Source organism: Rhodobacter capsulatus, from assembly GCF_005144475.1.
GTDB classification, from domain to species: Bacteria; Pseudomonadota; Alphaproteobacteria; order Rhodobacterales; family Rhodobacteraceae; genus Rhodobacter; species Rhodobacter capsulatus_C.
This window is the reverse complement of sequence record NZ_SWJZ01000043.1, coordinates 1-112,781: the sequence shown is the minus strand read 5'-3', so window position 1 is coordinate 112,781 and position 112,781 is coordinate 1. Positions and strand designations below refer to the sequence as shown.

The 112,781-nt window shown below is 65.8% G+C and carries 109 protein-coding genes and 1 tRNA gene (1 of these 110 running past the window's edge); 59 read left to right on the top strand and 51 right to left on the bottom strand.

The window, feature by feature from the left end; translation table 11 throughout:
* The 3 genes from FBT96_RS11405 to FBT96_RS11395 form a co-directional block, all read left to right on the top strand.
* On the top strand, positions 1–573 hold the final stretch of the coding sequence (locus FBT96_RS11405) for an ABC transporter ATP-binding protein (RefSeq protein WP_136906728.1). The gene continues 1,251 nt to the left of window position 1, outside the view; the window shows 573 of its 1,824 coding nt (coding positions 1,252–1,824); its start codon lies beyond the left edge, outside the window; its stop codon occupies positions 571–573.
* Between the two features lie 52 nt (positions 574–625).
* Positions 626–1,849, top strand: coding sequence for a class I SAM-dependent RNA methyltransferase (locus FBT96_RS11400; protein ID WP_136906726.1), 1,224 nt, complete (start codon positions 626–628; stop codon positions 1,847–1,849).
* A 79-nt stretch (positions 1,850–1,928) separates the two neighbouring features.
* On the top strand, positions 1,929–2,432 hold the full coding sequence (locus FBT96_RS11395) for a L,D-transpeptidase family protein (protein WP_136906724.1): 504 nt from the start codon (positions 1,929–1,931) through the stop codon (positions 2,430–2,432).
* Positions 2,433–2,494: 62 nt separating this feature from the next.
* Here FBT96_RS11395 and FBT96_RS11390 read toward each other — a convergent pair whose 3' ends face one another.
* The gene (locus FBT96_RS11390) at positions 2,495–3,004 is read right to left on the bottom strand and encodes a CAP domain-containing protein (protein WP_136906722.1); all 510 of its coding nucleotides are present in this window, start codon (positions 3,002–3,004) and stop codon (positions 2,495–2,497) included.
* A gap of 160 nt (positions 3,005–3,164) precedes the next feature.
* On the opposite strand from FBT96_RS11390, the gene FBT96_RS11385 reads away from it, so the two are divergent.
* On the top strand, positions 3,165–3,776 hold the full coding sequence (locus FBT96_RS11385; RefSeq protein ID WP_136906720.1) for a L,D-transpeptidase: 612 nt from the start codon (positions 3,165–3,167) through the stop codon (positions 3,774–3,776).
* Positions 3,777–3,846: 70 nt separating this feature from the next.
* Here FBT96_RS11385 and hemH read toward each other — a convergent pair whose 3' ends face one another.
* Positions 3,847–4,902: a ferrochelatase gene (gene hemH / locus FBT96_RS11380; protein ID WP_136906718.1), complete on the bottom strand. Its 1,056-nt coding sequence runs from the start codon at positions 4,900–4,902 to the stop codon at positions 3,847–3,849.
* Between the two features lie 97 nt (positions 4,903–4,999).
* Positions 5,000–5,815, bottom strand: a complete 816-nt coding sequence (locus FBT96_RS11375) for a methyltransferase domain-containing protein (protein WP_136906716.1) — start codon at positions 5,813–5,815, stop codon at positions 5,000–5,002.
* Between FBT96_RS11375 and FBT96_RS11370 the strand changes: the two genes are divergently transcribed.
* From FBT96_RS11370 to FBT96_RS11355, 4 genes are read left to right on the top strand one after another with little or no spacing between them, the layout of a single operon-like run.
* Positions 5,814–6,587 carry a ComF family protein gene (locus FBT96_RS11370; RefSeq protein WP_249306445.1) on the top strand — a complete coding sequence of 258 codons (774 nt, stop codon included), beginning with the start codon at positions 5,814–5,816 and terminating at the stop codon, positions 6,585–6,587. The two genes, FBT96_RS11375 and FBT96_RS11370, sit on opposite strands and share 2 nt — an antisense overlap.
* A gap of 31 nt (positions 6,588–6,618) precedes the next feature.
* Complete coding sequence (gene grxC, locus FBT96_RS11365; protein ID WP_136906714.1) at positions 6,619–6,876, top strand: glutaredoxin 3; 258 nt, start codon at positions 6,619–6,621, stop codon at positions 6,874–6,876.
* On the top strand, positions 6,876–7,706 hold the full coding sequence (locus FBT96_RS11360; RefSeq protein ID WP_136906712.1) for a carbon-nitrogen hydrolase family protein: 831 nt from the start codon (positions 6,876–6,878) through the stop codon (positions 7,704–7,706). Before grxC ends, FBT96_RS11360 begins: the two co-directional genes overlap by 1 nt.
* Positions 7,703–8,143, top strand: coding sequence for a MarR family winged helix-turn-helix transcriptional regulator (locus tag FBT96_RS11355; protein WP_013065947.1), 441 nt, complete (start codon positions 7,703–7,705; stop codon positions 8,141–8,143). The genes FBT96_RS11360 and FBT96_RS11355 overlap by 4 nt, the downstream gene beginning before the upstream one ends.
* A gap of 208 nt (positions 8,144–8,351) precedes the next feature.
* Here the strand turns inward: FBT96_RS11355 and FBT96_RS11350 are convergent, their stop codons facing one another.
* From FBT96_RS11350 to FBT96_RS11340, 3 genes are all read right to left on the bottom strand, one after another.
* On the bottom strand, positions 8,352–9,455 hold the full coding sequence (locus tag FBT96_RS11350) for a site-specific DNA-methyltransferase (protein ID WP_136906710.1): 1,104 nt from the start codon (positions 9,453–9,455) through the stop codon (positions 8,352–8,354).
* 109 nt (positions 9,456–9,564) lie between these two features.
* The gene (locus FBT96_RS11345) at positions 9,565–10,200 is read right to left on the bottom strand and encodes a ribonuclease HII (RefSeq protein ID WP_136906708.1); all 636 of its coding nucleotides are present in this window, start codon (positions 10,198–10,200) and stop codon (positions 9,565–9,567) included.
* A 79-nt stretch (positions 10,201–10,279) separates the two neighbouring features.
* Positions 10,280–10,678 (bottom strand): hypothetical protein, encoded by a 399-nt coding sequence (locus FBT96_RS11340; protein WP_136906706.1) that lies wholly within the window; start codon positions 10,676–10,678, stop codon positions 10,280–10,282.
* Between the two features lie 172 nt (positions 10,679–10,850).
* Here FBT96_RS11340 and FBT96_RS11335 point away from each other — a divergent pair, with 172 nt between their 5' ends.
* From FBT96_RS11335 to mog, 6 genes are all read left to right on the top strand, one after another.
* Entirely contained in the window at positions 10,851–11,132 is a 282-nt protein-coding gene (locus FBT96_RS11335; RefSeq protein WP_136906704.1) for a hypothetical protein, read from the top strand.
* Positions 11,110–11,808, top strand: a complete 699-nt coding sequence (locus FBT96_RS11330; RefSeq protein WP_136906702.1) for a hypothetical protein — start codon at positions 11,110–11,112, stop codon at positions 11,806–11,808. Before FBT96_RS11335 ends, FBT96_RS11330 begins: the two co-directional genes overlap by 23 nt.
* An 87-nt stretch (positions 11,809–11,895) precedes the next feature.
* Positions 11,896–12,990 (top strand): carboxynorspermidine decarboxylase, encoded by a 1,095-nt coding sequence (locus FBT96_RS11325; RefSeq protein WP_136906700.1) that lies wholly within the window; start codon positions 11,896–11,898, stop codon positions 12,988–12,990.
* Between the two features lie 46 nt (positions 12,991–13,036).
* Entirely contained in the window at positions 13,037–14,272 is a 1,236-nt protein-coding gene (locus FBT96_RS11320) for a saccharopine dehydrogenase family protein (protein WP_136906698.1), read from the top strand.
* A gap of 128 nt (positions 14,273–14,400) precedes the next feature.
* Complete coding sequence (locus FBT96_RS11315) at positions 14,401–15,630, top strand: argininosuccinate synthase (protein WP_136906696.1); 1,230 nt, start codon at positions 14,401–14,403, stop codon at positions 15,628–15,630.
* Positions 15,627–16,154 (top strand): molybdopterin adenylyltransferase, encoded by a 528-nt coding sequence (gene mog / locus FBT96_RS11310; protein WP_136906695.1) that lies wholly within the window; start codon positions 15,627–15,629, stop codon positions 16,152–16,154. Before FBT96_RS11315 ends, mog begins: the two co-directional genes overlap by 4 nt.
* A gap of 119 nt (positions 16,155–16,273) precedes the next feature.
* On the opposite strand, the gene ubiG is transcribed toward mog, so the two are convergent.
* Positions 16,274–17,017, bottom strand: a complete 744-nt coding sequence (gene ubiG / locus FBT96_RS11305; protein ID WP_136906693.1) for a bifunctional 2-polyprenyl-6-hydroxyphenol methylase/3-demethylubiquinol 3-O-methyltransferase UbiG — start codon at positions 17,015–17,017, stop codon at positions 16,274–16,276.
* 69 nt (positions 17,018–17,086) lie between these two features.
* On the opposite strand from ubiG, the gene pip reads away from it, so the two are divergent.
* From pip to infB, 5 genes are all read left to right on the top strand, one after another.
* Positions 17,087–18,058 carry a prolyl aminopeptidase gene (gene pip / locus FBT96_RS11300; protein ID WP_136906691.1) on the top strand — a complete coding sequence of 324 codons (972 nt, stop codon included), beginning with the start codon at positions 17,087–17,089 and terminating at the stop codon, positions 18,056–18,058.
* A 136-nt stretch (positions 18,059–18,194) separates the two neighbouring features.
* Entirely contained in the window at positions 18,195–18,794 is a 600-nt protein-coding gene (gene rimP, locus FBT96_RS11295; protein ID WP_055211130.1) for a ribosome maturation factor RimP, read from the top strand.
* A gap of 3 nt (positions 18,795–18,797) precedes the next feature.
* Positions 18,798–20,408, top strand: a complete 1,611-nt coding sequence (gene nusA, locus FBT96_RS11290) for a transcription termination factor NusA (protein WP_136906689.1) — start codon at positions 18,798–18,800, stop codon at positions 20,406–20,408.
* 1 nt (position 20,409) lies between these two features.
* Entirely contained in the window at positions 20,410–21,039 is a 630-nt protein-coding gene (locus FBT96_RS11285; RefSeq protein ID WP_136906688.1) for an RNA-binding protein, read from the top strand.
* Complete coding sequence (gene infB / locus FBT96_RS11280) at positions 21,036–23,561, top strand: translation initiation factor IF-2 (protein WP_136906685.1); 2,526 nt, start codon at positions 21,036–21,038, stop codon at positions 23,559–23,561. Before FBT96_RS11285 ends, infB begins: the two co-directional genes overlap by 4 nt.
* 83 nt (positions 23,562–23,644) lie before the next feature.
* Here infB and FBT96_RS20685 read toward each other — a convergent pair whose 3' ends face one another.
* From FBT96_RS20685 to FBT96_RS11265, 4 genes are all read right to left on the bottom strand, one after another.
* Entirely contained in the window at positions 23,645–23,782 is a 138-nt protein-coding gene (locus tag FBT96_RS20685; RefSeq protein ID WP_013065963.1) for a hypothetical protein, read from the bottom strand.
* 172 nt (positions 23,783–23,954) lie between these two features.
* Entirely contained in the window at positions 23,955–24,392 is a 438-nt protein-coding gene (locus FBT96_RS11275; RefSeq protein ID WP_136906683.1) for a (deoxy)nucleoside triphosphate pyrophosphohydrolase, read from the bottom strand.
* Positions 24,389–25,753: a bifunctional glutamate N-acetyltransferase/amino-acid acetyltransferase ArgJ gene (gene argJ / locus FBT96_RS11270; protein ID WP_394347672.1), complete on the bottom strand. Its 1,365-nt coding sequence runs from the start codon at positions 25,751–25,753 to the stop codon at positions 24,389–24,391. Before argJ ends, FBT96_RS11275 begins: the two co-directional genes overlap by 4 nt.
* Positions 25,754–25,882: 129 nt before the next feature.
* Positions 25,883–26,752 (bottom strand): peptidylprolyl isomerase, encoded by an 870-nt coding sequence (locus tag FBT96_RS11265; RefSeq protein WP_136906679.1) that lies wholly within the window; start codon positions 26,750–26,752, stop codon positions 25,883–25,885.
* A 183-nt stretch (positions 26,753–26,935) separates the two neighbouring features.
* Between FBT96_RS11265 and secA the strand changes: the two genes are divergently transcribed.
* Positions 26,936–29,650, top strand: coding sequence for a preprotein translocase subunit SecA (gene secA / locus FBT96_RS11260; RefSeq protein WP_136906677.1), 2,715 nt, complete (start codon positions 26,936–26,938; stop codon positions 29,648–29,650).
* A gap of 197 nt (positions 29,651–29,847) precedes the next feature.
* Positions 29,848–30,780 carry a hypothetical protein gene (locus FBT96_RS11255; protein WP_136906675.1) on the top strand — a complete coding sequence of 311 codons (933 nt, stop codon included), beginning with the start codon at positions 29,848–29,850 and terminating at the stop codon, positions 30,778–30,780.
* On the opposite strand, the gene radC is transcribed toward FBT96_RS11255, so the two are convergent.
* The 3 genes from radC to dnaK form a co-directional block, all read right to left on the bottom strand.
* Complete coding sequence (gene radC, locus FBT96_RS11250; RefSeq protein WP_136906673.1) at positions 30,777–31,541, bottom strand: RadC family protein; 765 nt, start codon at positions 31,539–31,541, stop codon at positions 30,777–30,779. The two genes, FBT96_RS11255 and radC, sit on opposite strands and share 4 nt — an antisense overlap.
* Positions 31,542–31,646: 105 nt before the next feature.
* Positions 31,647–32,801 carry a molecular chaperone DnaJ gene (dnaJ, locus tag FBT96_RS11245; RefSeq protein ID WP_023922356.1) on the bottom strand — a complete coding sequence of 385 codons (1,155 nt, stop codon included), beginning with the start codon at positions 32,799–32,801 and terminating at the stop codon, positions 31,647–31,649.
* A gap of 68 nt (positions 32,802–32,869) precedes the next feature.
* Positions 32,870–34,786, bottom strand: a complete 1,917-nt coding sequence (dnaK, locus tag FBT96_RS11240; RefSeq protein WP_136906671.1) for a molecular chaperone DnaK — start codon at positions 34,784–34,786, stop codon at positions 32,870–32,872.
* A 169-nt stretch (positions 34,787–34,955) separates the two neighbouring features.
* Here dnaK and FBT96_RS11235 point away from each other — a divergent pair, with 169 nt between their 5' ends.
* A complete protein-coding gene (locus tag FBT96_RS11235) occupies positions 34,956–35,591 on the top strand; it encodes an alpha-ketoglutarate-dependent dioxygenase AlkB family protein (RefSeq protein ID WP_136906669.1) in 636 nt (211 codons plus the stop codon).
* A gap of 52 nt (positions 35,592–35,643) precedes the next feature.
* Here FBT96_RS11235 and mutY read toward each other — a convergent pair whose 3' ends face one another.
* On the bottom strand, positions 35,644–36,702 hold the full coding sequence (gene mutY, locus FBT96_RS11230) for an A/G-specific adenine glycosylase (protein WP_136906667.1): 1,059 nt from the start codon (positions 36,700–36,702) through the stop codon (positions 35,644–35,646).
* Positions 36,703–36,783: 81 nt separating this feature from the next.
* Here mutY and FBT96_RS11225 point away from each other — a divergent pair, with 81 nt between their 5' ends.
* Both FBT96_RS11225 and FBT96_RS11220 read left to right on the top strand, forming a co-directional pair.
* Complete coding sequence (locus FBT96_RS11225; RefSeq protein ID WP_136906665.1) at positions 36,784–37,365, top strand: DUF721 domain-containing protein; 582 nt, start codon at positions 36,784–36,786, stop codon at positions 37,363–37,365.
* Positions 37,362–38,024, top strand: coding sequence for a DsbA family protein (locus tag FBT96_RS11220; RefSeq protein WP_136906663.1), 663 nt, complete (start codon positions 37,362–37,364; stop codon positions 38,022–38,024). The genes FBT96_RS11225 and FBT96_RS11220 overlap by 4 nt, the downstream gene beginning before the upstream one ends.
* On the opposite strand, the gene lpxK is transcribed toward FBT96_RS11220, so the two are convergent.
* From lpxK to FBT96_RS11200, 4 genes are all read right to left on the bottom strand, one after another.
* On the bottom strand, positions 38,021–39,010 hold the full coding sequence (lpxK, locus tag FBT96_RS11215; RefSeq protein ID WP_136906661.1) for a tetraacyldisaccharide 4'-kinase: 990 nt from the start codon (positions 39,008–39,010) through the stop codon (positions 38,021–38,023). The genes FBT96_RS11220 and lpxK overlap by 4 nt on opposite strands.
* Positions 39,010–40,215 carry a 3-deoxy-D-manno-octulosonic acid transferase gene (locus FBT96_RS11210; RefSeq protein WP_169583391.1) on the bottom strand — a complete coding sequence of 402 codons (1,206 nt, stop codon included), beginning with the start codon at positions 40,213–40,215 and terminating at the stop codon, positions 39,010–39,012. The genes lpxK and FBT96_RS11210 overlap by 1 nt, the downstream gene beginning before the upstream one ends.
* Before the next feature lie 13 nt (positions 40,216–40,228).
* The gene (locus FBT96_RS11205) at positions 40,229–40,486 is read right to left on the bottom strand and encodes a DUF4170 domain-containing protein (RefSeq protein WP_013065978.1); all 258 of its coding nucleotides are present in this window, start codon (positions 40,484–40,486) and stop codon (positions 40,229–40,231) included.
* A gap of 92 nt (positions 40,487–40,578) precedes the next feature.
* Entirely contained in the window at positions 40,579–41,400 is an 822-nt protein-coding gene (locus FBT96_RS11200; RefSeq protein WP_136906657.1) for a sugar phosphate isomerase/epimerase family protein, read from the bottom strand.
* Positions 41,401–41,488: 88 nt separating this feature from the next.
* Between FBT96_RS11200 and zapE the strand changes: the two genes are divergently transcribed.
* Complete coding sequence (zapE, locus tag FBT96_RS11195) at positions 41,489–42,571, top strand: cell division protein ZapE (protein WP_136906655.1); 1,083 nt, start codon at positions 41,489–41,491, stop codon at positions 42,569–42,571.
* Positions 42,572–42,807: 236 nt separating this feature from the next.
* Here zapE and FBT96_RS11190 read toward each other — a convergent pair whose 3' ends face one another.
* From FBT96_RS11190 to FBT96_RS11175, 4 genes are all read right to left on the bottom strand, one after another.
* Positions 42,808–43,827, bottom strand: coding sequence for an LLM class flavin-dependent oxidoreductase (locus tag FBT96_RS11190; protein ID WP_136906653.1), 1,020 nt, complete (start codon positions 43,825–43,827; stop codon positions 42,808–42,810).
* A gap of 96 nt (positions 43,828–43,923) precedes the next feature.
* Complete coding sequence (locus FBT96_RS11185) at positions 43,924–45,198, bottom strand: bifunctional folylpolyglutamate synthase/dihydrofolate synthase (protein ID WP_136906651.1); 1,275 nt, start codon at positions 45,196–45,198, stop codon at positions 43,924–43,926.
* Positions 45,199–45,270: 72 nt separating this feature from the next.
* Entirely contained in the window at positions 45,271–46,203 is a 933-nt protein-coding gene (gene accD, locus FBT96_RS11180) for an acetyl-CoA carboxylase, carboxyltransferase subunit beta (RefSeq protein WP_136906649.1), read from the bottom strand.
* 75 nt (positions 46,204–46,278) lie between these two features.
* Complete coding sequence (locus FBT96_RS11175; protein ID WP_169583389.1) at positions 46,279–47,157, bottom strand: CPBP family intramembrane glutamic endopeptidase; 879 nt, start codon at positions 47,155–47,157, stop codon at positions 46,279–46,281.
* A gap of 145 nt (positions 47,158–47,302) precedes the next feature.
* Between FBT96_RS11175 and FBT96_RS11170 the strand changes: the two genes are divergently transcribed.
* The gene (locus FBT96_RS11170; RefSeq protein ID WP_136906645.1) at positions 47,303–48,061 is read left to right on the top strand and encodes a TSUP family transporter; all 759 of its coding nucleotides are present in this window, start codon (positions 47,303–47,305) and stop codon (positions 48,059–48,061) included.
* A gap of 239 nt (positions 48,062–48,300) precedes the next feature.
* Here the strand turns inward: FBT96_RS11170 and FBT96_RS11165 are convergent, their stop codons facing one another.
* The gene (locus tag FBT96_RS11165; RefSeq protein ID WP_136906643.1) at positions 48,301–49,290 is read right to left on the bottom strand and encodes an asparaginase; all 990 of its coding nucleotides are present in this window, start codon (positions 49,288–49,290) and stop codon (positions 48,301–48,303) included.
* Between the two features lie 162 nt (positions 49,291–49,452).
* On the opposite strand from FBT96_RS11165, the gene FBT96_RS11160 reads away from it, so the two are divergent.
* The 3 genes from FBT96_RS11160 to FBT96_RS21455 all read left to right on the top strand — a co-directional run bounded on the left by FBT96_RS11160 (position 49,453) and on the right by FBT96_RS21455 (position 51,920).
* Entirely contained in the window at positions 49,453–49,977 is a 525-nt protein-coding gene (locus FBT96_RS11160) for an invasion associated locus B family protein (protein ID WP_013065987.1), read from the top strand.
* A gap of 111 nt (positions 49,978–50,088) precedes the next feature.
* A complete protein-coding gene (gene rlmN / locus FBT96_RS11155) occupies positions 50,089–51,270 on the top strand; it encodes a 23S rRNA (adenine(2503)-C(2))-methyltransferase RlmN (protein WP_136906641.1) in 1,182 nt (393 codons plus the stop codon).
* Between the two features lie 2 nt (positions 51,271–51,272).
* The gene (locus FBT96_RS21455) at positions 51,273–51,920 is read left to right on the top strand and encodes a CatB-related O-acetyltransferase (RefSeq protein WP_136906742.1); all 648 of its coding nucleotides are present in this window, start codon (positions 51,273–51,275) and stop codon (positions 51,918–51,920) included.
* Between the two features lie 79 nt (positions 51,921–51,999).
* On the opposite strand, the gene FBT96_RS11145 is transcribed toward FBT96_RS21455, so the two are convergent.
* The gene (locus FBT96_RS11145) at positions 52,000–52,830 is read right to left on the bottom strand and encodes an LOG family protein (RefSeq protein WP_136906639.1); all 831 of its coding nucleotides are present in this window, start codon (positions 52,828–52,830) and stop codon (positions 52,000–52,002) included.
* A 79-nt stretch (positions 52,831–52,909) separates the two neighbouring features.
* Here FBT96_RS11145 and dapD point away from each other — a divergent pair, with 79 nt between their 5' ends.
* The 4 genes from dapD to FBT96_RS11125 all read left to right on the top strand — a co-directional run bounded on the left by dapD (position 52,910) and on the right by FBT96_RS11125 (position 55,691).
* Entirely contained in the window at positions 52,910–53,737 is an 828-nt protein-coding gene (gene dapD, locus FBT96_RS11140) for a 2,3,4,5-tetrahydropyridine-2,6-dicarboxylate N-succinyltransferase (RefSeq protein ID WP_136906637.1), read from the top strand.
* A gap of 2 nt (positions 53,738–53,739) precedes the next feature.
* Positions 53,740–53,994, top strand: coding sequence for a hypothetical protein (locus tag FBT96_RS11135; RefSeq protein WP_136906635.1), 255 nt, complete (start codon positions 53,740–53,742; stop codon positions 53,992–53,994).
* A 13-nt stretch (positions 53,995–54,007) separates the two neighbouring features.
* Positions 54,008–54,361 carry a hypothetical protein gene (locus FBT96_RS11130; protein ID WP_136906633.1) on the top strand — a complete coding sequence of 118 codons (354 nt, stop codon included), beginning with the start codon at positions 54,008–54,010 and terminating at the stop codon, positions 54,359–54,361.
* A 70-nt stretch (positions 54,362–54,431) separates the two neighbouring features.
* The gene (locus tag FBT96_RS11125) at positions 54,432–55,691 is read left to right on the top strand and encodes a lytic murein transglycosylase (RefSeq protein ID WP_136906631.1); all 1,260 of its coding nucleotides are present in this window, start codon (positions 54,432–54,434) and stop codon (positions 55,689–55,691) included.
* A 230-nt stretch (positions 55,692–55,921) separates the two neighbouring features.
* Here the strand turns inward: FBT96_RS11125 and FBT96_RS11120 are convergent, their stop codons facing one another.
* From FBT96_RS11120 to ade, 5 genes are all read right to left on the bottom strand, one after another.
* Positions 55,922–56,605, bottom strand: a complete 684-nt coding sequence (locus FBT96_RS11120; protein WP_136906629.1) for an NnrU family protein — start codon at positions 56,603–56,605, stop codon at positions 55,922–55,924.
* Between the two features lie 19 nt (positions 56,606–56,624).
* The gene (locus FBT96_RS11115; RefSeq protein WP_136906627.1) at positions 56,625–57,488 is read right to left on the bottom strand and encodes a DMT family transporter; all 864 of its coding nucleotides are present in this window, start codon (positions 57,486–57,488) and stop codon (positions 56,625–56,627) included.
* A 176-nt stretch (positions 57,489–57,664) separates the two neighbouring features.
* On the bottom strand, positions 57,665–57,952 hold the full coding sequence (locus FBT96_RS11110) for an HU family DNA-binding protein (RefSeq protein ID WP_013065996.1): 288 nt from the start codon (positions 57,950–57,952) through the stop codon (positions 57,665–57,667).
* A gap of 145 nt (positions 57,953–58,097) precedes the next feature.
* On the bottom strand, positions 58,098–59,573 hold the full coding sequence (locus FBT96_RS11105) for an AMP nucleosidase (protein WP_136906625.1): 1,476 nt from the start codon (positions 59,571–59,573) through the stop codon (positions 58,098–58,100).
* Positions 59,570–61,372: an adenine deaminase gene (gene ade / locus FBT96_RS11100; RefSeq protein WP_136906623.1), complete on the bottom strand. Its 1,803-nt coding sequence runs from the start codon at positions 61,370–61,372 to the stop codon at positions 59,570–59,572. Before ade ends, FBT96_RS11105 begins: the two co-directional genes overlap by 4 nt.
* Positions 61,373–61,448: 76 nt before the next feature.
* Here ade and FBT96_RS11095 point away from each other — a divergent pair, with 76 nt between their 5' ends.
* Complete coding sequence (locus FBT96_RS11095; protein ID WP_136906621.1) at positions 61,449–62,285, top strand: SDR family oxidoreductase; 837 nt, start codon at positions 61,449–61,451, stop codon at positions 62,283–62,285.
* Here the strand turns inward: FBT96_RS11095 and FBT96_RS11090 are convergent.
* The 6 genes from FBT96_RS11090 to FBT96_RS11065 form a co-directional block, all read right to left on the bottom strand.
* Entirely contained in the window at positions 62,273–63,508 is a 1,236-nt protein-coding gene (locus FBT96_RS11090) for an MFS transporter (protein ID WP_136906619.1), read from the bottom strand. The genes FBT96_RS11095 and FBT96_RS11090 overlap by 13 nt on opposite strands.
* A 49-nt stretch (positions 63,509–63,557) precedes the next feature.
* Entirely contained in the window at positions 63,558–64,739 is a 1,182-nt protein-coding gene (locus tag FBT96_RS11085; RefSeq protein WP_136906617.1) for a TIGR03862 family flavoprotein, read from the bottom strand.
* Positions 64,736–65,761, bottom strand: a complete 1,026-nt coding sequence (holA, locus tag FBT96_RS11080; protein WP_136906615.1) for a DNA polymerase III subunit delta — start codon at positions 65,759–65,761, stop codon at positions 64,736–64,738. Before holA ends, FBT96_RS11085 begins: the two co-directional genes overlap by 4 nt.
* On the bottom strand, positions 65,758–66,252 hold the full coding sequence (gene lptE, locus FBT96_RS11075; protein WP_136906613.1) for an LPS assembly lipoprotein LptE: 495 nt from the start codon (positions 66,250–66,252) through the stop codon (positions 65,758–65,760). Before lptE ends, holA begins: the two co-directional genes overlap by 4 nt.
* Positions 66,239–68,794: a leucine--tRNA ligase gene (gene leuS, locus FBT96_RS11070; protein WP_136906611.1), complete on the bottom strand. Its 2,556-nt coding sequence runs from the start codon at positions 68,792–68,794 to the stop codon at positions 66,239–66,241. Before leuS ends, lptE begins: the two co-directional genes overlap by 14 nt.
* A 146-nt stretch (positions 68,795–68,940) precedes the next feature.
* Entirely contained in the window at positions 68,941–69,450 is a 510-nt protein-coding gene (locus FBT96_RS11065) for a DUF3576 domain-containing protein (RefSeq protein ID WP_136906609.1), read from the bottom strand.
* 278 nt (positions 69,451–69,728) lie between these two features.
* Between FBT96_RS11065 and FBT96_RS11060 the strand changes: the two genes are divergently transcribed.
* Positions 69,729–70,670: a porin gene (locus FBT96_RS11060; protein WP_136906607.1), complete on the top strand. Its 942-nt coding sequence runs from the start codon at positions 69,729–69,731 to the stop codon at positions 70,668–70,670.
* A gap of 92 nt (positions 70,671–70,762) precedes the next feature.
* Positions 70,763–71,425 (top strand): YggS family pyridoxal phosphate-dependent enzyme, encoded by a 663-nt coding sequence (locus FBT96_RS11055; protein WP_136906605.1) that lies wholly within the window; start codon positions 70,763–70,765, stop codon positions 71,423–71,425.
* On the opposite strand, the gene FBT96_RS11050 is transcribed toward FBT96_RS11055, so the two are convergent.
* Positions 71,422–71,976 (bottom strand): L,D-transpeptidase family protein, encoded by a 555-nt coding sequence (locus tag FBT96_RS11050; protein WP_169583387.1) that lies wholly within the window; start codon positions 71,974–71,976, stop codon positions 71,422–71,424. The two genes, FBT96_RS11055 and FBT96_RS11050, sit on opposite strands and share 4 nt — an antisense overlap.
* Positions 71,973–73,052 (bottom strand): GTP cyclohydrolase II, encoded by a 1,080-nt coding sequence (ribA, locus tag FBT96_RS11045; RefSeq protein WP_136906603.1) that lies wholly within the window; start codon positions 73,050–73,052, stop codon positions 71,973–71,975. Before ribA ends, FBT96_RS11050 begins: the two co-directional genes overlap by 4 nt.
* A gap of 144 nt (positions 73,053–73,196) precedes the next feature.
* Here ribA and FBT96_RS11040 point away from each other — a divergent pair, with 144 nt between their 5' ends.
* On the top strand, positions 73,197–73,883 hold the full coding sequence (locus FBT96_RS11040) for a response regulator transcription factor (protein ID WP_136906601.1): 687 nt from the start codon (positions 73,197–73,199) through the stop codon (positions 73,881–73,883).
* Between the two features lie 149 nt (positions 73,884–74,032).
* Here FBT96_RS11040 and FBT96_RS11035 read toward each other — a convergent pair whose 3' ends face one another.
* The 10 genes from FBT96_RS11035 to FBT96_RS10990 all read right to left on the bottom strand — a co-directional run bounded on the left by FBT96_RS11035 (position 74,033) and on the right by FBT96_RS10990 (position 86,129).
* Positions 74,033–74,377, bottom strand: a complete 345-nt coding sequence (locus FBT96_RS11035; RefSeq protein ID WP_136906599.1) for a DUF3775 domain-containing protein — start codon at positions 74,375–74,377, stop codon at positions 74,033–74,035.
* A gap of 19 nt (positions 74,378–74,396) precedes the next feature.
* Positions 74,397–75,587 (bottom strand): DNA recombination protein RmuC, encoded by a 1,191-nt coding sequence (locus FBT96_RS11030; protein ID WP_136906597.1) that lies wholly within the window; start codon positions 75,585–75,587, stop codon positions 74,397–74,399.
* Positions 75,584–77,437: a DNA mismatch repair endonuclease MutL gene (gene mutL / locus FBT96_RS11025; protein ID WP_136906595.1), complete on the bottom strand. Its 1,854-nt coding sequence runs from the start codon at positions 77,435–77,437 to the stop codon at positions 75,584–75,586. The genes FBT96_RS11030 and mutL overlap by 4 nt, the downstream gene beginning before the upstream one ends.
* Positions 77,438–77,485: 48 nt before the next feature.
* Complete coding sequence (locus FBT96_RS11020; protein WP_136906593.1) at positions 77,486–78,802, bottom strand: M16 family metallopeptidase; 1,317 nt, start codon at positions 78,800–78,802, stop codon at positions 77,486–77,488.
* Complete coding sequence (locus FBT96_RS11015; RefSeq protein ID WP_136906591.1) at positions 78,799–80,187, bottom strand: M16 family metallopeptidase; 1,389 nt, start codon at positions 80,185–80,187, stop codon at positions 78,799–78,801. Before FBT96_RS11015 ends, FBT96_RS11020 begins: the two co-directional genes overlap by 4 nt.
* A gap of 90 nt (positions 80,188–80,277) precedes the next feature.
* On the bottom strand, positions 80,278–80,832 hold the full coding sequence (locus tag FBT96_RS11010) for a DUF3035 domain-containing protein (protein WP_136906589.1): 555 nt from the start codon (positions 80,830–80,832) through the stop codon (positions 80,278–80,280).
* 67 nt (positions 80,833–80,899) lie between these two features.
* The gene (lspA, locus tag FBT96_RS11005; RefSeq protein ID WP_136906587.1) at positions 80,900–81,376 is read right to left on the bottom strand and encodes a signal peptidase II; all 477 of its coding nucleotides are present in this window, start codon (positions 81,374–81,376) and stop codon (positions 80,900–80,902) included.
* Between the two features lie 6 nt (positions 81,377–81,382).
* A complete protein-coding gene (purH, locus tag FBT96_RS11000) occupies positions 81,383–82,969 on the bottom strand; it encodes a bifunctional phosphoribosylaminoimidazolecarboxamide formyltransferase/IMP cyclohydrolase (RefSeq protein WP_136906585.1) in 1,587 nt (528 codons plus the stop codon).
* A gap of 39 nt (positions 82,970–83,008) precedes the next feature.
* Positions 83,009–84,769 (bottom strand): heparinase II/III family protein, encoded by a 1,761-nt coding sequence (locus tag FBT96_RS10995; protein ID WP_136906583.1) that lies wholly within the window; start codon positions 84,767–84,769, stop codon positions 83,009–83,011.
* 94 nt (positions 84,770–84,863) lie between these two features.
* On the bottom strand, positions 84,864–86,129 hold the full coding sequence (locus FBT96_RS10990) for an RsmB/NOP family class I SAM-dependent RNA methyltransferase (RefSeq protein ID WP_136906581.1): 1,266 nt from the start codon (positions 86,127–86,129) through the stop codon (positions 84,864–84,866).
* Positions 86,130–86,207: 78 nt separating this feature from the next.
* Here FBT96_RS10990 and FBT96_RS10985 point away from each other — a divergent pair, with 78 nt between their 5' ends.
* Complete coding sequence (locus tag FBT96_RS10985; protein ID WP_136906579.1) at positions 86,208–86,387, top strand: DUF1674 domain-containing protein; 180 nt, start codon at positions 86,208–86,210, stop codon at positions 86,385–86,387.
* Positions 86,388–86,473: 86 nt separating this feature from the next.
* On the opposite strand, the gene dapB is transcribed toward FBT96_RS10985, so the two are convergent.
* Positions 86,474–87,283 carry a 4-hydroxy-tetrahydrodipicolinate reductase gene (gene dapB, locus FBT96_RS10980; protein WP_136906577.1) on the bottom strand — a complete coding sequence of 270 codons (810 nt, stop codon included), beginning with the start codon at positions 87,281–87,283 and terminating at the stop codon, positions 86,474–86,476.
* Between the two features lie 107 nt (positions 87,284–87,390).
* Between dapB and rbfA the strand changes: the two genes are divergently transcribed.
* The 6 genes from rbfA (at position 87,391) to rpsO (ending at position 91,639) form a co-directional block, all read left to right on the top strand.
* On the top strand, positions 87,391–87,825 hold the full coding sequence (gene rbfA / locus FBT96_RS10975) for a 30S ribosome-binding factor RbfA (RefSeq protein WP_136906575.1): 435 nt from the start codon (positions 87,391–87,393) through the stop codon (positions 87,823–87,825).
* Positions 87,815–88,558, top strand: coding sequence for a phosphodiester glycosidase family protein (locus FBT96_RS10970; protein WP_136906573.1), 744 nt, complete (start codon positions 87,815–87,817; stop codon positions 88,556–88,558). The genes rbfA and FBT96_RS10970 overlap by 11 nt, the downstream gene beginning before the upstream one ends.
* Positions 88,559–88,608: 50 nt before the next feature.
* Complete coding sequence (truB, locus tag FBT96_RS10965) at positions 88,609–89,520, top strand: tRNA pseudouridine(55) synthase TruB (protein WP_136906571.1); 912 nt, start codon at positions 88,609–88,611, stop codon at positions 89,518–89,520.
* Positions 89,517–90,035 (top strand): DUF1643 domain-containing protein, encoded by a 519-nt coding sequence (locus FBT96_RS10960; protein ID WP_136906570.1) that lies wholly within the window; start codon positions 89,517–89,519, stop codon positions 90,033–90,035. The genes truB and FBT96_RS10960 overlap by 4 nt, the downstream gene beginning before the upstream one ends.
* Positions 90,036–90,163: 128 nt before the next feature.
* Positions 90,164–91,237, top strand: a complete 1,074-nt coding sequence (locus tag FBT96_RS10955) for a calcium-binding protein (RefSeq protein WP_136906568.1) — start codon at positions 90,164–90,166, stop codon at positions 91,235–91,237.
* A 132-nt stretch (positions 91,238–91,369) separates the two neighbouring features.
* Positions 91,370–91,639 carry a 30S ribosomal protein S15 gene (rpsO, locus tag FBT96_RS10950; RefSeq protein ID WP_013066028.1) on the top strand — a complete coding sequence of 90 codons (270 nt, stop codon included), beginning with the start codon at positions 91,370–91,372 and terminating at the stop codon, positions 91,637–91,639.
* 165 nt (positions 91,640–91,804) lie between these two features.
* On the opposite strand, the gene FBT96_RS10945 is transcribed toward rpsO, so the two are convergent.
* Positions 91,805–93,241 carry an aldehyde dehydrogenase family protein gene (locus FBT96_RS10945; protein WP_136906566.1) on the bottom strand — a complete coding sequence of 479 codons (1,437 nt, stop codon included), beginning with the start codon at positions 93,239–93,241 and terminating at the stop codon, positions 91,805–91,807.
* A 227-nt stretch (positions 93,242–93,468) separates the two neighbouring features.
* On the opposite strand from FBT96_RS10945, the gene FBT96_RS10940 reads away from it, so the two are divergent.
* Positions 93,469–93,687: a hypothetical protein gene (locus FBT96_RS10940; RefSeq protein WP_136906564.1), complete on the top strand. Its 219-nt coding sequence runs from the start codon at positions 93,469–93,471 to the stop codon at positions 93,685–93,687.
* Between the two features lie 73 nt (positions 93,688–93,760).
* Here the strand turns inward: FBT96_RS10940 and pnp are convergent, their stop codons facing one another.
* A complete protein-coding gene (gene pnp, locus FBT96_RS10935; protein WP_136906738.1) occupies positions 93,761–95,914 on the bottom strand; it encodes a polyribonucleotide nucleotidyltransferase in 2,154 nt (717 codons plus the stop codon).
* A gap of 327 nt (positions 95,915–96,241) precedes the next feature.
* Between pnp and FBT96_RS10930 the strand changes: the two genes are divergently transcribed.
* The 14 genes from FBT96_RS10930 to FBT96_RS21280 form a co-directional block, all read left to right on the top strand.
* Positions 96,242–96,317: transfer RNA gene (locus tag FBT96_RS10930), tRNA-Trp, on the top strand.
* Between the two features lie 137 nt (positions 96,318–96,454).
* On the top strand, positions 96,455–96,637 hold the full coding sequence (secE, locus tag FBT96_RS10925; RefSeq protein ID WP_136906562.1) for a preprotein translocase subunit SecE: 183 nt from the start codon (positions 96,455–96,457) through the stop codon (positions 96,635–96,637).
* A 173-nt stretch (positions 96,638–96,810) separates the two neighbouring features.
* Entirely contained in the window at positions 96,811–97,350 is a 540-nt protein-coding gene (gene nusG / locus FBT96_RS10920) for a transcription termination/antitermination protein NusG (protein WP_136906559.1), read from the top strand.
* Positions 97,351–97,432: 82 nt separating this feature from the next.
* Positions 97,433–97,885 carry a 50S ribosomal protein L11 gene (gene rplK / locus FBT96_RS10915; protein WP_055209131.1) on the top strand — a complete coding sequence of 151 codons (453 nt, stop codon included), beginning with the start codon at positions 97,433–97,435 and terminating at the stop codon, positions 97,883–97,885.
* Positions 97,886–97,888: 3 nt separating this feature from the next.
* On the top strand, positions 97,889–98,587 hold the full coding sequence (rplA, locus tag FBT96_RS10910; RefSeq protein ID WP_136906557.1) for a 50S ribosomal protein L1: 699 nt from the start codon (positions 97,889–97,891) through the stop codon (positions 98,585–98,587).
* Between the two features lie 222 nt (positions 98,588–98,809).
* The gene (gene rplJ, locus FBT96_RS10905; RefSeq protein WP_013066036.1) at positions 98,810–99,325 is read left to right on the top strand and encodes a 50S ribosomal protein L10; all 516 of its coding nucleotides are present in this window, start codon (positions 98,810–98,812) and stop codon (positions 99,323–99,325) included.
* A gap of 68 nt (positions 99,326–99,393) precedes the next feature.
* The gene (rplL, locus tag FBT96_RS10900) at positions 99,394–99,768 is read left to right on the top strand and encodes a 50S ribosomal protein L7/L12 (RefSeq protein ID WP_055209133.1); all 375 of its coding nucleotides are present in this window, start codon (positions 99,394–99,396) and stop codon (positions 99,766–99,768) included.
* Between the two features lie 237 nt (positions 99,769–100,005).
* On the top strand, positions 100,006–104,145 hold the full coding sequence (rpoB, locus tag FBT96_RS10895; protein WP_136906555.1) for a DNA-directed RNA polymerase subunit beta: 4,140 nt from the start codon (positions 100,006–100,008) through the stop codon (positions 104,143–104,145).
* 50 nt (positions 104,146–104,195) lie between these two features.
* Complete coding sequence (rpoC, locus tag FBT96_RS10890; RefSeq protein WP_136906553.1) at positions 104,196–108,434, top strand: DNA-directed RNA polymerase subunit beta'; 4,239 nt, start codon at positions 104,196–104,198, stop codon at positions 108,432–108,434.
* A 113-nt stretch (positions 108,435–108,547) separates the two neighbouring features.
* Entirely contained in the window at positions 108,548–109,372 is an 825-nt protein-coding gene (locus FBT96_RS10885; protein ID WP_169583385.1) for a glycosyltransferase, read from the top strand.
* A gap of 269 nt (positions 109,373–109,641) precedes the next feature.
* On the top strand, positions 109,642–110,013 hold the full coding sequence (gene rpsL / locus FBT96_RS10880) for a 30S ribosomal protein S12 (RefSeq protein ID WP_010399029.1): 372 nt from the start codon (positions 109,642–109,644) through the stop codon (positions 110,011–110,013).
* A gap of 12 nt (positions 110,014–110,025) precedes the next feature.
* A complete protein-coding gene (gene rpsG / locus FBT96_RS10875; protein ID WP_136906549.1) occupies positions 110,026–110,496 on the top strand; it encodes a 30S ribosomal protein S7 in 471 nt (156 codons plus the stop codon).
* A 9-nt stretch (positions 110,497–110,505) separates the two neighbouring features.
* Complete coding sequence (fusA, locus tag FBT96_RS10870) at positions 110,506–112,632, top strand: elongation factor G (RefSeq protein ID WP_136906547.1); 2,127 nt, start codon at positions 110,506–110,508, stop codon at positions 112,630–112,632.
* 63 nt (positions 112,633–112,695) lie between these two features.
* A partial coding sequence (locus tag FBT96_RS21280) for a GTP-binding protein (protein WP_211643483.1) occupies positions 112,696–112,781 on the top strand: 86 nt, incomplete at its 3' end.

The following is a 112,781-nucleotide window of genomic DNA, read 5'->3' as shown; positions in this document are numbered from 1 at the left end:
CGCAATATCGGCATGGTCACGCAGGAAACCGCGATGTTCAACCGCTCGGCGCGGGAAAACATTCTGTACGGTCGCCCCGATGCCACGGATGCCGAGATGATCGCCGCGGCAAAGGCCGCCGAGGCGCATGACTTCATCGAGGGTCTGGTCGATCACACCGGCAAGACCGGCTATGACGCGGCGCTCGGCGAGCGCGGCGTGAAGCTGTCGGGCGGGCAGCGGCAGCGCATCGCGCTGGCGCGGGCCTTCCTGAAGAATGCCCCGATTCTGGTGCTGGACGAGGCGACCTCGGCCTTGGACAGCGAGGTCGAGGCGGCGATCCAGAAGGCGCTCGGACGGGTGATGGAGGGCAAGACCGTGCTGGCGATCGCGCACCGGCTTTCGACCATTGCGGAAATGGACCGGATCGTCGTGCTGGATCAGGGGCAGATCGTCGAGGAAGGCAGCCATGCCGAGCTTCTGGCGCAGAACGGGCTTTATGCGCGCTACTGGAACCGGCAGTCGGGCGGCTTCCTTGGCACCGACGAGGACGAGGCCGAAGAGCCGCTTCCGGGCATCGAAGCCGCGCAATAGGCTTGGCGTGCCCCGGCCCATCGGCTAAGCGGGGCGCAAAGGAGCCCCGCCCATGTCCCTCACCATCGACCGTCTGTCCCTGCTTGCCGATGGCGTCGCCCACGGGCTTGATGGCACCGTGCATGTGGCGATGGCGCTGCCCGGCGAAGTGATCGAGGGGACGGTCGAAAACGGCCGCATTGCCGCGCCCTCGATCGTCACGCCATCCCCCGACCGGGTCAAGGCGCCCTGTCCGCATTACCGCGCCTGTGGCGGCTGTCTGCTGCAGCATGCGTCCGAAAGCTTCGTCGCGGGCTGGAAGGCGCAGGTGGTGGAAACCGCGCTGGCGGGCCGGGGCATTGCCGCCCGGATCGCGCGCGTCGAAACCTCGCCCGAGTTTTCGCGCCGTCGCGCCACCTTTTCCGGACGACGCACGAAAAAGGGCACCTTGGTCGGCTTTCACGCCCGCGCCTCGGATACGGTGGTCGAGGTGCCCCATTGCCGGATCCTGCGGCCGGAATTGCTGGCCGTGCTGCCCGCGCTGAACGCGATGACCGCGGCGGGGGCCTCGCGCAAGGGCGAGATCGCCTTTGCGGTGACGCTGTCGGAGGCCGGGCTGGAAGTCGCGGCCAGGGGCGGCAAGGAGATGGACCCGGCGTTGTTTCAGACCCTTGCCGGGCTGGCCGAACAGCATGATTTCGCCCGGCTGTCCTGGGAGGCCGAGACCGTCGCCGCCCGCCGTCCGGCGCTGCAAGGCTTCGGGGCGGCGCGGGTCAATCCGCCGCCCGGGGCGTTTTTGCAGGCCACCGCGGCGGGCGAGGCGGCCTTGGTCGCCTTTGTCCGTGAGAGCACCCGCGGGGCCTTGAAGATTGCCGATCTTTTCGCCGGTTGCGGCACCTTTGCCCTGCCGCTGGCGGCCACGGCCGAGGTTCATGCGGTCGAAAGCGAGGCCGCGATGCTGGCGGCGCTCGACAAGGGCTGGCGCGGGGCGCAGGGCCTCCGGCTTCTCACCCACGAGGTCCGCGATCTGTTCCGCCGCCCGCTGCTTCCCGACGAGATCGACCGGTTCGACGCCGTGGTGATCGACCCGCCGCGGGCGGGCGCCGAGGCGCAGGTGGCCGAGATCGCCGCGTCAAAGCTGCGCAACCTGACCTATGTGTCCTGCAACCCGGTGACCTTTGCCCGCGATGCCGAAAAGCTTGTGCAGGCGGGCTTTGCGCTGGCTGACGCGATCGTGGTCGATCAGTTCCGCCATTCGGCGCATATCGAGCTTGCGGCAAGCTTCCGGCGCACGTAAGGCCATCGCGCCCGGCCTGATTTCTTGTTAGGCTGGGCGCAACGATAACACCAAACTACCGGCAGCACACAGGCACGTCATGCACCGTCGCACGCTTCTTCTGGGGCTTTCCAGCCTCACCCTTCTGGCCGCTTGCGGCGGCGATTCCGCGAAATTCCGCAACTATTCCGGGCCCCGGATCACCCAGATCCAGGTGTTCAAGCGCAAACGGAAGATGTTTCTGTTCGCAGGCGACGACGTGGTGCGGAAATACAAGATCGCGCTGGGCGGCAACCCGGTCGGCAAGAAGCGCTTCGAGGGCGACGGCAAGACCCCCGAAGGGCTTTACCACATCTCGATGCACAATCCGAATTCGGCCTATCACCTGTCGCTGCGGGTCTCTTATCCGAACGCAGAGGATACGGCCTATGCCGAGTCGCGGGGTCGCAAGCCGGGCGGCGACATCATGATCCACGGGCAGGGGCGGAAATACCGCGGCACCCGCGGCGACTGGACGGCGGGCTGCATCGCGGTCAAGGATGACGAGATCGAGGAAATCTTCGCGATGGTGCCGAACGGCACGCCGATCTTCATCTTCCCCTGATCCGGCCCCGGACATGCAAAAGGCCCCCGCGGGGGCCTTTTTCGTCCTTGGTGCGGTTCGGCTTACTGGCCGGTGACCATCGTCCACCAGATCTTGCCCGAGGGCTCCTGATACCAGGAAATGCCCATCTGCGTCGCCGCCGGGTTCAGGATCACGTCGCGGGTGTCGGCCAGCCCCATCCAGGCCGAGAGCGTCTCGGTCTCGGTCTCGTAGGTCTCGGAGATGTTCTCGCCGAGGAACTGGCCCATGAAGCCCGCGCGCTGCACGCGCTGCAGCGGCGAGGACCCGTCCGAGCCCCAGTGCCAGGGCCGGTTCTGGTCGGCCATGTCGCGGGAATGCCGTTCGGCAGCGGCGGTCAGCGCCGGGTTCAGCGCCACCGGCGCCGTGCCGCGGGCGGCCCGCAGCGTGTTCATGGCCTCAAGCACCCGCACCGGGATTTCCTTCGCATCCCCCTTGGTGATGCGATACATCTTCGGCAGCGGCTTGCCATCGGGGCCGATCTGTTCGCCGGAAGTGGTGCAGGCTGCCAAAGCAAGGCTGGCCGAAACAAGCAGGGCGGTTGCGCGGATCATGGGTTCCCCTCGGATTTGAGCGGTGCCTTACACCGCCGCGCGCGGCGGCGCAAACCCACAGTTGCGTGAAACGTCACAATGACGCCGGTTTGATTTGCACCTGCAGCGCAGCAGCATTATGGAAGCGCCCAGAATCGTTTACGCCCACGGAGTTCACCCCATGTCGGATGCGCGCAAGATGCTCGATCGCCGTTCCTTCCTCGGCACCGCCGCATTTGCCGGGGCCGCGCTGGCCGCGCCTGCGGTCCTTGCCCAGGCCCTGCCGGATACCGGCGCCGAACAGCACGAGGAAAGCGCCAACACCAACATGCGGCGCAACATCTCGAGCTTCCGGGAACTCGACTGGAAGCCCTATTTCTCGAACACCAAAAACGGCATCATCCTTGTCGACACGATTTCGCGGGCGCTGCATTTCTGGTCCGAAGACGAGTCGGTCTACAAGCTTTACCCGACCTCGGTGCCGGTGTCCGAAGAGCTGACCCGCCGCGGCCGCACCGAGATCATCCGCAAGGTGAAGAACCCGACCTGGTCGCCGACCCCCTCGATGAAGCAGCGCAACCCGGAATGGCCGGATTTCGTCGAAGCCGGTCCGGACAATCCGCTGGGCACGCGGGCGATGTATCTGAGCTGGCAATATTACCGCATCCACGGCACCCACGACACCCGCAAGATCGGCCGCAAGTCGTCGAACGGCTGCATCGGCCTGTTCAACCAGCATGTCGAGGAACTGTTCGAACTGGCGCAGGTCGGCACCCAGGTCGTGCTGATCTGAGACCCGGATCATCGGCAAGGCAAAGGGGGCCCGCGGCCCCCTTTTTCATGTCCGGTCGCGGCCGGGCGGATCAGTCGATCCAGCCCGCCAGATTTTCCTCGACCACTTCCAGAAGCGCTGCGATGTGCAGGTCGTCGTCGTTCAGGCAGGGCACATAGGTGAAGCTTTCGCCGCCCGCATGCTCAAACGCCTCGCGGATCTCGCCGTTGATCTCTTCCAGCGTCTCGATGCAATCGGCGGAAAAGGCGGGGGAAATCACCGCGATGTTCTTCTTGCCCGCTTCCGCCAGCTGCACCACATGCTCGACCGTATAGGGGCGCAGCCATTCCTCGGTGCCGAAGACGGATTGAAAGGTGGTGTCGATCGAATCCGGCCCCCAGCCCAGCCGCTCGCGCAACAGCCGCGAGGTCTTCTGGCACTGGCAATGATAGGGGTCGCCCTCGCGGTGATAGCGTTTCGGCATCCCGTGATAGGAGGCCACCAGCACATCGGGCCGGGTGTCGAGCGTCGCATAGACCCGCTCGACCGAACTGGCCAGCGCCTCGATATAGCTGGGCCTTGCGAAATATTCCGGCGCGGTGCGGGCGGCGGGCTGGCGTTTGACCTGCATCAGCGCGCGAAAGAACTGGTCATTCGCCGTGGCCGAGGTGGCGCCCGCATATTGCGGATAAAGCGGCAGGAACAGAATGCGTTCGCAGCCCTGCGCCAGCATGTCATCGAGCACGTCACGGGTCGAGGGGTTGCCGTAGCGCATGCAGAAATCGACCACCACATTGCCCGCGCCATAGCGCGTCTCGACCGCGGCGCGCAGCTTGCGCACCTGATCGCGGGTGATCGTCATCAGCGGGCTTTCGTCGCGCTCCTCGTTCCAGATCGAGCGATAGTTGTTGCCCGAGGTGAAGGGCCGCTTCGACAGGATGATCAGCTGCAACAGCGGCTGCCATTTCCAGATCGGATAGTCGATCACCCGGCGGTCGGACAGGAATTCGTTCAGATAGCGCCGCATCGACCAGTAGTCGGTTGCGTCGGGCGTGCCGAGATTGGCCAAAAGCACGCCGACACGCGGCACCGGCACCGGCGGATGGTCGGCGGGGGCGTGCGAAAGGATGCGGTTGGCGATCGTCATGACGTGTCCTGATGGCTGTCCGGTCCCGGAGGTATAGCTTTTTCATTTCGGGTCAATGAAAAGCTGAACAATATCCTTGTGCAATCTTTGCGCGACCTCACCCCTGCGGCGTTTTGCCCAGAACCTCGGTGAGGGAACAGGTCGCCGAACCCGGGCGCAGCGGTTTTTGCTGGCTTTCATGCGGTTTCCAGCCGGTCAGCCAGACCATGTCGAAACTGGCCCGCACGCGGCCCTCGGCATCGGCGAAATGGGCCGCGTAACGGGCCAGCGCCTGCAGCAGCACCGCGCGGGGGGTGAAACTGCGCCGCCGCGCGCTCAGCGCATTCGTCTCGCCCATCGCGCGCAGATCGTGCAAAAGCTTCAGCGGATCGCCGTAGCTGACCTTGCGCAACACGCTGTCGGCCACCGGCAGCGCCAGCCCGGCGCGTTGCAACAGCGCCCCCAGATCGCGGATCTCGCCCATCGGCAAGACGCGCGGCGACAGGCCTCCGGTCAGCTCCACCTCGGCCTCGGCCAGAACCGCGCGCAGCTCGGACAGGGTCTGCCCGCCGAACAGCACGGCGATGAACAGCCCGTCCGGCCGCAGCGCCCGGGCGCATTGCACGATCTGCCCCACCGGATCCTCGGCCCAGTGCAGGCACATCGCATGCACCACCAGATCATGCGCCCCGGGGGCGAGATCAAGCAGCTCCTCATCGGCGACGATCTTCGCACCGGGCAGGATTTCTGCCCAGGGTTGCAAAAAAGGCGTCACCACAGCCGCAGATGTAAAGGTTCTGTTAACCTCGTTCAGTCTCTCCTGCAATTCGACGGCGGCGTCGTCGTGCAGGAACAGCTCGGGCCCGAGGCTTCGGGCGCGGGCACGGTGGCGCAACAGGGCGGTGCGGTCGGTCAGGCGAGGGGATTGGGTCATGGTCAGCGCGAAAGATAGGGCGGTTCGTCCGCAGATGCCAGACGCGCTGCGCGCGGCCTTGCGGCTGGCCTTGCATACGGTGTTTCCGCCGCGCTGTATCTGTTGCGGGGCGGCGGTCGGCTCCGATGACGGGCTGTGCGGTCCGTGCTGGCGCGAGATCTCGTTTCTGAGCGGCACCGTCTGCGATTGCTGCGGCACGCCGCTGCCGGGCGAGGATGCGGGGCCGGTGCTCTGCGACGACTGTCTTGCGCAGCCTCGGCCCTGGGCGCGGGGGCGGGCGGCGTTTCTCTATGCGGGCACCGGGCGGAAACTGGTGCTGCAGCTGAAACATGCCGACCGGCTCGATCTGGTGCCGCCGCTCGCCGGGATGCTGGCGCGGGCGGCCACGCCGATCCTGCGGCCGAAGATGCTGGTGGCGCCGGTGCCGCTGCACCGGCTGCGGCTGTTGCGGCGCAAGTTCAACCAGTCGGCGCTGCTGGCGCAGGCCCTGGCGCGGGACTGCGGACTGGCCTGCCTGCCCGATCTGTTCCTGCGGGTTCGGCCCACCGCGGCGATGGAGGGGATGACCCGGGCCGAACGCCGGGCCAACCTGGACGGCGCGATCGCGGTCAGCCCGAAACATCTGGACCGGATCCGCGGCAAGCATCTTCTGCTGATCGACGACGTGCTGACCTCGGGGGCGACGCTGGAAGCCACGACCGAGGCGGCCCTGGCGGCGGGCGCAGCCAGGGTTTCGGTTGCGGCTCTGGCCCGCGTTGCACGCGACGGCTGAAGCCCTTACCTTGGGGGCAGAAGGAGCTCCCATGAAACGCGTCGAAATCTACACCACCCGCACCTGCCCCTATTGCCTCGCCGCCAAGGACCTGCTGACGGCCAAGGGCGCCGCCTTCGAGGAAACCGATGTCGGCGCCGATCCGGCCTTGCGGGCCGCGATGCGGGATCGCGCGAACGGCCGCCATACCGTGCCGCAGATCTTCATCGGCGGCGTGCATGTCGGCGGCTGCGACGACCTCCATGCGCTTGACGCCGCGGGCAAGCTTGATCCGATGCTGGCGGACTGATGCGCGCCGCTCTTGTGCAACTGTCGGTGGGGGATGATCCGGCGGCGAATCTGCCGGTGACGGTCGATTTCCTCCGCCAGGCCGCCGCCGCGGGAGCGGGTTTCGTGCTGACCCCGGAATGCACCAATCTCCTGTCCTCGGACCGCGCCTTGCAACGCGCGGTGCTGGCGCCTGAGGAAGAGGATGCGACGCTTTCCGCCCTGCGCGCCGAGGCGGATCGTCTGGGGATCTGGCTTCTGATCGGCTCGCTCGGGCTGAAGACCCATGATGCCGATGGCCGCTTTGCCAACCGGTCGTTCCTGATCGGGCCTTCGGGGCAGATCGTGGCGCGGTACGACAAGATCCACATGTTCGACGTCGATGTCAGCCCGACCGAACGGTATCGCGAATCCGAGGCCTACCGGCCGGGCACCCGCGCCGTGCTGGCCGAGGCCGGTTTCGCGCGGATCGGCATGGCGATCTGTTACGACCTGCGGTTTCCGCAGCTCTTCCGCAGGCTCTCGCAGGCGGGGGCGCAAGTGCTGACCCTGCCCGCCGCCTTCAACGACACCACGGGGGCGGCGCATTGGGAAAGCCTGATCCGGGCGCGGGCGATTGAAAACACCTGTTTCGTGCTGGCCCCGGCGCAATGTGGCACCCACGCGGCGCATGCCGGAAAACCGCGCCGCACGCATGGCCACAGCCTGGCCGTCGCGCCCTGGGGCGAGGTGCTGGCCGATGGCGGCACGGAGCCCGGGGTGACGCTGGTCGATCTGGACCTTGCCCGCGTCGCCGAGGCCCGGGCCCGCGTGCCCTCGATCAGCCATGACCGCGGGTTTGACGGCCCATGAGCGATCCGACCGACCCGCTGGCCGCCGCGCTCTTCGCCGAGGTCTTCATGGCCGATCAGCTGGCGCGCAACGTTGTCAGCCGGGCGCTGCCGAAGGGGATGGAAATCTCGCATTTCTCGGTCTTGAACCACCTTGCCCATATCGCCGAAGAACGCACCCCCGCGCAGCTGGCCGCGACCTTCCACGTCACCCGCGGCGCGATGACCAACACGCTGTCGAAACTGGTCTGGGCCGGGCATGTGCATATCCGCCCCGACTGGGACGACGCGCGGCGCAAGTTCGTGGCGATCTCGCCCGCGGGGCGACAGGCGCGGGATGCCGCGCTGGCCTCCTTCATGCCGGTGATCGCCGATGTGGTGCGCGACATCGGCGCCGACAAGGTCCGCGCCGCCTTGCCTGTGCTGCGCGAATTGCGGCTGCGGCTCGAGGAAAGCTGAGGTCGGACGGGGGGCTTTCCGCCCCCCGCACCCCCCGGGCGTATTTGTGCCAAGAAGAAACGAGCGGGTTTCTTCTTGGCGCAAATACGCCCTTTTTCCTGGTTCAAATACGCTGTCTTCACATCAAAAAGGCCCCGCCGAACGAACGGCGGGGCAAGGTCGTGCCTTGGACGCATCGTCCAGACACCGGCGGTAACCATTTGATCTTTCAGTTCATCTCGGCGCGGATCTGCTGGCGCAGAAGGTCGATCGGCACCATCTTGCCGTCGCGCTTGAAGTGCCAGTAGGTCCAGCCGTTGCAGCTGGGCGCGCCTTCCAGATGGGCGCCGACCTGATGGATCGAGCCCTTCACGTCGTTGCCGACAAGCGTGCCATCGGCGCGGACCTTCGCCTTGAAGCGATTGCCGATCGAATACAGCTCCTCGCCCGGGCGCAGCATGCCGCGTTCGACCAGCTGGCCAAAGGGCACGCGCGGCTCGGCGCGTTTCGAGCCGGTGATCTCCAGCGCTTCGCGGTCGAATTTGCGCACCTTTTCGATGCGCTTGCGGGCGGCCTCGCGGTAGGCTTCCTCGCGTTCGATGCCGATGAAGTCGCGGCCGAGCATCTTTGCCACCGCCCCCGTCGTGCCGGTGCCGAAGAACGGATCGAGCACCACATCGCCCGCATTCGTCGTGCCCAGAATGATCCGGTGCAGCAGGCTTTCGGGTTTTTGCGTCGGATGCGCCTTGTCGCCCGCGTCATCCTTCAGCCGCTCGTTGCCGGTGCAGATCGGCAGCACCCAGTCCGAGCGCATCTGGATGCCCTCGTTCAGCGCCTTCAGCGCCTCGTAGTTGAAGGTGTATTTCGCGCCTTCGGATTTGCTGGCCCAGATCAGCGTCTCATGCGCGTTGGTCAGCCGCTTGCCGCGGAAATTCGGCATCGGGTTCGACTTGCGCCACACGACATCGTTCAGGATCCAGAAGCCTTGGTTCTGCAGCTCGGCGCCCAGACGGAAGACGTTGTGGTAAGACCCGATCACCCAGATCGCGCCATTCGGCTTGAGGATGCGACGCGCCGCCGCCAGCCAGTCGCGGGTGAAGGTGTCGTAGTGATCGAAACTGCCGAACTGGTCCCAGGCGTCATCCACCGCATCGACCTTGGAATTGTCCGGCCGGTGCAGATCGCCGCGCAATTGCAGGTTGTAGGGCGGGTCGGCAAAGATCAGATCGACGCTTGCCTCGGGCAAGCTGTTCATCCTCTCGATGCAGTCGCCCGCAAGTATTTCATTGAGCGGAAGCGCCGCCTGCGGCTTCCGCGTCTCGGATTTGCTCATGTCTGCCTCATTCTGCCCGTTCGGGTCTTGCCCTTGGGTCGCCAGCTTGTGCCGGTCTGTGCGTCCAAAAATGAGTCAAAGATGAATCGTCGTCAATTTCTTTTTTGAATCAACGGGTTACAGAAATGTCTTGGCACAAGATGTTGTGCACGGGCTTGAACGAACGCCTATGAACGGGGGTGACCCCAAAATCTAGAAGCGCCTGCAGATGGTCCCTGGTCGGGTATCCCGCGTTCCTCTCCCAGCCATAACCCGGGTATTGTTGCGCCAAATCCACCATCAGCGCATCGCGCACTTCCTTGGCCAGGATCGAGGCCGCGGCGATCGAGACCGACCTTGCATCGCCCTTCACGATCGCCTCGGCCGAAATCGTCAGCGCCTTCGGCAGCCGGTTGCCGTCGATCAGCACGTGATCGGGCGGGGTTTTCAGCCCCTCGATGGCGCGGATCATCGCCAGATGGCTGGCCTGCAGGATGTTGAGCGCGTCGATTTCCGCGACCGAGGCATGGGCGACGGACACCTCTGCCGTCGCGGTGATCTGTGCCACCAGCGCGGCGCGGCGCTTCGCGGACAGCTTCTTCGAATCATTCAGCCCTTCGGGAAGGCGGGAGAGATCCAGCACCACGGCGGCGGCGGTGACCGGGCCGCAGAGCGGGCCGCGGCCGACCTCGTCGACGCCGGCGATGCGGGTGAAGCCGCGGGCAAGCGCGGCCTGTTCGAAACTGCTGTCGGGTGCGGTGCTCATGGCGTCGGTGTGGCGCCTGCCGCCGGGGATGGCAACGAAAAAGGCGCGAGGGTTTCCCCCCGCGCCAAGGCCTTCCGGCCTAGCGGTCGTAATAGCGCCAGTCGTCCGGGCCCCAGACCTGCGGCGGCGGCGGGGGACGGTGCCCGCCGTCGCGGCGATGCCCGCGCCGGTCATTGCAGCCGGGCGAGTGTTCCTCGATCCGGCGGCCATGGCGGTCGTACCAGACCTCGACCCGGCAATCGTCGGCGCGGCGATAGTCGCGGTCGTCACGCCGCGGCGGCGGGGGCGGCGGGCGGCGGTCGCGGCGGGAATCGTTGCCATCGGCGATGGCGGCCAGCACGCCCAGACCGACGATCAGACCCAGCGCGGCCCGGTCGCGGTCGTTCATCGCATTGGCGGGCGTGGCCGAAATTCCCGTCAGCGCGACGGCACCGGCAAGCACGGCGGCGGTCAGGCGCGGGAAGGCGAAGGCGGTCATGGCAGGGATCCTTTCGAGGCGGGCCGGGTTCGGCAAGGGCCCGCGGTTTGCCTGTCGCGACCATGGGGGCCGTCCCTGCCGCAGCGCAATATCAGCCCGGTGTTATCGGATATCCGCCGCGAAAATCCCTTTGGTTCTTGCATATCACGGCCCGCCCGGGCAGCCTGCGACGATGATGAAGACCCTGCTCCTTCTCCTGCTTCTTCTGGCGGCCGCCCCGGCGCAGGCGCAATGTTTCGCCTCGTGGAAGGCGAAGCAGGATGCGCCCCTGCGGCTGATCTATGGCGTGTCCGAAGTGCCCGATGCCGCCTGTTCGAAAAAGGCCGCCAAGGCGGAACTGGCGCCGCGGCTGGCGGCGGGCGGCTGGACGCTGCTGACGGTGGTTTCGGTTTTCGGCCCCGAGGGGCTCGAACAAAGAAAGGTCAGTTCCGGTGCATTCTTCCTCCGTTACTGAGGGGCTGAAGACCGGCTCGCGGGCGCTGATCTGGGGGGTGGTGGCGATCGGCCTTGCCCTTGCGGCGGCGGCGGCCTTCCTGTTCCTGTCGCTGCCCGACAGCAATGCCTTTGATGCGCGGGTCGAGCAGATCTTCGTCCGAAACGACGTGCTGACCAACCCGACGCAGCTGCGGCTGCTGGAGGTGCTGGCGCAATCCTCGAACACCTTCGCCGACATGCTGCATTCCTATCGCATCATCATCTTCATCCTGCTGGTCTTTGCCATGGTGCTGATGGTGGCGGCGCTGGTGCTTCTGGTGGTGATCCTGGGTCTGAACCGGCGGATGAGCGCCATTCAGCGCGCCGGGATCGAGGTGCAAAGCCTGCGCATCCTGCGCGCCGAAAACGCGGTGATGCTGAACGACATGGTCTTCACCCTGACCCCTGCGGCGATCGAGACTTTGGCCGTTCTGGCCGAGGCGCGGATGGATGACGAATGGCTGACCGGCGCACGGATCGAATCGGTGATCTCGGGCCGCCCCGAGGGGGATTGCGAGGAAGCCGCAGGGGCCACCCGGATCAAGCGGCTGCGCGACGCGTTGGGCAATGCGCTGGTGTCGGAACTGCTTGTGAGAAATGTTTCACGAAAGGGTTACACGCTCGGCGTAGCGAAGGAGCGGCTGCGGGTGGACTGACGCCTTGGCCCCGGATCCGCGAATCCTGTTGCGCGGGGGGGGAGGGGGTCCTATATCCCGGCTTCACTTTCGCGCGGGGGGGCGCCCATGATTCCGACACCCTTCTACCTGATCGACGAGACGGCGCTTTTGCAGAACCTGCAAAAGATCGACCTTTTGCGCGAAGCCTCGGGGGCCAAGGCGCTGCTGGCGCTGAAATGTTTCGCCACCTGGTCGGCGTTCGACATCATGCGCCCGCATCTGGACGGCACCACGTCGTCTTCGCTTTACGAGCTGCGGCTGGGCCGCGAGAAATTCGGCAAGGAAACCCACGCCTATTCGGTGGCTTGGTCGGATCGCGAGATCGACGAGGCTTGCAGCTACGCCGACAAGATCATCTTCAACTCGGTGGGCCAGCTGACCCGCTTTGCCGAACCGTCGCAGGGCATTCAGCGCGGCGTGCGGCTCAATCCGCGGTTCTCGACCTCCGGCTTCGACCTTGCCGATCCGGCGCGGCCGTTTTCGCGGCTGGGCGAATGGGACGTGACGAAGCTTTTGGGCGTTGCCGATCTGATCTCCGGCGTGATGATCCATTACAACTGCGAGAACCGCGATTTCGCGCTGTTCGACGACCAGCTCGGCCGGATCGAACGCGACTTCGCCCCGCTGCTGGAGAAGCTCGACTGGGTCAGCCTGGGCGGCGGCATCCATTTCACCGGCGAGGGCTATCCGCTGGAAGAACTGGCGCAGCGGCTGAAAGCGTTCTCGGATCGCTTCGGCGTGCAGGTCTATCTGGAACCCGGGGAAGCCTCGATCACCAAATCGACCACGCTTGAGGTCACGGTGCTGGATTTGCTCGACAACGGCAAGCAGCTGGCCATCGTCGACAGCAGCATCGAAGCGCATATGCTCGATCTGCTGATCTATCGCGAAAGCGCGAAGCTGCCGCAGGAGGGCGAGCACGCCTATCAGATCTGCGGCAAGTCCTGCCTTGCGGGCGACATCTTCGGCGAGGCACGCTTTCCCGCGGCGCTGAAAGTGGGCGACCGCATCTCGGTTGCGGATGCGGCAGGCTACACCATGGTGAAGAAGAACTGGTTCAACGGCGTCAACATGCCCTCGATCGCGATCAAGCGCGCTTCGGGCCAGATCGATCTGATCCGCGAATTCACCTATGAGGATTACCTCTCATCCCTGTCCTGAGGGGCTGATCGCCCCCTTCCCTGTCTCGTGAAAGGAGCCAGAAGAAGTGAAGAAGAACGTGCTTATCATCGGTGCCGGTGGCGTCGCGCAGGTGGTTGCCCACAAATGCGCGCAACACAACGACATTCTGGGTGACCTGCACATCGCATCGCGCACAGCCGCGAAATGCGACGCCATCATCGCCTCGGTGCATGCGAAAAACGCGATGAAGGTGCAAGGCACGTTCACGGCCCATGCCGTCGATGCGATGGACACGGCCGCGGTGGCGGATCTGATCCGTCAGACCGGGGCGCAGATCGTCATCAACGTCGGCTCCTCCTTCGTCAACATGACGGTGTTGCAGGCCTGCATCGAAACCGGCGTCGCCTATATGGACACGGCGATCCACGAAGACCCGAAGAAGATCTGCGAAGCCCCGCCGTGGTATGGCAACTACGAATGGCAGCGCCGCGAGGCCTGCAAGGCCGCCGGTGTCACCGCCATTCTGGGCGTCGGCTTCGATCCGGGCGTGGTGAACGCCTATGCCCGTCTGGCCGAGGAAGAGTTCCTCGACACGATCGACAGCATCGACATCGTCGATATCAACGCCGGCTCGCACGGGCGCTGGTTCGCGACGAATTTCGACCCCGAGATCAACTTCCGCGAATTCACCGGCACGGTCTATTCCTGGCAAAAGGGCGCCTGGCAGACGAACACCATGTTCGAGGTGGGCAAGAACTGGGATCTGCCGGTGGTGGGCACGCAAAAGGCCTATCTCACCGGCCATGACGAGGTGCATTCGCTCTCGGCCCGGTATCCGCAGGCGGATGTGCGCTTCTGGATGGGCTTTGGCGATCACTACATCAACGTCTTCACCGTGCTGAAAAACCTTGGCCTTTTGTCGGAAAAGCCGGTGAAAACCGCCGAGGGGCAGGAGGTGATCCCGCTCAAGGTGGTGAAAGCCGTGCTGCCCGATCCGGCCAGCCTGGCGCCCGATTATACCGGCAAGACCTGCATCGGCGACGTGATCCGCGGCACGAAGGACGGCAAACCGGCCGAGGTGTTTATCTACAACGTCGCCGATCACAAGGAAGCCTTCGAAGAGGTGGGAAGCCAGGGCATTTCCTACACCGCGGGCGTGCCGCCGGTCGCCGCCGCGATCCTGATCGCCAAGGGCATCTGGGACGTGGGCCAGATGGCCAATGTCGAAGAGCTGCCGCCGCGGCCCTTCCTGGAACTTCTGGGCGAGATGGGCCTGCCGAACCGGGTCATCGACGCCACCGGGCAAGATCGCCCGATCTGAGCCCCCCGACCAGACCGAAGACACCCCGGGCCGCATCGGTCCGGGGTTCTGCTTTCCCCCCTTCGCCCCTTGAGATACGGGCGAAAACGCACTAGACCCGCGCGAAACCGCAGTTCCGGAGGCTCCTCATGTCTGCTCCCAAGAAAGTCGTGCTTGCCTATTCGGGCGGCCTTGACACCTCGATCATCCTGAAATGGCTGCAAACCGAATACGGCTGCGAGGTCATCACCTTCACCGCCGATCTGGGGCAGGGCGAAGAGCTGGAACCGGCCCGCGCCAAGGCCGAGCTGATGGGGATCAAAAAGGAAAACATCCATATCGTCGACGTGCGCGAGGAATTCGTGCGCGACTTCGTCTTCCCGATGTTCCGGGCGAATGCGCTGTACGAGGGGCTGTATCTGCTCGGCACCTCGATCGCGCGGCCGCTGATCTCGAAACATCTGGTCGAGATCGCGCAACAGCACGGCGCCGATGCGGTGGCGCATGGCGCGACCGGCAAGGGCAACGATCAGGTGCGCTTCGAGCTGTCGGCGGCGGCGCTGGATCCGTCGATCCGGGTGATCGCGCCGTGGCGGCTGTGGGATCTGACCTCGCGCACGAAGCTTCTGGAATTCGCCGAGGCGAACCAGATCCCGATCGCCAAGGACAAGCGCGGCGAGGCGCCGTTCTCGGTCGATGCGAACCTTCTGCACACCTCGTCGGAAGGCCGCGTGCTGGAAGACCCGGCGCAGGAATTCCCGAACTACGTGCTGCAGCGCGTGGTGCCGGTCGAAGAGGCCCCGGATCAGGCCGAGATGGTGGAAATCACCTTCGAGCGCGGCGATGCCGTCGCGATCAACGGCGAGGCGATGTCGCCCGCGACGATCCTGGCCAAGCTGAACGATCTGGGCGGCAAGCATGGCGTCGGCGTGCTCGATCTGGTGGAAAACCGCTTCGTCGGCATGAAGTCGCGCGGCGTCTATGAAACCCCCGGCGGCACGATCCTTCTGGAGGCCCACCGCGGCATCGAGCAGATCACGCTGGATGCGGGCGCCGGCCACCTGAAAGACTCGATCATGCCGCGCTATGCCGAGCTGATCTACAACGGCTTCTGGTACAGCCCCGAACGCGAGGCGCTGCAGGCGCTGATCGACAAGACGCAGGAACATGTCTCGGGCACGGTGCGGGTCAAGCTTTACAAGGGCAAGGCCTCGACCGTCGCGCGCTGGTCGGATCACAGCCTTTACAGCGAAAAGCACGTCACCTTCGAGGAAGACGCGGGCGCCTACGATCAAAAGGACGCGGCGGGCTTCATCCGCCTGAACGCGCTGCGGCTGCGCCTGATTGCCACCCGCAACGCGCGCGTGGCGCAAAAATGACCGCACGGGTTGCCATCGTCACCGTTTCCGACCGCGCCTCGCGCGGCGACTACGAGGACAGGGGCGGACCGGGCTGCGAGGACTGGCTGAGGGGTGTCGTCACGACACCCCTTTCCATTTCCCGGGTGATCATCCCCGACGGCCGCGACAGCGTCGCCGACTGCCTGCGCGGCTTCGTGACCGAGGGCGTCGATCTGATCCTGGTCACCGGCGGCACCGGCCCCGCGCCGCGGGACGAGACGCCCGAAGGCGCGGCGCAGGTGATCGAAAAGGAACTGGCCGGTTTTGGCGAGGAGATGCGGCGGGCGTCGCTGCGCGAGGTGCCGACGGCGATCCTGTCGCGCCAGACGGCGGGGATTGCGGGCAAAAGCCTGATCATCACCCTGCCGGGCAATCCGCGTGCGATCGCGACCTGTCTGAATGCGGTCTTTGCGGCGGTGCCCTATTGCCTTGATCTGATCGGGGCGGGGCATATCGACACCGATCCGGCAAAGATCGCGGCCTTTCGCCCGAAGACGAAGTAAAAGGGGGCGCTGCCCCCTCTGGCTTCGCCATTCACCCCCGGGATATTTGAGGCAAGATAAAGGAGCCTGTTTTATCTTGCCTCAAATATCCCGGGGGCCTGGGGGCAGCGCCCCCAGCCTTAGCGTTTCACGCAGGCGGCGGCGTAGTTCACGCTGAGATCGCGCGACGACAGCGACCAGCTCCAGCCCAAGGGATTGAACACCATCCCCTTGCGGTCGATCGGATCAAGCCCCGCCTTGCGCATCAGCTCGTAAAGCTCGTCCGGCGTCACGAATTTCGACCAGTCATGCGTGCCGACAGGCAGCCAGCGCATCACCCGTTCGGCGCCGAAGATCGCCATCACATAGCTTTTGGGATTGCGGTTCAGCGTCGACATGATCATCAGCCCGCCCGATTTGAGCAAAGCCGCGCAGGTGTCGGTGAAGCCCTGGGTGTCCGAGACATGCTCGATGATCTCCATCGCCAGCACGATGTCGAAGCGCTCGCCCGCCGCCGCCAGATCCTCGGCGGCGCAGTTGCGGTAATCGATCGTCAGGCCGGATTGCTCGGCATGCAGCTGCGCCACCGGAATGTTCCGGGGCGCCGCATCGGCGCCGACGACTGTCGCCCCCAGCCGCGCCATCGGTTCCGCCAGAAGCCCGCCGCCACAGCCGATGTCGAGAAGCCGCAGCCCCTCGAAGGGGCGGGGGGCGCGCAGATCGCGGCCGAACTGCGCCGCGATCTGGGTGGTGATATAGTCCAGACGGCAGGGGTTCAGCATGTGCAGCGGCTTGAACTTGCCGTTCGGGTCCCACCACTCGGCCGCCATCGCCTCGAATTTCGCCACCTCGGCGGGGTCGATTGTCTTCGTTGCGGTTTCCATGCCATCCTCCGGTCAACTTTTGGGTTGCGCCCCATGGCGGGGGCGGTCGAGCCGTTATATAGTGCAGTCATGGACAAGAACGCAGGGCAAAAGCGCACGGCAAGCGCCTTTCTCTATCCGCCGGTCGAGCCTTTCGACCAGCGGATGATCGACGTCGGTTTCGGCCATCAGATCTATGTCGAGCAATCGGGCAACCCGCGCGGGCGGCCGGTCGTCGTCTGTCATGGCGGCCCGGGGGGCGGTTGCAGCCCGGCGATGCGGCGCTATTTCGATCCGGCGCAGTATCGCATCGTGCTGTTCGACCAGCGCGGCTGCGGGCTGTCGAAGCCGCATGCCTCGGTGGGCCACAACACCACCTGGGATCTGATCGCCGACATGGAGCGGATTCGCACCGAGTTGGGGATCCAGAGCTGGATCGTCTTCGGCGGCAGCTGGGGGGCGACGCTCTCGCTTCTTTACGCCCAGACCTACCCCGACCGGGTGCAGGCGCTGGTGCTGCGCGGTGTGTTCCTGGCGCTGAAATCGGAGCTTGACTGGTTCTATGGCGGCGGCGCCGGGCAGTTCTTCCCCGATCTGTGGACGCAGTTCATCGCCCCGATCCCCGAGGGGGAGCGCGGCGATCTGATCGCGGCCTATCACAAGCGGCTGTTTTCCGGCGATTACCTGCAGGAGGCCCGCTTTGCCCGGCATTGGGCGATGTGGGAAAACGCGCTCGCCTCGGTCGATTACGACGGTTTTCCGGGCGAATCGCCGCCCGATTACGCCCATGCCTTCGCGCGGCTGGAAAACCACTTCTTCATGAACCGCGCCTTCCTGGAGGTTGACGGTCAGATCCTGCGCGACCGTCCGCTGATCGAACATATCCCGACGGTGATCGTGCAGGGGCGGATGGACATGATCTGCCCGCCGGTCTCGGCCTGGCGGCTGGCACATGGCTGGAAGAAATGCGAACTGCGCCTCATTCCCGCCGCGGGCCACGCGCTGAGCGAGCCGGGGATCACCGCCGCCCTTGTCGCGGTGATGGACCGGATGCGGGGCTGAACCCAGAGAAAGCTTGCAACATGAAGGCGACTCGCCTATATGCAATGCAACAGCGGCGTTTCAGGGTCCAAACCTGAAGCCCACCGGATCCATGTCACGGGCCGCTCGGGCCCGTTTTTTGTTTTCAGGGATCGGAATGACCGACCTCATCGCCAAGACCGGTATCGACCGGCGTATCGCCGACATCGTCGGCCCCACCATCGAAGGCCTCGGCTTCGAGCTGGTCCGCATCCGCATGCAGGGCGGACGGCATCCGCTGTTGCAGATCATGGCCGACCGTCCCGAGGGCGGGATCGATGTCGACGATTGCGGCGCGATCTCGACTGCCGTTTCCGCCGTGCTCGACGTCGAAGACCCGATCGAGGAAAAATACACGCTGGAAGTGTCTTCGCCCGGGATCGACCGTCCGCTGACCCGGATGAAGGATTTCGATGTCTGGGAGGGCTACGAGGCCCGGATCGAGACTGACGAACAGATTGATGGCCGCAAGCGGTTCAAGGGCATCCTGCGCGGCACCGAAGCCGATGAAGTGCTGATCGAGATCGAGAACCAGGGCGAGCAGGTCACCATCGGCCTGAAATTCGACTGGCTTGCCGATGCGAAACTGATCCTGACCGACGAGCTGATCGCCGAGATGCTGCGCCAGCGCAAGGCCGCGGGCATCATCGACGAAGACCAGTTCGACGAGATCCAAACCGAAGACGACGACCAGACTTCCCCCGACGAGGAGACCTGACAGATGGCAATCACCTCTGCCAACCAGCTCGAGCTTTTGCAGACCGCCGAGGCGGTGGCCCGCGAGAAGATGATCGACCCCGATCTGGTGATCCAGGCGATGGAAGACAGTCTCGCCCGGGCGGCGAAGTCGCGCTATGGCTCGGAAATGGACATCCGCGTGAAGATCGACCGCAAGACCGGTCGCGCCAGCTTCACCCGGGTCCGCACCGTCGTCGAGGATGAGGCCGTCGAGAATTACCAGGCGCAGCTGACCGTTGCGCAGGCGAAGCAATACAAGACCGCACCGCAGATCGGCGACGAGATCGTCGACGAGGTTCCCCCGGTCGATCTGGGCCGGATCGCGGCGCAATCGGCGAAACAAGTGATCTTGCAAAAGGTCCGCGAGGCCGAACGCGATCGTCAGTTCGACGAATTCAAGGATCGCAAGGGCACGATCATCAACGGCGTCGTCAAGCGCGAGGAATACGGCAACATCATCGTCGACATCGGTCGCGGCGAGGCCATCCTGCGCCGCAACGAAAAGATCGGCCGTGAAAGCTATCGCCCGAACGACCGCATCCGCGCCTATGTGAAGGACGTCCGCCGCGAGACCCGGGGCCCGCAGGTCTTCCTGAGCCGCACCGATCCGCAGTTCATGGCGGAACTGTTCAAGATGGAAGTGCCGGAGATTTATGACGGCATCATCGAGATCAAGGCGGTGGCCCGTGATCCGGGCTCGCGCGCGAAGATCGCGGTGATCTCGAACGACAATTCGATCGACCCGGTCGGCGCCTGTGTGGGCATGCGCGGCTCGCGCGTGCAGGCCGTGGTGGGCGAGCTGCAGGGCGAAAAGATCGACATCATTCCGTGGAACGCCGATGCGGCCACGTTCCTGGTGAACGCGCTGCAACCGGCCGAGGTCGCGAAAGTCGTGATCGACGAGGAAGCGGGCAAGATCGAAGTGGTGGTGCCGGACGAACAACTGTCGCTGGCCATCGGCCGTCGCGGGCAGAACGTGCGTCTGGCCAGCCAGCTGACCGGGCTTGATATCGACATCCTGACCGAGGCCGAGGAATCGTCCCGCCGTCAGGCCGAATTCGCCGAGCGGACGAAGCTCTTTGTCGATGCGCTGGATCTGGACGAATTCTTCGCCCAGCTGCTGGTCGCCGAGGGCTTCACCAATCTGGAAGAAGTCGCCTATGTCGATCTGGATGAACTCCTGTCGATCGAGGGCGTCGATGACGGCACCGCCGAGGAATTGCAGGCCCGCGCCCGCGATTACATCGAGGCGCAGAACGCCAAGGCGATCGCCGCGGCCAAGGAACTGGGCGTCGAGGAGTCGCTGTTCAATTTCGAAGGCCTGACGCCGCAGATGATCGAGGCGCTGGCCAAGGACGACGTCAAGACGCTGGAAGATTTCGCCACCTGCGCCGACTGGGAACTGGCCGGCGGCTGGACCACGGTGAACGGCGCCCGCGTCAAGGACGAGGGGATCCTCGAGAAATTCGGCATGAGCCTCGAAGATGCGCAAAAGCTGATCATGACGGCGCGGATCCAGCTGGGCTGGGTCGATCTTTCGGAGCTTGAGGCCGAAGACGCGACCGACACCGACGAAGACGAAACCGAGGAATGAGATGAGCCGCGGCGGCAAGGACAAGAACACCGAGGATCCGGAACGGCGCTGCATCGTCACGGGCGATGTCGGGCCGAAGGCCGGGCTTGTGCGGTTTGTCCTTGGCCCCGATGGCATGATCTATCCGGATCTGGCCGAAAAGCTTCCCGGCCGGGGCATCTGGGTGACTTCGGAACGCGCCGTGCTTGAAAAGGCGGTCGCAAAGGGGCTGTTTGCCCGCGCCGCAAGGTCGCAGGTGAAGCTGCCCGAAGACCTGTGTCAGCTTGTCGAAGACGGGCTGGCGCAGCGGGTGGTGGAGCTGCTATCCTTGAGCCGAAAGACCGGCCATGCGGTCTGCGGCTTCGAAAAGGTCAAGGGCTGGCTGGCGGATGGCAAGGCCAAGGTGCTGTTTCAGGCCTCGGACGGATCGGAACGCGGCAAGGGCAAGCTCTGGACTCCGCCCGGCGGGCGCTGGTTCGGTTGCCTGACGGCCTCGGAAATGGGTTTGGCTTTTGGCCGCGACCATGCCATACACGGCGCGCTTGCGGCTGGGGGACTCACCCCGCGTGTAATCAGAGAAGCGGCAAGGCTTGCGGGTTTGCGCAAGCAGGACGGCGGCGATACCGCCATGAAGGATACGAAGACGGCATGAGCGATACGGACGGCAAAAAACCCCTCGGTCTTGGCGGCGCCCGCCCCGGTTCGGTGAAGCAGAGCTTCAGCCACGGACGCACGAAAAATGTGGTGGTCGAAACCAAGCGCAAGAAGGTGGTGGTGCCGAAACCCGGTTCGGCCCCTGCCAAACCGGCCGGTTCGCCCGCGCTGGGCGATCCTTCGCGGCGTCCTGCGGGCATCTCGGATGCCGAGATGGAGCGCCGTCTGCGGGCGCTGCAAGCCGCCCGCGTCCGCGAGGTCGAAGAGGCCGCGCAACGTGTCGCCGATGAAAAGGCCCGCGAGGAAGAACGCGAACGCCGCCGCGCCGAGGCCGAGGCCAAGGAACGCGAAGAGCGCGAACGCGAAGAAGCCCTGCGGCTGAAGGCCGAGGAAGAAGCGCGCAAGGCCCGCGAGGCCGAGCTGCGCGCGCAGAAAAAGGAAGAGGTCCGGGCGAAACCGGCCGCGAAGCCCGCTCCGGCCGATCCGGCTGCGGCCGAGGCTGCCGCCGCGCGTGCCGCGACCAAGGGTGTTTCGAATACCGGCCCGCGCAAGACCGACCGCGACCGCGACGATCGCAATGCCACGCCTGACCGCAACAACAAGGCGGCCAAGGGCGGCGACGAGGGCCGTCGCGCCGGCAAGCTGAGCCTGTCGGACATCGAGGGCGAAGGCGGGCGTCAGCGCTCGCTGGCCGCGATGAAGCGCAAGCAGGAAAAGGCCCGGCAAAAGGCGATGGGCTTCGGCCAGAAAGCCGAAAAGATGGTCCGCGACGTGCAGTTGCCGGAAACCATCGTGGTGTCGGAACTGGCGATCCGGATGGCCGAACGCGCGGCCGACGTGATCAAGGCGCTGATGAAGATGGGCATGATGGTCACCGCGAACCAGGCGATCGACGCCGACACCGCGGAACTGATCATCGAGGAATTCGGCCACCGCGCCGTGCGCGTCTCGGATGCGGACGTCGAACAGGTGATCGACACCGTCGAGGACAAGGCCGAAGACCTGCATGCGCGGCCGCCGATCATCACGATCATGGGCCACGTCGACCATGGCAAGACCTCGCTTCTGGACGCCATCCGCCACGCCAATGTGGTGTCGGGCGAAGCGGGCGGGATCACCCAGCACATCGGCGCCTATCAGGTGACGACGGATTCGGGCGCGGTCCTGACCTTCCTCGACACGCCCGGCCACGCCGCCTTCACCTCGATGCGGGCCCGTGGCGCGCAGGTGACGGATATCGTCGTGCTGGTGGTGGCCGCCGATGACGCGGTGATGCCGCAGACGATCGAGGCGATCAACCACGCCAAGGCCGCCAAGGTGCCGATGATCGTGGCGATCAACAAGATCGACAAGCATTCCGCCAATCCGCAGAAAGTGCGGACCGACCTTCTGCAGCACGAAGTCGTCGTCGAAGAGATGGGCGGCGAGGTGCAGACGGTCGAAGTTTCGGCCAAGACCGGCTTCGGGCTCGACAAGCTGCTGGAAGCGATCGCGCTGCAGGCGGAAATCCTCGAGCTTCAGGCCAACCCCGGCCGTGCGGCGCAAGGTGCGGTGATCGAAGCGAAACTTGACGTCGGCCGCGGTCCGGTGGCGACGGTTCTGGTGCAGCACGGCACGCTGAAACGCGGCGACATCTTTGTCGTCGGCGAGCAGTGGGGCAAGGTGCGGGCGCTGGTCAATGACAAGGGCGAGCGCGTCGACGAGGCCGGTCCTTCGGTTCCGGTCGAGGTTCTGGGCCTGAACGGCACGCCCGAAGCGGGCGATGTGCTGAACGTGGTCGAGACCGAGGCGCAGGCGCGTGAAATCGCCGACTACCGCGAGAAAGCCGCCAAGGACAAGCGCGCTGCCGCCGGGGCCGCGACGACGCTGGAACAGCTGATGGCCAAGGCCAAGGCGGACGAGAACGTCTCGGAACTGCCGGTGCTGGTGAAGGCCGACGTGCAGGGCTCGGCCGAGGCGATCGCCCAGGCGCTGGAGAAGATCGGCAACGACGAGGTCCGCGTGCGGGTGCTGCATTCGGGCGTCGGCGCGATCACCGAAAGCGACGTCGGTCTGGCCGAGGCTTCGGGGGCGCCGGTGATCGGCTTCAACGTCCGGGCCAATGCGCCCGCGCGGGCGAGCGCGAACCAGAAGGGTGTCGAGATCCGCTACTACTCGATCATCTATGATCTGGTGGACGACATCAAAGCCGCCGCCTCGGGCCTGCTGAAAAACGAAGTGCGCGAGAATTTCATCGGCTATGCCGCGATCAAGGAGGTCTTCAAGGTCTCCGGCGTCGGCAAGGTCGCTGGCTGCCTTGTCACCGAAGGCGTGGCCCGCCGCTCGGCTGGCGTGCGCCTGCTGCGCGACAACGTGGTGATCCACGAAGGCACGCTGAAGACGCTCAAGCGCTTCAAGGACGAGGTCAAGGAAGTGCAATCCGGTCAGGAATGCGGCATGGCCTTCGAAAACTACGACGACGTCCGCGCGGGCGATGTCATCGAGATTTTCGAGCGCGAGGAGGTCGAGCGCAAGCTCTGACCTTTGTCGCCGCGGCGGGAACAGTGAAAAGGGGGGCGAAAGCCCCCCTTTTGCAGTCCGTGAGTGAGTGTGTGGTCGGTGGATCAGGCGTTGTTGCGCATCACGGGCTTGCCCGCGAACAGCCTATCCCCAACCCGGACAACGATTTTTCCATTTTCGAGCTGCGACTCGAACGTTCCCTGCACGGAGACGCAGCTGCCGACGACGATGGTGCGAAGCATGAGACATCCTCCCTAGAAATCTCGATTACACCTTCAGCTTAGTCACGATTGCTTAACAAAGTGCAAACGAAAAAGTGCGCCAGAGGTATCTTTTGGATAGTTTTGTTGCGGCAAGGGGCAACATGACGCAGGAAAATTGCCGCATTGCGGAATTTTCGCTGCGTCTGCGCGGTCAGAGCCAGTCCTGCAGCACCGGGATCAGCGGCTCGTCGGCGGGCGGCATCGGGTAGTCGCGCAGCCTTGCGGGCGCCACCCAGGCCAGTTTCTGCCCCTCGCGCGGTTGCGGCGTGCCGGACCAGCGGCGGCAGGCAAAGAGCGGCATCAGCAGGTGGAAGCTCTCGTAGCTGTGGCTGGCAAAGGTCAGCGGCGCCAGACAGCTGCCCCAGGTGTCGATGCCCAGTTCCTCGTGCAATTCGCGGATCAGCGCCGCTTCCGGCGTTTCCCCCGGTTCGACCTTGCCGCCCGGGAATTCCCAAAGCCCCGCCAGCGACTTGCCCTCGGGGCGCTGCGCCAGCAGCACCCGGCCATCGGCATCGATCAGCGCCACCGCACTGACCAGAACCACCCGCGCAGTGGTCGGCGCGGGCGTGGGACCGCAGGGCGAGGTCACGAGCGGTAATCCGCGTTGATGTCGATGTAGCGATGCGTCAGGTCGCAGGTGAAGACCGATTTCGCCGCCTTGCCCAGCCCCAGATCGATGCCGATCACCAGCTCCTGCCCCTTCATGTAGGCGGAGGCGGCCTCCTCGGAATAATCCGGCACGCGCCAGCCGTTTTCCGCCAGAACCATGTCGCCGAAGGAAATCCGCAGCTTGTCACGGTCGGCCTTGGCGCCCGACTTGCCGACGGCGGCCACGACGCGGCCCCAGTTCGCGTCTTCACCGGCGATCGCGGTTTTCACCAGCGGCGAATTCGCCACCGCCATCGCCACCTTGTGCGCGTCGTCGGCAGTGGCCGCCCCGCTGACCCGGATCTCGACGAATTTCGTCGCGCCCTCGCCATCGCGCACCACCTGTTGCGCCAGATCCAGCATCACGCCGCGCAGCGCCGCCTCGAAATCCTTGGCCGCGCGCGAGCGCAGATCGGTGATTTCCGCCGCGGCCGAGCGCCCGGTGGCGGCCAGGATCAGCGCATCCGAGGTCGAGGTGTCGCTGTCCACGGTGATCGCGTTGAACGTGTCATCGACATGCCGCGACAGCATTTTCTGCAGCAGTTTCGACGGGATCTTCGCATCGGTGAACAGATAGACCAGCATCGTCGCCATGTTCGGCGCGATCATCCCCGAGCCCTTGGCGATGCCCGCGATGCGGATCGGCCCGCCGTCGCCCTGCACCTCGGCACAGGCGCCCTTGGGGAAGGTGTCGGTGGTCATGATCGCCCGCGCGGCGGCTTCCATCCCGGCCGGGTCCAGCGCGGCGACAAGGCCGGGCACGGAAGCGACGATGCGCTCATGCGGCAGGGGCTCGCCGATCACCCCGGTGGACGACGAAAAGACCCGGTTGATCGGCAGATCCAGCGCCTCGGCGACGGCGCCGGTGACGGCATCGACCGAGGCCTGCCCGGCGGTGCCGGTGAAGGCATTGGCATTGCCCGAGTTCACCACGATCGCCGCGCCGGTGGTTTCATCCGCAAGGCCCGCCAGTTTCGCCTGGCAATCGAGCACGCAGGCGGCCCGGGTCGAGGAGGTGGTGAAGACGCCCGCGATCGTCGCGCCCGGCGCGATCTGCGCCAGCATCACATCGGTCCGGCCCGCATAGCGCACACCCGCGGCGGCGGCGGCAAAGGACACGCCCGCGATCACCGGCAGGGCGGGGAAGGCGGCGGGGGCCAGCGGCGAGACCGGTGCCTTGGGTTTCGCGGCGGCAGCGGTTTCGGCTGCGGCGGTGGCCGCGGCAGAGGCGGCCGCCGTCGCGGCTTCGGCCACGCCCTCGCGCAGCGCCGAGGCGACCTCGGTCACCTCCTCGCGCAGCATCGCCACCGCATCCTCGGTGATCTCGCCCAGCTGCGAGCGCAGGTCCTTCACCTTCGACTTCAGCTTGGCGATCTTGTCTTCGAGTTCGCGTTTCTTCGCCATCGTCTTCTCCCCCTCCATCCGCGGACCTTACTTGGCGCCGAAGAAATTCGGCGTCTTCAGCACCGCGGGATCGATCCCTTCGACGCGCTTTTCGACCTTGGCCTTGGCCACGGTGTCGGTCACCCGGTCCTGCACCGCCTGCTGACGCAGATCGCCCGAAAGCTCCTCGGTCGCTTCCTCCAGCGTCGGCGCGGCGCCCAGACGGCTTTCCATCAGCTTGATCACATGCCAGCCATATTCGGTCTGCACCGGGCCCTTGATCTCGCCCGCCTTCATCGCGGCGACGGCCTCGGCAAAGGGCGGCACCATCGCGGTCAGATCGAACCAGCCCAGATCGCCGCCATTCGCCGCCGCGCCGTCTTGCGACTTCGCCTTGGCCACCGTGGCGAAATCGGCGCCGCCGTCGATCTCGGCCTTGATCGCCTTGGCCTCGGCCTCGGTCGGCACGATGATATGGGCGGCGTGATATTCGCGGCTCGGTTCGGCCTTGGCGAATTTCGTGTCATAGGCCGCCTTCAGCTTGTCGGGCGTCACCGCGCGCTCGGCGGTGTAATCGAGCAGCATCCCCGCCAGATAGGCGCGGCGTTCGACCTCCAGCGCGATCTCGTCGCGGCGGGTCATCATGCCTTCGCCCACTTTCGACAGCGCGGTCTGCTGGATCAGCTGATCCAGCACGCCGTTGAACAGCACCTCGTCGGGCAGTTGCTGATATTCCGCGGGCAGGCTGTTGCGGACCGAAACCATCATGCCCAGCGTGATGTCGGTGCCGTCAACGGTGGCGACGACGGTTTCCGGGCCGGGGGGCGTCGCCGGTTTCGCGGCCTCCTCGGCCAGCGCCGGACCGGCCAGAAGCGCCATCACGGCGACAGAACCCAGAACGCGTGTGAAAATCGGCATCAAAGCCTCTCCCGCAGGGCCGCGGCACCCCGCGGCGTTGACACTCGGACGGCAGCCCCTTACATCGCCAAGGGTCTTGTGAAGGCCGTTTCGCCCTTATCCGCTTGCCGTTCTACGGGTGCGCGGCGGGTGCGACAAGACCGCATTTCACACGATTTGGTCAGACGAACCCGCGGAGAAAAAATGCTGGGCCTCGGTTACATTGGAAGAAAGCTCTTCGGCACGCCCAACGACCGCAAGGTCAAGCGGACGCGACCGCTGGTGGCGAAGATCAACGCGCTGGAACCGGCCTTCGAAAAGCTCTCCGATGCCGAGATCGTGGCGAAAACCCGCGAGCTGCAGGCCCGCGCGCAATCGGGCGAAAGCCTGGATGCGCTGCTTCCCGAAGCCTTTGCCAATTGCCGCGAGGCCGCCCGCCGGGCGCTTGGCCTGCGCGCCTTCGACACCCAGCTGATGGGCGGGATCTTCCTGCATCAGGGCAACATCTCGGAGATGAAAACCGGCGAGGGCAAGACCCTTGTCGCCACCTTCCCGGCCTATCTGAACGCGCTGGCGGGCAAGGGCGTGCACATCGTCACGGTGAACGATTATCTGGCCAAGCGCGACTCGGAATGGATGGGCAAGGTCTATCGCCATCTGGGTCTGACCTGCGGCGTCGTCTATCCGTTCCAGTCCGATGATGAAAAGCGCGCCGCCTATGGTGCGGACATCACCTATGCGACGAACAACGAGCTGGGCTTCGATTATCTGCGCGACAACATGAAATCCTCGGTCGCGGAGATGTATCAGCGCGATCACTTCTTCGCCATCGTCGACGAGGTGGACAGCATCCTGATCGACGAGGCGCGGACGCCCTTGATCATTTCGGGCCCGTCGCAGGACCGGTCCGACATGTATCGCACGCTTGATGCCTATATCCCGTTCCTGACCGAAGAACATTACAAGCTCGACGAGAAACAGCGCAACGCCACCTTCACCGAGGAAGGCAACGAGTTTCTCGAACAGAAGCTGCAGGCCGATGGGCTCCTGCCCGAGGGCCAGTCGCTTTACGACCCGGAAAGCACGACGATCGTGCACCACATCGGCCAGGCTTTGCGGGCGCACAAGCTGTTCTTCAAGGATCAGAACTATGTCGTCACCGACGACGAGATCGTCTTGATCGACGAATTCACCGGCCGGATGATGAAGGGCCGCCGTCTGTCCGACGGTCTGCATCAGGCGATCGAGGCGAAGGAACGGGTGACGATCCAGCCCGAAAACGTCACGCTGGCCTCGGTGACCTTCCAGAACTACTTCCGGCTTTACCAGAAGCTGGCGGGGATGACCGGCACCGCGGTGACCGAAGCCGAGGAATTCGGCGACATCTATCACCTGGGCGTGGTCGAAGTGCCGACGAACCGTCCGGTGGCCCGGAAAGACGACCACGACCGCGTCTATCGCACCGCCAAGGAAAAATACGCCGCGGTGATCGAGGCGATCAAGACCGCGCATGAAAAGGGCCAGCCGACGCTGGTTGGCACCACCTCGATCGAGAAATCCGAGATGCTCTCGGAGATGCTCAAGGCCGAGGGGCTGCCGCATAACGTGCTCAACGCGCGTCAGCACGAACAGGAGGCGCAGATCGTCGCCGATGCGGGCCGTCTGGGCGCGATCACCATCGCGACGAACATGGCCGGGCGCGGCACCGACATTCAGCTGGGCGGCAACGTCGAGATGAAGGTTCTGGAAGAGATCGCCGCCAATCCCGAGGCCGCCCCCGAAGAGATCCGCGCCCGGATCGAGGCGGAACATGCCGCCGAAAAGCAAAAGGTGATCGAGGCCGGGGGGCTGTTCGTTCTGGCCACCGAACGGCATGAAAGCCGCCGGATCGACAACCAGCTGCGCGGCCGCTCGGGCCGTCAGGGCGACCCGGGGCGGTCCTTGTTCTTCCTGTCGCTCGAAGACGATCTGATGCGGATCTTCGGCTCGGACCGGCTGGAAGGCGTGCTGTCGAAACTGGGCATGAAGGAAGGCGAGGCGATCATCCACCCCTGGGTGAACAAGTCGCTGGAACGGGCGCAAGCCAAGGTCGAGGGCCGCAACTTCGACTGGCGCAAGCAGCTTTTGAAATTCGACGACGTGATGAACGACCAGCGCAAGGCGGTCTTTGGCCAGCGCCGCGAGATCATGGAAACCGACGAGATTTCCGAGATCGTCGCCGATATGCGCCAGCAGGTGATCGATGACCTGATCGACGAATTCGCGCCGCCGAAAAGCTACGTCGATCAATGGGATATCGAGGGGATGCGGGCGGCGTTCATCGACCATGCCGGGGTCGATCTGCCGCTGGCGGACTGGGCGGCCGAAGAGGGCGTCGATCAGGACGTTCTGCGCGAACGGGTGACGGCGGCGCTCGATGCGGTGATGGCGCAAAAGACCGAAGCCTTCGGCGCCGAGACGATGCGGGTGATCGAAAAGCAGATCCTGTTGCAGACGATCGACGCGAAATGGCGCGAACATCTGGTGACGCTCGAACATCTGCGCTCGGTCGTGGGTTTCCGCGGCTATGCGCAGCGCGATCCGCTGTCGGAATACAAGACCGAGTCGTTCCAGCTGTTCGAGAGCATGCTCGACAGCCTGCGCTACGAGGTGACGAAACGTCTGGGCCAGATCCGTCCGATGAGCGACGAGGAACGCGCCGAGATGCTGCGCCAGCAGGCCGCCGCCCTTGCCGCGGCCGAGGGGGCTGCTGATCCGGCCGAAGCGCCTGCGCCGCAACCGGCGGCCCCGGTGGCGCTTGCCGCCGCGCCGGGATTTGTCGAATCGGATCCCTCGACCTGGGGCGAGCCCTCGCGCAATGACCCCTGCCCCTGCGGCTCGGGCGAGAAGTTCAAGCATTGCCACGGCCGTCTGGCCTGAAACAAAGGCGGCGAAATAAGGCGGCAGCCCGGGGCGCAACCGGGCTGTCGTTTTCATTATCCTGTTGATCTGTTTGTATATTTGTGAAAATCCCCTGTCGGGGTGACGTTTCCCTTTTGGAAACCGTGCCGCAGTCCGGCCCAAGCTTTGCCGAGATTGCGCGTTAACCTTTTGGCAAGAAGCAGGAGGATCCGGGCATGAAACCGATTCACAAGATTGCCATGGTCTGCACCACCTTCGTTCTGGCGGCGGCCACCGGGCATGTCATGCAGACGGCCGCGCCAGAGGGGCTGCACGCCGGGTCGGCCCGGCCGGTGACGGCCGCGGTGATGCCGGGCGCCCGGGTGCATCTGGCCGAGGTCGCGCCTGCGCCCGCGCTTGTTCTGCCGAAGCTGACGGTGCCCGCGATGCGCCGCCCCGCCGCCGAAGCCGCGCTGGGCCCGTTGCCGCAGGACAGCGGCGTCGCGCCGACCGGATGTGCTGCCCCGCAGCTGCAGGCCGAGCTTGCCCCCGGGGCCTCGGTCCGGCTGACCGTGCTTGCGCCCTGCCATGGCGCGGAACCGGCCGAGATCCGCCACGCCGGGCTGCGCCTGCCGATCCGGCTTTCGGACGACGGCGGCTGGAGCGGTCTGGTGCCCGCCTTTGCCGAGCAGGCGGTCTTTGCGCTCGGCCTTCCGGGGGAGGGGACCGCGCCGCAGGTGGCGCTGCGCGTGCCCACGCTGGCGACGGTCAACCGCCTCGCGGTGACGTTTGCGCCCGAAACCGGCTTGCAGCTGCATGGCTATGAATACGGCGCCGCGCCCGGCTCGATCGGTGATGTCTCGGTGGCGCTGCCGCGTGCGGCGGACACCCCTTTGGGCGGCTGGATCACCAGCTTCGGCCCGCCCGGCGCCGCGCAGGCGGTGCAGATCTATTCCGCCCCGGCGGCGATGTCGGACATTCGGCTGGTGCTGGAGGCGCCGGTGACGCCGCAGACCTGCGGCAAGGACATGGCCGGTTCGGTCCTGCGCCAGCTTGGCAAGGCGACCGATCAGGCGCAGCTGTCGCTGGCGATGCCCGGTTGCGACGATGGCGAGGGCGCGGTGATGATGCCGCTGCCCGGCTTCCCGCTGGCCGTGGCGGCGAATTAAAGCAGCCCTTCGGCGCGAAAGCTGAGTTCGCGGCCCTTGCCGATCACCAGATGGTCGTGCAGCACCAGCCCCAAAGCCTCGGCGGCGTGGCGGATCTGCTCGGTCATCGCGATGTCGGCCTGCGACGGCGTCGGATCGCCCGAGGGGTGGTTATGCACCAGAATCAACGCCGAGGCGTCCAGCTCCAGCGCCCGTTTCACCACCTCGCGCGGGTAGACGGGGACATGATCCACGGTGCCGCGCGCCTGTTCCTCGTCGGCAATCAGCAGGTTCTTGCGGTCCAGGAACAGCACCCGGAACTGCTCGGTCGGGCGATGCGCCATCGCGGCGTGGCAATAGTCAAGCAGCGCCTGCCAGGACGACAGCACCGGCCGCTGCAACACCCGCGACCGGGCCAGCCGTTGCGCCGCCGCCTCGACGATTTTCAGCTCCTGCACCACGGCCTCGCCGACGCCGGTGACCTCGGTCAGCCGCACCGCGGGCGCCGCCAGCACATGGCCGAAACTGCCGAAGACATCGAGCAGCCGCCGCGCCAGGGGCTTCACATCCTGCCGCGGCAGGGCGCGAAACAGGATCAGTTCCAGAAGCTCGTAATCGGGCATCGCCTCGGCGCCGCCCGTGATGAAGCGTTCCCGCAGCCGCTTGCGGTGATCGGTGATGTAAGAGGGCAGCCGGTCGGAGGAGAGAGAAACCGGCTGCGCCTCGTCCGGGTCGCCAAACAGGGTCGGCCCTTCGTCAAAGCTGGAGGTTCGGGTCTTCATGCCCCCAGCTTGCGCCGTCATGGTAAAGAAAGGGTTAACGTTTCTTCTTGGCCTAAATACGCAAAAGGGCGCCCGCAGGCGCCCCCTTTCGGTCTGATCAAAGGCTCAGCCCTTCATCCCGTCCCAGAAGCTTTTCACCTTCTGGAAAAACGACGCCCCCTCGGGGTTGTTCTCGGCCTGAATGCGCTGGAATTCGTCCAGCAGTTCCTTTTGCCGCGTGGTCAGGTTCACCGGCGTTTCGACCGCAAGCTCGATCACCATGTCGCCGATGCCGCCACCGCGCAGCGCGGGCATGCCCTTGCCGCGCAGACGCATCTGCCGACCGGACTGGCTGCCCACCGGCACCTTGACCTTGGACCGGCCGCCGTCGATCGTCGGCACCTCGACCTCGCCCCCCAGCGCCGCCGAGACCATGCTGACCGGCACCCGGCAGAACAGGTTCACCCCGTCGCGCTGGAAGATCGCATGCTCGCGTACCTCGATGAAGATATAAAGGTCGCCCGAGGGCCCGCCGCGCATCCCGGCCTCGCCCTCGCCCGCCAGACGGATCCGCGTGCCGGTTTCCACCCCCGCGGGGATGTTGACCGACAGCGTCCGTTCCTTCTCGATCCGGCCCGAACCGTGACAGACGCGGCAGGGGTTCTTCACCACCTGACCCTGCCCGCCACAGGTGGGGCAGGTGCGTTCGACGGTGAAGAAGCCGTTCTGCGCCCGCACCTTGCCCAGACCCGAACAGGTCGGACAGGTTTGCGGTTCCGCGCCCCCTTCGGCCCCGGTGCCGTTGCACGATCCGCAAGCGGCCGAACCCGGAACGGTGATCGTCTTTTGCGACCCCTTGAACGCCTCTTCCAGCGTCACCCGCATGTTGTAGCGCAGGTCCGAGCCGCGCGTCGCCCGCGACCGGCCACCGCCGCCCGCGCCGCCGCGCCCGCCCATGAAATCGCCGAACAGATCCTCGAACACATCCGAGAAAGCCGAGGAGAAATCCGCGCCCTGACCATAAGGCCCGCGCGGACCGCCGCCGCCCATGCCGCCCTCGAAAGCCGCGTGACCGTAGCGGTCATAGGCAGCCTTCTTGTCGCCATCCTTCAGCACGTCATAGGCTTCGTTCACTTCCTTGAACTGGGCCTCGGCCTGCGGATTGTCCTGATTGCGGTCGGGGTGCAGTTCCTTCGCCTTGCTGCGATAGGCCTTCTTGATCTCCTCGGCCGAGGCGCCCCTGGACACCCCCAGAACCTCGTAGAAATCACGCTTCGCCATTGGAAAGCCCCACTGCGAGAACACGGAAGCGAGCCCCAAGACGGGGCCCGCTCCTCAGGTTCCGGCGCTTACTTGCGCTTGTTTTCACCCATGTCCTCGAAGTCGGCATCGACGATGTCATCGTCCACCGACCGCGGGCCGTCCCCGTCATCCGACGCGGCGCCGCCCTCGGTCGAGGCCTGCGCCTTGTAGATCGCCTCACCCAGCTTCATCGCGGCATCGGTCAGGTTCTGCACCGCGCCCTTGATCTTGCCCGGGTCTTCCGACTTCAGCGATTCTTCCAGCGCGTTGCAGGCCAGCTCGATCATCTCGACGGTCGAGCCATCGACCTTGTCGCCATGCTCTTCCAGCGACTTGCGGGTCGAATGCAGCAGGCTTTCGCCGGTGTTCTTCGCCTCGACCAGTTCCTTGCGCTTCTTGTCGGCTTCGGCGTTGGCTTCGGCGTCCTTGATCATCTTTTCGATGTCATCATCCGACAGACCGCCCGAGGCCTGGATGGTGATCTGCTGTTCCTTGCCGGTGCCCTTGTCCTTGGCCTTGACCGAGACGATGCCGTTCGCGTCGATGTCGAAGGTGACTTCGATCTGCGGCACGCCGCGCGGCGCCGGGGGGATGTTTTCCAGGTTGAACATGCCCAGCATCTTGTTGTCGGCGGCCATTTCCCGCTCGCCCTGGAAGACGCGGATCGTCACCGCGTTCTGATTGTCCTCGGCGGTCGAGAAGATCTGGCTCTTCTTCGTCGGGATCGTGGTGTTGCGGTCGATCAGACGGGTGAAGACACCGCCCAGCGTCTCGATGCCGAGGCTGAGGGGGGTGACGTCCAGCAGCACGACATCCTTCACGTCGCCCTGCAGCACGCCCGCCTGAATCGCGGCGCCAAGGGCCACGACTTCATCCGGGTTCACGCCCTTGTGCGGTTCCTTGCCGAAGAACTTCGTCACTTCCTCGACGACGCGCGGCATCCGGGTCATCCCGCCGACCAGCACGACCTCGTCGATCTCGTCCTTCGAGACGCCCGCATCCTTCAGCGCCGCGGCGCAGGGCTTGAGCGAGGCCTTGATCAGATCATCGACCAGGCTTTCCAGTTTCGCGCGGGTCAGCTTCATCACCATGTGCAGCGGCACGCCGGTCGCCGCGTTCATCGAGATGAACGGCTGGTTGATCTCGGTCTGGCTGGCCGAGGAGAGCTCGATCTTCGCCTTTTCAGCCGCTTCCTTCAGCCGCTGCAGCGCCATCTTGTCCTTGGTCAGATCGACGCCGTGTTCCTTGCGGAACTCGTCGGCAAGATAGGTGACGATCCGCATGTCGAAGTCTTCACCGCCGAGGAACGTGTCCCCGTTGGTCGATTTCACTTCAAAGAGGCCGTCGTCGATTTCAAGGATCGTGATGTCGAAGGTGCCGCCGCCAAGGTCATAGACGGCAATCGTCTTGCTGTCCTTCTTGTCAAGGCCATAGGCCAGCGCCGCCGCGGTCGGCTCGTTGATGATGCGCAGCACTTCCAGACCGGCGATCTTGCCCGCGTCCTTCGTGGCCTGACGCTGGGCGTCGTTGAAGTAAGCCGGAACGGTGATCACGGCTTGCGTCACGGTCTCGCCCAGATAGCTCTCGGCGGTTTCCTTCATCTTCTGCAAGATCACGGCCGAAACCTGCGCCGGGGAGAATTTCTCGCCGCGCACTTCCACCCAGGCGTCGCCGTTGCCGCCGTCGACGATGTTGTAGGGCACCAGTTTCTTGTCCTTTTCCACCTCGGCATCGGTGGTGCGGCGGCCGATCAGGCGCTTGACCGCAAAGACGGTGTTGGTCGGGTTGGTCACGGCTTGCCGCTTGGCGGGCTGGCCGACCAGACGCTCGTTGTCGGTGTAGGCGACGATCGAGGGGGTGGTGCGCGCCCCTTCCGAATTCTCGATCACGCGGGGTTGCGAGCCGTCCATGATGGCGACGCAGGAGTTGGTCGTCCCAAGGTCGATCCCGATGACTTTGGCCATTTCAATACCTCTTCTTTCGGCGACAGGTGGGGGCGGGTCCCATCAGGCCCCCGGCCCCTATCCCAAGGTTTCCAGACGGTCCGGCGCAGGTGGCCTGCTCCGGCTTCCCGGCGTATATAAGGAGGGGAAAATAGCCCTGCAAGAACTGACGCGCGGGAGTTTGCGACAAATGCCACAATCCGCCCGACCGGTGCAGATTCGCCCTGATCCGCAGGAAATCCGCGGCTTTCGCCATTACCCCGGCTGGCTTGTGCCCACGGAACAGGCAGCCCTTGTCGAAGACCTGCGCGCGGTGGTGGCGGCGGCGCCGCTGTTCTCGCCGATGACGCCCTATGGGCGGCCGATGTCGGTGCGGATGACCTCGGCCGGGCGGTTCGGCTGGGTGGCCGACCGGCGCGGCTATCGCTACAGCGAAACGCATCCCTCGGGCGGGGCATGGCCGCCGATCCCGGAAAGCGTGCTGGGCCTCTGGCGGGCGGTGTCCGGGTCGGATCGCAGCCCGGACTGCTGTCTGGTGAACTTCTACGGCGAAAAGGCCCGGATGGGCCTGCACCAGGACCGCGACGAAGCGGATTTTTCCCAGCCCGTCGTGTCGATCAGCTTGGGCGATGACGGGCTGTTTCGGATCGGCAACGAGACGCGCGGGGGATCGACGCAAAGCCTCTGGCTGCGTTCGGGCGATGTGCTGGTGATGGGCGGTTCCGCGCGGCTGCTTTACCATGGCATCGACCGGATCGCGCCCGGCACCTCGACGCTTCTGCCGCAGGGCGGGCGCATCAACCTGACGCTGCGCGTGGTGACATAGGCGGCAAGGGCGTATTTGCACCAAGAAGAAACCTGCATCCCTTTATCTTGCCTCAAATATCCCGGGGGGGCGGAGCCCCTGCCTGCGCCGTGTCCCAGACCTTGCGCATCACCGTGGGCAGGGCGGCGGGCGAAAAGTCCGCTTTCGGCGTGAATCCTTCGCCCTCGGTCTGGGTGACGAAGACCCGCAGCCGCAGGTGGAAATGGGTGAAGGTGTGGCGGACCTCGTGCGACAGCGGGGTCCAGTCGGCGCTCAGCGGCGGGCAGGGGGCGGGTTCGCTCTCGGCCCAGTCCGAGCCGGGAAAGCCGAGCATCCCGCCCAGAAGCCCCTTGTCCGGGCGACGTTCCAGAAGCACCCCGCCGTCGGGGGCGAGCGCGACATAGGCCAGACCGAAGCGGGTCGGTTTCTCGGGCTTGGGCATCTTGCGCGGCAGCTCTGCCGCGATGCCCCGCGCCGTTGCGGCGCAGAAATCATTGACCGGGCAAAGCGCGCAGACCGGGTTGCGCGGGGTGCAGATCGTCGCGCCCAGATCCATCATCGCCTGCGCATGATCGCCGGGGCGAAGCTTGGGCGTCAGCCGCCCGGCCTTGTCCACCAGCTCCGGTTTCGCCGCGGGCATCGGGGTTTCAACCGCCCAGAGCCGCGCCACCACCCGTTCCACATTGCCATCGACCACTACCGCGGGCTCGTCAAAGGCGATCGCCGCCACCGCCGCCGCCGTATAGGGGCCGATGCCGGGCAGGGCCTGCAGGCCCTCGGAGGTTTGCGGAAACCGCCCGCCCGCCGCCGCCACGGCACGGGCGCATTTCAAGAGGTTGCGGGCGCGGGCGTAATAGCCAAGCCCTGCCCATTCGGCCATCACCGCACCATCCTCGGCTGCGGCCAGATCGGCCACGCCGGGCCAGCGCGCGGTGAAGCGGCGGAAATAATCGCGCACGGCAGCGACGGTCGTCTGCTGCAGCATCACCTCGGAGAGCCAGACGTGATAGGGATCGGGCCGCACGCCCGCGGCGCGGTCTGCCGGACCGACGCGCCAGGGCATCACCCGCGCCTGTCGGTCATACCAGGCCAGCAGCGCCGCCCCCGCTTCTGCCTCGCTTCCGTCACGCAATCTTTATGGCCCCCCGCCCCATTCCTCTGGCTTTGCCCCGTGGCCTGCCTAGAATAGGACCAAGTTCCGGAAAGGACAGGGATGGACGACGATCACCACCACCACGCGCCGTCCGAGCGCCCCGCGGCGCCCGCGAAGCTGCGCCGGATGCGCGGCTTCGAGCCGGCTGCCGGTCTGGTGAAGGAGCGCATCCGCGCCGCAGGGGAAGCGCGCGGTTTCGCCATCGCCCGTCTGGTGACGCATTGGGCCGAGGTCGTCGGCGCCGAGATCGCCGCCCATGCCCGCCCGGTGAAGATCGGCTACGGCCGCGAAGGCATCGGCGCCAGTCTGACGCTGCTGGTCGCGGGGCCGATGGCGCCGATGATCGACATGAGCCGCGAAAAGATCCGCGCCAAGGTCAATGCCTGCTACGGCTACAACGCGATTTCGCGCATCCTGATCACCCAGACCGCCGCCACCGGCTTTGCCGAGGGGCAGGCGGCCTTTGCCCCGGCGCCGAAAAAGGCCGCCCCGAAACCCACCCCCGAGGTCTGCGCCAGGGCGCAGGCGGCGACCGAGGGCCTGGCCGATGCCGGGCTGCGGGCGGCGCTGGAAGACCTTGCCCGAAACATCCTGATGAAACCCGCCAGACGGCGGGACGAGCTGAGAAAGGCTGATCCATGAACCGACGTTCCCTTTTGCTTGGCCTCGCCGGTGGCGCCGTGGTTGCGGCTGCGGGCGGCGGCTATGCCGTGCTGCGGCAGGCCCCGGCCGAGACGCTGATCGCCACCCCGGCCGAGGCCGCGTCGGGCGGCGCCATCCTGCCCGATGTCGCGCTGGGCCGCGCCGATGCGCCGGTGACGCTGATCGAATATGCCTCGTTCACCTGTTCGCATTGCGCCCGGTTCCACGAGACGGTGTTTGGCGCCCTCAAGCGCGATTACATCGACACCGGCAAGGTCCGCTTCATCCTGCGCGAGGTCTATTTCGACAAGTTCGGTCTTTGGGCCGGGCAGGTGGCGCAATGCGGCGGCGATCTGAAATATTACGGCATCGCCGGGATGCTGTTTTCCGAACAGAAATCCTGGATCGGCGACGGGACCGAGGCGGTGATCGCCGAGAACCTGCGCAAGATCGGCATCAAGGCCGGTCTGACCAAGGACCAGATCGAGACCTGTCTGAACGACACCGCCCGCGCCGAGGCGATGGTGATGACCTATCAGAAGAACGCCTCCGCCGATGCGATCGAGGCCACGCCGACGCTGGTGATCAACGGCCAGAAATACGACAACATGGGCTATGCCGAGCTGAAGAAGATCCTCGACGCCAAGCTGGGGGGTTAAAGCCCCAGCCCTTCGAGGGCCCTGAGAAGCGGTGCGGCGTCTTCGAAGACCAGCCGCACCGGCAGCGCCAGCACCTTCGGCCGGAACGACATCGGCAGCCGGGCGGCGTCCTTTTCCGTTGTCACCAGCTGGGCATCCAGGAAGATCGATTCGGTTTCCAGCCGCGTCAGCAGCTGCGCCGAGAACGGTTGATGATCATCCAGCGCCTCGGCCCGCACCACCTCGGCGCCCAGACCGCGCAGGGTGGCAAAGAATTTCTCCGGATGGCCGATGCCCGCAAAGGCCAGCACGCGCTGGCCCTCCCAGTCCATGCCGGTGGGCAGCGGCACCAGCTGCCCGCGCAGATGCGGCACCGGGATCTGCGCCCCCCAGCGGGCGGCAAAGCTTTCCTGCGCCGGGACCGGCCCGATCGAGAGCGCCAGATCGGCCCGGGCCATGCCCTCGGCCACCGGCTCGCGCAGCGGCCCCGCGGGCAGGCACAGGCCATTGCCGAAGCCCTTGGCCGCATCGACCACGACGATCGAGAGATCCTTTTGCAGCGCCGGGTTCTGATGCCCGTCATCGAGCAGGATCAGCTTTGCCCCGGCCGCCATCGCCGCGCGGGCGCCCGCCGCCCGGTCACGCGCGACCCAGGTCGGCGTGAAGGCGGAAAGCAGCAGCGGCTCGTCGCCCACATCGGCGGCACGGTGGCGCCTTTCGTCGACGCGGACCGGGCCGGTCAGGCTGCCGCCATGGCCGCGGCTGACCACATGCGCCTCCAGCCCGCGCGCGGCCAGAAGCTGCGCCAGCGCGATCACCGTCGGCGTCTTGCCGGTGCCGCCCGCATTGATGTTGCCCACCGAAATCACCGGCACCGGCAGCCGCAGCCCCGGTTTCGCCACCCGCAACCGGGTGGCCGCGGCATAGATCCGCCCCAGCGGGCCAAGCAGCCGCGCCCGCAGCGCCGGGCGGGCGGGGTCGGTGAACCAGAAACCGGGGGCTTGCATCACGTTGTCCTTTCTGCGCGGGCGGCGTCGAATTCCCGCAAGATCGCCCGCACGATGGCCTCGGCCGCAGCCGCCCCGCCCGAGGTCACGGCCCAGGCGTTATGCGCCAGAACCGCGGCGCGGTCGGGCGACATCAGATCGGCAATGGCCTCGCCAAGCGAGGTGTCGTCATGGATCGACCGCGCCGCCCGGGCTTCGTCGAGCCGGGCATAATCGGCGGCGAAGGGCGCGGTCTGCGGCCCGTGCACCACCGCCGAGCCGAGCGAGGCCGGTTCAAAGGGCGACCGCGCCTGACCGGCCGCGCCGATCAGCGTGCCGCCCATGTAGCTGACCGGGGCGATGCGATACCAAAGCCCGTATTCGGCCGGATCATCGGCCAGAAAGATTTCCGTCTCGGCATCGGGCTCGCCTTCCAGCGAGCGGCTCGCCACCGCCCAGCCCGCATCGGTCAGCCGGTCGCCCAGCTCCAGCGCGTCGTCGGGCTGATCCGGCGCAAGGATCAGCAGCATCCGATGCGCGTGGTGCTGCGCATGCGCCTGCGCCGCCAGCACGGCGTCGATTTCCGCGGGCGGCACCGCGGCGGCCAGCCAGACCGGCCGCGTATGGGTCAGGCTCGCCATCGAGGCCCGTTCCGCCTCGGAACAGCGCAAAGGCTTCGGCGGCAGGCCGAGGACGCCGCCGACATCGATCTGCGCCGGGTCAAGCCCCTGGCGTTCGAGCAGCCCGAACGAGGCCTGATCGCGCACGACGATCCGGCGGATCCGCCGCAACAACCCGCGTTGCCCGAACCGGCCCAGACGGCGGGCGGGCGGCGGCAGGCAGACATCCACCATCATCACCGCAATTCCCGCCCGGTCGGCCGCGGTGATCAGCCCGCCCGGCAGGTCATTGCCGAAAAGCACCACCAGCCCCGGCTTGACCCGGTCAAGCAGATCCCGCGCGGCGGCAAGGCTGTCTTCGGGCGGGGCCGCGACTTCGACGGTTTCGGGCAGCGTCGCCTCCGGTCCCGGCGGCAGCGCCAGCATCACCCGCATCTCGGGGCGCAGCCGTTCGAGACGCGCCAGAACCTGCCGCGCGCCCTCAAGGCCGGCATGGGCGGCCTCGGGGCCGACCTGCATCCAGATCAGCGGCCCCGGGGCCTCGGGCGGAAGGTCCGTTGCGGCCTCGGCCTCTCCGCGCCACCAGCGGGCAAGCGATCCCAGCATCGGGGCCAGGCTCTCAGCTGCCCAGTTCCTCGGTCGCCGAGGCCGGGGTTTCCTCGTCGCGCAGGCGGTGCAGATGGGCGATGAAATAGCGCATGTGGGCATCGTCCACGGTGCGCTGCGCCTCGGCCTTCCAGGCGGAATAGGCCGTGGCATAGTTCGGATAGATGCCGACGATATGGATGGCGTTCACATCCTTGAATTCGCTGCGCGAGGCGGACACAAGTTCGCCGCCGAAAACGAGATGCAGGCGTTGGGGGGAAGGTTTGCTCATGGGCCATCCTGTCGGAGAAGTTGTGCGCGCAGACTAAGCGAAGCCCCGCCGCCTCTCAAGCTGCGATGAGGGGGCGGTGGTAGGGGCGGTGGTCACTGTGCCAGCCCGCGCCCGATCAGGTAATCGGCCCCCTGCCGCAGCCCGCGCGGATCGGCGACCTCGAGCAGCAGCCGCGGCATCTGCGGCAGCCGGTTCAGCGCGGCAAAGACCGCCTGCCACGGCACGTTGCCCTCGCCCGGGTGCCAGTGCCGGTCGGCGAAGCCGTCGACATCCTGCAGATGCACATGGCGCAGCGCCGCCCCGCCCGCCAGCGCGAAGGCATCGACCGGCGGCGCCCCGCAGCGGTGGTGCATCATCTGCGCATGCCCGGTATCCAGCGACAGCTTCACCGCCGGACTGCCCAGGGCCTCGGCCAGCCGGGCCCGCAGCCCCGGATCGGTGTCCTCGACATTTTCCAGCACCAGCTCGACCCCCAGCCGCTCGGCGCGCTCGATCACCGGCCCCATCACGAAGCGCACCCGCTCGAAGGAAATCGCCGCCGCCACCGCGGAGGTGGCGATTTCGGCCTCGGTCCAGAGCCCGTAAGGCGAATGCACCACCATCTGATCGGCGGCAAGATCGGCGCAGATTTCCAGCGCCCGCAGCAGACGGTGCCGGATCACCGGGGTGATCTCCGGATCGGCGCAATCGATGCGGAAGGACATGAACGGCCCATGCACCCCGCGCCGCCCGCGGTGGCCGTCGAGCAGCTGCTTCGCGCGGGCCACCAGCTCGGGCGTGTCGCCGTCATGGGTCGTGGGCCAGCAGAAGCTTTGAATCTCGATGTCGCGGTCTTTCTCGAACAGCCAGTCGCGATGAAACTCGATCATGTCCAGGCTGAGGGCTGCGCCCAGAACGGGTAACTCTTTTGTCATCGCCGATCCCTATGGTTGTCCGCGCTGTCACAGGCTGCGCCAGCCACGCGCGCTTTTCAATCCGGTTTCAAGCCGTTAATCAGGCCCCATGCACAGAAGTCTCACTCAGATCTACGATAGCCGCGTCGCGGCGGGAACCCTGCGTGCCGATGCGGCCCAGCGGGCGGTGCTGCCGCTGCTCGACCGGGTGCGGGCGGAACTGGAGGCGCCGGTGAAGAAGCCCGGCCTGTTCGGGCTTTTCGCCAAGCCGCCCGAGCCGATCCGGGGGCTTTACCTCTGGGGTGGCGTCGGGCGCGGCAAGTCGATGCTGATGGACCTTTTCGGCGAGGCGGTGGCGGTGCCGAAACGCCGGGTGCATTTCCACGCCTTCATGCAGGAAGTGCAGGGCAAGATCGACGGCCATCGCCGCGCCCGGGAGGAAGACCCGATCCAGCCCGTCGCGGCCGAGATCGCCGCCGCGGTCCGGCTGTTGTGTTTCGACGAGATGCAGATCACCGACATTGCCGATGCGATGATCGTGGGCCGTCTGTTCGACGAGATGTTCAAGCGCGGCGTGACGGTGGTGACGACCTCGAACCGGCCGCCGGTCGATCTTTACAGGAACGGCTTGAACCGGCAGCTGTTTTTGCCCTTCATCGACATTCTGTCGTCGCGGCTGGAAGTGCATGAAATCGTGTCGGAAACCGATTACCGGCTGCATCGGCTGGCCGGGGCGGAGGTTTATTTTGCGCCCGCGGGGACGGCGGCCCACAAGAAGATGGATGCGCTCTGGAACGAGCTGACCGGGCATGACGGCACGACGCAGCTGCGCATCGAGGTCAAGGGGCGGTCGGTGGTGATCCCGCAGTATCACAACGGCGTCGGGCGGGCGCGGTTCTGGGATCTGTGCGGCGCGATGCTGGGGCCTGCCGATTTTCTGGCGATCGCCGGGGCGCTGCGGGTTCTGATGATCGACGACATTCCGCATCTGTCGGCCTCGAACTTCAACGAGGCGAAGCGCTTCGTGACGCTGATCGACGCTTTGTATGAGGGCAAGGTGCGGCTGATCTGTTCCGCCGCCGATGTGCCCGAACGGCTTTACAACGAGGGCGAGGGCAGTTTCGAATTCGCCCGCACGGCCTCGCGGCTGCGGGAAATGCAGTCGGCCGACTGGTCACAGGAAAACCGGTAAGCTGCTCTTTCGGGTCGTCTGACCGAGGCCATCGCCGAGGTCACGCGCGACAATGGCCCCGAGACCGGCGAGGGCCCAAAGGCCCTCGGCCTGCGCCCGCCCCGCCATCGGCGGGCGCAGTCGCGCCGCCGGGGCGGAGCGCAGGCCTCTGTTGTGCCTGGGGAAACGGTCCTGCGGCAGTCGTGGCGATACGGGCGGGGAAAGGCGGTGCCTTTCCCGTTCCGCCCGAAACACCCTTACCCCAGCATGTCCCGCACCATCGGCGCGACCCTGGTGCCGTAAAGCGCGATCGTGTCGCGCAGATGCGCGGGGTCCTGCGGACCGGCCGAATATTTCAGCGTGAACCGCGACAGCCCCAGCGCCTTGACCGTCGTCGCGATCTTCTTCGCCACCGTTTCCGGGTTGCCGACATAAAGCGAGCCATGGGCGATCTCCGCCTCGAAGGCCGCCTTGGTGAACCGCGGCCAGCCGCGGGACCGCCCGATCAGATCGTGCATCGCCGCGTAAGCGGGGAAGTAGCGCGCCTTCGCCTCCTCATCGCTTGCCGCGACATGGCCCGGCGAATGGACGGACAGCGGCAGCGGTGTCGCCCCCATCCGCGCGCGGGTGTGGCGGTAAAGATCGGCAAGCGCGCCGAACCGGGCCGGATTGCCGCCGATGATCGCCATGACCAAAGGCATGTCCATCGCCGCCGCCTCCAGCACCGACTCGGGGCTGCCGCCCACCCCGCGCCAGACCTGCAACCGCCGTTCCGGGCGCGGATAGACCGTCACGCCTTTCAGGGCCGGGCGGTGGCTGCCCTGAAAGCTGATCTTCTCCTGGCTGACAAGGCTTTGCAAAAGCTGCGCCTTTTCGGTGAAGAGCGTCTCGTAATCGTTCAGGTCAAACCCGAACAGCGGGAAGCTTTCGGTGAAGGACCCCCGCCCGATCGTCAGCTCCGCCCGCCCCGGCGCCAGCGCATCGAGCGTCGCGAAGCGCTGAAACACCCGGATCGGATCCTCCGAGGACAGCACCGTGACCGAGGTCCCGGCATGGATCCGCTCGGTCGAGGCCAGGATCGCGCCCAAGAGCGGCTCCATTGCGGAGATCGCGAAATCCGGGCGGTGGTGTTCGCCCAGACCGATGAAATCCAGCCCGACCTGATCGGCCAGAACCGCCTCGGCGAGCGTGTCGCGGATCACCTGCGCGCCCGAGCGGGGCCCGGTCGCATCCGCGGTGATGTCGCCAAAAGTATCAAGGCCGAATTCAAGCACCATCGCGGGCCTCCTTTCCGTTGCGGGAAAGATAGGCAAAGGACGCCTGTGCGCCTAGGCACAGGCGCGCACAGGACTTGTAACGGAAATGCGCAGGTCTCAGCCGTTCTCGCGCAGGACCTGGCCTGCAAGATACAGCGAGCCGCAGATCAGCACCCGCGCCTGCGGGTCTTTTTGCGCAATCTGGTCAAGGGCTTCGCCGACCGATCCGGCCTCGGTGACCTGCGCGAAGCCCGCCTTGCGGGCGGCCTCGGCCGTGGCAGTGCTGGGCAGCGTGTTGACCTCGTTCGGGATCGAAACGGCGGTCAGGCTTTGCGCCTCGGCCGCCAGCGGCCGCAGATAGCCCGCGATGTCCTTGGTGTTGAGCATGCCGCAAATCAGATGCGTCGGCCGCTGCACCATCCGCGAAAGCGTCGCCGCCACCGCTGCGCCGCCCGCCGGGTTGTGACCGCCATCGAGCCACAGCTCGACCCCGGGCGCGCTTTCCGCCAGCGGCCCGTTGCGCAGGCGTTGCATCCGCGCGGGCCAGTCGGCCTTCGTCACCGCGGCCTCGCAGGCGAGATCGTCGAAACCCAGAACCCGCAGCGCGGCAATCGCGGCGCCCGCGTTTTCGATCTGATGCGGCCCGGGCAGATTGGGCAGCGGCAGGTCGAGCAGCCCGGTTTCGTCCTGATAGATCAGCCGCCCGCGTTCTTCGAAAGCGTGCCAGTGCTGGCCGTGGGCAAACAAGGGCACACCCAGCCGCGCGGCTTTCGCCTCGATCACGGCAAGCCCGTCCGGCTGTTGCGGCCCGACCACGCAGGGCACGGCCCGTTTCAGGATGCCCGCCTTTTCGCCCGCGATCTCGGGCAGGGTCTCGCCCAGATATTGCTGATGGTCGATCGAGACGGGCGTGATGATCGTCAGCGCCGGTTGCGCGATCACATTCGTCGCATCCAGCCGCCCGCCAAGGCCGACCTCCAGCAGGGTGAAATCGGCGGGCGTGCGGGCAAAGGCCAGAAAGGCCGCGACGGTGGTGATTTCGAAAAAGGTGATCGGCTGGCCGCCATTCGCCGCGTCGCATTCGTCCAAGAGCGCCGAAAGGGCGGGTTCGGAGATCAGCTCCCCCGCCAGCCGGATGCGTTCATGAAACCGCGCCAGATGCGGCGAGGTGTAGGCGTGGACGCGCTTGCCCGAGGCCTCGAGCCCGGCGCGGATCATCGCCTGCGTCGAGCCCTTGCCATTCGTGCCCGCGACATGGATCACCGGCGGCAGACGGGTTTCCGGATGGTCAAGCGCCGCCAGCAGCCGGTGCACCCGGTCCAGTGTCAGATCGATGATCTTCGGGTGCAGCCCCATCAGCCGCGCGAGGATTTCATCGGAGGGTTGCGGCATGCTGGGCTCCTTTCATGCAAAGGCCGGGGGCGCTGCCCCCGGACCCCCGGGATATTTAGAGCAAGATAAAGATTATTCCGCCGCGGGTTGGTCCGTCGGCAGAGCGGCCTCGGTCGGCGCGGGGCCGGGCGGCGGCAGCTCGCCCCAGATCGGCGGCGGCAGGCGCATCATCATGCGCAGGATCACGATCAGCTCCTCGCGCAGTTTCTTGCGATGCGTGACGCGGTCCAGCATGCCGTGGTCGAGCAGATATTCGGCGCGCTGGAAGCCCTCGGGCAGGGTCTCGCGGATCGTCTGCTCGATCACGCGCGGCCCGGCAAAGCAGATCAGCGAATTCGGTTCGGCGATCTGCACATCGCCCAGCATCGCATAGGAAGCCGTCACGCCGCCCGTCGTCGGATGGGTCAGCACCACCACGTAAGGAAGCCCCGCATCTTTCAGCATCTGCACGGCGACGGTCGAGCGCGGCATCTGCATCAGGCTCAGGATACCTTCCTGCATCCGCGCGCCCCCGGCAGCCGAGAACAGCACCATCGGGCAGTGCAGCTCGATCGCGCGCTGGGCGGCGGCGAGGATCGCATTGCCGACATACATCCCCATCGAGCCGCCCATGAAGGAGAAATCCTGACCGACGGCGACGATCCGGGTCTTGCCCACCTCGCCCTCGACGACCAGCATCGCCTCTTTTTCGCCGGTGGTCTTTTGCGCCGCGCGCATCCGGTCGGGATATTTCTTCTGGTCGCGGAAATGCAGCGGATCGGCGATCGGCTCGGGGACCTTGACCTCGGTGAAGGCGCCAAGGTCGAAAAGCGCCTCGAAGCGGTCGCGGGGGGTGATCGCCATGTGGTGATCGCAGTTGGTGCAGACGTTCAGATTGTCCGTCACCTCGCGGTGGAACAGCATGGTTCCGCATTCGGGGCATTTCGTCCACAGGTTCTCGGGCATCTCGCGGCGCGAGAACAGCGAGTTGATCTTCGGTCGGACGTAGTTCGAGATCCAGTTCATCGGGGGGCCCCTTGGTTTCCGCGACGTCGCTTTGCAAGCTTGCGCTCAGATAAGCCCGCGCGCGGGCAAATGCAATCAGCGCCGCAGCCGCAGGCGCGCCGCGAGCCAGAACACCACGATCGCCAGCGCATCAAGCGCCAGATAGGGCGCCATCGCGACGGGGTCGCGGGTGTTCAGCACCAGCGTGTAAAGCGCCAGCCCGTCCAGCTGGCCATAAAGCCCGATCAGCAGCACCGCCGAGATGTTGTTGGCGAAATGCAGCGCCAGCGCCGGGCCAAGGTTGCCCGCCCTTGCGGTCAGATCGGCAGCCAGACAGCCAAACAGCATCGCCCAGAGCGCGAAGAAGATCGCCGTCGCGCCGTTCTGGCCGGGGGCGTAATGCAGCGCGCCAAAAAGCGCGGCGGGCAGCACCATCCAGGCCAGCGGATGGCGGATCCGCGCGCCGATCTGCTGCAGCAGATAGCCGCGGAACAGCAGTTCCTCGGCGGCGATCTGCATGAAAAGCAGCGGCAGCGCGATCGGCAGCCAGGAGATCAGCACAGAGACGGGCGTCGATTGCCCAAGGTTCGGATCAAAGGCCGACGTGGCGGCGATCAGCGCCACCAGCGGCAAAAGCGGCACGAACACCCGCAGGAAATCGGTCATCGCCCCGGGGCCAAGCAGGCTGGACAGGCTGCGCCGATGCAAAAGCCGCGTCACCAGCAGCACGCCCAGCACCAGCGGCAGGAACGTCGTCAGCACCAGCACCAGCCCGAAAGCGGTGCCGCCGCGGTCCAGTTCCAGCATCACCGCGGTCAGGACGACATTGCCCGCCAGCGCCTGCACCAGCGTCAGCGCCCCGATCACCGCCGCCCAGTAAAAGGCCGCGATCAGCACAAGGCCGATCAGGCTGCGCAGCCATTCGGCACGGGCGCGGGCAGGGGCCAGATAGGCGGCAAGGCGAGCGTAGGGCATGGCGGTCTCCGGCTTCGGGCGGCGGCGCCCCTCGGTCTGGCGGGTGACCCTAGCGGCGGCGCCCGGGCGGGACAAGCGGCTTTGTTTTGCGTGCTTTACTTTGCATCGGCGCTGGCCGAGACAGGGGGTCTGGCCCGGAGGATGCATGTTCGAAGTTTCCCTTGATCTGGCCCTGTCGCTGATCGGCGCGGCCTTTGTGGCCGGGTTTGTCGATTCCATCGCGGGGGGCGGCGGGCTGATCACCCTGCCGGTGCTGCTGCTGGCCGGGGCGACGCCGTTGCAGGCGTTTTCGACGAACAAGGTGCAGGGGGCTTTCGGCGCGGCCACGGCGGCGCTGACCTATGCGGCCAAGGGGCAGGTCAATCTGCGCGCGCAGCTGGGCGCGGCGTCTTTGGCGTTCCTGTCCGGGCTGGCGGGGGCGTTTCTGGTCTCGGTGCTGCCGACCGAGGCGTTGCGCCGGGTGCTGCCCTTCGTGCTGATCGCGATCGCGGCCTTTTTCGCCTTTCGCAAGGGGCTCGATGACACCGATCGGGTCGAGCGGATCCGGCCCGCGGCCTTCACCGCCTTTGTCGTGCCGCTGATCGGCTTTTACGACGGGCTGATCGGGCCGGGCGCGGGGGCGTTCTACATGATCGGCTTCGTGATGCTGGCGGGCTATGGGGTGCTGCGGGCCACGGCGCATACGAAGCTTCTGAATTTCGCCTCGAACCTGGGCGGGCTTGCGGCCTTTGCGGTGATCGGGGCGCCCTGGTGGGTGACCGGGATCGCGATGGGGCTGGCGCAGGTGGCGGGGGCCAGCCTTGGCGCAAGGCTGGCGATGAAGAAGGGGGCGCGGCTGATCAAGCCGCTTCTGGTCGTGACCTCGACCGCCTTGGCGGTGCGGCTGATCTGGCAGATGATCTGAGCGGGCCGTTTCGGGCGGAGAAGGAAACGCAGCGCGTTTCCCCGCCCGTGAAGCCCACGGAGTTGACAAGACCGTTTCCCCAAGCCTGACAGAGGCCGGCGCCTGCCCCGGCGGGCGAGAAGCGCCCGCCATGGGCGGGGCGGGCGCTGGCCGAGGGCCTTTGGGCCCCCGGCGGCCCCGGGCAAATGGCCCGCGTGACCTCGGCGATGGCCTCGGTCATGGCTGGCCGGGCCGCCGCCTCAACAAAACCCCGGGGCCAGCCGCATGCCGCCCGTGGCAAACCCGCGCCAGTTCCGGCTGACCGGCGGCACCAGCTCCGTCACCACCGGGTGATCCGGCGCCAGCGCCCCCAGATGCACCAAAAGCGCGGTGATCGCCGCCTCCGAGGCGCGGGTGGCGCCATCGGTGATCTTCAGCGCCACGCCGCGGCTCTGCTCGGGCAGGATCGCGACGAAAACCCCCTCGGCGCCGGTCTTCACCGCGACCTTGCCGCCCATCGCCCGCATCAGCTTCGTGCAGGCGCGGTTTTCCCCCGCCACCAGCTCGGGAAAGGCTGTCATCGCCTCGACCAGCCGTGCCGCGGCGCCCGCGCGCAGGCCGCCCTCGGGCCGGGCGGCGGCAAAGAAGTGCATCGCCCGCGCCAGAGCCTCGAGCGTGCAGGCGAAATTCGGCGCCGAACAGCCGTCGATGCCCCAGCCTGCCGCGGTCTCGCCCGTCACTTCCTCAAACGCCGCGCGCACCGCAAGCTGCACCGGATGGTCGATCTCGACATAGTCCGGCCCACCCCTCAGATGCCGGTTCAGCGTCAGGAACCCGGCATGCTTGCCCGAACAATTGTTGTGCAGCTGACAGGGGCTTTCCCCCGAACCGCTCAGCCGCGTCGCCTCGGGCTTGTCAAAGGGCAGATGCGCCCCGCAGCGCAGATCGGCCTCGCCGAGGCCGAGACCCGTCAGCCAGTCGCCCACCGCCCCCACATGCAGCGCCGCCCCGGAATGGCTGGCACAAGACAGCGCCAGCTGCCGCAGGCCAAGCCCGGCGGCCGCCGCGGCGCCGCTTTCGATCAGCGGCAGCGCCTGCACCATCTTGCAAGACGAGCGCGGAAAGACGACCGCGCCCGCATCCCCCCACACCCTTTCCACGCCCTGCGGCCCGTAAACGACCGCATGGCCGCTGTGCAGGCTTTCCGGCAAATCGCCGCGCCAGATCTCGATCAATGCCGCCGCTGCCATCCAATCCGTCCTTTCATGCGCGAAAAGCCGCCGGGGGGGCTTTCCCAAAACGCCACTTTTGCGTTATCACTGGAATATCGAGTTGAAATCAGGTCTGCCACAGTCAAGAAGGGCCGATAGCCTACGGGCGGACCAGAGGCACAGACAGCTGGAGGCTGTTCCATGAAGACGATCATCACGAGCGTCGCAGCGGTTCTCGCCGCGTCGCTGGCACTTTCCCCTGTCGCCCAGGCGCAGGAAAGTTCGAACCGCGTCGCCGCGAAAACCGACTGGAGCGTCTTCGTCGAAGACAGCCCGAAAGAATGCTGGGGCGTCTCGCCGCCGAAAAAATCGGCGGCCAGCAAGGACGGCAAGCCGGTGCAGGCGCGCCGGTCGGAAATCCTGCTCTTCGTCACCTTCCGTCCCGGCAAGGCCGGCGAGGTGATGTTCATGGCGGGCTATCCCTTTGCCGATGGCTCCACCGCCGATCTGAAGGTGAACACCGGCGCCAGCTTCACGCTGTTCACCAATGGCGAAGGCGCCTGGGCGGGCTCGCCCGAGGAAGACGCCAAGCTGATCGCGGCGCTGAAATCGGGCGCCGAGGTGACGATCTCGGGCCGGTCGGGGCGCGGCACCAAGACCGAGGACACCTTCTCGCTGATGGGCTTCACCGCGGCGATGGAAGAGGCGGCCAAGCGCTGCAAGTAAGCGCATCGACACAGGCGACGGCCCCGGCATTGTCCGGGGCTTTTGCGTTTCGGGCTACCGTTGGCGGGCCGAATCCCTTATATGCACGGCTTGCCCAACGCTGGACCTGCCATGACCGAGCCGACTTCCCCGATCACCCAAGACGTGCTGACCCTGCCGCGCAAGCTGCCCGAGGGGGGCAAGGTCAATCTGGTCGGCCTGACCCGCGATCAGCTGCGCGATGCGCTGATCGCCGCGGGCACGCCCGAGAAACAGGCGAAGATGCGGGTCGGTCAGGTCTGGCAGTGGATTTATCACTGGGGCGTGCGCGATTTCGCGGCGATGACCAATCTGGCGAAAGACTACCGCGCGCTGCTCGATCGGCATTTCGAAATCGCCCTGCCCGAGGTGGTGACCTGTCAGGTCTCGCTCGATGGCACGCGGAAATATCTGTTGCGCATCGCCGGCGGGCATGAGGTCGAGGCCGTCTACATCCCCGAGGAAAACCGCGGCACCCTGTGCATTTCAAGCCAGGTCGGCTGCACGCTGACCTGTTCCTTCTGCCATACCGGGACGCAGAAACTGGTGCGCAACCTGACGGCGGGGGAGATCGTCGGCCAGGTGATGGTGGCGCGCGACGATCTGGGCGAATGGCCGAAGCCGGGCGAACCGAAGGATGAAACCCGGCTGATTTCGAACGTCGTGCTGATGGGCATGGGCGAGCCGCTTTACAATTTCGAAAACGTCCGCGACGCGATGACCGTGGTGATGGACAACGAGGGGCTGACGCTGAGCCGCCGCCGGATCACGCTCTCCACCTCGGGCGTCGTGCCGGAAATCGCCCGCACCGCCGAGGAGATCGGCTGCCTGCTGGCGATTTCCTTCCACGCCACCACCGATGCGGTGCGCGACAAGCTTGTTCCGGTGAACAAGAAATGGAACATCAAGACGCTGCTCGATGCCCTGCGCGACTATCCGCGGCTGTCGAATTCCGAGCGGATCACCTTTGAATATGTCATGCTCAAGGGCGTGAACGACAGCGACGAGGATGCGCGGCGTCTGGTGCGGCTGATCCAGGGCATCCCGGCGAAGATCAACCTCATTCCCTTCAACGAATGGCCCGGCTCGCCCTATCAGCGCAGCGACTGGGAGCGGATCGAGGCGTTTGCCGACATCGTCTACAAGGCCGGTTACGCCGCGCCGATCCGCACGCCCCGGGGCGAGGATATCATGGCCGCCTGCGGGCAGCTGAAATCCGCCACCGAACGGGCGCGCAAGTCGAAGGCCGAGATCGACGCCGAAACGGGTCTTTGACCATGGGGCTGCGGCGGCTGATCCGACGCCTGCGCCCCGCGGCCCCGACCCCGCGCCCCGAGGATGGCACGGCGCACAGCTGGCAGGTCGGGGCGAGCCGGGTCAGCATCGGGCGGATGACCTATGGCAGCGCCGGTCTGACCATCCGGGAATGGGGCGAAGGGGCCGATCTGCGCATCGGCGCCTTTTGCTCGCTGGCTGCGGGGATCAGCATCTTTCTGGGCGGCAATCATCGCACCGACTGGATCAGCACCTATCCCTTCGGCCATATCCATGCCGAAAGGATCGCCTGCCCGCCCGTTGCGGGCCATCCGGCGACGCGCGGCGATGTGGTGATCGGCAATGATGTCTGGATCGGCAGCGGGGCGACGATCCTGTCGGGGGTGAGCATCGGCGACGGCGCGGTGGTGGCGGCCGGGGCGGTGGTCAGCCGCGATGTCGCCCCCTATCGGATCGTTTCGGGCAACCCGGCCTGCGTGATCAAGACCCGCTTCTCCGACGAGGTGATCGCGCTGCTGTTGCAGCTGCAATGGTGGACCCTGCCCGACGCCGAAATCACCGCGCTGGTGCCGCAGCTTTGCGCCGCCCCCGATCCCGAGGCCCTGCGCGCGCTGATCGGGCGCCTGCGTCCGACCCGGGCCGGTCTCTGATCCCCGGCGTCGCAAAGGGCGTATTTGCGCCAAGAAGAAGCCGCATGTTTCTTCTTGGTCCAAATACGCCCTTTCGCGGTCAGTCCTTGTCGTGCCCGTTGGCCCAGGTCTCGATCACCTCCACCGCTTCTTCCGCGGTTTCGACGAAGCTGATCAGCTTGACGTCCTCGGGGGCGATCGTGCCCGCCTCGGCCAGATAGTCCCAATCGACGACGCGGCGCCAGAACTCCGCCCCGAACAGGATCAGCGGAATCCGTCTCATCCGCCGGGTCTGGATCAGCGTCAGCGTCTCGAACATCTCGTCCAGCGTGCCGAAGCCGCCCGGAAAGACGCAAACCGCCTTTGCCCGCATCAGGAAATGCATCTTGCGGATGGCGAAATAGTGGAAGTTGAAGCACAGATCCGGCGTCACATAGGCATTCGGCGCCTGTTCATGCGGCAAGACGATGTTGAGCCCGATCGACTGCCCCCCGGCCTCGTGGGCGCCGCGGTTGCCCGCCTCCATCACGCCCGGCCCGCCGCCGGTGCAGATCACCCATTCGCGCCCGTAAGCCGCCATCGAGCGTTCGGTCATCATCCGCGCGAAGGTCCGCGCCTCGTCGTAATAGCGGCTGAGGTCTGCCAGAACCGGCGTCTTCGCGGTGTCCTTTTTCGCCGGTTCCGGGATGCGGGCGCCGCCGAACATCACCACCGTGCTTTCGACGCCGCGCTCGTCCATGATCAGCTGCGGTTTCAGCAGTTCCAGCTGCAGCCGCACCGGGCGCAATTCCTCGCGCATCATGAAGCCGCCATCGGTGAAGGCCAGCTTGTAGGCGGGCGCCCGGGTCTGCGCGGTGGCGGGGATGTCCTGCGCCGTTTTCGCATCCATGATGCTGTCACGGAACGGGTGGGATCGGCTCTCGTCTTTCATGTCACGGCTCGTTGCGCGAGGGGCTTTTCCCAACTATAGGGGGAAAACCATGAAAGCCACCTGAAAGAGGACCGTTCCGATGTCGAACGCCATGCTCGAAGCTGCCATCGAAGCCGCCTGGGAAGTTCGCGACACCCTCACGCCCCACTCCAAGGGCGAAGCACGGGACGCGATCGAGGCCACGCTCGAGGCGCTTGACAAGGGCGCGTTGCGGGTCGCCGAGAAACAGGCCGACGGCAATTGGCATGTGAACCAATGGGCGAAAAAGGCCGTGCTGCTGGGCTTCCGCGTCAAGGAGATGGAAGTGCATTCGGGCGGGCCGCAGAACGGCACCTGGTGGGACAAGGTCGACAGCAAGTTCGCCCATTGGGGCGAGGCGCAGTGGAAGGCCGCCGGGTTCCGCGCCGTGCCGCACTGCATCGTGCGCCGCTCCGCCTATATCGCCAAGGGCGCGGTGCTGCTGCCGTCCTTCGTCAACCTTGGTGCCTATGTCGATGAGGGCACGATGGTCGATACCTGGGTGACGGTGGGATCTTGTGCGCAGATCGGCAAGAACGTGCACCTCTCGGGCGGCGTCGGCATCGGCGGCGTCTTGGAACCGATGCAGGCCGGACCGACGATCATCGAGGACAACTGCTTCATCGGCGCGCGTTCGGAAGTGGTCGAGGGCTGCATCGTCCGCGAGGGCTCGGTTCTGGGCATGGGCGTCTTCATCGGCAAATCGACGAAGATCGTCGATCGCGAAACCGGCGAGGTCTTCTATGGCGAAGTGCCGCCCTATTCGGTGGTCGTCGCGGGGTCGATGCCGACCAAGGGGGGCATCAACCTTTACTGCGCGGTGATCGTGAAACGGGTCGATGCGCAGACGCGCTCGAAAACCGCGATCAACGATTTGCTGCGGGACTGATCGTGCTTTTGTCGCTGGGCGCCAAGGTGGGGGATGCGGTGCGGGGGGCGGCCTTGCCGCAACCCCTGCGGTTTGTTCTGATGGTCGCCGATCTGGCGATGATCGGGCTGCTGACGCCGGTGGTGCTGACGCGGCTGGGCGAGATGGCCAAGGCGGCGGAGCCGGGGCAATGGTGGCCCGGCGCCGCGATCGGGCTTTATGTGCTGGGGATGGCCTGGCTGGCCGTGACCTCGCTGCGGTCGCTGCGCCGCGGCTGAGAAGGGGAAAAGAATGACCGAGACCGCCGAGAAACCGGAAAAGGCGAAGCGCCCGCAGCAGGTCTATACGCTGCTTGTCGAGGTGGGGCGGTCGGCCAATGACGGGCTGCCGAAGGGATCGACCGGGGCGGGCTTGCTGTGTTACGCGAGCGGCGTCGACGAGGCGGAAGCCGTGCGCGAGACCGTGGCGATCCTGAAACAGGCCGAGATGGCGCCTTTGGACGTGACCGGCTACGGCACGCTCGAAGAGCGCGAAAAGGCGGGCGACGAGATCGACGCCGCCGAGAAAGAGCTGATGCAACGGGCGCTGGATGAAAATTCGGTCGTCGTGGCGCAGATGACGCCCTTTTACGACGCGAAGGCCTGAGCCAAAGCCGGTTTGCGCAAGCGCCATTGCCTGCTAGACTGTTCTCAAACAACGAACAGTCGGGCAGGCCATGAAACACGCGTTGAAACCCCTTGTCGTCACCCTTCTGGCCTTTTCGGCGCTGACCGCCTGTGGCGGGCCGCTGGATCGGGGGGGCGTTTCCATGAACACGATCGAAGAGATCCCGCCCGTCGATGCCGCGACGCAGGCGGGGATGGATGCCTGGGTGGCGGGCTTCAAGCCCCGCGCGATGGCGGCGGGCATCTCTGATACCACCTGGAACCGCGCGATGCGGAACGTGCCCTACAACCCGAAGGTGATCGAGCGGCAGCAGTTCCAGGCCGAATTCGTGAAACCCATTTGGGATTACATGGACAGCGCGGCGTCGGACGAACGCATCGCCAATGGCCGGGCGGCTTTGGCGCAGCATGCGGCGATTCTGCGGGAAATCGAGGCCCGCTATGGCGTCGACAAGGAAGTCGTCGTGGCCGTTTGGGGCATGGAAAGCCGCTATGGCGCCAAGCGCGGCAACACGCTGATCATCCCGGCGCTGGCGACGCTGGCCCATGACGGGCGGCGGGCGCAGTTCTTCGAAAGCCAGCTGATCGGCGCGCTGAAGATCCTGCAGGCGGGCGACATCGACCCCGCCCACATGACCGGGTCCTGGGCCGGGGCGATGGGGCATACGCAGTTCATCCCGACCTCGTATCTGGCCTTTGCGGTCGATTTCACCGGCGATGGCAAGCGCGACATCTGGTCGGACAATCCGGCCGATGCGCTGGCCTCGACCGCCGCCTATCTGGCGCGCTCGGGCTGGTCGAAGGGGCAGCCCTGGGCGGTGGAGGTCAGCCTGCCCGAGGGCTTCGATACCGGGCTTGCGGGCAAGGGCACGAAGCGGTCGCCCGCGGATTGGGCAGCGCTGGGCGTGCGCGGCGTGAACGGCGGGGTGGTGCCGAATTACGGCGCGGCCTCGATCCTTTTGCCCGCGGGGCCGCAGGGTCCGGCGCTGATGATCTTTGGCAATTTCACCGCGATTTCGCGCTACAACAATGCCGATGCCTATGTGATGGGGGTCGGCCATCTGTCGGACCGGCTGAAGGGGCAGGGGCCCTTTGTCCACCCCTGGCCGCGCGAGGGCCGGGCGCTTACCGATGCCGAAAAGGTCGAGGTGCAGCAACTGCTGACCGCGCAGGGCTATGACACCAAGGGCACCGACGGGCTGATCGGCGCGGGCACGATCGGCGCGGTGATGGACTATCAGCGCGCCCATGGCATGACGCCGAATGGCTGGGTGACGATCAAGCTGCTGGAAAGCCTGCGCAAGGGTTGATCGGGTGTTTCGGGCGGAACAGGAAAGGCATCGCCTTTCCCCGCCCGTTGCGGTTCCGCCTGCCGCAAGACCGCATCCCCAAGCGCAACAGAGGCCAGCGTCCCGCCCCGGCGGCGCGAAAGCGCCCGCCATGGGCGGGGCGGGCGGCTCACCGAGTGCCTTTGGGCCCTCGGCGGTCACAGGGCCAATGTATCGCGTGACCTCGGCGATGGCCTCGGTCAAGGCGAAGCTCACGGCGCCGGGCTGAGGCCGATCACCAGCTCATGCAGATGAAACACCGCCGCCCAGGCGAAGATCGCGATGGTAAGCCGAAGCGCTGACGGCCGCCGCCGCGGCCGCCACCGGCCCTCAAACCACGCGGCGCAAGGGATCAGGCTGGTCTGTGCCGCCAGACGCTGAAACTCGGCCAAGCCGATGCGGCGGATCAGACGCATTTCCATCGCCCGCATCCCGATCAGCGAGAACAGAAGGAACACCCCGAACAGGATCGCATGCGCCAGATCGCCGTTCACCAGAAGATGCGCCGCCGCCCAAAGCACCAGCGCCCAGAGGAACGGTTGCCGGGTGATGCCGACGACGCCGGGCCGGTCCGGATCGAAGCCGCTCGCTCGGCCTTCGAAGGCGAAGGGGTTCGGGGCGGCGATGGCGTAGCTTGAGATCAAGATCACCAGAGGCATCACGATATTCGCGAGCCAGCGCATCCAGATCTCTTGCGGCCAGAGTTCGACAAAGGGGGCGCGGGCGGCGGCAAGGATCAGCCAGTAGAGCAGCCCCAGCGCAAGGGCGCCAAAGGCGATGCCATAGCCCACCCGGCCGAAAGCGGCGACCAGCGGCGTCTTGATCCGCGGCGTGGCCGGGATCAGATGGGTCGCCATGAAGGCAAGGCCCGCGAGCGAAAACTCAAGCCAGCCCATCGCTTAGCCTTTCCATCGCTTACCTTTGTTTCGACAGCTGCACGGCCAGAATGCCGCCGGTGATGATGACGACGCCCAGCAGGTCCGGCAGCCCCAGCCGTTCGCCCAGCACCGCGGCCGCGATGGCGACGCCGAAGAACGGGTTGAGGAAATGGAAGGTGGCGGCCTTGACCGCGCCGATCCGTCCGACCAGCTTGAACCAGATCCAGGTCGCCAGAAGCCCGGGGATCAGCGTCGTGTAAAGGAAGGCCAGCACGAGACGGGTCGAGGGCACCACCTCCCAGGTCTCGGTGAACGCCGACACCACCGCCAGCACCGCGGCGCCCACCAGCATCTGCAAGCCGACGATCATCAGCACATTGCCGCCCGAAGACGCCCCGCGCACCGAGAGCGTGGCAATCGACAGCGCCAGGGCGGCCGCGAAACACAGGCTCAGCCCGACCGGATCGACCCCGCCCGAGAGCCGCGCCCCCATGATGATCGCGACGCCGATCACCCCCGCCACCAGCCCGGCCAGACCCAGCGGCCGCACCGTGTCGCCGTAGACGACGCGGCCCAGAAGCGCCACCATCAGCGGCATCGTCGAGGCGACGATAGAGGCGACCGAGGCCTGGATCCACTGCATCGCGACAAAATTGAGCCCGAGGTAAAGCGCGTTCTGACAGACGCCGAAAATCAGCGTCGCCTTCCACTGCGGGCGCGTCAGCCGCCAGCTTTGCCCCAGCGCCAGCGCGATCGCGACACCCAAGCCCCCCGAGATCAGGAACCGCGCCGAAAGCGCCAGCAGCGGCGGCGCCTCGGCCACGATCATCCGCGCCGAGGTGAAGGCCGATGACCACATCAGCGCGAAGGCAAGCCCCATGACGATGGCGCGAAGATCCATTCCGTTCCCCCTGTCGGTGCGATTTCGAACAGCCAGAGCCGGAAACCCCCGCTTCGGACAAGATAAAACCTGTATGCGATACAGGTTCTTTGCCCCGGGGCGGGTCCGGCCATGCAAAAGGCCGCCCTGCGGAGGCAGAGCGGCCCGAATTCGGCACCCTTGCGGGGCTGCGGGGATCAGACGTTGACGCTGTCCTTGAGGGCTTTGGCGATCGTCACCTTCACCTGCTTGTCAGCCGGTTTCATCATCGTTTCCCCGGTGGCCGGGTTGCGCACCTGACGCTCCGGACGGGCCTTGCACGAGACCTTGCCGATGCCCGGCAGCGTCACCGACCCGCCCGCCGCGACTTCCTTCGTCACGACATCGGCGATGGCGTCGATGGCGGCGGTCGCGGTTTTCTTGTCCGACCCCATGGCTTCGGCAAGGGCTGCCACCAGCTGGGTCTTGGTCATCGGTTTCGACATGGGTCTTCCTCTCATACGCCCCGGGTGGAGGGGCCATCTTGATCCGTCTGCACGGTTTGATGCGCCCTCTAACACACGGTTTTTTCCAGCATGGCAAGCCTTTTCGGGCAGGTTTTGCGGATTTTCCCGGCGTCAAGGCAGCGCATCAGAGGAAGGCGGTTTCGTCGAAAGACCGCAGTTTCCGGCTGTGGATTCGCTCCAGCGGCATGGCCCGCAGCTTCTCCATCGCGCGCACGCCGATCAGCAGATGGCTGGCCACTTGCGTGCGATAAAACTCGGTCGCCATGCCCGGAAGTTTCAATTCTCCGTGCAGCGGCTTGTCCGAGACACAGAGCAGCGTGCCATAGGGAACGCGGAACCGGAACCCGTTCGCGGCGATGGTCGCGCTTTCCATGTCGAGCGCCACGGCCCGGCTTTGGTTCAGCCGCTGCACCGGGCCGGACTGGTCGCGCAGTTCCCAGTTGCGGTTGTCGATCGTCGCCACCGTGCCCGTCCGCATGATCCGTTTCAGCTCGTAGCCCTCAAGCTGGGTGATCTCGGCCACCGCTTCCTGCAGGGCCACCTGCACCTCGGCCAAGGCCGGGATCGGCACCCAGACCGGCAGGTCATCATCCAGCACGTGATCTTCGCGCAGATAGGCATGGGCCAGCACGAAATCGCCCAAGGATTGCGAATTGCGCAGCCCTGCACAATGGCCGACCATCAACCAGGCATGCGGGCGCAGCACCGCGATATGATCGGTTGCGGTCTTCGCATTCGACGGCCCGACGCCGATATTGACCAGCGTGATGCCGTTCCCGTCCGGCCGTTTCAGGTGATAGGCTGGCATCTGCGGCAGCTTCGCCAAGGGCGGGATCATGCCATCAGCCGTGGTGATTTCGACATTCCCCGGCGCGACGAAACTGGTGTAGCCCTGCGCCGGATCGGCCAGCATCTGCCGCGCGACCTTTTCGAATTCATCGACGTAGAACTGATAGTTGGTGAACAGAACATGGTTCTGGAAATGCTCAGGCGCGGTCGCGGTGTAATGCGACAGCCGGGCAAGCGAGTAATCCACCCGTTGCGCGGTAAAGGGCGCCAGATGCCCCGATCCATCCGGGTTCGGCTTCGCCGTGCCGTTCACGATGTCGTCGTTCATGCTTTCCAAGGACGGCACGTCAAAGACATCGCGCAGCGAAATCGTCAGCGCGCCTTCCTGCGGGATCGTCACCTCGGGCTGGCCTGCGACGGCAAAATGCACCGGGATCGGCGTGTCCGAGGGGCCGATCTGCACCGGCACGCCGTGGTTGCGGATCAAAAGCCCGATCTGCTGCGTCAGGTAATTGCGAAACAGATCGGGGCGGGTGATCGTCGCCACCTTGGTCCCGGGCGAGGAGACATGGCCAAAGCTCAACCGGCTGTCGGCCTTGAGATGCGAGGTGACGGTGATCCGCACCTCGGGGTAAAAGGCACGAAAGCGCGTGTCGGCGCGGCCGGTGGCCAGAACCTCGTTGAACTTCTGCAGAAGAAAGCCGGTCGCCTCGGCGTAAAGCTGTTCCAGCCGCGCCACCGCGGCGGCCGGATCGGTGAAGCTGTCATGCGCCGAGGGCGGCGGGGTCAGGATCGTCACGGGATCGTTCATGCGAAAAGCTCGGTCAGTTGGAATTTCGTCACATCGACAAGGCCAAGGTCGGAAATCCGGATTTCCGGGATCACCACCAAGGCCAGCAGCGAATGCTGCATATAGGCGTTGTTGAGCCTGCAGCCGCAGTCGGCCATCGCTTTCACCATCGCTTCGGCCCGCGCGGCGACCTCGGCGGCGGGGTCGTCGGACATCAGCCCGGCAATCGGCAAGGGCACGGCGGCCAGTTCGGCCCCGTCCTTCCAGACGCTGATACCGCCGCCCATCTCGCCCAGCCGGTTCGCCACGGCGGCCATCGCGTCGCGGTCGGTGCCCACCACGATCATGTGATGGCTGTCATGCGCGACGGTCGAGCCGATCGCCATGGACCCCTTGTAGCCAAAGCCCGAGACGAAGCCGTTCACCACCTTGCCGGTGCCCCGGTGGCGTTCGACCAGCGCGATCTGCGCCACGTCTTTCGCCGCGTCCGGCTGCGCCAGCCCGTCAAGAACCGCCAGTTCCGCCGTCAGGGCCTTGGTCGGCGCCTGATTTTCAACGACGCCGATCACCCTTGCGGTGACGGTATTCGCCCCCTCGGGCGCGGCAATGGCGAAATCTTCGGCACTCAGCCGCTTGCCCAGATGCACGGTCTTGCGCGCAGTTTCCGGCCAGTCGTAATGCGGGCAGTCGGCTTTCAGCGTGCCGTTTTCCGCCACCACCTGCCCCCGCGCGATCACCACCTCGACCGGCAGGGTGACAAGATCCGAAGTCAGGATCACATCCGCCCGCCGCCCGGGCGCGATCGAGCCCAGTTCCCGTTCCAGCCCGAAATGGCTCGCCGTGTTCACCGTGCACATCTGCAACGCGATCAGGGGATCGCAGCCGCAGGCGACGGCATGGCGATAGGCGCGGTTCATGTGGCCTTCGTGAACCAGCGTGCCGGAATGGCAATCGTCGGTGCACAGAATGAAGTTGCGTGGGTCCAGCCCGCGTTTCGTCACCGCGGTGATCTGGCTTTCGACGTCATACCAGGCAGAGCCGAGCCGCAGCATCGCCCGCATCCCCTGCCGCACCCGGGCCACAGCGTCGTCTTCGCAGGTGCCCTCGTGGTCATCGGCCGGACCGCCCGCCGCATAGGCGCGGAACGGTGCCCCCAGATCGGGCGAGGCATAATGCCCGCCGACGGTTTTCCCCGCCCGCTGCGTCGCGGCGATCTCGGCCAGCATCTTGGCATCGGCGCCGATCACGCCCGGAAAGTTCATCATCTCGCCCAGGCCCACGATCCCGGGCCAGCTCATCGCTTTCGCCACATCCTCGGGGGTGATCTCATAGCCCGTGGTTTCCAGCCCCGGCGCCGAGGGGGCGCAGGACGGCATCTGGGTGAAGATGTTGACGGGCTGCAGCATCGCCTCGTCATGCATCATCCGCACCCCGGCCAGACCCAGCACATTGGCGATCTCATGCGGGTCGGTGAACATCGTCGTGGTGCCATGCGGGATCACGGCGGCGGCGAATTCCGCGGGGGTCAGCATGCCGCTTTCGATATGCATGTGGCCATCGACAAGCCCGGGGATCATGTAGCGGCCCTGCGCCTCGATCACGGTCGTTTCCGGTCCGATGGCCGAGGTCAGATCGGGGGCGATGGCGGCGAAACGCCCCTCGGCAATCGCGATGTCGTATCCGTCCAGCACTTCGCGGCTTTGGACGTTGACCCATCTGCCCTGCCGGATCACGCAATCGGCAGGCGAACGGCCCGCGGCGACGGCAATAAGACGCGGCGCGGCCTCGGGCCAGGTTTTGAGAGATGTCATATGTTCCATGACCAAAGGTGCCAGAGCTTTTTGCCCTTCGCAAGTGACGACGTGATGACTAGGTTGCGAGCCGAAGGAGAAACCCATGAAAACGTTGCTGTCGATCGGTCACGGATATTCGGCGCGGGCGCTGGCCCGGCTGCTTCTGCCGCAGGGCTGGCGGATCCTTGCGACGACGCGCAGTGCCGTGAAAGCCGAAATGCTGCGCAGCGAAGGGGTGGAGGCGATGGTCTGGACCGGGGGGGAGTTACCCCTTGCGGAGGCCACGCATCTGCTGACCTCGGTCGCGCCGGATGGCACGGGGGACCCGGTTCTTGCTGCGCAGCGAAACGCGCTTTGCGCTGCGCAGCATCTGGAATGGGTCGGCTATCTGTCCACCGTCGGCGTCTATGGCGATCATGGCGGCGGCTGGGTCGATGAGGAGACCGCGCTGACCCCCACCACCACCCGCGGCGTGCAAAGGGTGGCGGCCGAGGCGGGCTGGCAGGCGCTGGGCCTGCCACTGCAGATCTTCCGGCTGGCGGGCATTTACGGCCCCGGCCGCGGCCCGTTCGAAAAGGTCCGCGATGGCACCGCCCGGCTGATCCTGAAGCCCGGGCAAGTGTTTTCGCGCATCCATGTCGAGGATATCGCGCAGGTTCTGGCAGCCTCGATCGCCGCGCCCAATCCGGGGCGGATCTACAACGTCTGCGATGATGCGCCGTCGCCGCCCGAGGATGTTCTGGCCTATGCGGCGGAACTGCTGGGCCTGCCCCGCCCGCCCGAGCAGCCCTTTGACCCGGCCAGCATGAGCCCGATGGCGGCAAGTTTTTACGCCGAGAACAAGCGGGTGCGGAATGACCGGATCAAGACGGAACTGGGGGTCAAGCTGCGCTACCCCGATTACCGCGCAGGTCTTGAGGCGATGCTTCAGGCCGGTTGAGCCTGAAGCGCGCGTTCCTTCACCGGCAGGTGCACAAGGGCCGAGAACGCCCCCATGCCGACGCCGACCCACCAGACCAGCGTGTAATCGCCCGACAGGTCGTAAAGCCGCCCGCCCAGCCAGACGCCCAGAAACGCGCCGACCTGATGCGAGAAGAACACCACGCCGTAAAGCGTGCCCATGTAGCGCAGCCCGTAAATCTCGGCGATCAGGCCCGAGGTCAGCGGCACCGTGGCCAGCCACAAAGCCCCCATGACCAGCGAGAAGATCAGCACCGTCGCGGGCGTCATCGGCATCAGGATGAAGGCGGCGGCGGCAAGCGTGCGCAAAAGGTAGATGATGGCGAGCGCGTATTTCTTGGAATAATGCCGCCCGGCCCAGCCCGCAAAGATCGTGCCCGCGATATTGGCCAGACCGATCAGCGAAATGGCGACGGCGCCAAGGGTCGAGAGGCTCTCGATCCCCACCGCGGCCAGCAGCGAGCCGGGGGGAACCGCGCCGCACATCTCGGTCACCATCGCCGGGAAATGCGCGGTGATGAAGGCAAGCTGATAGCCGCAGGAGAAAAAGCCCAGGAAAATCAGGGTGAAGGACGGGTCCCGCAGCGCGCGTTTGAGCACCGTGGCCATCGGTTCTTCGATGCCGCGCGGGGCGCTGCGGGCGGGGCTGCGCAGCAGCGGCAGGGCCAGAAGCGCCAGCAGGATGGTGACGGCAAAGATCACGAAGACGGTCTGCCAGGGGAAGTGCCGCAACAGCAATTCCGCCACCGGGGCGCCGAAGACTTGCCCCGCCGAGCCCGCGGCGGTGGCGATGCCCAGCGTGAGCGAGCGGTTTTCATGCGACGCCGCGCGGCCGACGACGGCCAGGATCACGCCAAAGCCGGTGCCCGCGATGCCGAAGCCGACGAAGATTTCCAGCAGGTCATGTTGCCAGGGCTGGGTGGCAAAGGCGGACAGCACCAGCCCGAAAGCATAGAGCAACGCGCCAAGGATGATCGCCTTGCGGTCGCCGAACCGTTCCGCGATGGCGCCGAAGATCGGCTGCCCGATCCCCCAGGCGAGGTTCTGGATCGCGATGGCCAGCGAAAATTCCGCCCGCGGCCAGCCGAATTCGGTGGCGATCGGGATCTGGAACACCCCGAACGACGCCCGGATGGCGAAGCCAAGCATGAGGATGATGGCACCGCCCACAAGGACGGGGGTGATCAGGCGGGTCTGGGTCATTTGGTCTCCCTCGCAAGGGAACCAGTTCGCCATGCGGGGCGGGGCTGCGTCAATCTGTCGATTGTGCCCCGAACAATCGCGCCGCCGCCTGCCCCGCGACGCGGCCGGTGGCCAGACAGCCGGTCAGCAGATAGCCGCCCGTCGGCGCCTCCCAGTCCAGCATCTCGCCCGCGGCAAAGACCCCGGGCAGGGCTTTCAGCTCCAGCTGCCCGGTCAGGGCGGTGGCGCAAATGCCGCCCGCCGAGGAAATCGCCTCGGAGAGCGGCCGGGGGCCAAGATGGCGCACCGGCAGCGCCTTGAGCTTGCGCGCCAGCGCCAGCGGGTCCGTGGGCAGCGGCCGCCCCCATTCCTGCAAAAGCGCGAGCTTCACCGGATCCAGCCGCAGCGCCTTGCGCAGCCGATTGGGCAGGCTGTCGCGCGCGGGCGTGCGGCCCAGCCGATGCGCGATGTCATCGAGCCGCAGATCGGGCGCAAGGTCGAGCGACAAGGGCGCCCCGTCGCGCACCGCAGCGGCGATCGCATAGATGCCGCCGCCTTCAAGGCCCCGCGCCGACAGGACAAATTCCCCCCGGCTGGTCTGGTCGGGCGTGATCAGCGCCGCGCCCTTGACCGGCTGGCCCAGATGCGCCGCCATATGGGGCGACCAGTCCACCAGCAGCCCCATGTTCGCGGGTTTGAACGGCGCAAGGGTCACGCCCCTGTCCGAAAGCCACGGCACCCAGGCGGCGTCCGAGCCAAGCCGCGGCCAGCTTGCGCCCCCCAGCGCCAGAACGGTGACGGCGGGGGTCAGCAGCTGCGCCCCCTCGGGCGTTTCAAACGCGAAGCCATCCCCGGCAAAACCCGTCCAGCGCCAGCGCGTGCGCGTGTCCACCCCCAGATCGGCAAGCCGCCGCGCCCAGAGCCGCAGCATCGGCGAGGCTTTCATTTCGACCGGAAACACCCGCCCCGTCGAGCCGGTGAACAGATCGACCCCCAGCGCGCGGGCAAAATCCATCACCGCCTCGGGGCCGAAGCCTTCCACATGCGGGCGGATCCAGTCGGGCGTGTAAGCGTTCAGAAACTGCGCAAGCGGTTCGTCGCGGGTCAGGTTCAGCCCGGATTTCCCCGCCATCAGAAACTTGCGCGCGAGCGTCGGTTTCGCCTCGGCCAGAATGACCCGGGCGCCGGCGCGGGCCAGTTCCTCGGCCGCCATCATCCCCGCCGGACCGCCGCCGATCACCAGCGCCGTCACAGCTTCGCCGCCACGGAAGCAAGCCGCATCAGCGCGCGTTCGATCACCGCCATCTGCGGCGCTTTCGACGCCGAGCGCAGCGTCAGATCGGCCTCGATCAGCACCTTCAGCGCTTCTTCCAGCCGCATCATCCCCCAGCGGCCGGCCTGCCGCTGCAGCACGTCGCGGCGCGGGCCAAAGACCGGCGGGCGCAGCTTGCCAATCCCCGCGCCCACGCCGCCCGGGTCCGAGGCCGCCATGTGCAGGGTCCGAAAATGCCGCGTCGCCATGATCGCCAGCGTCACCGGCTGCGCGCCCTGCCCCTCGATCCGGCGCATCATCCGCGCCAGATCCAAAGGCCGCCCGTCGGCCACCAGTTCCAGCACCTCGTCGATCTCGGCTTCGACCGTGGTCGGCGCCGAAAGCGCCACCTCGGCCGAGGTCAAGGGGCTGCTATCCCCATGTTTGTAAAGCGCGATCTTTTCGATCGTCTGGCGGAAATCGCCGGGATCGAGCGCCTTCGACAGGGCCAGAACATCGGTCATCGTCTCGTTCGGGATCGCCCGCAGCCCGGCCTTTTTCAGGATCTCCTCGATCTCCTCGCGGCTGGGCGGATCGTCGTAAATCCCGATCGCATAGGCGTTCGGGTGATTCTCGAAGATCTTGCGCAGCGCCGATTTCGCCGTCAGCGCGCCCGCCGTGACGATGATCTGCGCATCGCCATGCGTCCAGGCCTTCACCGCCGCGTCAAAGGCCGGGGCGGTGGTGTCGGTGGCTTCCTCGACAAAGACGACGCGGGGGCCGGGGAAAAAGCCGATCTCCTTGATGCCGTCGATGACTTGCGAGGCATCCTTGCGCAGATCGGCGCCGGAAAGCCGGGTCAGCCGCATCTCGGCCTCGCCCTCGGGGCCGATCAGCGCCGCGATCACCTCTTGCCGCCGCAGCGCGACCCGCATCGCATCGGCGCCGTAGATCAACAACCCAAGCCGCGCCGGATCGGGCTTGCCGAAATAGCGCGTCGCGGCGATGCCGGTCAGTTTCATTTCGGCAGCGTGCTCGCCTGCGCCAGCAGACGGGTGACGATCTGATCGGCGAGCATCCGCATCAGGCGGCGATGCGCGTCATCCTCGGCCGAGGAGGTCGCGACGACCGAGCCCGAGGCCGACCAGGAGGTGAAGCTGCTCACCTTGCCCGCCAGCAGCACGGCATCCGAGCGGCTGTCATGCAGCCGATACTCGACCTGCCCGGTCAGCGAATAGCGCGTGGTGGCGCCTTCGGGGGTGATCGCCTGGCCCAGAACATCGGTGCCGACCGTGTAGGACAGCCGATAGCGGGCCTTCTCGACCGGGCCGAGCCGTTCCGACAGCCGCCGCACCAGCGCGAAATCGTCGGGCGTCTGCGGCATGTCGGTTTCGACGCGGCCCAAAAGCCCGGCCGCGCCGCCCTTTGGCCCATAGGCCGGGGTGAAGCCGCAAGCCGAAAGCGTTGCGGCGCCGAGCAGAGCCAAAAAGGACCGACGGTCAGATGACCACATTGACGATGCGCCCCGGCACGACGATGAGCTTTTTCGGCTGGCCACCGGCCAGAACCTTGATCACAGTCTCGTCTGCCAGCACGAGCTTTTCAACCTCGGAAGCGGGCATGTCCTTCGGCACGGTGACTTCGGACCGGCGCTTGCCGTTGATCTGAATCGGCAGCGTGACCGTGTCTTCGACCAGCATCGCCGGATCGGCCTTCGGCCAGGGCGCGCGGACGACAAGCCCTTCGCCGCCCTGATGCGCCCAGACATCCTCGGCCAGATGCGGCACCATCGGCGCCATCAGCTGCGCGAGCGTCCGCATCGCCTGTTGCCGCACCGGTTTCGAGGCATCCGATTTCGCCAGCGTGTTGGTGAATTCGTAAAGCTTGGCAATCGCCTTGTTGAAGGCGAAATTCTCGATCGAGAAGGTCACATCGGCAATCGCCCGGTGCATCGCCCGCAACAGCGCCTCATCCTCGCGCGGCGGCAGGTCATCGGGCAGGCTGGCAATCCGGTCGCACAGGTTCCACACCCGGGTCAGGTGCTTGCAGGCGGCCTCGGCCCCCGAGGCGGTCCATTCCACGTCACGCTCGGGCGGGCTGTCCGACATCACGAACCAGCGCGCGGTATCTGCGCCGAATTGCGCGATGATGTTCATCGGATCGACGACGTTCTTCTTCGATTTCGACATCTTGGCCGAGGGGATGATCTCGACCTTTTCCCCCGTCGATTTCAGCGTGCCGGTCTCAAGGTCCACCTCTTCGGGCAGGTGCCAGACCGGGCGGCCATTGGCGTCGGTGGTCTTGTAGATCTCGTGCGTCACCATGCCTTGAGTGAACAGCGCGTCGAAAGGCTCGATCGCTTTCGCGGGCAGGTGCCCGGTCTTCGCCATCGCCCGGGCGAAGAAGCGGGAATAGAGCAGGTGCAGAATCGCATGCTCGATGCCGCCGATATATTGATCGACGTTCATCCAGTAATCGGCATCCTCGGCCACGGTCGGGGTCGTCGCATGGGGCGCGGTGAAACGGGCGTAATACCAGGACGAATCGACAAAGGTGTCCATCGTGTCGGTTTCGCGCCGCGCCGGGGCGCCGCAGCTCGGGCAGGTGCAGTCGCGCCAGGTCGGATGCCGGTCAAGCGGGTTGCCCGGCTTGTCGAAGGTCACGTCATCGGGCAGCCGGATCGGCAGGTTTTCCTTTTTCTCGGGCACGACGCCGCAAGTGGCGCAATGCACGACGGGAATCGGGCAGCCCCAGTAGCGTTGACGGCTCAGACCCCAGTCGCGCAGGCGGTATTTCGTGACGCCGGTGCCCCAGCCCTGCGTTTCCGCGACGGCGATGGCACTGGCCACGCCGTCTTCGCCGGTCTGCACGCTTTCGCCGGCAAAGCCGCGGATGTAGCGCAGGGTTTCCGATTTCATCGGCACGAAGGCTTCGGTCAGCACGGCTTCCTCGGCGCCCTCGGCGACGAAGACCGGGTTGATCGGCAGGGCATATTTCGTGGCGAATTCGAAGTCGCGCTGGTCATGCGCCGGGCAGCCGAAGATCGCGCCGGTGCCGTAATCCATGAGGATGAAGTTCGCGATCCAGACCGGCAATTCCCAAGCCGGATCAAGCGGATGCTTGACACGAATCCCGGTATCCAGACCGATCTTCTCGGCGGTTTCGATGGCTTCCTCGGTGGTGCCGCCCTTGCGGCATTGCGCGATGAACTCGGCCATTTCCGGGTTCGCCGCTTCCAGCACCTTCGCCAGCGGATGGTCGGGCGAGATGCCGACGAAAGACGCCCCCATCAGCGTGTCGGGCCGCGTGGTGTAGACCTCGATCTTGCCGAACCCCTCGGGCGCGTCCACCGTGTTGAAGCTGAATTGCAGCCCGCGCGACTGGCCGATCCAGTTCGCCTGCATCAGCCGCACCTTTTCCGGCCAGTCCTTCAGACCATCAAGGGCCGCAAGCAAATCGCCCGCGTAATCCGAGATCTTGAAGAACCACTGCGTCAGTTCCTTGCGCTCGACCAGCGCGCCCGAGCGCCAGCCGCGCCCGTCTTCGACCTGTTCGTTCGCCAGAACCGTCATGTCGACCGGGTCCCAGTTCACCACCGCGTTCTTGCGATAGACAAGGCCCGCTTCCAGCATATCCAGGAACATCGCCTGCTGCTGGCCGTAATATTCCGGGTCGCAGGTGGCAAACTCGCGGCTCCAGTCGATCGACAGCCCCAAAGGCTTCATCTGCGCGCGCATGTCGGCGATGTTGGAATAGGTCCAGTCCTTCGGATGGCCGCCCCGCTCCATCGCGGCGTTTTCCGCGGGCATCCCGAAAGCGTCCCAGCCCATCGGGTGCAACACGCTGAACCCGCAGGACATTTTATACCGCGCCACGACATCGCCCATGGTGTAGTTGCGCACATGGCCCATGTGGATGCGCCCCGAGGGATAGGGGAACATCTCGAGCACGTAATATTTCGGCCTTGCGGGATCCCGCCGCGCGGTGAACACGCCTGCCGCCTCCCAGGCGGCTTGCCATTTCTGTTCGCTCTGGCTCGGTTCGTAACGCGACATCTGGCCCCTCGTTCGTCATCGGTCGCGGGTTTGCTACACCGCGCGGGGCCGGAAGGTCCAGTGATCAGCACGGACAAGTGACAAAATATCCCCGCCGCGGAAGCGTCCGGGCGGGGAGAAGGCCCCTGTCGAAAGGGTCGAAAGGCTTAAAGACCCGAGTCGCGAATCCGCAGCTGCCGGGCCCGGGTCAGGATCGCATCCTCGACCGCGCGGACGGTTTCGGGGGCGACCGTGCCGCCGCGGCTTTCCAGGGACACCTTGAGCGAGCGCGCATCAAGCGCCGGGTCGGTGACATGGATCGTCGCGCGATAGGCCTTGCCGCCGCCGGGCGGCGTGCCGTAGCCGGTGACGATCAGCCCCGAGAACGGATCGACCGACTGGATCGGCAGGAAGTCGAGCACCTCAAGCGAGGCCATCCAGAGGTACTTGTTGACCCCGATCGAGATGTTCGGGTCGGTATTGTTCGAAAACAGGTCGAACAGCGTCGATTGCTTCGGTTCGACGTTGAACTTGTCCCGGGCGGTTTCCTGCTGTTGCGGCGCGGATCGGGCCGGGCCGCCCCAGTTGAACAGCTTGCCGCTGGAGGTGCCGCAGCCTGCCAGACCAAGCGCGACCGTCATCACCAGACCGGTGCGCAAAGAGGTTGCTTTCTTCATACGATCGACTGCCCCCGCAGGCTGAACCCATTGGCTTTTCCTGTCTCTAGCCGATGGCCGGGGGGGCGACAAGATTTTTCCCCCGCGAGGCCGCCCGCACCGGGTCGCAACGCCCGGCGGTCCCAGCGGGGGACTGTGGCAAAGCTGCACCACGCAGTTTCGCTTTGGCCGGTTCGGTCCCGTTTTCGTTGCAATATGAGGCGTGGCGAGAGAAAAAGCCTCCGTACCCACCTCGGATTCCCCTGAGTTGGGGCTTACCTTAGCAAAATGAGGGAAAAATGAAAAAGCTTCTCATCGCGTCGACCGCGCTCGTCATGGTCGCCGGCGCCGCCGCCGCCGAAGTGAAACTCTCGGGTGACGCCCGCATGGGTGCGACCTACAACGGCGAAGACTGGAACTTCTCGAGCCGCGCCCGCGTGATCTTCACGCTCTCGGGCACCACCGACTCGGGCCTGGAATTCGGCGCGACCTTCAAAACCTCGGACATCCGCAGCAACGCCGCTGGCACCGAAGATCCGCGCAACGGCAACCGTGGCACCGTCTTCATGTCGGGCGCGTTTGGTAAGCTGACCATGGGCGATATCGCCTCGGCTCCGGAAGAACTCTTCGGCGATCTGGCCGACGTGGGCTACATGGGTGATGACTGGGGCACCCAAATTGGTCTGACCAATGACATCCCCTACCTGACCCTCGACAACGAAACCACTTCGGGTCTGATGTACACCTACAGCGCCGGTGCGTTCTCGGTCGCCGCTGCGATGACCGACGGTCATGGCTACGGCTCGAAAATGGTCGGCTCGTACGAAGAAGACACCCAAGCTTACTCGGTGGCCGCGGCTTACACCTTCGGCAACTACACCGTCGGTCTCGGCCACGAGATCCTCGACCGTGATGGCGCTGGCCTCGACATGAGCCAAACCGAACTCGCCGGCATGGCGAAATTCGGCACCACCGACGTCAAAGGCTACTACGCTGTTGGCGGCGACGAAAACCCGGTTGACGACGCGATCGGCCTGAGCGTTGCCTCGGCCTTCGGCGCGACCACCGTCAAAGGCTACGTGCAAAAAGTCAACTTCACCAACGACACCGACGTGACCTGGTACGGCCTTGGCGCCGACTACGATCTCGGCGGCGGCGCGATCCTCGCGGCTGGTATCCAAGACGACGACGCGGATGACACCGACGTCACCGCCAACATGGGCGTGAAATTCAAGTTCTGATCCGTCAGAACCTGATTGGGAAAGAGCGGGCCTTGGCCCGCTCTTTTCTTTTTCGGCGCCCTGTGCTGGATTGCGCCGCAAAGGAGATCGCCATGGGATTGCAGGAGATTGAGCGCCGGATCGCGGAGGCGACCCGCGCCGCGGGCCGGGTCGAGGGATCGGTGCGGCTGATCGCCGTGTCGAAGGTGCAGCCGCCCGACCGGGTGCTGGCGGTGCTGGACGAGGGGCAGCGGCTGTTCGGCGAAAATTACGTGCAGGAAGCCGCGGGCAAATGGCCCGCCTGGCGGGCAGAGTTCCCGGGCGTTTGCGTGCACATGATCGGGCCGCTGCAGACGAACAAGGCGAAGCAGGCGGTGGCGCTGTTCGAGGCGATCCACACGCTCGACCGGTCCTCATTGGCGGTGAAGCTGGCCGCGCTGGCGCAGGTGCGGGGGGGCAGCCCGGATCTTTTCGTGCAGGTCAACACCGGCGCCGAGCCGCAAAAGGCGGGGGTTCCGCCCGAGGCCCTGGATGCTTTCGTCGCCGAGGCGCGGCGGCTCGATCTGCCGGTGGTCGGGCTGATGTGCATTCCGCCCGAAGCGGAAGATCCAGCGCCGCATTTCGCCCTGCTGGCGGGGATGGCGGCGCGCAACGGGCTGACCGGGCTTTCGATGGGGATGAGTTCGGATTTCGAGGCGGCGATCGCCGCGGGGGCCACGCATGTGCGCGTGGGCTCGGCCATTTTCGGGGCGCGCGATTACGGCGCGAAGGCCTAGGCCTTGTCGGCGGACCGGGGCGCTGCCCCGGACCCCGGGATATTTGCACCAAGGTGAAAGCAGGCGAGATTCGGGATCTCGATCTCCGTGCCGGGCTTCAGGTTGCGGGCGAGTTTGAGCAGATCGGCGCGGCAGAGCGCAAGACAGCCCGCGGTCGGATAGCCAAGGCGGCGGCGCTGATGCAGGAAGATCGCCGAGCCCTTGCCGGGCGCGGCTTTCGGGTAGTTCCAGTCGGTGATCAGCACGATGTCGTAAAGCGGATCGCGGCGGGCGAGGCGTTCGTGGCTGGGTTTGAACGGCGCCTTCACCGGCTGGTTGTAGGCGGGGTGGTCGGGATCGTCGCACCACAGGTCCCGCGGGCCGATGGGCCTGGCCCATGTCGCCGGGCGGGGCAGGCGGTCGGCGCGGTAAAGCATCCCGACGATGCGCAACCGGCCGATCGGGGTGGCGCCGTCGCCTTCGCGTTTCGTCAGGCTCAGCCCGCCGCGGCCGATCTGCACCGGATGGCGGCGACCGTGGAACAGAAGTCCGGTGGCGGTCAGGCGGATCACAGCAGATGCCCCGATTTCGCCGCCTTGGTGGCCAGATAGGCTTCGTTGTGGCGGCTTTTGCCGACCTGCAGCGGCACCCGCTCGGTCACCGCAATGCCGTGGGTTGCCAGCATCCGCACCTTGGCCGGGTTGTTGGTCAAAAGCCGCACCGCGTTGAAGCCGAGCTTTTTCAACAGCGCCGCGCCGATGCGGAAATCGCGTTCGTCATCCTCGAAGCCCAGCCGGTGGTTCGCCTCGACCGTGTCAAAGCCCTGATCCTGCAGCGAATAGGCGCGCATCTTGTTGGCAAGGCCGATGCCGCGGCCCTCCTGATTGAGGTAGAGCAGCACGCCCGCCCCCTCGGCCCCCATCTGGTGCAGTGCCGCATCGAGTTGCGGCCCGCAATCGCATTTCAGCGAGCCCATCACATCGCCGGTGAAACAGGCCGAATGCAGCCGCGCCAGCACGGGTTGCGCCCGGTCCGGGGAACCGATCTCGATCGCGTAATGTTCCGGCCCGCCATCGTCGGGGCGGAAGATATGCAGCCGCCCCTTTTCCGCCGCCCGCATCGGCACCCGCGCCGCGGCCACCGGGGCAAAGGCGGCTTCCGAGGACAGCAGGTGCAAGACCTGCGGGGCATCAAGCGCGGTCAGCCCCTTTGGCGCGGGATCGGGCAGAGGCGCGAGCAGCGCCGCGGGCAGAAGCTGCGCCGTCTTGCACAGCCCGATCGCGGCACGGGCCAGATCCGCATCGCCGCCGCGCAGGCTGGTCAGCGGCCCTTTCATCGGCACGCGCAGATCATCTGCCGGATCGGCCAGCGCCCGCAGCCAGGCCAGATCGGCGTCCTCGGGCACGGCGATCCGGGCGAGATCCGCGTCATAGACCCGGGCTTTCAGCGTTTCGGCCCGCCAGGCGGTCAGCGCCAGCGTCAGCGGCCCGAGACTGCGCAGCGCTGCCAGACGCTCGGGCGAGAGCGTCTCGACGGCAACGGCCAGACCCTGCCCCGAGAGCACGACGGGAAGCCCGAGCCGCAGATCGGCGCGGGCACGGTTCACAAGCTCAAGGGCGCTCGGGCCAAGAAGGGAGGGCGTTTCCATGGCTGGAAGATAGCGATGACTGAAACAGATTGAAACACTTCCCGCCCCTGCGTCACCCTTGCGTGAGAAAGATTTCACCTCCCTTGCCGCAGTCGTGATGAGAGTCCAGCTTGACGGAAACCGCAGCAAGACCGGGAGGCAAAGATGGCCGGATTGAAGAAAATTCTTCTGGTGGATGACGACAGCGACCTGCGCGAGGCGCTGGCCGAGCAACTGATCGCGACCGAGGAATTCGACGTGTTCGAGGCGGGCTCGGGCGCCGAAGGCGTCGAAAAGGCCAAGGGGGCGCTTTATGACCTTGTCATGCTCGATGTCGGCCTGCCCGATACCGACGGCCGCGAGCTGTGCAAGAAGCTGCGCAAGCAAGGGGTGAAATGCCCGATCATGATGCTGACCGGCCATGATACCGACGCCGACACGATCCTTGGCCTTGACAGCGGCGCGAATGATTACATCACCAAGCCGTTCAAGTTCCCGGTGCTGCTGGCCCGCATCCGCGCCCAGCTGCGCACGCATGAACAGTCGGAAGATGCGGTGTTCCAGCTTGGGCCGTATACGTTCAAGCCGGCGATGAAGATGCTGATCGACGCCAAGGAGCGCAAGATCCGGTTGACGGAAAAGGAAACCAACATCCTGAAGTTCCTCTATCGGGCGCAGGACGGGGTGGTGGCGCGCGACGTGCTGCTGCACGAGGTCTGGGGCTACAATGCGGGGGTGACCACGCATACGCTCGAAACCCACATCTACCGGCTGCGGCAGAAGATCGAACCCGATCCGTCGAATGCGCGGTTGCTGATCACCGAGTCGGGCGGCTACCGGCTGGTCGCCTGAACCGAAGCCTGAGCGGGGGTTTCACACCCCCGCACCCCCGTGGGATATTTTCGCCAAGGTGAAAGGCAAGACCGGGATCTGCTGTCACCTTGGTGCAAATATCCCGGGGGGAGTCCGCTTGCGGACGGGGGGCAGAGCCCCCCCCTTTTTCAAACAGTGGGGTGAATCTCGTCCTCGGCCTCTTCCAGGCTGACGCCCATCGCATTCAGCCCGTCTTCAAGGTAATCGGCCAGCATCGGAATGCCGAGGAGATAGTCTTCGGTCGGCGCCGTCGCCTCGGCCTTGGCGGTCTCGAAGGCCTCGTCGAATTCCGCGGCCTCGAAGGTTTCGCGCCCGATCCACATCAGCGCGGTCAGCGCCGCCTGTTCATCCTCGTTCAGCGCGGCGATGAAGGCGCGCAGCTCGCGCCCCTGACCGGACCCGGGCACCTCGGCGTCGAATTTCCGGGCGCGGATGATCACATGGGCGATTTTCGACGGGCTGATCGGCAGCATGACACGTCCTCCTGTTCCTTCACTCTCGTCCCGGATCGGCCGTGACGCAAGCGCCATCTCGGCTTTTGACGGCAAGCCGCAGGGGGGGCTCGGCCGCCAGCTCCTCGAAGTCGAAATTGTCGAGCCGATGCGCCCGTTTGCCCGCCTTTTCGGCGGAGGTCTTGATCTCTTCGATGTCGCGCGCGGCCATGCCGAAATGGCGGTCAAGGTTTGCCACCCGCTCGCCCAGCCGCCCGACATCCCCATGCAGCGCCGCCAGTTCACGCCGGATCGCCCCCGCCTGCGCCCGCATCCGCGCATCCTTCAAGACCGCGCGCATCGTGTGCAGCGTCGCCATGCAGGTGGTCGGCGAGACGATCCAGACCTTGGCGGCGAAACCCTCGCGCACCAGTTCGGGGAAATTCGCGTGCAGCTCGGCATAGACAGCTTCGGAAGGCAGGAACAACAGCGCCCCGTCCGAGGTCTCGCCCTCGAGGATGTAGCGGTCCGCGATCGCCCGGATATGCGCGCGCAGCGAGATCCGCATCATCCGTTGCGCCTCGATCAGCTGGCTCTGGTTCTCGGCCCGGCGCAGGGCTTCATAGGCTTCGAGCGGGAATTTGCTGTCGATGACAATGGGCCCGGGCGGATGCGGCAGATGGATCAGGCAATCGGCGCGCCGCCCGTTCGAAAGCGTCGCCTGCATCGTGTAGGAATCGCGCGGCAGCGCCTTTTGCACGATGTCATGCAGCTGGATTTCCCCGAACGCGCCGCGGGTCTGCTTGTTCGACAGAATGTCCTGCAACCCGAGCACATTGCCCGAAAGCTTCTCGATATTCGCCTGCGCCTTGTCGATGGCGGCCAGCCGCTGTTGCAGATCGCCCAGGCTGCGCGCCGTGCGGGTGGCCGAGCCGTGCAGGCTTTCGGTCATCGCCCGGTTCACCTCGGCCAGCCGCGCCTCCATCAATTGCAGCATCCGGCTTTGGCTGGCCGCCTGCGCCTCGCTCACATGATGCAGCCCGCCTGCGAGCTGGTGCTGGCCATCGGACAGCGCCTGCACCCGTTGCGCCAGTTGCAAAAGGGTCCCCGCCAGCGGGTCCAGCGCCTTCGCCGCGCGCAGCGACGCCCGCAGCATCAGCAGGATGAGCAGCACGACAAGCCCCGCCGCACCCAAGGCCGTCTGCACCAGCGGGTCCTGCAGGTCGATCAGATGCGGGCCGATCTGCATCATGTCCGGCCGAAGAGCCGTTCGATGTCGGAGAGTTTCAGCTCGACATAGGTCGGGCGGCCGTGGTTGCACTGGCCCGAAAGCGGGGTGGCCTCCATCTCGCGCAAGAGCGCGTTCATCTCCTCGACCCGCATCTGCCGGCCGGAGCGGATCGAGCCGTGACAGGACATCCGCGACAGCACCGCGTCGATTTTCGATTGCAGCCGCAGGCTGTCGCCCTGATCGGCCAGCTCATCCAGAATATCGCGCAAAAGCGCGGCGGCATTGATTTCCCCAAGGATCGCCGGGGTTTCGCGCACCGCGATGGCACTGCCGCCGAAGGGCTCGATCGCCAGACCAAGCCGGTGCAGGTCCTCGGCCACATCGAGCAGCCGTGCGGCTTCGGCGGGGGAAAGCTCGACGATTTCGGGGATCAAGAGCGCCTGCGCCGCGATGCCCTTTTCGGCGCTTTGCGCTTTCAGCCGTTCATAGACCAGCCGCTCATGCGCGGCGTGTTGATCGACGATCACCATGCCGCGCTCGGTCTGGGCGATGATGTAGTTTTCATGCAGCTGCGCCCGCGCGGCCCCCAAGGGGCGGTGGATCAGCGCCGCCGTTTCGGGCGGGGCGGGCTCGACCCGGGCCGAGGGGGCGAAGGGCGCGGTGAAGGGTTGGGGCGCCTCGTCGAAGCTTTGCAGGGGCATCTGCGCGGCAAAGGCATTGCGGATCGCCCCGTAACTTGGCCGCTCCATCTGATAGAGGCGGGGCTGCGCCGGTTCGGGCTGCATCGCGCCCAAGGTGGCGGTGGCAACGGTGGAGGACGACCGATGCCCCGATTGCGCCAGCGCGTGGCGGATGCCGGTCACGATCAGGCCCCGCGGCACGCCCGTTTCGCGAAAGCGGACCTCGGCCTTGGCGGGGTGAACGTTGACATCGACCGATTCGGGATCGCAGGTCAGGAACAGAACCGCAGCCGGGTGGCGGTCGCGCGACAGCACGTCGATATAGGCGGCCCGAAGCGCGCCCAGAAGCATCTTGTCGCGCACCGGGCGGCCGTTGACGAACAGGAATTGCTCGATCGCGGCGCCGCGGGAATAGGTGGGCAGGGCGGCATAGCCGGTCAGCCGGATGCCCTCGCGTTCGGCATCGAGGGGCACGGCATTGTCGGCAAAGGCCCGGCCCAGGATGCGGCCCAACCGGCCCGAGAGCGCGCCGAACAGCTCGCCCTGTTCGGCATCGGCGCGAAAGATTTCCCGCGTCTCGGTGCCCGCGATCTCGCGCAAACTGAAGCTGACATAGGGCTCGGCCATGGCGAGGCGCTTCACCGTGTCGGCGATGGCCTGCGCCTCGGTCCGGTCGGTGCGCAGGAATTTCAGCCGCGCCGGGGTGGCAAAGAACAGATCGCGCAGCTCGACCACGGTGCCGCGGTTCAGCGCCGCCGGTTTCACCGCGCCGATCTGGCCGCCTGAAACGGTGATCTGCGCGGCGTCAAACCCCTCGGCGCGCGAGGTGATCGTCAGCCGTCCGACCGCGCCGAGCGAGGGCAGGGCCTCGCCGCGGAACCCGAAGGTGTGGATGTTCAGAAGGTCCGAGCCGTCGATCTTCGACGTCGCATGCCGCGACAGTGCCAAGGGCAGGTCTTCGGCGGTCATGCCGCAGCCGTCGTCACTGATCCGGATCAGCGTCTTGCCGCCGTCCGCATAGGCGATCTCGACCCGGCTGGCCCCGGCATCGAGCGCGTTTTCCACCAGTTCCTTCACCGCCGAGGCAGGGCGTTCGACCACCTCGCCCGCCGCGATGCGGTTGGCGGCGGCGTCGTCAAGCTGGCGGATCACCGGGCGGGAGGCGCCGATCTGGGGGGGCTGTGCGTTCATGCCACAAGGGATAGCACAGCCCGAAACCGAGCCCAACAGATTCGGGGCTTACTTCAGCCCCTCGGGCTGGCCGACGACGACAAAGCGCAGCCCCTCGGCCTTGATCAGCCGCTGCGCCACGCGGGCGATGTCGGCCTTGGTCACCGCATTGACCCGGTCGTTGCGGCTGTTGATGTAATCGACCGGCAGGCCGTTCAGCTGCATGCCCGCCAGAATGTCGGCGATATTGCCGTTGCCGTCAAAGCGCAAAGGATAGGCGCCGGTCAGATAGGTCTTGGCATCGGCCAGTTCGCGGTCCGTGACCTTGCCCGTCGCGGCCCTGGCCCATTCCGCCTTCACGATCTCGATCGCTTCCGCCACCTTGCCATTGGCCGAGGAGAAGCTGCCCTGCCAGGTCTCGGCCAGATCCTTCGGCACCAGATAGGTGTAGATGCCATAGGTCAGGCCGCGCTTTTCCCGCACCTCCTCCATCAGCCGCGAGGAAAACCCGCCCGCGCCGAGGATCTCGTTGAAGACATAGGCGGGGAAGAAATCCGGGTCCGACATCGCCAGACCCTGTTCGCCAAAGATCACCGTCGCCTGCGGCGTGTCGAAGGGAACGACGGTCACGCCGCCGGTCAGGGTCAGATTTGCGCGCGGCGGCAGGGGCGCACCGGTGGCGGGCAGCTCGCCCAGAAGCTTGTCGAGCAGCGGGCCCAGATCGGCGGGGGTGATGTCGCCCACCGCCGAAACCACCAGCCGGTCGCGGGCCATCACCCGGGCCTTGGCGGTGAACATGTCCTCGCGGGTCAGCGCCTGCACGCTGTCAAGCGTGCCGTTCAGCGAGGTGCCATAGGGATGATCACCATAAGCCAGCTTGCGGAAGGCCTCGCCCGCAAGCGCCTGCGGATCCTGCGTTTCCGAGGCGATGATCGACAGCACCTGCCCGCGCACCCGATCGACCGAGGCCTGATCGAAATGCGGATCCGTCAGCGCGCCGTGCAAAAGATCGACCGCCTTGTCGCGGTTTTCGGTAAGCATCCGGGCGGAGATGCTCAGCGTGTCATCGTCGATGTCGAATTTGAAACTGGCGGCAAGGGCCTCCTGCGCCGCGGCAAAGCCCTGGCTGTCCAGATCGGCCGAGCCCTCTTCCAGCGTCGCCGTCATCAGGTTGGTGGCACCGCGCTTGCCCGGCTCATCGAGGCTCGCCCCGCCGCGAAAGCGGATTTCCAGCGCGGTGAAGGGGATGTCATGCGCCTCGACCAGCCAGGCCCTGATGCCGCCGGGCGAGGTGACCTCGGTGATCTCGATCGCCGCGGCGGGCAGGACGGAGAGGACCGTCAGGGCAAGCGCGGCAAGCAGGCGAAACGGGGCGCGAAGGATCATTGCGTGGCCTCCGGGGTCAGGACGGGTGCGACGGGGGCGGGGGCGGCGGAAACCGGCGCGCCGCCGCCGCCCGCGGTTTCGGCAAAGACCGTCACCGAGCCCGCCGGATCGAACAGCGCCGTGGCGGCGGCCATCACGTCGTCGGGGGTGACCGACATCAGCACCTCGGGCCAGGCCGCGACATCAGCGACGGAAAAGCCCGAGGCCAGCGCCTCGCCATAGCGCTGCGCCAGCGCCTCGGTGTCGTCCTGTTCATAGATCTGGCTGGCGCGGATCTGCGTGCGGATGCGCTCGAACTGTGCCGGGTCGATGCCGTCGGTGAGGAAATCGGCCAAAGCCTTGTCCAGCGCGGCTTCCGCACTGGGCAGGTCGACATCTTTCGCGGGCATCACCGCCAGCGTGAAAGTGGTCTTGTCGATCGACATGCCGTCATAGCCCGCCGAGACATGGATCGCATCGCCCGCCTCGAACACCAGTTTGCGCCCCAGAACCGAGGTCGCCATGTTGCCGCCCAGCAGCTCCGCCAGAATCGTCAGCGCCGCGGCCTGTTTCTGATCGCCCGGATCGCGTTCGGGGGCCAGATAGCTGCGCATCACATAGGGCTGGGCGATGCGGGCATCGCGAAACACCATGCGCCGGGCAGCGAGCTGCGGCGGCTCCTGCGGGCGGACACGCGGCGGGATGTCCTGGGACGGGGCCAGCGGGCCGTAATATTTCGTCGCCAGCGCCTTCACCTGATCGGGCGTCACGTCGCCCGCCACCACCAGCACGGCATCATTCGGCGCATAATAGCGCCGATACCAGGCCAGCGCGTCCTCGCGGGTCAGCTCCTCCATCTCCTGACGCCAGCCGATCACCGGCGTGCCATAGGGGCTGTTGAGGAATTGCGCCGCCCGCATCTGTTCGCTCAGCAGCGCCGAAGGATCGCTGTCGGTGCGCTGGGCGCGTTCCTCCAGAATCACCTCGCGTTCGGTCTTCCAGTCATCGGGCGAGATGCGCAGGTTGCGCATCCGGTCGGCTTCCATCTGCATCACCAGTTCCAGCCGGTCGGCGGCGATGCGCTGGTAATAGGCGGTGTAATCATAGCTGGTGAAGGCATTGTCCGAGCCGCCATTCGCCGCCACGACCTTGGACAATTCGCCCGGGGCCAGCGTGTCGGTGCCCTTGAACATCAGATGTTCCAGGTAATGGGCGATGCCCGACTTGCCGCGGACCTCGTCGGCCGATCCGGCCCTGTACCAGACCATCTGCACCACGACCGGGGCGCGGTGATCCTCGATCACCACGGCCTCAAGCCCGTTCTCCAGGGTAAAATGGGTCACCGGCGCGGCTGACGCGCCAAAAGCCGTCGCCGTCAGGAACAATCCGGCAAGCATCGTGCGCATGAGCACCTCCGTCGATCTGTCGTCAGGGTAACGCCGCAGCCGCAACAGACAACCGTGACGGTGCGGGACTGACGCAGGTTTGATCGGCCGTTACGGCAACGCCTCCTGCGCCGTGCCCGAGGGCGGTGCGGCGGGGGTGCGCAGACCCTGCTGCCGCCAGCGCTCCAGCTCGGCCTGCTGGTCAAGCGACATCGGCGCATAGGCCTTGAGATAGACGTTGATGTTGAACAGCCGTTCCAGCAACCGGCCGTCATGCTGGCGCCGCCATTCCAGATCCTCGGCGGCGAGCCGGTCGCGGATCGCGGCTTCGGTGCCGAACCGCCCCGAATGGCCCAGCAGACCGCCATCGCCGGTGGCGCGGCCGGTGCCGGTCACGCGGGCGGGATCGCCGCCCAGCGCCGCGACGGCATCGGCCTGCGGCGTCGGATCGGTGATGTTCGCGCCCCCCGGCGTCGGCGCGGGCAGCTCGGTCAGGCTGTCAGGCATGGCAAGGGGCTTGGTCGGCAGGATGCCGAATTCATCCGGCCCCGAGGTCGAGGACCGCAGGTGCATCAGCTCGGGCTGTTTGTCCTTCGCGCCGCCGCAGCCGCCAAGGGCCAGCGCCGTCACCAGCGCAATCCCGAGCGTTCCAGACACCGATCGCATGCAGCACTCCATCGCCGTTTGCCCCGTCTTAGCCTATCACCGTCCGCACGTCACGTCCCAAAGGCACTCACGCCCGGCCGGACTTGCCCTCGCCGGTGAACAGCACCAGCCCCGCCGCGCCGAGGAAGATGGCGATATCGGCGACGTTGAAGGAAAACGGGTTGTCCCAGAACGGTGTCGAGACATTGAGGAAATCGGCCACCGCGCCATAGGCGATGCGGTCGATCACATTGCCCAGCGCCCCGCCGATCAAAAGCCCCGCGGCGACCTGCCCGCGCAGCCCCTGCGGATGGCGGCTGACCCAGTGCCAGACCCAGGCCGAGATGGCGAGCGCCATCACGACCAGGGCCCAGCGGGTGATGTCATCCTCGCCCGAGAACAGGCCGAAGTTGATGCCCCGGTTCCACGCCATGCGCAGGTTGAACCAGGGCGGCAGCACCGCCATCTGGCCGATCCGGTCGAGCCCGATCCATTGCACGACGATGAATTTCGTCACCTGATCGAGCAGCAGCACCGCCGCCGCAAACCGCGCCATCAGTCGCATGATGCCTCAGTGCCGGAAGTGGCGCATGCCGGTGAAGACCATGGCGAGGCCGCGTTCGTTCGCGGCGTCGATCACGTCCTGATCGCGCATCGAACCGCCGGGCTGGATGATCGCCGTCGCGCCTGCCTCGGCCGCGGTGATCAGACCGTCGGCAAAGGGGAAGAAGGCGTCAGAGGCAACGACCGACCCCTTGGTCAGCGGCGCGGGCAGGCCCATCACCTCGGCCATGTCCTCGGCCTTGCGGGCGGCGATCCGGGTGCTGTCGACGCGGCTCATCTGCCCCGCGCCGACGCCGACGGTGGCGCCGTCACGCACATAGATGATCGCATTCGACTTGACGTGTTTCGCGACCTTCCAGGCAAAGAGCAGGTCTTTCAGCTCCTGTTCGCTCGGCGCGCGTTTGGTGACGACCTTCAGATCATCGAGCGTGATCGCGCCATTGTCCTTGCCCTGCACCAGGAAGCCGCCCGCGACCTGGCGGAAGCTGGTGATCGCGGCTTTCGGGTCGGGAAGCGCCCCGGTCGTCAGCAGGCGCAGGTTCTTTTTCGCGGCGAAGATCGCCTTCGCCTCGTCGGAGGCCGCGGGGGCGATCACGACTTCGGTGAAGATCTTGCAGATCTCTTCCGCCGTCGCGGCGTCAAGGGTCTGGTTCAGCGCGATGATGCCGCCAAAGGCCGAGGTGCGGTCGCAATCAAACGCCCGGGTGTAGGCCTCGAGCATCGTCTTGCCGGTCGCCACGCCGCAGGGGTTGGCGTGCTTGATGATCGCGCAGGCCGGGGCCTCGGTCGGGAATTCCGCCACCAGCTCAAAGGCCGCATCGGTGTCGTTGATGTTGTTGTAGCTCAGTTCCTTGCCCTGATGCTGCTGCGCCGTGGCGACGCCCGGGCGGGCCGAGCCATCCAGATAGAAGGCGGCCGATTGATGCGGGTTTTCGCCATAGCGCAGGGTCTGCGCGAGCGTCCCGGCAAAGGCGCGGCGGCGCGGGGCCTCCGCGCCGATCGCCTGCGCCATCCAGGTGGACACGGCGGCATCATAGGCCGCGGTGCGGGCATAGGCGATCTGCGCCAGCCGCTGCCGGAAGGCGAAGGTGGTCTTGCCGTCGTTGGCATCCAGTTCCGCCAGAACGGCGGCGTAATCCTCGACATCGACCACGGTGGCGACGAAGGCATGGTTCTTCGACGCGGCGCGGATCATCGCCGGGCCGCCGATGTCGATATTCTCGATGCAGTCGTCATAGGCGGCGCCCTTGGCCACGGTGGCCTCGAACGGGTAAAGGTTGACGACGAGCAGATCGATCACCTCGATGCCATGGGTTTCCATCGCGGTCAGGTGTTCGGTGTTGTCACGCAGCGCCAGAAGACCGCCATGCACCTTCGGGTGCAGCGTCTTCACGCGGCCATCCATCATCTCGGGGAAACCGGTCACCTCGGCCACGTCGCGCACCGAAAGTCCCGCCTCGCGCAGCGTCTTGGCGGTGCCGCCGGTCGAGAGCAGCTCGACCCCGCGGGCGGCCAGCGCGCGGGCGAAATCGACCAGACCGGTCTTGTCGGACACCGAAAGCAGCGCACGGGTGAGCGGAACGGGATGGGTCACGGGACTTTCCTTCTTTGCAAGGGCCGTCGCGGCCCGTGGTCAGGGAGCGGGAACGGGCGGCCGGGGCTCGCCCTGATTGGCGCCGGGGGTATCCTGAGCCTTGGCCAAGGTCCAGCCGATTTGCTGGATCGGCGCCTGCAAACGGCCCGAAAGCACGATTTGTTGCGTGGCCCGCGGGCGCAGGCGGCCCTTTTCCAGATAGACCGAGGGATCGAGCGTCAGATCGACCGGGCCGTCAAAGCGGAAAACCCAGATCTCCCCGGATTTGAGCGCCATCGACACCGCCCAGCCGCCCATGTCGAGCGTGGCATCGACTTCGGGATGGATGTGGAAGCGAATCTGAAACGGGATGCCGCGCAGGGCATCGGCCTGAAACACGGTTTCAAACCGGGCCTTGTCGGCGCTGGTCATCGCGCCGAGCGTGTCCATCCCCTTCAGCGCGTTGCCATCGGGGGCAAGCTCCAGCTCGCGGATATGGGTCAGCCCGTGGGTGAGCAGATAGCCGTCATGGCCGAAAAGCGCGTGCCGGGCGGGGTCGGTTTCCGGGCGCATCCAGACTTCCGAGGGCGTTTCCTCCAACCAGGTCCGCATCGCCGCGCCGGTGCGGCGGGCGGGGCCGAGGCGCGACGAGGAATAGCCCTCGATCGCCAGCGTCGAATGGCTGGGCGTGGCGCGACCGGCGCGGTGCCAGTCCGGGCCGAACATCGCCCCCGAGCCGCAGCTGACGATCAGGGGCCAGCGCCCCGAGGTGAGTTCAAAGGCCAGCGTCGAGGCATGGGCATTGGCCGAGGCGGCGCCCTTGGGCGGGGCGCTCGCATCGACGATCAGGCTGCTGCGGCCCGCATGCAGCCGGGCAAAGCCCATCGCCAGGCCGGTCCGGGCCACGGCGCGGGTGCCGGAGGCGTTCAGCGCCGTATCCAGCCGCCCCTCGCCGCCGCGGCCGCCGCCATGAAACCGCGCCAGCCCGCCATCGGCATGGCGCAGCGTCCGCAACGTCGGCGCGATCCGCGCGATCGCGGCCAGATGCGCGGGCAAAGGCGTGCGCCCGGCCGCGGTCATCGCATCGGCGGCCCACAGAAGCAGGGTCAGAACTTCCAGCAATTCCTCGGGGTTGCGGGTGGGAATGCCGCCTGCCGCGTCGATGTCCCCGGTGCATTCGGCGGCCAGGGCCTCGGCCGCGGCGCCGGCATGGCGCTCCATCCCGGTCAGCGCAAGGCTGGCATAGATCAGCCCGGTCAGCGCCTCGACCCGCGGCAGGCCGGGGCTGGCCGAGCGCCAGCGCCGCGCCAGAAACAGCGTCTGCTGGCCAAGGGTGCGGAAAAACGCCTGCGCCTCGGTCTTGTCGCGGCCGTTGAGCAGGAAAAGCGCGTGGGTGATCAGCCGGATCAGCCGCCGCCCGGTCAGATCCGGGGTCCAGCCCGGCCCCCGGGCCCGGCCATAGCGGGCGATCCAGTCGAAGACCCAGGCCTGTGCCCGTTCCCGCGCGGGCCGGTCGCCGACCGCGGCCAGATCGTCAAGCCAGGTGCAGCCCTGCAGCGCCTCCTCGAAGCTCGGGTCGGGGACGGGCAGATCCCAGATCGAGCGGTCGGGCCCCTCGACCAGAAACCCGGCAAAAAGGAAATTCCCGGCGATCATCTGCCGTCCGCGGGCAAAGGAGCCGATCGAGCGCGGCTCGGGCTGGCTGACGAAGCCGGTGGCGGGGCTGGCCGTGGTGGCGCGCAGCGCCGCCAGCCGGTCAAGGAGGCCCGTCAGCCGCCCCCGCGACCCGGTCCGCGCGGATTTGCCCTTGCCCGCCGTCATCCTGCCCGCCCTTGAATGTGAACCGTCATGCCTGTTGTCGCTTTTGGCGCAGAATAAAGTCCCGCCGGGGTCCTGTCATCGGGTGTTTTGCCGGTCAGCCGTGCCGCTGCAGCACGGCGATGAAGAAGCCGTCAAGCCCGCCGCAGTCGGGCCAGAGATCGGGGCGCAGGCGCAGGCAGCCGGTGTCCGTCCGCCAGTCCGGATCAAGGCCCGGGACCGTCGCGGGCAGGATCTGCAGCCCCGGATGGCGGGCAAGGGCGGCGGCGATCTGCGCCTCGCCCTCCTCGGGCAGAAGCGAGCAGGTGGCATAGACCAGCCGCCCGCCGGGTTTGAGCCAGCCCAGCGCCCGGTCGAGCAGCGCCGCCTGCAGCGCGACCAGGGTCTTGATGCCGCTGGCATCCTTGACGAAGGGCAGGTCCGGGTGGCGGCGAATCGTGCCGGTGGCGGAACAGGGCGCATCCAGCAGGATCGCGTCAAAGGGCGCCGCGGGGGTCCAGTCCAGCGCATCGGCGACGACGGTTTCGGCCGTCATCCCGCAGCGGGCGAGGTTTTCTTCCAGCCGGTCCAGACGCGGGGCGGAAACATCCAGCGCGGTGACAGCGGCGCCCGCGGCCAGCAGTTGCAGCGTCTTGCCGCCCGGCGCGGCGCAAAGATCGAGCACGCGCTCGCCCGGTTGCGCGTTCAGCACTTTCGCGGGCAGGGCGGCGGCGGCATCCTGCACCCACCAGTCGCCCGTCGCATAGCCCGGAAGTTCGGTGATCTGCCCGGCCTGCGCCAGCCGCAGCGTGCCGGTGGGCAGCAGCACGGCGCCCAGTTTCCCGGCCCAGGTCTCGGCATCGGCTTTCACCGACAGATCGGTGGCGGCGCCCGCCAGATGCGCGGCCTCCATCCGCATCACCGCGACCTTGCCGTAAGCCGACATCAGCCGCCCGCGCAGCCAGCCGGGCAGGGCGGGGGCATCGAGCCGCGCCCAGCGCTCGGTCTCGGCGGCGATCTTGCGCAGCACGGCATTGATCAGCCCGGCGAAGCCTTCGGTCTTTTGCCCGCCCGAGCGGGTCAGGGAAACGAGCGCATCGGTGACGCCATGCGGGGCCTCGCCCAGCGCGCAGATCTCGACCGTGCCGAGGCGCAAGAGCGCATGCAGATCGGGGGGGGGCGCCTTGCGCAGATGCGGTTTCAGCATCGCATCGGCGCGCGACAGGTTGCGCAGCGTGGCCAGCGCGATCCGTTGCGCCCGGGCGCGGTCGGCGGGCGCCAGCGCGGCCAGTTCACCCGCCTGTTCGGCCAAGGTCAGCCGTTCCTGCAGCACGCCGGACAGAAGCGCCGCTGCCGCACGGCGGGCCGGATCGATCGAAGCCATGGCGCTTTCCCTTGCTTGTTCCCGTGGATGGGGCGGCCTATATCAGGCCCGACCCGAAACGCAAAGCCGGAGGCCTTGATGCGCGAAGATGCCCCGAAGGATCTGCCCCCCGCCGCGCTGCGCGCGCTGGCCGAGGCCGAGGAGCGGCGCAAGGCCGCCAAGGCCGCGGACTTGCCGAAGGAATTCGGCGGTCGCGACGGGCCCGAGCCGGTGCGCTTTGGCGATTGGGAGAAAAAGGGCATCGCCATCGACTTCTGAGGCGCCTGTGCCCGACGCCGGGGGCTGTCTGCCCCCGGACCCCCGAGGATATTTGCGCCAAGGTGAAATCAGGCGCGGGGGCGGGATCAGATCCCCAGCACGTCGAGCATGTCGTATTGGCCGGGTTTCTGGGTCTGGCCCCAGAGCGCGGCCTTGAGCGCGCCGCGGGCGAAGATCGCGCGGTCGGTGGCGATGTGGCGCAGCACGATGCGTTCCCCCGCCGCGGCGAAGATCACGTCATGTTCGCCCACGATGTCGCCGCCGCGGATCGCCGAAAAGCCGATGGCGCCGTGTTTCCGGGCGCCGGTGAGGCCGTGACGACCCGATTCGGTCATGCCGTCCAGGTCGATGCCGCGGCCCGCGGCGGCGGCCTGGCCCAGCATCAGCGCCGTGCCCGAGGGCGCATCGACCTTGCGGTTGTGATGCGCCTCGACCACTTCGATGTCCCAATCGGCATCAAGTGCCTGCGCCACGGTCTTCGCCAGTTTCGTCAGCAGGTTTACGCCAAGGCTCATGTTGCCCGCCCGGATCTGCACCGAATGCCGCGACGCGGGTTCCAGCGCCGCGATCTGCTCTTTCTCGAAGCCCGTCGTGCCGATCACATGCACGGCGCGGGCCTGCGCGGCCAGACGGGCGAATTCGAGCGTCGCCGCGGGGGCGGTGAAATCGATCACCGCCTGCGCCCTGGCAAAGGCTTCCAGCGGATCATCGGTCACGGTCACGCCAGTTTTCGGCCCGCCCAGAGCTTCGCCCAGATCGCGGCCGATCCAGTCATGGCCCGCGCGCTCGACCGCGCCGACAAGCCGTGCCTTGTCCGAGGCGCCGACCGTCGCGGCCAGCATCCGCCCCATGCGTCCCGAAATCCCCGTGATCACGATGCCCGGCAGGTCTGCCATGTTCACTCTCCTGATGTTTGCGCCTTCCTAGCCCGCGGCTGCCCGCTTGGCAAAGCCCCGTTGCGGCCCCCGTTGCGTACTGGGCCCGAAAGCCCTATGTGCGGGGCATGGCAAAGAACCGTTTTTCCTCGGGCGATGGCCCCTCGCAACGTCAGCTTCGCGTCGGCGAACTGATCCGGCGCACCCTTTCCGACGTGCTTTTGCGCGGCGATGTGCATGACCCGGACCTGAACAAGATCTCGATCACCGTGGGCGAGGTGCGGACCTCGCCGGATCTGAAGGTGGCGACGGTCTATGTCGCGCCTTTGGGCGGCACGCTGGGGGGCGACAGCGCCGAGGCGATGCTGGCCGCGCTGCGCCGCCATTCGGGCGAGTTGCGCCATCACGTCGCCAAGGCGATGACGCTGAAATATGCGCCCGATCTGCGGTTTCGCATGGACGAGACCTTTGACCGGCTCGATGAAACCCGGCGGCTGTTTTCCGATGAAACCGTGCAACGCGACATCGCCGCCCGCGATGACGATGAAGGCGATGACGATTAAGCCGGTCTGGGCGCGGCTGTTCGCAGCGCTGGCGCTGGTGGTGCCGCGCCTCGCGCTGGCCGCCGACCCCTGTCACACCGTCACCTTCGAGGACACGCCTTTCACCGTCTGTCAGGCGCAGGCCGGGCAGGATGTGCGGCTGTGGCTGAAGAATGAGCGGGGCCAGATCCTCGGCAATGCCGAGCGGGTCAAGGCCGGGCTTGCCCCGGGCGAGCGGCTGGTTTTCGCGATGAATGCGGGGATGTATTCGCCGGATCGCGATCCGGCCGGGCTTTACATCGAAAACGGCGTCGAACGGCAGCCGATCGTCACCCGCGAGGGGCCGGGGAATTTCGGCCTGCTGCCGAATGGCGTCTTTTGCGTGACCGACCGCTTTGCGGTGATCGAAAGCCGCGCCTTTGCCGCGGCCCCGCCCGCCTGCCGCTTTGCCACGCAATCGGGGCCGATGCTGGTGATCGGCGGCGCGCTGCATCCGCGGTTCCTGCCCGACAGCACCTCGACCTATATCCGCAACGGGGTGGGGGTGTCGGCCGACGGGCAGACAGCCTGGTTCGTCATTTCCGACCGGCCCGTGACCTTCCACCGCTTCGCCCGCTTCTTCCGCGACAGCCTTGGGGCGCCGAATGCGCTTTATTTCGACGGCTCGATTTCGCGGCTCTTCGTGCCCGCGCAGGGACGGGCCGATTTCGGCCTGCCGCTGGGGCCGATGGTCGGGCTTGTCGCCCGCGATTGACCCGCAGGCCGCAAGGCGCTAGCAGGCGGGCTTGCATCAGGGAGACGGTCATGGGTCGCAAGAAGGGTCGCGAGATTTCGGGCTGGGTTGTCGTCGACAAGCCGGCGGGGGTGACCTCGACCGCGGTCGTGGGCAAGGTGCGCTGGGCCTTTGACGCGAAGAAGGCGGGCCATGCGGGCACGCTGGACCCGGCCGCGACGGGCGTTCTGGCGGTGGCTTTGGGCGAGGCGACGAAGACCGTGCCCTTCATCACCGATGCGCTGAAATGCTACCGCTTTCAGGTCCGCTTCGGCGCCGCGACGGCGACCGACGATGCCGAGGGCGCGGTCGTCGCCCGGTCCGACAGCCGCCCCGCCGATGCCGAGATTCTGGCCGCGCTGGGCGCGTTCCGCGGCGACATCCTGCAGGTGCCGCCGCAATATTCCGCGGTCAAGGTCGAGGGCGAGCGCGCCTATGATCTCGCACGCGAAGGCGTGGGGATGGATCTGGCCGCGCGGCCGCTGTGGGTGGAAAGCCTCGAGATGATTTCGCGGCCCGATGCCGACACGGTCGAGCTGGAAATGGTCTGCGGCAAGGGCGGCTATGTCCGCGCCATCGCCCGCGATCTGGGGCAGGCCTTGGGCTGCCTTGGCCATGTGCTCTGGCTGCGCCGGGTCTGGTCGGGCCCGTTCGAGGCCGACAAGGGCCTGAGCCTTGACGACATCGACCGGATGGCGCGCAGCCCCGAGCTGGACGCGCAGCTGCTGCCGCTGGAACTGGGGCTGGACGATCTGCCCGAGGTCAAGGCCACCGTCGAAGGCGCGGTGCGGCTGGGCCATGGCAACCCCGGTCAGGTGATCTGCTCGGGCATCGATTTCGGCACCGAGGTCTGGGTCAGCCATCACGGTCTGGCCATTGCGGTGGGCCGCTACATGGGCGGCGAGGTCCACCCCGACCGCGTCTTCAACCGGCCCGAGGCATGATCACCCGGACCCATGTCAAGGGCGATGCCCCCTCGGTGGCGGTCTATTCCGACTGCGAGGCCTATCGCTATCTGCTGACGCGGGTCTGGGACGACGCCCTGCCGCGGGCGCTTTTCGTGATGCTCAACCCCTCGACCGCGACCGAGGTGCAGAACGACCCGACGGTGGAGCGCTGCGAACGCCGGGCGCGGGCTTTGGGCTTTGGCGCCTTCCGGGTGACGAACATCTTCGCCTTTCGCGCCACCGACCCGCGCGCGATGCGGGCCGTGGCCGATCCGGTCGGGCCGGAAAACGACGCCGCGATCCGCGAGAGTGTGGATTGGGCGGGGGGGCCGGCGGACCGCATCGTCTGCGCCTGGGGCACGCATGGGGCGCATCTGGGCCGCGGTGCGGCGGTGGCGCGGCTGCTGCGCGAATCGGGGCGCGATCTGCACCATCTGGGCCTGACCGCCGCCGGGGCGCCGAAACATCCGCTCTACATCGGCTATGCGCAGCCGTTGCAGCGCTGGGTCTGACGCTGCCTGTGCCCCGAAGCTTAACCATGCCCCAGGAAAACCACGCTGCGACCTTGTTTTCGCCGAGTTTGCTTTTGTTCCGCGGCGCGGTTTCGGCTATGATGGGCTGGTGAAGGTGAGGGTGCGCCATGCTGTTCCTGTCGGGGTTTCTGGGTCTTTTGATGGCGGGGCTTGCGGCGGGTGTCGCGCCCACCGGGGAGGATGAGACCGAGACGGTCGACGACGACGCCCAGGATCAGGCCGACGCCGGAACCGGCACGGAAGACGGCACCGAGGATGGCACGGGCACCGATGGCGGCACCGTCCCGGAAGATCCGCCGACCGATGACACCGAGACCACCCTTCCCGGCGACACCCCGACCGAGCCCGAGACCTCTCCCGAGGCGACCGACGGGCGCGATATCCTTTGGGGCGATCTTTTCGACGATCAGCTTGACGGTCTGGCGGGGGACGACCAGATCAACGGCTATGCGGGCGATGACACGGTCAGCGGCGGCGATGGCGATGACAGCCTTTTGGGCGCGGCGGGCGACGACAGCCTTGCGGGCGGGACCGGCGACGACAGCCTTGAAGGGGAGTATGGCACCGACACGCTGACGGGCGATGCGGGCGATGACACTTTGGCGGCGGGCTTCGGCGACGACAGCCTGAGCGGCGGCACCGGGGCGGATCTGCTTCTGGGCGGCGCGGGGGATGACAGCCTGTCCGGCGATGCGGGCGATGACAGCCTGTGCGGCAACGCCGGGGATGACACGCTGAGCGGCGGCACCGGCACGGACGAGCTGAGCGGCGGAAATGGCGATGATCTGCTCATCGGGGTTGTTTCGGACGCCCAAAGCGGCAACAGTGATGCCGATGGTATGGATTTCCTCAACGGCGGTGTGGGGGCCGATACGCTGATGATAGGTGCGGGTGATTTGGCCTCGGGCGGTGAGGATGGCGATCTGTTCGCGCTGGGCGAGTGGATCGACCCCGAAACCCCCGCGACGATCACCGATTACGATTCGAACGCCGATCAGATCGTGGTCGTCTATGACCCGGACAACGGCGTCACCCCGGAAGTGACGCTGGAGCCCGCGACGACCGAGGGCAATGTCTGGATCACGCTGAACGGGGTGCATCTGGCCGAGGTCGTCGATGCGGGCGATCTGCGCCCCGAGGATGTGCTCTTGATCACCCCCGAGGAATTCGGCGCCGTCTGACCCGGGCTTTGGGCTTTCCTTTGCACCGCTTTTCCGCTAAACGCCGCCATCCGCCGGATTCGGCGGAGACTCCACGGGCCCTGCTGGACGACATCCCGGCTTGCGCCATCACCCTTTGCACAGGAGACCCCGATGTCGATCACCGTCGAGACCAAGACCCGTCTGATGAAAGAATTTGCCACCAAGGAAGGCGACACCGGTTCGCCGGAAGTCCAGGTGGCGATCCTCAGCTCGCGCATCGCGACGCTGACCGAGCACTTCAAGGCCCACAAGAAAGACAACCACTCGCGTCGTGGCCTGCTGATGATGGTGGCCCAGCGCCGCAAGCTGCTCGACTATCTGAAGAAAAAGGACGTGGCCCGCTACCAGTCGCTGATCGAGCGCCTCGGCCTGCGCCGCTGATCCCTTCCGGGTTTCGGAAAACGGAACGCCTGCCCCCCGGGGCAGGCGTTTTGCTTTGGGGCGGACCCGGGGTCTGTTGCCGCGACCCGCGGGGGCGCTGCCCCCGCCCCCCCGGGATATTTGCGGCAAGATAAAGGAGGGGCCAGATTTTGGAGGGGGGGCGGGTCAGTCCGCCCAGCCCGAGATCGACTTCACCTCGCAGAATTCCTCGATGCCCCAGCGGCCGCCCTCGCGGGCGCGGCCCGAGGCGCGGACGCCGCCGAAAGGCGCCCCCGCGCCGCGGCTCTGGCCGTTCATCTCGACCATGCCCGAGCGCAGCAGTCGCGCCAGCCGGTTGCGCCGCGCACCGTCTTGCGATTGCACATAGTTGGTCAGGCCGTAGGGCGTGGCATTGGCGATCGCGACGGCCTCGGCCTCGGTGTCGAAGGGCATGATCGAAAGCACGGGACCGAAGATTTCCTCGCGCATCACCGTCATCTCCGGGGTGACATCGGCGAAAACCGTCGGGCGGATGAAGAAGCCCTTGTTCAGCCCCTCGGGGCGGCCAAGGCCCCCGGCGACCAGACGGGCGCCTTCCTTGATCCCGGTTTCGATCAGCGACTGGATTTTCTCGAACTGCGCCGCGTTCACCACCGGGCCGATGTGGCGGCCGGAGTCCTGCGCCGGGGCGACCTTGATCGAGGCCGCGACCTCGGCGGCGATCTCCACGGCGCGGTCGTAAAGCGGGCGTTCGACCAGCATCCGCGTCGGCGCGTTGCAGCTTTGGCCCGAGTTGTTCATGCAATGCCGCACGCCGCGGGCCACCGCCTTGTCGTCGGCATCGGCGAAAACCAGGTTCGCCCCCTTGCCGCCCAGTTCCAGACAGACCCGTTTCAGCGTGCTGGCCGCGGCTTGAGAGATCGCCTTGCCCGCCCGGGTCGAGCCGGTGAAGGAGATCATCTCGACGTCGGGATGGGTGGAGAGCTGCGTGCCGACGCCGAGCCCGTCGCCGTTCACCAGGTTGAAGACGCCCGCGGGCACGCCCGCGTCATGGACGAATTCCGCGAACAGCAGCGAGGACAGCGGCGCCTCCTCGGAGGGTTTCAGCACCATCGTGCAGCCGGCGATCAGCGCCGGGATGACTTTCAGCGTCACCTGGTTCATCGGCCAGTTCCACGGCGTGATCAGCCCGACGACGCCCACGGGTTCGTAAGCGATCATCGCGCCGGGCGTGCCGTCGCCCAACGGATGCACCCATTTGAAGTCCTGGGCGGCCCTGATGAAATTCGAGATGTGCCAGACCCCGGCACCGACCTGATTTTCGCGGGCAAAGTCGATCGGTGCGCCCATCTCGAGGCTCATCGCTTGCGCCATCTCCTCGGCCCGGGCCTGATAGATCGCGAGGATCCGCTCGACCGCGGCCAGACGCTCGGCGGGCGGCGTGGCGGCCCAGCCCGGCCCCGCGCGCAGGGCGGCGGCGACGGCGGTCTCGGTATCGGCCCGGTCGCCGAGCGAAATCACCGCGCAGGGCTCCTCGGTCGAGGGGTCGATCACGAAATGGTCGCGCGGCAGGTCCGGGCTGACCCATGTCCCGTCGATGTAGAAGTGGCGTTTCTCGATCATGGCAGTCTCCCTTGTCCGGGCCAGCGTGACAGGGGCAAGGCGGCGTGACAAGCCACCCGCCGGATAATTTGATCAAATTATTTCCGCGGCAAGTGGTAACCAAATCTTACCAGTCATGCGCTTTCCGCATCGCGGCATTGCCCAATCCCCGGATTGTGCAAATGCAGCATCAGGCGCAAGTTATCGGTAACGGCGGGATGGTCCCGCCGGTTCCGAAAGACGAAAAGATGCCCCTCGCTTCCGCGCTGTCCCAGCCCCGCCCGCTTGCCCTGCTTGATGTCCTTGCCCGTGCCGTCGCGCAGCTGCGCCAGGCCCATGCGCAACGCCGCGCCTATGTCGCGCTGCTGGCGGAATTCGACCGCATGAGCGATGCGGACTGGTTCGACCTTGGCCTGTCGCGTCACAATGCCCGCGACCTGGCCCGCCATACCGTCTACGGGCGCTAAGCCCGCCGGTCAAAGGGCCGAAACGCAAAAGCCCCCGCCGAAGCGGGGGCTTTGCCATTTCTTGCGGGAGAGATCAGGCCTCGGCCTGTTCTTCCTTGGCCCGGGTTTCCGGCGGCAGTTCCGCGCCGGTGTCCTGATCGACCATCTTCATGCCAAGGCGCACCTTGCCGCGATCGTCGAAGCCCAGAAGCTTGACCCAGACTTCCTGACCTTCCTTCAGCGCCTCGTTCGGGTGGTTCAGACGCTTGCCCGCGATTTGCGAGACATGCACCAGACCGTCGCGCTTGCCGAAGAAGTTCACGAAGGCGCCGAAATCGACCAGCTTCACCACCTTGCCGCGGTACACCTTGCCTTCTTCCGGCTCGGCCACGATCGAATAGATCATGTCATAGGCCTTCTTGATGGCATCGGCATTGGCCGAGGCGATCTTGATCACGCCGTCGTCGTTGATGTCGACCTTGGCGCCCGAGACCTCGACGATCTCGCGGATCACCTTGCCGCCCGAGCCGATCACTTCGCGGATCTTGTCGGTCGGGATGGTCATCGTCTCGATCCGCGGCGCATGCGCCGAGAATTCCTGACGACCGGCGGAGAGCGCTTTCGACATCTCGCCCAGGATGTGCAGCCGGCCGTCTTTCGCCTGCGCCAGCGCCTGTTGCATGATCTCGGGGGTGATGCCCGCGACCTTGATGTCCATCTGCAGCGAGGTGATGCCGTTTTCGGTCCCCGCCACCTTGAAGTCCATGTCGCCAAGGTGGTCTTCATCGCCCAGGATGTCGGTCAGAACCGCCCAGCGGCCGTCGCTTTCCAGGATCAGACCCATGGCCACACCGGCCACCGGGGCTTTCAGCGGCACACCGGCATCCATCATCGAGAGCGAGCCGCCGCAGACCGAGGCCATCGAGGACGAGCCGTTCGATTCGGTGATCTCGGAGACGACGCGGATCGTGTAGGGGAAGTCGGTCGCCGCGGGCAGAACCGCCTGCAGCGCGCGCCAGGCCAGCTTGCCATGGCCGATCTCGCGACGGCCCGGGCTGCCGACGCGGCCCACTTCGCCGACCGAATAGGGCGGGAAGTTGTAGTGCAGCAGGAAGTTCGAACGGGTGTTGCCGTTCAGCGCGTCGATGATCTGCTCATCATCGCCGGTGCCAAGCGTGGTCACCACGAGGCCCTGGGTTTCACCGCGGGTGAACAGTGCCGAGCCGTGGGTGCGCGGCAAGAGGCCGACTTCCGCCACGATCGGGCGGACGGTCTTGTTGTCGCGGCCGTCGATGCGGGCGCCGCCGGTGATGATGTCACCGCGCAGGATGCCCGATTCCAGCGCCTTGATCGCCGAACCGAGGTTGATGTCGGCCAGATCTTCTTCCGACAGCTTCGACTTGATCAGATCGACCGTCGCCGAGATCGCATTCGAGCGTTCCTGCTTGTCGCGGAGCGCGAAGGCGGCGCGCATCTCGGTCTCGCCCGCGGCTTTCACCCGGCCGAGCAGCGCCGAGTAATCCGGCGCGTCGAAATGGAAGGGCTCTTTCGCGGCATCTTCGGCCAGCGCGATGATCAGGTCGATCACCGGCTGCATCTGTTCGTGGCCGAATTTCACCGCGCCGAGCATCTCGTCTTCGGTCAGCTCATAGGCTTCGGATTCGACCATCATCACGGCATCTTTCGTGCCCGCGATGACCAGATCCAGACGCTGCTCGGGGTTGTCGCGCAGCTTGGTCATGTCGTCCATGGCCGGGTTCAGCACATAGGCGCCATGGGCAAAGCCCACGCGCGCGGCGCCGATCGGGCCCATGAAGGGCACGCCCGAGATCGTCAGCGCGGCCGAGGCGGCGATCATCGCGACGATGTCGGGATCGTTCACCAGATCGCACGAGAGCACGGTGGCCATCACCAGCACTTCGTTCTTGAAGCCCGGGACGAACAGCGGACGGCAGGGACGGTCGATCAGACGCGAGACCAGCGTTTCCTTTTCCGAAGGACGGGCTTCACGTTTGAAGAAACCGCCGGGGATCTTGCCGGCGGCGTAGTATTTTTCCTGGTAATGCACGGTCAGCGGGAAGAAATCCTGCCCCGGCTTCGCTTCCTTGGCGAAGGTGACGTTGGCCATGACCGAGGTCTCGCCCAGAGTGGCGATGACCGAGCCGTCGGCCTGACGGGCAACCTTGCCCGTTTCCAGCGTCAGCGTCTCGCCGCCCCACTGGATCGATTTTTTCGTAACGTTGAACATCAGCGTTTCCTGTCTGGGAGCACGCATGGGACCTTCCCATGTCTCCCGGCATATGGCGGCCCCATTGCCGCCGCCCCCCAATCCTTCGCATGCGCCCGGGGGGTTGGGCTCACGTCGCAGATTGTGCGCGCATACAGGAAAATGGCGCTTTTGGGAAGCAGGGAGTTGCGGCGGCGGGCGCCGCGGCGGGGGCGGCCCCGGGGTCGTGCCGGAACGGCGCCGGGGGGGCCGGGGGGCCTGCGTCGAATTGGTGCGCGAGAACCGCGCGCGGAACGCCGTCACCCGCTTGACGGCCCCGCGCAAGATATGTAGTGACGCGGCAGGCACAGGAGTTTAGCTCAGTTGGTAGAGCATCGGTCTCCAAAACCGAGGGTCGTGGGTTCGAGTCCCCCAACTCCTGCCATCCTTCATTTGCTGAAATCGGATGATCCCGGCGGCTGCGGCCACGGTTCCGTTTCGGTGTCGGGCAGATCGGCGCATCGCGCTTGAATTCTGCCGCATCTGCGCGTATCCCGGCGCCGTCGCATGAGAGGAAGCAGCATGGCAAACCCGATCCAGTTCCTGAGCCAGGTGCGCTCGGAAGTTGGCAAGATCACCTGGCCGAACCGGCGCGAGGTCGTTCTGACCACCGTCATGGTGCTGACCATGGCGATGGTGGCGGCGATCTTCTTTTCCCTCGTGGATTGGGTGATCAACCTCGGGATCAAGGCAATGTTCATCTGAGGCCATCGAAGCCCTTGAAATACGGGGCGGGCAGGGCTAAACGGGCACGACACTCAAGAACCGGCGTGCATCGATTCGAATGATGCGCGCCGTTCTTTGTTGAGAGAGCAGCGGCAAGACCGTTGCGCAGAGAAAATTTCGGCGCTCGCCGCCGGGGGGAAAGAGGCAGGTTGATGGCGAAGCGGTGGTATTCGGTTTCCGTTCTCTCGAACTTCGAGAAAAAGGTCGCCGAGCAGATCAAACAGGCCGTGATCGACAAGGGCCTGGGGGACGAGATCGAGGAAGTTCTGGTTCCCACCGAAGAAGTGATCGAGATCCGCCGCGGCAAGAAGGTCACGTCGGAGCGTCGCTTCATGCCCGGCTACGTGCTGGTGCGCATGGACATGACCGACCGCGGCTATCACGCGATCACCTCGATCAACCGCGTCACCGGCTTCCTGGGTCCGCAGGGCAAGCCGACGCCGATGCGGGACAGCGAAGTCAACACGATCCTGAACCGTCAGGGGCCGAGCGGCGAAGTCGTCGCGCCGCGCAACCTGATTCGCTTCGAGATCGGCGAGAATGTTTCCGTGACCGACGGCCCGTTCGAGGGCTTCTCGGGCATGGTCGAGGAAGTCGACGACGCCGCGGGCCGCCTCAAGGTCACGGTGTCGATCTTTGGCCGGCCGACGCCGGTCGAGCTGGAATTCACCCAGGTGTCGAAAACCGCCTGAGGGGAATGCGTGGGAGGCGGGTGACCGCCTGACCACTAAACTTCGCCCCATGGTGGGGCGGCAGTGAAAAGGAGAAGGCCACATGGCCAAGAAAGTCATCGGGCAGCTGAAGCTGCAAGTGAAGGCGGGGAAAGCCACTCCCTCCCCGCCGATCGGTCCGGCGCTGGGTCAGCGCGGGATCAACATCATGGAATTCTGCAAGGCGTTCAACGCCCGCACGCAGGAGCTGGAGCCGGAATCGCCGGTTCCCTGCATCATCACCTACTATGCCGACAAATCCTTCACCTTTGAAACGAAGACCGCTCCGGCCTCGTTCATGCTGAAGAAAGCGGCTGGCCTGAAGCCGGTGGGCAAGCGCAACCGTCCGAAGGGGTCGGTCAAGCCGGGCCACGTCGTCGCGGGCACCGTGACCGCCGCGCAGGTCAAGGCGATCGCCGAAGCCAAGATGAAAGACCTGAACGCCAACGACATTCAGGGCGCCATCAACATCATCCTCGGCTCGGCGAAGTCGGTCGGTATCGAGGTTAAGGGGTAAGCCATGGCCAAGATCGGTAAACGTTCGGCCGCTGCGCGGACCGCTTTCGAAGGCAAGGCCAACCTTTCGGTTGAAGATGCCGTCAAGCTGATCAAGTCGGCGGCCTCGGCCAAGTTCGACGAAACGCTTGAAATCGCGATGAACCTGGGCGTCGACCCGCGTCACGCCGACCAGATGGTCCGGGGCGTGGTGCAGCTGCCGCACGGCACGGGCAAGACCGTCCGCGTCGCCGTCTTCGCCCGTGGCGCCAAGGCCGACGAGGCGAAAGCCGCCGGGGCCGACATCGTCGGTGCCGAAGACCTGATGGAAACCATCCAGTCGGGCAAGATCGAGTTCGATCGCTGCATCGCCACCCCGGACATGATGCCGCTCGTCGGCCGTCTGGGCAAGATCCTCGGGCCGCGCAACCTGATGCCGAACCCGAAAGTCGGCACCGTGACGATGGACGTGAAAACGGCGATCGAAGCGGCCAAGGGCGGCGAAGTGCAGTTCAAGGTCGAAAAGGCCGGCGTGATCCACGGCGGCATCGGCAAGGTCTCGTTCACCGAGGACAAGCTGGCGGACAACGTCCGCGCCTTTGTCGACGCGGTGTCGAAAGCCAAACCGGCGGGCGCCAAGGGCACCTACCTGAAAAAGGTGTCGCTGTCCTCGACCATGGGCCCGGGCGTGACGGTCGATCTGACCTCGGCCGCGGCCCGCTGAGAATTTGCCGGGAAACCGGCGAATGACGGGGCTTGAAAAAGCCCCGTCCTGTCCGAGACGGAGGGTGGGGGTTTCCCCCGTAAGTCCTTCCCGAGATGGGGAACGAGAATTTCCGGGGCTGCTGCCTCGGGCGATCTCTCGGGAACCGATCGGACCCGACCTGCGGGCATGCGCCCGTAGGAAACAGAGCCGGGGGGAAACCCCCACACTTGGAGTGTAACCGTGGATAGAGCCCAAAAAGAGAAGGTGGTCGAGGAACTCGGCCAGATCTTCGAAAGCTCTGGCGTCGTGGTGGTTGCCCGCTACGAAGGCATGACGGTTGCTCAGATGCAGGACCTGCGCGCGAAAATGCGTGACGTGGGTGGGTCCGTGCGCGTTGCCAAGAACACGCTCGCCAAGATCGCCCTGGAAGGCAAGCCCTGCGAGAGCATGGCCAAACTTCTGACGGGGATGACCGTTCTTGCCTATTCCGAGGACCCGGTGGCTGCGGCCAAGGTCGCGGAAGCCTATGCCAAGACGAACGACAAGTTCGACATTCTTGGCGGGGCCATGGGCAAGGACGCTCTGGACAAGGCCGGTGTCAAAGCCGTCGCCGCCATGCCGTCGCGCGAAGAGCTCATCGCTCAAATCGCGTCGTGCATCGGGGCGCCTGCTTCGAACATCGCCGGTGCCATTGGCGCGCCTGCTTCCAACATCGCGGGCATCCTCAAGACGCTTGAGGAGCGGGAAGCCGCCTGACGCAACATCTTGCCTTCGTCGGGACAACTCGACGTCGGATCAACCCTATATCAGAATGGAACGGAAAAATGGCCGATCTTAAAGCCCTTGCCGAGCAAATCGTCAACCTGACGCTGCTGCAGGCCCAAGAACTGAAAACCATCCTCAAGGACGAGTATGGCATCGAACCGGCCGCCGGTGGCGCCGTGATGATGGCTGGCCCGGCTGCTGCCGCGGCTCCGGCCGAAGAAGAAAAAACCGAATTCGACGTCGTGCTCGTCGATGCCGGTGCCAACAAGATCAACGTGATCAAAGAAGTCCGCGCCATCACCGGCCTGGGCCTCAAAGAAGCGAAAGATCTCGTCGAAGCTGGTGGCAAGGTGAAAGAAGCCGCTGCCAAAGGCGAAGCCGAAGAGATCAAGAAAAAGCTCGAAGCGGCTGGCGCCAAAGTCGAGCTCAAGTAATCGGGCAGGGTGCTGTCGCATCCTATCAGGTGACTTCAGGCTGGGTTCGGGGTTTCCCCGAGCCCAGCCGTACCTGTCTCGGCAAGGGGTTTTGCAAAACCCTTTCCCAAGGCAGGGTCGGTTCGGGAGCCTTCCGGTGGGACGGAAGGCAGGTATGGAACCGCCCCCCATTCGCAAGCGGCGTGCATCGGGCCCCGACGATGCACACCCGCGAAGAGACGAAAGGTCACGACGAGCATGGCTCAAGCTTACGTTGGTCAGAAGCGTATCCGCCGCTACTACGGCAAAATCCGCGAAGTTCTGGAAATGCCGAACCTCATCGAGGTTCAGAAGGCCTCCTACGACCTGTTCCTGCGCTCGGGCGATGCCGATCAGCCGCTCGACGGCGAGGGCATCAAGGGCGTCTTCCAGTCGGTGTTCCCGATCAAGGACTTCAATGACAACGCGATCCTCGAATTCGTGAAATACGAGCTCGAAAAGCCGAAATATGACGTCGACGAATGCATGAGCCGCGATCTGACCTATTCGGCGCCGCTCAAGGTGACGCTGCGTCTGATCGTGTTCGATGTCGATGAAACCACCGGGGCGCGGTCGGTCAAGGACATCAAGGAACAGGACGTCTACATGGGCGACATGCCCCTGATGACGCCGAACGGCACCTTCATCGTCAACGGCACCGAACGCGTGATCGTGTCGCAGATGCACCGCTCGCCGGGTGTGTTCTTCGACCATGACCGCGGCAAGACCCATTCCTCGGGCAAGCTCTTGTTCGCCTGCCGGATCATTCCCTATCGCGGCAGCTGGCTCGATTTCGAATTCGACGCCAAGGATCTGGTGTTCGCGCGCATCGACCGTCGCCGCAAGCTGCCGGTGACGACGCTGCTTTACGCGCTCGGCCTCGATCAGGAAGGCATCATGGATGCCTATTACAACACCGTCACCTTCCGCGCCGAGGGCAAACGCGGCTGGGTGTCGAAGTTCTTCCCCGAGCGCGCGCGCGGCACCCGTCCGACCTATGACATGATCGACGCCGGCACCGGCGAAGTGATCCTGAAGGCGGGCGAAAAGGTCACGCCGCGGATGGTGAAGAAATGGCTTGATGAAGCCAAGGTGACCGAACTGCTCTTGCCGTTCGACCACATCCTCGGCCGCTACTGCGCCAAGGACATCATCAACGAGCGCACCGGCTACATCTACATCGAAGCGGGCGACGAGCTGACGGCGGAATACGACCGGGACGGCCAGCTGGTCGGCGGCTCGGTGAAGACGCTGCTCGACAACGGCATCACCGAGATCCCCTGCCTCGACATCGACAACATCAACGTCGGCCCCTACATCCGCAACACGATGGCGGCGGACAAGAACATGGGCCGCGACGGCGCGCTGATGGACATCTACCGCGTCATGCGTCCGGGCGAGCCGCCGACCGTCGAAGCCGCAAGCTCGATGTTCGACACGCTGTTCTTCGATAGCGAACGCTATGACCTCTCGGCCGTGGGCCGGGTGAAGATGAACATGCGTCTGGATCTGGATGCGCCGGACACCCAGCGCACCCTGCGCCGCGCCGACATCATCGCCTGCATCAAGGGCCTCGTCGAACTGCGCGACGGCAAGGGCGAGATCGACGACATCGACCACCTCGGCAACCGTCGCGTGCGGTCCGTCGGCGAGCTGATGGAAAACCAGTATCGCGTCGGCCTGCTGCGCATGGAACGGGCGATCAAGGAACGCATGTCCTCGGTCGAGATCGACACGGTGATGCCGCAGGACCTGATCAACGCGAAACCGGCCGCGGCCGCGGTGCGCGAATTCTTCGGCTCCTCGCAGCTGTCGCAGTTCATGGACCAGACCAACCCGCTGTCCGAAGTCACGCACAAGCGTCGCCTTTCGGCGCTCGGGCCGGGCGGTCTGACCCGTGAACGCGCGGGCTTCGAGGTTCGCGACGTTCACCCGACCCACTACGGCCGGATGTGCCCGATCGAAACGCCCGAAGGTCAGAACATCGGTCTGATCAACTCGCTGGCGACCTTCGCGCGCGTCAACAAATATGGCTTCATCGAGACCCCCTATCGCAAGGTTCACGATGGTCAGGTGACCGACGAAGTCGTCTACATGTCGGCCACGGAAGAGATGCGCCACACGATCGCGCAGGCGAACGCCACGCTCGACGAGAACGGCAAGTTCGTGAACGATCTGGTCTCGACGCGTCAGTCGGGCGAATTCATGCTGAACCCGGTCGAGGCCGTGGACCTGATCGACGTGTCGCCGAAACAGCTGGTTTCGGTCGCCGCGGCGCTGATCCCCTTCCTTGAAAACGACGACGCCAACCGCGCCCTGATGGGCTCGAACATGCAACGTCAGGCGGTTCCGCTGCTGCGTAACGAAGCGCCGTTTGTCGGCACCGGCATGGAAGCGACGGTGGCGCGCGATTCGGGCGCCGCGATCATGGCCCGCCGCGGCGGTGTCGTGGATCAGGTCGATGCGTCGCGGATCGTTATCCGGGCCAATGAAGACATCGGCATGGGTGACGCGGGCGTCGACATCTATCGTCTGCGCAAGTTCAAGCGTTCGAACCAGTCTTCGACGATCAACCAGCGTCCGATCGTCAAGGTGGGCGACGTGGTGTCGAAGGGGCAGGTGGTTGCCGACGGTCCCTCGACCGATCAGGGCGAACTGGCGCTTGGCCGCAACGTGGTCGTCGCCTTCATGCCCTGGAACGGCTACAACTACGAAGACTCCATCCTGATTTCGGAACGCATCCACCGCGATGACGTGTTCACCTCGATCCACATCGAGGAATACGAAGTGGCGGCGCGCGACACGAAACTCGGGCCGGAAGAGATCACCCGCGACATCCCGAACGTCGGCGAGGAAGCCCTGCGCAACCTTGACGAGGCGGGCATCGTCTATATCGGCGCCGAGGTCGGCCCGGGCGATATCCTCGTGGGCAAGATCACGCCGAAGGGCGAAAGCCCGATGACGCCGGAAGAAAAACTTCTGCGCGCCATCTTCGGCGAAAAGGCGTCCGACGTGCGCGACACCTCGCTGCGTCTGCCGCCCGGCGCCTATGGCACGATCGTCGAAGTCCGCGTCTTCAACCGTCATGGTGTGGACAAGGACGAACGCGCGCTGCAGATCGAGCGCGAGGAAATCGAACGTCTCGCCCGCGACCGCGACGACGAGATGGCGATTTTGGAACGCAACATCTACGCGCGTCTGAAAACGCTGATCCTTGGCAAGGTGACGGTCAAGGGGCCGAAGAACACCTCGATCAAGGCCGGGTCGGAAATCACCGAAGAGCTGCTCGCCTCGCTGTCGCGTGGCCAGTGGTGGCAGCTTGCCCTTGAAAACGAAGCCGATGCCAAGGAAGTGGAAGCGCTGAACGACCAGTTCGACGCGCAGAAACGTGCCCTGGAACATCGCTTCGATGACAAGGTGGAGAAAGTCCGTCAGGGCGACGATCTGCCCCCCGGCGTGATGAAGATGGTCAAGGTCTTCGTCGCGGTGAAGCGCAAGCTGCAAGCGGGCGACAAGATGGCCGGTCGTCACGGCAACAAGGGCGTGGTGTCGAAGGTCGTTCCGATCGAAGACATGCCGTTCCTCGCCGATGGCACCCCGGTCGACCTCGTGCTGAACCCGCTCGGCGTGCCGTCGCGGATGAACGTCGGGCAGATCCTGGAAACCCACATGGGCTGGGCCAGCCGTGGTCTCGGCATCCGGATCGACGAGGCGCTGAAAGCCTATCGTCGCAACGGTGACCTGACCCCGGTGCGCGAGGAAATGCGCCACGGCTATGGCGACGAGACCTACGAGGACGTCTTTGCCGAGATGGAGAACGACCGGTTCGTCGAATGCGCCGAGCATGTGCGCGGCGGTGTTCCGATCGCCACCCCGGTCTTTGACGGCGCCAAGGAAGCCGACGTGAACGATGCGCTGATGCGCGCGGGCTTCAACAAGTCGGGCCAATCGATCGTCTTCGACGGCCGCACCGGCGAGCAATTCGCCCGTCCGGTCACCGTGGGCGTGAAGTACTTCCTCAAGCTGCACCACCTTGTCGACGACAAGATGCACGCGCGCTCGACCGGGCCGTATTCGCTTGTTACCCAGCAACCGCTGGGCGGCAAGGCGCAGTTCGGCGGTCAGCGTCTCGGGGAGATGGAGGTCTGGGCTCTGGAAGCTTACGGCGCCGCCTACACCCTGCAGGAGATGCTGACGGTGAAGTCGGACGACGTCGCGGGCCGGACCAAGGTCTACGAGAGCATCGTCAAGGGCGAGGACAACTTCGAGGCCGGCGTGCCGGAATCGTTCAACGTGCTCGTCAAGGAAGTTCGGGGCCTCGGCCTCAACATGGAACTCCTGGATTCGGAGGAAGAGTGAGCGCGCGAGCGCTCACCACCCCCCTCTGACCTCAATCAAGGAAAGATCTGATGAACCAGGAAATCACCAACAACAACCCGTTCAACCCGCTGGCGCAGCCGAAGGCCTTTGACGAGATCAAGATCTCGCTGGCCTCGCCGGAACGGATCCTCTCGTGGTCCTATGGCGAGATCAAGAAGCCCGAGACGATCAACTACCGGACCTTCAAGCCCGAGCGCGACGGCCTGTTCTGCGCCCGCATCTTCGGGCCGATCAAGGACTACGAGTGCCTGTGCGGCAAGTACAAGCGGATGAAGTATCGCGGCGTCGTCTGCGAGAAATGCGGCGTTGAAGTCACGCTGCAAAAGGTCCGCCGCGAGCGCATGGGCCATATCGAGCTGGCCTCGCCCGTCGCCCACATCTGGTTCCTGAAATCGCTGCCCTCGCGCATCGGCCTGATGCTCGACATGACGCTGCGGGATCTGGAACGCATCCTTTACTTCGAAAACTACGTCGTGATCGAACCCGGTCTGACGGAGCTGTCCTATGGCCAGCTGCTGACCGAAGACGAATATCTGGATGCGCAGGACCAGTTCGGCGCCGATGCCTTCACCGCCAACATCGGCGCGGAAGCGATCCGCGAGATGCTCTCGGCGATCGATCTGGAAGCCACGGCGGAACAGCTGCGCGAGGAGCTGAAGGAAGCCACCGGCGAGCTGAAGCCGAAGAAGATCATCAAGCGTCTTAAGATCGTCGAAAGCTTCCTCGAATCGAAGAACCGTCCCGAGTGGATGATCCTGACGGTGCTGCCGGTGATTCCGCCGGAACTGCGCCCGCTGGTGCCGCTCGATGGCGGCCGGTTCGCCACGTCCGACCTGAACGACCTGTACCGGCGCGTGATCAACCGGAACAACCGTCTGAAACGGCTGATCGAACTTCGGGCGCCCGACATCATCGTGCGCAACGAAAAGCGGATGCTGCAGGAAGCGGTTGACGCGCTGTTCGACAACGGCCGCCGCGGCCGCGTCATCACCGGCACCAACAAACGGCCGCTGAAGTCGCTCTCGGACATGCTCAAGGGCAAGCAGGGCCGGTTCCGTCAGAACCTTCTCGGCAAGCGCGTCGACTTCTCGGGCCGGTCGGTCATCGTGACCGGGCCGGAACTGAAGCTGCATCAATGCGGCCTGCCGAAAAAGATGGCGCTCGAGCTGTTCAAGCCCTTCATCTACTCGCGCCTTGAAGCCAAGGGCCTGTCGAGCACGGTGAAACAGGCGAAGAAACTGGTCGAGAAAGAACGTCCCGAGGTCTGGGACATCCTCGACGAGGTGATCCGCGAGCATCCGGTGCTGCTGAACCGCGCGCCGACGCTGCACCGTCTGGGCATCCAGGCCTTCGAACCGATCCTGATCGAAGGCAAGGCGATCCAGCTGCACCCGCTCGTCTGCTCGGCCTTCAACGCCGACTTCGACGGCGACCAGATGGCCGTTCACGTTCCGCTCTCGCTGGAAGCCCAGCTTGAGGCGCGCGTGCTGATGATGTCGACGAACAACGTTCTGTCGCCCGCCAACGGCGCGCCGATCATCGTTCCGTCGCAGGACATGATCCTTGGGCTTTACTACACCACGATGGAGCGCAAGGGCATGGTCGGCGAAGGCATGGTCTTCGCCTCGGTCGAGGAAGTCGAACATGCGCTGACCTCGGGCGTCGTGCACCTGCACGCCAAGGTGAAGGCCCGGATCAAGCAGATCGACGACGAGGGCAACGAAGTCTGGAAGCGCTACGACACCACGCCGGGTCGGGTGCGTCTGGGCGCGCTGCTGCCGCTCAATGCCAAGGCGCCCTATGATCTGGTGAACCGCCCGTTGCGGAAGAAAGACGTGCAGAACGTCATCGACACCGTCTACCGCTACTGCGGCCAGAAGGAATCGGTGATCTTCTGTGACCAGATCATGGGTCTGGGCTTCCGCGAAGCGTTCAAGGCGGGCATCTCGTTCGGCAAGGACGACATGCTGATCCCCGAACGCAAGTGGGAGATCGTCGATGCCGTGCGCGATCAGGTCAAGGAATTCGAACAGCAATACATGGACGGTCTGATCACCCAGGGTGAGAAGTACAACAAGGTCGTCGATGCCTGGTCGAAATGCTCGGATGCCGTCGCGGCCGAGATGATGAAGGAAATTTCCGCCGTGCGCGTCGATGATGCGGGCGCCGAGAAAGAGCCGAACTCGGTCTACATGATGTCCCACTCCGGGGCGCGGGGCTCGCCCGCGCAGATGAAGCAGCTCGGCGGGATGCGCGGTCTGATGGCCAAGCCCTCGGGCGAGATCATCGAGACGCCGATCATCTCGAACTTCAAGGAAGGTCTGACCGTTCTTGAATACTTCAACTCGACCCACGGCGCCCGGAAGGGTCTGGCCGATACCGCGCTGAAGACGGCGAACTCGGGGTATCTGACCCGTCGTCTGGTGGACGTGGCGCAGGACTGCATCGTGCGTTCGCATGACTGCGGCACCGAACGCGCGATCACCGCTTCGGCGGCCGTGAACGATGGCGAAGTCGTCGCGCCGCTGTCGGAACGGGTGCTGGGCCGTGTCGCCGCCGATGACGTTCTGGTGCCGGGCACCGACGAGGTGCTGGTGCGCAAGAACGAGCTGATCGACGAGCGCAAGGCCGACCTGATCGAGCAGAATGCGATCCAGTCGATCCGGATCCGCTCGGCGCTGACCTGCGAGGCCGAAGAGGGCGTTTGCGCGCTCTGCTACGGTCGCGATCTGGCGCGCGGCACGCTGGTCAACCAGGGCGAAGCGGTGGGCATCATCGCGGCGCAGTCGATCGGGGAACCGGGCACGCAGCTGACGATGCGGACCTTCCACATCGGCGGCATCGCGCAGGGCGGTCAACAGTCGTTCCTGGAAGCGAGCCAGGAGGGCAAGATCGAGTTCCGCAACGCCAACCTGCTGATCAACGACGCGGGCGAGCAGATCGTCATGGGCCGCAACATGCAGCTGGCGATCGTCTCGGAGCAAGGCGAGGAACGGGCCAGCCACAAGCTGTCCTACGGCTCGAAGATCTTCGTCAAGGATGGCGACGCGGTGAAACGCGGCACCAAACTGTTCGAATGGGACCCCTATACCCTGCCGATCATCGCCGAAAAGGCCGGTGTGGCGAAATTCGTCGACCTGATCTCGGGCATTGCGGTGCGCGAAGAGACCGACGAAGCCACCGGCATGACGCAGAAGATCGTGACCGACTGGCGCTCGGCGCCGAAGGGCAACGATCTGAAGCCGGAGATCATCATCGTCAATGCCGATGGCGAGCCGGTGCGCAACGATGCGGGCAACCCGGTCACCTATCCGATGTCGGTCGACGCGATTCTGTCGATCGAGGACGGGCAGGACGTGAAGGCCGGGGACGTGGTGGCGCGGATCCCGCGCGAAGGTGCCAAGACCAAGGACATCACCGGGGGTCTTCCCCGCGTGGCGGAACTGTTCGAAGCCCGTCGCCCGAAGGATCACGCGATCATCGCCGAACTGGATGGCTATGTGCGCTTCGGCAAGGACTACAAGAACAAGCGCCGCATCACCATCGAGCCGTCGCAAGACGGGCTGGAGCCGGTCGAATACATGGTGCCGAAAGGCAAGCACATCCCGGTGCAGGAAGGCGACTTCGTGCAGAAGGGGGACTACATCATGGACGGCAACCCGGCGCCGCATGACATCCTGCGCATCATGGGGATCGAGGCCCTGGCCGACTACCTCATCGACGAGGTGCAGGACGTCTACCGGCTGCAGGGCGTGAAGATCAACGACAAGCACATTGAGGTGATCGTGCGGCAGATGCTGCAGAAGATCGAGATCCTCGACAGTGGCGACACCACGCTGCTCAAGGGCGAGAACATCGACAAGTCGGAGTTCGACGAAGAGAACGCCAAGGTCGAAGCCCGCGGCGGCCGTGCCGCGACGGGCGAGCCGGTGCTGCTCGGGATCACCAAGGCGTCCTTGCAGACGCGGTCGTTCATCTCGGCGGCCTCGTTCCAGGAAACGACGCGGGTGCTGACGGAAGCCTCGGTGCAGGGCAAGCGCGACAAGCTTGTCGGCCTGAAGGAAAACGTCATCGTCGGCCGTCTGATCCCGGCGGGCACGGGTGGCGCCACCACCCGCGTGCGCAAGATCGCGGCCGAGCGCGACAACAAGGTGATCGAGACCCGTCGCGCCGAGGCGATCGATGCCGCGGCTCTGGCGGCGCCGATCGACACCGGCTATGGCGACGACGATTTCGGCCCGGTGGAGACCCCGGAAAGCCGCGATTGATCGCCTGATCCGATCGAATCCCCCGCGCAGTCCGCTGCGCGGGGGTTTTCTTTTGCCTTGACCCGTGGGACCGAAGCGGAAATCCTGCCCCGATCAGAACGGGAGCCAGTGCCTTGTCGCCAGAATTTCGCAATCAGATCGTCGGGTTGATCCGCTTTTCCTTTGTCACCACCGGCGATTTCTACCCCGGCTTCGACACCGTCGCGGACATGAAGGCCTTCCTGTTCGACGAGGCCCGGCTGGAACGGCGCTTCCGCCTGTTCGAGGGCATCTGCCTGCCAACTCTGAAGGCGCAGACCGATCCCGATTTCACCTGCATCTTTCTGCTGGCACAGGATTTTCCGAAGAAATGGCGCAAGCGGCTCGACAAGCTTCTGCACGGGCTGCCCTTCGTGCAGATCGTCGAAAAGCCGCCGATGAACCATTATCAGGGCATCCGCGAGGCCTTTGCCGAAGTCTCCAGCGCGGGCTTCACCCATCGCACCAGCTTTCGGCTGGATGACGACGACGCGGTGAACCTCAATTTCATCGCGACCTTGCGGGCCTTGGCGGCCAAGGTCCACACCATCCCCGAGAAGGACGAGCCGATCGGGATTTCCTTCAACCGCGGGCTTTATCTGACCTATTCGAAACAGGGCACGAGCTATCAGCGCGCGGTCGAGCGCACGCCGCTGTCGATCGGCACCGCGCTGCTGGCGCCGGTGTCTTTCGCGGGCAACATCTATGCCTACAACCACCGCGCCCTCGGGCAGGTGCACAACACCTGGATGGATCAGCAGGACATCGTCTATCTGCGCACCCTGCACCGGGACAACAAGTCGAACCCGCATTTTTCGGGCTCGATGGAGGCGGTCGAGCCGAAACGGGCGGCGGTGTTGCTGCGGCAGAAATTCGGCTTCGATTTCGACACGATCGAGAGGCTGATGGCCGGCACCTGAGCCGGCCGCCGCCGCCGCCGGGGCAGCGCGGTTGACAAGGGGGGCACAACCCCCTATAGCCCCGCCATCCTGCGGACAGATCTGCCCGCGGGAGTCGATTTTCAGTGGTGATGGTCCGGGTCCCATAGCCCGCTCCTCTGGATATCAACCGTTCGGCAGCCTTCGGGCAGCCCGGACGGATTTGGCGTTTCGCGATGGGCGCGGAATGTCGTCGAGAAGTGGCGCACCCTGGTCCGGGTGCGAGTATTGACAGCAGAACGGGGAACCGAATGCCGACGATCCAGCAGCTGATCCGCAAACCGCGGCAGCCCAAGGTGCAGCGCAGCAAGTCGCAGCACCTTCAGTCGTGCCCGCAAAAGCGGGGCGTGTGCACGCGCGTGTACACCACGACGCCGAAGAAACCGAACTCCGCTATGCGTAAGGTGGCCAAGGTCCGCCTGACGAATGGCTTCGAGGTCATCTCCTACATCCCGGGCGAAAAGCACAACCTGCAAGAGCACTCCGTCGTGCTCATTCGCGGCGGCCGGGTGAAAGACCTTCCGGGTGTCCGTTACCACATCCTGCGCGGTGTGCTGGATACCCAGGGCGTCAAAGACCGTCGCCAGCGTCGTTCGAAATACGGCGCCAAGCGTCCGAAATAAGGAGATCACCAGATGTCTCGTCGTCACGCAGCTGAAAAGCGCGAAGTGTTGCCCGACGCCAAATATGGCGATCGCGTGCTGACCAAATTCATGAACAACCTGATGATCGACGGCAAGAAGTCGGTCGCGGAACGGATCGTCTACAACGCGCTGGAGCGCGTCGAGACCCGTGCGAAGCGTGCGCCGGTGGAAGTGTTCCACGAAGCGCTCGACAACGTGAAGCCCTCGGTCGAGGTGCGGTCGCGTCGCGTCGGCGGTGCCACCTATCAGGTGCCCGTCGAAGTGCGTCCGACCCGCCGCGAGGCGCTGGCGATCCGCTGGCTGATCAACGCCGCCAAGAACCGCAACGAGAACACCATGGAAGAGCGCCTCGCGGGCGAGCTGCTCGACGCCATGAACTCGCGCGGCTCGGCGGTGAAGAAACGCGAAGACACCCACAAGATGGCCGACGCGAACAAAGCGTTCAGCCATTACCGCTGGTAAGGGGTCACCATGGCACGCGAATATCCGCTTGAGCGGTACCGCAACTTCGGGATCATTGCCCACATCGACGCGGGCAAGACCACGACGTCGGAACGCATCCTTTACTACACCGGCAAGTCGCACAAGATCGGCGAGGTCCATGACGGGGCCGCGACGATGGACTGGATGGAACAGGAACAGGAACGCGGGATCACCATCACCTCGGCGGCCACCACCACGTTCTGGAATCGTCAGATCGATCCCTCGACCGGCGTTGGCGACAAGTCGTCGAAGTTCCGCTTCAACATCATCGACACCCCCGGCCACGTCGACTTCACCATCGAAGTCGAACGCTCGCTTGCGGTGCTTGACGGGGCCGTGGTTCTGCTCGACGGCAACGCCGGCGTGGAACCGCAGACCGAAACCGTGTGGCGTCAGGCTGACCGCTACAAGGTTCCGCGGATCGTGTTCGTCAACAAGATGGACAAGACCGGCGCCGACTTCTTCAACTGCGTCCGCATGATCAAGGACCGGACCGGCGCCAACGCCATGCCGATCGTCCTGCCGATCGGCGCGGAAGACAAGCTCGAAGGCATCATCGACCTCGTGACCATGGAAGAATGGGTCTATGAGGGCGAAGATCTTGGCGCGTCGTGGAAGCGTCAGCCGATCCGTGCGGAACTGAAGGACGAAGCCGAAGAATGGCGTCTGAACCTTCTGGAAACCGCCGTCGGTCAGGACGATGACGCGATGGAAGCTTACCTCGAGGGCAACGAGCCCGACGAGGAAACGCTGCGCAAGCTGATCCGCAAGGGCACGCTGGCCATCGACTTCATCCCGGTTCTGGCGGGGTCGTCGTTCAAGAACAAGGGCGTGCAGCCGCTTCTGAACGCCGTGGTCGACTATCTGCCCTCGCCGCTCGATGTGCCGCCCTACATGGGCTTCGCGCCGGGCGACGAGTCCGAGACGCGCAACATCGCCCGTTCGGCCGATGACGAGCAGCCCTTCTCGGGTCTGGCGTTCAAGATCATGAACGACCCCTTCGTGGGCTCGCTGACCTTCACCCGGATCTATTCGGGCAAGCTGGCCAAGGGCGACGCGATGATGAACGCGACCAAGCAGCGCCGCGAGCGCGTTGGCCGCATGATGATGATGCACGCCATCGACCGCGAGGAAATCTCGGAAGCGTTCGCGGGCGACATCATCGCGCTGGGGGGCCTCAAGGAAACCACCACCGGGGACACGCTTTGCGATCCGTCGGCGCCGGTCGTCCTTGAAACCATGACCTTCCCGGTCCCGGTGATCGAGATCGCGGTCGAACCGAAGACCAAGGCCGACCAGGAAAAGATGGGCATCGCCTTGGCCCGTCTGGCCGCCGAAGACCCGTCCTTCCGCGTCGAAACCGATGTCGAATCGGGGCAGACGATCATGAAGGGCATGGGCGAACTTCACCTCGACATCCTCGTCGACCGCATGCGTCGCGAGTTCAAGGTCGAGGCGAACATCGGTGCGCCGCAGGTGGCCTATCGCGAAACGATCTCGCGCGAGCATGAAATCGACTACACGCACAAGAAACAGACCGGTGGTACCGGCCAGTTCGCGCGCGTGAAGCTGGTGATCTCGCCGACCGAACCGGGCGAAGGCTATTCGTTCGAATCGAAGATCGTCGGTGGTGCGGTGCCGAAGGAATATATCCCCGGCGTCGAAAAGGGCATCAAGTCGGTGATGGACTCCGGTCCGCTCGCGGGCTTCCCGGTGATCGACTTCAAGGTGGCGCTGATCGACGGTGCCTTCCACGACGTCGACTCCTCGGTGCTGGCCTTCGAAATCGCCTCGCGTGCCGCCATGCGCGAAGGCCTGAAAAAGGCCGGTGCGAAGCTGCTCGAGCCGATCATGAAAGTCGAAGTGGTGACCCCGGAAGAATACACCGGCGGCGTCATCGGCGACCTGACCTCGCGTCGGGGCATGATCAACGGCCAGGACAGCCGCGGCAACGCGAACGTGATCAACGCGATGGTCCCGCTGGCGAACATGTTCGGCTACATCAACACGCTGCGCTCGATGTCCTCGGGCCGCGCCGTGTTCTCGATGGAGTTCGACCATTACGACACCGTGCCGGACAACATCTCGGCCGAGATCCAGAAAAAACACGCCTGATGCGACTGGGCCCGGGACACCCGGGCCCTCTCTCGCGCAGGATCAACGAACCAGGAGGCCATTATGGCAAAGGCAAAGTTTGAACGGAACAAGCCGCACGTGAACATCGGCACGATCGGCCACGTGGACCACGGCAAGACGACGCTGAC

Coding starts and splice junctions, on each gene's coding strand:
- FBT96_RS11335 (WP_136906704.1), top strand. CDS start 10,851: ATGATGAAGACCCTGCTCCTTCTCCTGCTTCTTCTGGCGGCCGCCCCG.
- FBT96_RS10990 (WP_136906581.1), bottom strand. CDS start 86,129: ATGGCTTCGATCGATCCGGCCCGCCGTGCGGCAGCGGCGCTTCTGTCC.
- dnaJ (WP_023922356.1), bottom strand. CDS start 32,801: ATGGCGAAGCGTGATTTCTACGAGGTTCTGGGGGTGTCCAGGGGCGCC.
- FBT96_RS11345 (WP_136906708.1), bottom strand. CDS start 10,200: ATGAGCACCGCACCCGACAGCAGTTTCGAACAGGCCGCGCTTGCCCGC.
- FBT96_RS11285 (WP_136906688.1), top strand. CDS start 20,410: ATGAGCCGCGGCGGCAAGGACAAGAACACCGAGGATCCGGAACGGCGC.
- rpoC (WP_136906553.1), top strand. CDS start 104,196: ATGAACCAGGAAATCACCAACAACAACCCGTTCAACCCGCTGGCGCAG.
- grxC (WP_136906714.1), top strand. CDS start 6,619: ATGAAACGCGTCGAAATCTACACCACCCGCACCTGCCCCTATTGCCTC.
- FBT96_RS11115 (WP_136906627.1), bottom strand. CDS start 57,488: ATGGATCTTCGCGCCATCGTCATGGGGCTTGCCTTCGCGCTGATGTGG.
- FBT96_RS10970 (WP_136906573.1), top strand. CDS start 87,815: ATGACGATTAAGCCGGTCTGGGCGCGGCTGTTCGCAGCGCTGGCGCTG.
- FBT96_RS11110 (WP_013065996.1), bottom strand. CDS start 57,952: ATGTCGAAACCGATGACCAAGACCCAGCTGGTGGCAGCCCTTGCCGAA.
- FBT96_RS11170 (WP_136906645.1), top strand. CDS start 47,303: ATGTTCGAAGTTTCCCTTGATCTGGCCCTGTCGCTGATCGGCGCGGCC.
- FBT96_RS11355 (WP_013065947.1), top strand. CDS start 7,703: ATGAGCGATCCGACCGACCCGCTGGCCGCCGCGCTCTTCGCCGAGGTC.
- FBT96_RS11400 (WP_136906726.1), top strand. CDS start 626: ATGTCCCTCACCATCGACCGTCTGTCCCTGCTTGCCGATGGCGTCGCC.
- secA (WP_136906677.1), top strand. CDS start 26,936: ATGCTGGGCCTCGGTTACATTGGAAGAAAGCTCTTCGGCACGCCCAAC.
- FBT96_RS11040 (WP_136906601.1), top strand. CDS start 73,197: ATGGCCGGATTGAAGAAAATTCTTCTGGTGGATGACGACAGCGACCTG.
- rbfA (WP_136906575.1), top strand. CDS start 87,391: ATGGCAAAGAACCGTTTTTCCTCGGGCGATGGCCCCTCGCAACGTCAG.
- FBT96_RS11350 (WP_136906710.1), bottom strand. CDS start 9,455: ATGAGCAAATCCGAGACGCGGAAGCCGCAGGCGGCGCTTCCGCTCAAT.
- rplA (WP_136906557.1), top strand. CDS start 97,889: ATGGCCAAGATCGGTAAACGTTCGGCCGCTGCGCGGACCGCTTTCGAA.
- FBT96_RS20685 (WP_013065963.1), bottom strand. CDS start 23,782: ATGCTTCGCACCATCGTCGTCGGCAGCTGCGTCTCCGTGCAGGGAACG.
- FBT96_RS11370 (WP_249306445.1), top strand. CDS start 5,814: ATGGTCAGCGCGAAAGATAGGGCGGTTCGTCCGCAGATGCCAGACGCG.
- FBT96_RS11060 (WP_136906607.1), top strand. CDS start 69,729: ATGAAAAAGCTTCTCATCGCGTCGACCGCGCTCGTCATGGTCGCCGGC.
- FBT96_RS11165 (WP_136906643.1), bottom strand. CDS start 49,290: ATGGCAGCGGCGGCATTGATCGAGATCTGGCGCGGCGATTTGCCGGAA.
- FBT96_RS11055 (WP_136906605.1), top strand. CDS start 70,763: ATGGGATTGCAGGAGATTGAGCGCCGGATCGCGGAGGCGACCCGCGCC.
- ribA (WP_136906603.1), bottom strand. CDS start 73,052: ATGGAAACGCCCTCCCTTCTTGGCCCGAGCGCCCTTGAGCTTGTGAAC.
- radC (WP_136906673.1), bottom strand. CDS start 31,541: ATGAAGACCCGAACCTCCAGCTTTGACGAAGGGCCGACCCTGTTTGGC.
- FBT96_RS11130 (WP_136906633.1), top strand. CDS start 54,008: ATGACCGAGACCGCCGAGAAACCGGAAAAGGCGAAGCGCCCGCAGCAG.
- FBT96_RS11235 (WP_136906669.1), top strand. CDS start 34,956: ATGCCACAATCCGCCCGACCGGTGCAGATTCGCCCTGATCCGCAGGAA.
- nusA (WP_136906689.1), top strand. CDS start 18,798: ATGGCAATCACCTCTGCCAACCAGCTCGAGCTTTTGCAGACCGCCGAG.
- FBT96_RS11220 (WP_136906663.1), top strand. CDS start 37,362: ATGAACCGACGTTCCCTTTTGCTTGGCCTCGCCGGTGGCGCCGTGGTT.
- FBT96_RS11200 (WP_136906657.1), bottom strand. CDS start 41,400: ATGACAAAAGAGTTACCCGTTCTGGGCGCAGCCCTCAGCCTGGACATG.
- rplL (WP_055209133.1), top strand. CDS start 99,394: ATGGCCGATCTTAAAGCCCTTGCCGAGCAAATCGTCAACCTGACGCTG.
- FBT96_RS11375 (WP_136906716.1), bottom strand. CDS start 5,815: ATGACCCAATCCCCTCGCCTGACCGACCGCACCGCCCTGTTGCGCCAC.
- FBT96_RS11225 (WP_136906665.1), top strand. CDS start 36,784: ATGGACGACGATCACCACCACCACGCGCCGTCCGAGCGCCCCGCGGCG.
- FBT96_RS11190 (WP_136906653.1), bottom strand. CDS start 43,827: ATGGTGCTTGAATTCGGCCTTGATACTTTTGGCGACATCACCGCGGAT.
- FBT96_RS10945 (WP_136906566.1), bottom strand. CDS start 93,241: ATGATCGAGAAACGCCACTTCTACATCGACGGGACATGGGTCAGCCCG.
- truB (WP_136906571.1), top strand. CDS start 88,609: ATGGGTCGCAAGAAGGGTCGCGAGATTTCGGGCTGGGTTGTCGTCGAC.
- fusA (WP_136906547.1), top strand. CDS start 110,506: ATGGCACGCGAATATCCGCTTGAGCGGTACCGCAACTTCGGGATCATT.
- FBT96_RS11145 (WP_136906639.1), bottom strand. CDS start 52,830: ATGAAAGACGAGAGCCGATCCCACCCGTTCCGTGACAGCATCATGGAT.
- rplK (WP_055209131.1), top strand. CDS start 97,433: ATGGCCAAGAAAGTCATCGGGCAGCTGAAGCTGCAAGTGAAGGCGGGG.
- nusG (WP_136906559.1), top strand. CDS start 96,811: ATGGCGAAGCGGTGGTATTCGGTTTCCGTTCTCTCGAACTTCGAGAAA.
- dnaK (WP_136906671.1), bottom strand. CDS start 34,786: ATGGCCAAAGTCATCGGGATCGACCTTGGGACGACCAACTCCTGCGTC.
- lptE (WP_136906613.1), bottom strand. CDS start 66,252: ATGTGGTCATCTGACCGTCGGTCCTTTTTGGCTCTGCTCGGCGCCGCA.
- FBT96_RS11105 (WP_136906625.1), bottom strand. CDS start 59,573: ATGAACGATCCCGTGACGATCCTGACCCCGCCGCCCTCGGCGCATGAC.
- FBT96_RS11020 (WP_136906593.1), bottom strand. CDS start 78,802: ATGATCCTTCGCGCCCCGTTTCGCCTGCTTGCCGCGCTTGCCCTGACG.
- FBT96_RS11315 (WP_136906696.1), top strand. CDS start 14,401: ATGTCTGCTCCCAAGAAAGTCGTGCTTGCCTATTCGGGCGGCCTTGAC.
- FBT96_RS11015 (WP_136906591.1), bottom strand. CDS start 80,187: ATGCGCACGATGCTTGCCGGATTGTTCCTGACGGCGACGGCTTTTGGC.
- pip (WP_136906691.1), top strand. CDS start 17,087: ATGGACAAGAACGCAGGGCAAAAGCGCACGGCAAGCGCCTTTCTCTAT.
- dapB (WP_136906577.1), bottom strand. CDS start 87,283: ATGGCAGACCTGCCGGGCATCGTGATCACGGGGATTTCGGGACGCATG.
- FBT96_RS10995 (WP_136906583.1), bottom strand. CDS start 84,769: ATGACGGCGGGCAAGGGCAAATCCGCGCGGACCGGGTCGCGGGGGCGG.
- argJ (WP_394347672.1), bottom strand. CDS start 25,753: ATGCTGCGCGAGGAGGTGACCGAGGTCGCCTCGGCGCTGCGCGAGGGC.
- rpoB (WP_136906555.1), top strand. CDS start 100,006: ATGGCTCAAGCTTACGTTGGTCAGAAGCGTATCCGCCGCTACTACGGC.
- FBT96_RS11385 (WP_136906720.1), top strand. CDS start 3,165: ATGTCGGATGCGCGCAAGATGCTCGATCGCCGTTCCTTCCTCGGCACC.
- rpsO (WP_013066028.1), top strand. CDS start 91,370: ATGTCGATCACCGTCGAGACCAAGACCCGTCTGATGAAAGAATTTGCC.
- mutL (WP_136906595.1), bottom strand. CDS start 77,437: ATGAACGCACAGCCCCCCCAGATCGGCGCCTCCCGCCCGGTGATCCGC.
- FBT96_RS11265 (WP_136906679.1), bottom strand. CDS start 26,752: ATGCCGATTTTCACACGCGTTCTGGGTTCTGTCGCCGTGATGGCGCTT.
- lspA (WP_136906587.1), bottom strand. CDS start 81,376: ATGCGACTGATGGCGCGGTTTGCGGCGGCGGTGCTGCTGCTCGATCAG.
- FBT96_RS11120 (WP_136906629.1), bottom strand. CDS start 56,605: ATGGGCTGGCTTGAGTTTTCGCTCGCGGGCCTTGCCTTCATGGCGACC.
- rpsG (WP_136906549.1), top strand. CDS start 110,026: ATGTCTCGTCGTCACGCAGCTGAAAAGCGCGAAGTGTTGCCCGACGCC.
- secE (WP_136906562.1), top strand. CDS start 96,455: ATGGCAAACCCGATCCAGTTCCTGAGCCAGGTGCGCTCGGAAGTTGGC.
- hemH (WP_136906718.1), bottom strand. CDS start 4,902: ATGACGATCGCCAACCGCATCCTTTCGCACGCCCCCGCCGACCATCCG.
- FBT96_RS11035 (WP_136906599.1), bottom strand. CDS start 74,377: ATGCTGCCGATCAGCCCGTCGAAAATCGCCCATGTGATCATCCGCGCC.
- FBT96_RS11325 (WP_136906700.1), top strand. CDS start 11,896: ATGATTCCGACACCCTTCTACCTGATCGACGAGACGGCGCTTTTGCAG.
- FBT96_RS11340 (WP_136906706.1), bottom strand. CDS start 10,678: ATGACCGCCTTCGCCTTCCCGCGCCTGACCGCCGCCGTGCTTGCCGGT.
- rlmN (WP_136906641.1), top strand. CDS start 50,089: ATGACCGAGCCGACTTCCCCGATCACCCAAGACGTGCTGACCCTGCCG.
- FBT96_RS21455 (WP_136906742.1), top strand. CDS start 51,273: ATGGGGCTGCGGCGGCTGATCCGACGCCTGCGCCCCGCGGCCCCGACC.
- FBT96_RS11010 (WP_136906589.1), bottom strand. CDS start 80,832: ATGCGATCGGTGTCTGGAACGCTCGGGATTGCGCTGGTGACGGCGCTG.
- dapD (WP_136906637.1), top strand. CDS start 52,910: ATGTCGAACGCCATGCTCGAAGCTGCCATCGAAGCCGCCTGGGAAGTT.
- FBT96_RS10985 (WP_136906579.1), top strand. CDS start 86,208: ATGCGCGAAGATGCCCCGAAGGATCTGCCCCCCGCCGCGCTGCGCGCG.
- FBT96_RS11160 (WP_013065987.1), top strand. CDS start 49,453: ATGAAGACGATCATCACGAGCGTCGCAGCGGTTCTCGCCGCGTCGCTG.
- FBT96_RS11065 (WP_136906609.1), bottom strand. CDS start 69,450: ATGAAGAAAGCAACCTCTTTGCGCACCGGTCTGGTGATGACGGTCGCG.
- pnp (WP_136906738.1), bottom strand. CDS start 95,914: ATGTTCAACGTTACGAAAAAATCGATCCAGTGGGGCGGCGAGACGCTG.
- FBT96_RS11090 (WP_136906619.1), bottom strand. CDS start 63,508: ATGACCCAGACCCGCCTGATCACCCCCGTCCTTGTGGGCGGTGCCATC.
- ade (WP_136906623.1), bottom strand. CDS start 61,372: ATGGAACATATGACATCTCTCAAAACCTGGCCCGAGGCCGCGCCGCGT.
- FBT96_RS11185 (WP_136906651.1), bottom strand. CDS start 45,198: ATGCCGCAACCCTCCGATGAAATCCTCGCGCGGCTGATGGGGCTGCAC.
- leuS (WP_136906611.1), bottom strand. CDS start 68,794: ATGTCGCGTTACGAACCGAGCCAGAGCGAACAGAAATGGCAAGCCGCC.
- FBT96_RS11175 (WP_169583389.1), bottom strand. CDS start 47,157: ATGCCCTACGCTCGCCTTGCCGCCTATCTGGCCCCTGCCCGCGCCCGT.
- FBT96_RS11210 (WP_169583391.1), bottom strand. CDS start 40,215: ATGCTGGGATCGCTTGCCCGCTGGTGGCGCGGAGAGGCCGAGGCCGCA.
- lpxK (WP_136906661.1), bottom strand. CDS start 39,010: ATGCAAGCCCCCGGTTTCTGGTTCACCGACCCCGCCCGCCCGGCGCTG.
- rimP (WP_055211130.1), top strand. CDS start 18,195: ATGACCGACCTCATCGCCAAGACCGGTATCGACCGGCGTATCGCCGAC.
- FBT96_RS11125 (WP_136906631.1), top strand. CDS start 54,432: ATGAAACACGCGTTGAAACCCCTTGTCGTCACCCTTCTGGCCTTTTCG.
- holA (WP_136906615.1), bottom strand. CDS start 65,761: ATGAAACTGACCGGCATCGCCGCGACGCGCTATTTCGGCAAGCCCGAT.
- zapE (WP_136906655.1), top strand. CDS start 41,489: ATGCACAGAAGTCTCACTCAGATCTACGATAGCCGCGTCGCGGCGGGA.
- accD (WP_136906649.1), bottom strand. CDS start 46,203: ATGAACTGGATCTCGAACTACGTCCGACCGAAGATCAACTCGCTGTTC.
- rpsL (WP_010399029.1), top strand. CDS start 109,642: ATGCCGACGATCCAGCAGCTGATCCGCAAACCGCGGCAGCCCAAGGTG.
- ubiG (WP_136906693.1), bottom strand. CDS start 17,017: ATGGAAACCGCAACGAAGACAATCGACCCCGCCGAGGTGGCGAAATTC.
- FBT96_RS11205 (WP_013065978.1), bottom strand. CDS start 40,486: ATGAGCAAACCTTCCCCCCAACGCCTGCATCTCGTTTTCGGCGGCGAA.
- FBT96_RS11395 (WP_136906724.1), top strand. CDS start 1,929: ATGCACCGTCGCACGCTTCTTCTGGGGCTTTCCAGCCTCACCCTTCTG.
- FBT96_RS11360 (WP_136906712.1), top strand. CDS start 6,876: ATGCGCGCCGCTCTTGTGCAACTGTCGGTGGGGGATGATCCGGCGGCG.
- FBT96_RS11255 (WP_136906675.1), top strand. CDS start 29,848: ATGAAACCGATTCACAAGATTGCCATGGTCTGCACCACCTTCGTTCTG.
- FBT96_RS10955 (WP_136906568.1), top strand. CDS start 90,164: ATGCTGTTCCTGTCGGGGTTTCTGGGTCTTTTGATGGCGGGGCTTGCG.
- FBT96_RS11390 (WP_136906722.1), bottom strand. CDS start 3,004: ATGATCCGCGCAACCGCCCTGCTTGTTTCGGCCAGCCTTGCTTTGGCA.
- infB (WP_136906685.1), top strand. CDS start 21,036: ATGAGCGATACGGACGGCAAAAAACCCCTCGGTCTTGGCGGCGCCCGC.
- FBT96_RS10940 (WP_136906564.1), top strand. CDS start 93,469: ATGCCCCTCGCTTCCGCGCTGTCCCAGCCCCGCCCGCTTGCCCTGCTT.
- FBT96_RS11095 (WP_136906621.1), top strand. CDS start 61,449: ATGAAAACGTTGCTGTCGATCGGTCACGGATATTCGGCGCGGGCGCTG.
- FBT96_RS11030 (WP_136906597.1), bottom strand. CDS start 75,587: ATGATGCAGATCGGCCCGCATCTGATCGACCTGCAGGACCCGCTGGTG.
- FBT96_RS10960 (WP_136906570.1), top strand. CDS start 89,517: ATGATCACCCGGACCCATGTCAAGGGCGATGCCCCCTCGGTGGCGGTC.
- mog (WP_136906695.1), top strand. CDS start 15,627: ATGACCGCACGGGTTGCCATCGTCACCGTTTCCGACCGCGCCTCGCGC.